Here is a 115343-nt window from a genome sequence, read left to right as displayed (position 1 = left end):
CCACCCGCGCGCTGCGGTGCTCCTGCAGCCGACGCAGCAAGTGCATGCCCGGCACCTGCACATCGACCGGTTCCGCACCGATGTCCACCCCCGTGACGGCCCGGTACGAATGGATATAGGTCTGGATCTCGGGGCGGAAGTACGCCGCCCAGTTCGCCGCGTTGGCCGGATCGGTGACCGAATTCCAGTCGCTCCAGCGGATCGATGACACGATCTGCTCGCCGGTGGTGGCCAGCTGCCAGAACTGGTAGGTATTGGTATCGCCCCACCCCTGCAGCTTGCGCATGCTTTCCACCGAGTGCATCCATGGCTCGGGATAAGCGATCATCGAGCGCCGCGGCAGGAACTCGCGGAACTCCGGCCGCGCCAGGATCCACTGCTGCATCATCATCTCGATGCGCGAGGTGGTCGGCAGGTCGCCAAACTGGTTGTGCGCCCCTTCCGAGAGGATCAGGTGCACCTCGCGCAGCGCGTTCAGCAGCGGGAAGCCGTCCGGCACCACCGTCGTATCGTCTGCCTGCCGGAAGAACGGCACGCACAGGTTCAGCAGCGTATGGAACGCGCCCAGGAACTTGCTGCGGCTGTCGGCCGGCTGGATGCGCGGCACCGCGCGCCCGAACAGCCGGAAGCCATACTCGTGCAGGTACTCGGCCGCGCGCCGCTCGATCGGCAGCCGATGCTGTTCATCCTGTACCCAGCCCCAGATGATGTTGCTCACCGGCCGCAGCGGGTCCAGCTCGAGCTGGTTGAGCGGATCGCCGGGTCCGCCGGAGAGATTCTGGAAGCGGCGCGAGATCGCGTTCATGGTCTGCACCAGCTGCAATTCCTCCATCCAGTAGCTCCAGATCAGTTCGATCAGCGGCGGCGCGCTCAGCTTGGCCGAGATGTCGTTGTTCCAGTGCTGCAGCCACAGGCAGCCGTCGCCGCACGGGCCGTCGTCGCGCGGCACCAGTTCGCGCGAGTTCGACAGCGGCTCGGCCGCATGCGTGGCGGGATGCGTGGCGGGTTCGGTGGCACCGGAACGCGCGAAGGACTCGCGCATGCCGTCGACGGTGCGCCCGGCCTCGGTGCCCTGCAGGCCCTGCACCACGCGCTCCAGGTAGGGCAGCGTGGGCGACCCGTTCTTGCCGAAATACTGGCTGGCGATGTCCTCTACCTGTGCCAGCTCCAGCCGCAAGCCGAGCCGTTCGTTGGCCAGCCGGATCGCCGCTTCATCGGTCCGCAGCAGCCTGGCGATGGCGCCGCTGTCGTGCGGGGACGGCACCACGGCGCCCCATGTCACCACGAAGGCCTCGGTGGCCACCTTCAGCGCGCGGTAGGCATCGGTGTCCGAGAACGGCAGGAAGCGGCGCCGGCTCAGCCGCGCGGCTTCGTCGTACAGCGCCGGGCCGCCGGGTGCGCCAGCGCGGGCGGGGAGCGGGCTGGTGCCAAAGAACAGCAGGTCCACCTGGCGCGCGTAGTTCGCCCAGCTCAGCATGTCGGCGTTGCGCTTGATCAGCAGCCACAGCGCCCAGTCCCCCGTCAGGTCGCGCGAGGTGCGCTTGAGGCTGATCGCCGGCTCGCGGTAGTCCTTCACCCCCACCGGACCGGAACGCGCCAAGATGGGGTCGACCTCGGCGCCGCTCGTATCGTCGCCCTGCGGCTCGGCGTCCTCGCCAGTGTCTGGGTGCGGGGGTGCCTTCAGCCGGCCTGCCACGGTGACCGCGCGCCGGGCGCCCAGCTCCGCCGCGGCGGCGAACAGCATATCCTCCGGAATGCCCAGCCCCGCGAGCTTGCGCATGGTGCGCGCCACCTCCGCGAGGGCCGCGGGCAGCCCCTCTTCCCTGGCGCTCCAGGCCTCCGAGGGCCCGACGCGGATCTCCAGCCGGGCCTCGCTGCCAGGCTTGAGGCGCAGCTGCTCCATCTCGCGCGGCTCGCCTTCGCGGGCGTACACCAGCAGCTTCAGGTATTTCTGCCCTTCGGTCAGCTTGGTGAAGTCATAGTGCCAGTCGCCGTCGGTGTTGCCCGTCGGCACCAGCGCGTACTCCACGCGACCCAACTCCGTGCTCGTGTTCATCACGTTCTCCTTCAGCAAATCACGCGTTGGCCGCGACCGGCATGCGCACCGGCTGCCGTCGCTGGTTCAGCGCCTCGCTCAGCTGCGTGCTGCCGGCGCTCCATGGCAGGTAGCCGGCCAGTGCCCAGCGCTGCAGCAAGGCCGAGATGGTCCGCAATTCGACGTCGGGCGCCAGCAGGCCGCTGTAGCGGGCCTGGCCCAGCACCGCGAACGCCAGCGTCGGGGTATCGGCCAGGTATTGGTGCGGGCGCGACCGCACCAGGCGCCAGAGCCGCAACAGGTTGGCGGGATCGCGGCCGGGCAGCCGCAGCGCCTGGCCCAGCGTGCGCCCGCCCAGTCGCGGCGCCCGCAACGCCAGCAGCCTGGCCACGAACGCCGGCATCGACTGGTCGAGCTGCGCGAACGCGCGCCGTTGCGCGGCGCTCATCTGCCAGCGCGGGTAGAGCCGCTCCCACACCTGCTCGAGCGCATCCCATTGCGGGTGCGGATACAACGCCCGCCCCATCGCCACGGACAGCTTCACGCGGATCCACGGCGCCGGATGCGGGTCGTCGAGGTTGATGCGCAGCACGAAGGCGCGCGGCAGGCTCACCACGCTCATCAGCCCGCATGTGGCGGTGATGCCGACCCGCGACACCGCCCACAGGTCGGCAACGATCTCGCTGATCCAGCGCTCCCAGGCGCGCCAGACCTGCGGCAGCACGGCCGATGCAGGCGTCGCGCCGACACCGCCTGACACCAGCCGTAGCCCTTGCTGGCCGTCGCCGTTGGCGGCGGCGCGGCGGTACGCGTTGGCCAGGTCCAGCAGCGCGGCCGCCTGGTGCCCCACCTCGTGGAACAGGGACGCCGCCAGGCCGGTGCCCACCATGCGCTCGCGCGGCATGCGGATCACTGCCACCGGATTGGCCCCGCCACCGGGCAAGCGCGTCCGCGCCCGCCGGATCGCGCCGCCATGGCCGCGTTCGACATAGCAGATCACCTGCGGCAAGTCGATCGCCACGCCAGGCTGCAGCAGCCCGTCGCGCGCGGCTACGTCCAGCCCCGACAGCCAAACGCCGGTGCCATGCTGGCTGCGCTGCGTCAGCACTTCGGCAAAGATCTCGAAGTGCGTGAGCGCGGCGTGGAAATACAGCTTGAGCATGGCATAGCGCCGCTGCGCGCGGGCCACCGCGGCAGGCTCGGGCGGCGCTGCGCGCAAGGCGCCGAGGAAGCGCGCAATGCGCCGCCGCAGCTGGTGCCGCGCCGCCTGCATGTGCCGCTCGATGGCGCCCATGGCCTCGTCGCTGATATTGGCGGCAGGGACCATCGGCATCTGCAGCGCATAGGGCAGCTGCGCGTCCAGGCGGGCGCGGATGCCGAGCACCTCCTGTTCCAGCAACCGCAGGGCGTGGGCGCAAGCGTTCATGACGGCGGCCTCGGAGTCGTAGCGCGAATGTCGGAAGCGGATGGGGGACGGATCAGAACGTCGGCCGCGGCGGCGCCAGGTACAGGATCAGCGCGCGCCCGTTGCGCGAGCGCCGCCACTGCCCGCCCATCGGCAGCGCCACTGCGCCCAGGCCGCCTTGCACGGCCCCGTTGCCGCACGACGGGCACGACACCGCGCCGCCGTTGGCATAGCCCGCATGGCCTGCATAGGGCGCGCGCACCGCGGCGGCCAGGCTGGCCACCGGCTGCGCAGCGGCGGCGCCGCTGCCCGCCGGCCCGAAGATTGGCGGCGTGCCCAGTTGCCGCGCCGCCGCCACGCCGTTCTGCGAAATCGTGCGCATCGCGGGCAGCAGGCCCGGCGCGACCTGGCGCGCGGCCTGCAGGAACGCCGCGCGCGCGGCCCGCGACGGCGGGACGTTGCGCGGCATGGCCAGCAGATTGCGGGTGGCCTGCTGGCCGATGCGCACCACGCGGCGCGCCACCTCGAACTCGCGGTCCTCGTTGCTCAGGCCCTCCAGCTCGAGGCCGAGCGCGCTGCCGGCCATGCTGGCCAGCTTGCCGCCGATGGCCCCGCCCGCCCCGGGCACCACCAGGTTGCCGAGCGCGCTGCCCACCACGGGCAGCGCCGCCTTGGCCGCGGAGCGCAGGATGCCGCCGAGCGCCTTGCCGGCCGACGACCTGGCAAAGCTGCTGGCGGCGCGTCCCACCGAACGCACCAGGCCACCCAGGAATTGCTCCATTTCCTGTTCGCTGTTGACCGCCAGCAGCTCCGCCGCCAGTTCCATCTCCTGCATCTCGCCGGAGACCTCTTGCTCGAACTCGTTCTCGAATTCCCCCTCGCCCTCGAATTCGCCTTCGAACTCCGTCGCCATGCCGCCGAGTTCCTGGCCCAGCTCGCCCGCCTCCATCAGTTCCGAGGCCAGCTCCTGTTCGAGCTCGTTGTAGCCGGTGCCCCAACCGCCCGGCCTGGAAGTCCCGATATCGTGCATTTGCAGCTCCTTTCAGGTTAGGTTGGCGAGCCGCAGCGGAACTCGCGTGCCCAGCTTGTGCACGCGGCGTGCCAGCCCGCACGGAACGTCTAAGTCCCTGAAAAGGCGAGATATTGGGAAAGTCCCCGACGGCCGGCGGCGAACCGCGCTTCGCGCGGGGCCGGCCTGGGGTGCGGGATCCGGCGAAGCACGCTTCGCTGCCCCGGGGCGCAGGCTGGAATGCAGGACCGGCGTGGTCTTCCGGGCGGCGTGGCGCGGCCTGCCCACGCCGTCACCGCCTTCACGCCGCCTGCTGTCTGCGCGGAAGATAGCGGCGGGAGTCCATGCCCCCGCCGCCGGTCCCGCCTACTTGATGCAGGCGAGGTTCACCGCAAGGCCACCCCAGTCGGTCGCCTGGTTGTTGTCGACCTGTACCTGCAGCTTGTCGCCATGCGTAACCGTCCCGGCCAGCGCCTCCTTGCTGCAGTTCTGCAGGCCATTGGTGATCTTGCAGCTCAGGGCGCTGACCTGTGCGAGCACGACCGAAGCCCCGGAACCGGTCACCTTGTGCACCGAGATGTCGAGCGTGCCCCGCACCTTGCCCAGCGTGCTGGCCGTGAGCGTGACGCGCGTGCAATCGTAGGGAATCACGACGCCGAAGTCCGACGGCAACGCTACCGCCCCGCCGGCGCCGGTCATGGCATAGCGGCCGCGGCTGAGCGTATCGGGCACGTTGAAGTTGCCGTTGTAGACGGTGCCGTTGGCCATGGTCACGCCCGTCGTCGGCCACTTGCCGTCCTGCTTGGGCCCGTACATCGTCCACGTGGTGGTGTCGAAATAGAAGTCGCCGTTCACGCCGATATCGTCGGTCGGTGCGCCGCTGCCGTACAGGACATGGCCGCCATTGCCGACCGTGGTGCCACCGGTGCCGCCCGTGCCGCCGCTGCCGCCTGGCTGGCTGACGAGCGAGACCCCTGCCGGCCATACGCCGTCAGCCTTCGGCCCGTACAGTGTCCAGGTGCTGGTGTCGAGGTAGTAGTCGCCGTTGTTGCCGAGGCTGTTCGCCGGCGCGCCGGTTCCCGACAGCACCGCGCCGCCGCTCGGTGGCGGCGTGCCGGTGGCGCCGCCAAGCGGGACACCCGCCGGCCACGTACCGTTCGCCTTGGGGCCGAACAGCGTCGAGGTCGAGGTGTTGATGTAGTAGTCGCCGTTGTTGCCGACGCTGTCGGTCGGATCGACCGAGCCGGACAGGATGGTGTTCCCGGCCGCGCCGGTATTGCCGCCCGGGCCCGCCAGCGAAACGCCCGCGGGCCACACGCCATTGGCCTTGGGCCCGAACATCATCCACGTCACGGTGTTCAGGTAGTAGTCACCGTCCTTGCCGATCTCGGGGCCGGGGTCGGTGGTGCCGGACAGCATGGCACTGGTGGTCGCTGCGGCCGGAGCGGGGGTAGTCGGCGCGGTGGTCGTGCCTGGCGACGTGCCTGGCGACGTGCCTGTCGAAGTGCCTGTCGAAGTGCCAGGGGACGTGCCGGGGCTCGCTGTTGCGCTGGTGGAGGTGGAGTCGCCCCCACCGCCACCGCCGCATCCGGCGAGCATGATGACAAGGCAGGCAAATGGCACGGCGGCCAGCTTGGTGTGGACGTGTTTCATGGGCTCCCCTTCCTCGGACTCTGCGGTCGTAATGGTCGACGGCTGCGAAGGCGCCATCGATGAACCCAATCTAGTTGGCGGAATCGGAATGGAAAATCGGCTCGATGGATGACCCGCCAGATTGATGCGATGCCTTTGCGCGCGGGTGGCCCTGCACGGCGTCAGCGCTTGCGCAAGGTGTTCGCCGCAGCCGCGCGATGCGAGGAATGCGCGGCGCGACGTTCGTGCGGAAGAACGGCAAAGGCTTGTCTGGCAAGGCGCGCCAGCCATTCACATGCCGCGGCCTAGCGCTGCGGGCGCTAGCCAGGAATGGAAGGCTGACGTTGGGGAAAAAGGTCCAGGCTCGCTGAAAATTCTGGCCCAACCAGCGGCAATCCGGGGCCGCGAGGAGGGCCGGAAAGAAGTATGTATCCGGGTTGAAACGCGAAGCCGGCTACCCGTGAAGGGGCCAGACTGGTGACTCCAGGCTCAGGTTCCGGAACGCCTGGACGGCTTCCGACCGGCTCCGGCGCGAATGCCCGCCGCAATGAAGGTCACCAGGTATTCCGACTTGCGCAACACATCGCCGGCCTTGGCCTTGCCGCCGGAAATGCGTTCGATACGACTGTCGAACACGCTCATCACAAGAGAACCCACGGCAAACAAATAGGCCCAGTAGGCATAGCCGGAAGTGTTGCCGGGCAGCGCCTTGCGGATCGCCTCGACGAATTCCATGGCAAAGGGGTCGAAGTAGTCGGCAACAATGCCGCGCTCCGCTGCCTTCGGATCGGAAGCCTCTCGCGCAACCAGCTTGGCGTAGGCGATACCGGCCTCCGTGTCCTGGATCCGCATGACGGGCTGCACGAACGCACGCACAATATGCTCGACCGGATCCTCGCCGCTTCGACAAGGCTCTCGCAGCGCCGCCAGCCGAGCCTCGAACAGGGTCTTGCGCCTTTCAAAGAGCTCGCGGTACAGGTTGCGCTTGGTCTCGAAGTGGTAAACGATCAACGGCAAGCCGACTTCCGCCGCCGCTGCGATATCCCGCATCGACACGCCGTCGAAGCCGCCTTCGGCGAAGAGGCGCTCAGCCGCATCGAGCACGCGTTCGCGCTTGCTGGCTTCCGGGATTGGCGGCGCCTGCACTGCCTTGCGCGCCCGGCCCTGCGTCGGTGCTGTCGACTTCCGCGCTGCCCTGCCTTCCATACTGCCTCCGCGATAAAGACGCGCCATTGTAGCCAACCTTGCTGTGGCCCTTGCCCGCCCGCGTTTACCCTAGTACAGCGCTGGACTGTACGAGCGTACAGTCCGCTCTGTCCATACACTGAACGTTCGTACAGTCAGTGTGTAGCAAGCGCCTCGCCGGCATCGGCCGGCAGACGCCGGGACCGGCCTTCGATAGCCGTCGAGCACCCGGCCCCCTTGTTTCCTGTTTCTCCGCAAAGGATCTGCCACCATGACACGCCGCTTCGTCGACCTCTCGATCTACCTCGAAAACGATGTCGTCTCCGACCCGCCCGGCTATGGCCCCCGGATCGAGTACCTGTCGCATCGTTCCACCGCCGAGCAGGTCACGGCCTTCTTCCCGGGGTTGAAGGCAGCCGATTTGCCGGATGGCGAGGGATGGGCGATCGAGCGCGTCCAGCTCAATACGCACAATGGCACGCACCTGGATGCCCCCTATCACTTCCACAGCACCATGAACGAGTCTTTGGGGCAGCGCGAGCGCGCCATCACCATCGACGAGGTGCCGCTGGAGTGGTGCTTCCAGCCTGGCGTGAAGCTGGACTTCACCGGGTTCGACGACGGCTATGTGGTCACCGCCGACGATGTCGAGGCCGAACTTGCCCGCATCGGGCACGCGCTCAGGCCGCTGGAAATCGTGGTCGTCAATACACGCGCGGGCAGCCGCTACGGCCATCCCGACTATGTCTCGAGCGGCTGTGGCATGGGCCTGGATGCGACCATGTACCTGCTGGAGCGCGGCGTGCGCCTGACCGGCACCGACGCATGGAGCTGGGACGCGCCGTTCGTGCACACGGCCGGCAGATATGCCGCAACGAAGGATGCGTCGCTGATCTGGGAAGGACACAAGGCGGGGCGCAACATTGGCTATTGCCACCTGGAAAAGCTGCACAACCTGGAGAGCCTGCCGCCCGATGGCTTCTACATCTCCTGCTTCCCCCACAAGATCCGGGGCGCTTCGGCCGGGTGGACCCGCGCTGTCGCCATTTTTGACGATGCGTTGCATGCGGGCTGATACCACGATGGAACTGAACCATACCCATGATGCTTCGCGCAGAAGCTGGCTGGAGTCCGCCAACGCCGCCGGCTGCGATTTTCCGCTGCAGAACCTGCCGCTCTGCATATTCCGGCGACAAGGCAGCGCCGAAGCCTGGCGCGGCGGCGTGGCGATCGGCGACCAGATCGTCGACCTGGCTGCCTTGCACGGATCCGGCTGCCTGCAGGACCTTGCCGCGCAGGCGGCGCACGCCGCCATGGCGCCGACGCTGAATGCACTGATGGGGCTCGGCCCGGGCGCGTGGCAGGCCTTGCGCCACGGACTTTTCGCGCTGCTGGCGACAACCAGTCCGGATGCGCCGCACGTACGCCGGACGCTGGTGCCGCAGGCCGCGGCCGAATTCGCGGTACCGGTACGGATCGGCGACTACACGGACTTCTATACTTCGCTCGACCATGCGGTGAACTGCAGCCGCCAGCTCGGCCTCGAGGTGACCCCCAACTTCGACTGGCTGCCGGTGGCCTATCACGGCAGGGTATCGTCCATCGGCATCAGCGGCCAGCAGGTCTTTCGCCCGAGCGGGCAATTCCGCCTGGATGCGGATGGCGTGCCCGCGTATGGTCCTTGCCAGCGGCTCGACTACGAACTGGAAGTGGGCGCCGTGATCGGCACTGGCAACGAACGTGGCAGGCCCATCCCGCTGGCCAACGCGCAGCAGCACATCTTTGGCCTGTGCCTGCTCAATGACTGGTCGGCGCGCGATATCCAGGCCTGGGAAATGCAACCGCTTGGGCCCTTCCTTGCCAAGAACTTCGCTACCACGTTGTCGCCCTGGCTGGTCACGCTGGAAGCCCTGCTGCCTTACCGTACGACCTGGACGCGCGCGCCCGGGCGGCCACAGCCGCTCGACTACCTGCGCGCCGAAGACAACGCCGCCACCGGCGCCTTCGATATCCGGCTGGAGGTGTCCCTGCTCAGCGCGCGGCAGCTGGCACAGGGGCTGCAGCCGCGCACGCTGAGCCAGACCAGCTTCCGGCACCAGTACTGGACGCTGGGCCAGATGATTGCCCACCACACCAGCGGCGGCTGCAACCTGCAGCCAGGCGACCTGCTGGGCAGCGGCACGATCTCCGGGCCCACGCGTGGCGAGGCAGGCGCGCTGATCGAGCTGACCGCATCCGGGACGCAACCCGCGGACATCGGCCACGGCGAACAACGCGGCTTCCTCGAGGATGGCGACACCGTCGTGTTCCGTGGCTGGTGCGAGCGGGAGGGCTTCGTGCGGATCGGCTTCGGCGTCAACCACGGCACCGTGCTGCCGGCCCCGGTGCCCGACTGACAGTATCCGCAGCGTTTGACCAGGTTAATGGAACGGGTCGCAGCACCAGCATCGGCGCTGGCAGCGCTGGACCGACGAGGAGACAGACATGCAGATCGATTGGGATGTCGAGATTACGATGGACGACGGCGTGGTGCTTCGCGCCGACGTCTATCGCCCGGACGAGGCCGGACGCTACCCTGCCTTGATGTCGTACGGACCCTATGGCAAGGGCCTGTCGTTCGCCGAGGGCTACCCCGCCCAGTGGCAGTCGCTGACGGCCGAGCATCCGGAAATCCTGCGGGGCAGCAGCGGCAAGTATGCGAACTGGGAAACCGCGGACCCGGAGCGATGGGTGCCATTTGGCTACGTCTGCATCCGCGTGGACTCGCGCGGCGCCGGCCGCTCGCCGGGCGTGATCGATTGCTTTTCCCCGCGCGAGGCGCAGGACTTCCACGATTGCATCGAATGGGCCGCGCAGCAACCGTGGAGCAACGGCAAGATCGGCCTGGCCGGCGTTTCCTACTACGGCGCCACCCAGTGGCTGGCGGCGGCCAGACGTCCGCCACACCTGGCCGCGATCTGCCCGTTCGAGGGCTTCTCCGACTACTATCGCGACGCCTGCCGGCATGGCGGCATCCTTAACACGTTCATGCTGAGCTGGTATCCGAAGCAGGTGGAAAACGTGCAGAACGGCCTGGGAAGCCGCGGGCGGGTGAACGCCAACACCGGCGTGCCGATCTCCGGGCCGGCAGAGCTCAGTGACGAGGCGTTGCGCGCCAATCGCGTGGATATCAGCACCGCGCAGCTCAACGCCGAACTCATCACCGATCGCTACTTCGACGGCCGCCGCGCAGACCTGACTGCCATCGAAGTACCGGTGCTGTCCTGCGGCAACTGGGGCGGCCATGGCCTGCACCTGCGGGGCAACGTCCAGGGCTTCCTGCAGGCCGGGTCGAAACAGAAGTGGCTGGAGTTGCACGGCCGCGAGCATTGGACGGAGTTCTATACGGACTATGGCGTGGCGCTGCAGAAGCGGTTCTTCGACCATTTTCTGAAGGGCGAGGACAACGGCTGGGATCGGCAGCCGCCGATCACGATGCAGGTGCGCCACGTGGACCGCTTCCAGGAGCGCCATGAGCATGAGTGGCCACTGGCGCGCACGGTATGGACGCCGATGTATCTCGATGCCGCCGACCACGGGCTGCGGCCGGAGCCGGCCGCGACGGCTTCGCATCTCGCTTTCGACGGCATGGCGGGCAAGGCCAGCTTCAGCACCGCGCCATTCGAGCAAGACACCGAGGTGACCGGCCCGCTGGCTGCCACGCTGTGGATTTCCAGCACAGCCGCGGACGCCGACTTGTTCCTGACGGTGCGGGCTTTCGCACCGGACAGCACCGAGCATCTGATCGTCGGGGCGGTCGAACCCAACGCGCCGCTGGCGCAAGGCTGGCTCAGGGCATCACACCGAAAGCTGGACCCGCAAGCGTCCACGCCGTATCAGCCCGTGCATTCGCACCAGGAGATCCAGCTGCTCGAGCCGAACGTAGTCTACGCACTGGAGGTCGAAATCTGGCCCATGTGCTTCGTCTTCCCGAAGGGCTACCGGCTGGTGCTGACCGTCGGCAGTTCGGACTTCGAGCACGACCTGCCCGGACCCTATCCCCAGATCTATGGCAAATCGATGCGCGGCTCATCGGTGCTGCTGCACGATCACCCCGAGGATCGCACGGCCGAACGATTCGCCGGCCAGACCACGGTTCATACCGGCGGCAAGTTCGCGTCATTCCTGCTGCTGCCCGTCATTCCGCCGGCATGCTGAGGGAGACCCGAGATGAGCACCACGCGTAGACATTTTCTCGCCCGCGCCGCCGGCGCGGTGGCCGCGGCCGGTCTGCTGCCATGGCGCGCCGCCGTCGCGCAACCGGCGTGGCCCGCCAAGCCCGTCAAACTGATCAACATGGGGCCTCCCGGCTCCCCGCCGGATACGTACGCGCGGATCTACTCTGCCAGGCTTGCGCAAGCCCTTGGGGTTCCGGTCGTCGTCGACAACCGGCCCGGGGCAGGCGCGAACCTCGCCTCGGATGCCGTCGCAAAGGCGGCTCCGGACGGCTACACGCTGCTGTACACCGTATCGAGCGCGTTCGCGATCAATCCGTTCCTCTATCGAAAACTGCCATTCGATCCGGACAAGGACCTCAGGCCCGTGTCGCCGTTGCTGGCCCAGGGCTCCTTCATGGTGGTCAATAACGACTTTCCGGTGACGTCGCTCCACGAACTCGTCGCCTACGCCAGGTCCCGTCCCGGCCAACTCGCCTACGCATCGTATGGCATCGGGGGATTCGCCCATCTGATCATGGAACTGCTGTCGCAGGCGGCGCAGGTCCAGATGCTGCACGTGCCCTACAAGGCGGGAGCCATGACCGACCTCATCGCCGGACAAGTCCAGTTGCTGGTCGAGCCGGCCGCTTCCGCAATTCCGATGATCAAGGCGCGCAAGGTGCGGGCTATCGCCTTCACCGGACCGAGGCGCCACGCCCAGTTCCCTGCGTTGCCGGCTGTCGCCGAAACCTACCCCGGAGTCGCCAGCTTTGGCTGGCATGGCGTGTGGGCGCCTGCGGGCGTGCCCGCAGAAATCGTTCAGCGGCTCAACGCGGAATTGACGCGTATCACGGGCTCCCCCGAGGTCGCGATGAAGATCCGCGAGCTGGGCAGCGAACCGCTCTCCGCCACCCCGGAAGCGATGCAGGCCATGCTACGGACCGAGGCAAGGAAATGGAGCGCCCTGATCCGCGCAAAGGGCATCTCGCTGGACTGAGGCGATAGCCATGCTCGAGCTCGAGGCCGTCGGCATCAGCGCAAGCGCGAGGCAGCCATCTCACGTCTTATCCGAATTGTTCGAAAGGAGCCATCGTGCTTGAGTACTTTCCCGGCAACTACGTCTGGAACCTGTCTGCCAACCTGGCCCTCTCCATGGGTGCGCACATCGGCGAGGTCGATGCCATTTGCCGCCAGCTCATAGAAGCCTCCGGGCGCGGCGATGACGAGGGCACGGAGGCCTTCTTCCGCGCCTGGTGCGAGCAGGCGGACCGGCTGGTCGACCTCGCAGGCGAGGACCTGGCCGCCAGGCGCCGCCTGAGCGCCGGCGCCAAGCACCGCCGCGCCGCCATCTACTACCTGACCGCCGAGCGCATGCAGCACCGCGACCATGCCCCACGCAAGCTTGCATACCGCAAGATGCTGGACAGCTTTGCCAAGTTCGTCGAGCTGCATGATGAGAACTGCGAGCGGGTCGAGATTGCCTGCCAGGGCAAGGCACTCGCCGGGCTGTTCGTCCGGGCAAGGCGCCCGCACGGCGGCCCGTCGCCTTGCCTGGCGCTGTTCAATGGCCTCGACAGCACCAAGGAGATGCTCTACGGCTGCGGCATCCAGCAGGCGCTGGCAAGGCGCGGCATATCGAGCATCGCCGTCGACCAGCCGGGCGTCGGCGAAGCGCTGCGCCTGCACGGGCTGACAGCCGTGGTCGAGGCCGAAACCTGGGCCGGTGCCGTGATGGACTATCTCGAAACGCGCGATGACGTCGACGCCGGCTTGACCGGCATCGCCGCCTGGTCGCTGGGCGGCTACTATGCGCCGCGTGCGGCGGCGCTGGAGAAGCGCTACAAGCTATGCGTCGCCTGGGGCGCCATCTTCGACTGGGGTGAACTGCAGCGCCGCCGGCTGGCCCGCGAAGGCGACCGGCCCGTTCCTCACTACTGGGATCACGTTCAGTGGGTCTGGGGCAAGAAGTCGATCGACGAATTCATGGCGCTGGCCTCGCGGATCACGCTGGAGCCGGTGATCGCGCAGATCACTGTGCCATTGCTGGTTGTGCACGGTGCCAACGACCGCCAGATTCCGATCGCGGACGCACGCCGCCAGTATGAAGGCGCCATCAACAGCCCGAAGCGGGAACTGAAGATCTTCACGTCGCGCGAGGGCGGCGTCGAACACTGCAGCGCGGACAACCAGGCCAATGCCACGGACTATATCGCCGACTGGGTCGCCGAAACCTTCGCGGAGCTCGGTGCGCCGGAAATGCGGACATGAGGCGGCGCTCCAGCCAATTGCCTCCTGGGAGTGAGTTAGGGAGAGGGCGGGAGCATCAACGAAGTCCCGCCAAGCAAAGACAGCGCCCAAAAAAATGCCGGCCATCCCCGATGGCCGGCACCAAGCTCACAGCAGATGGAGAATGCGGCCCCGCCGCACGCCGCCGCCGGACGGCGCGAGCGCTGGGCCGAGGTTGAATTTGCATGACGGCGATGGCGTCGCCTTCGTCCACCCGGACTCGTCCGTTCGGGGTATGCGGGGCGCCGGCGGGTGGCTCTAGTGTTTCCCTTCCCAATGACTTTGATGAAGGAGGAGACCATGGCCAAGGCAGAGAATCTGGTGACGTCGATCCGGGTGGAGATCGATGCGCCGGTTGCGCTGGTGTGGGAAGTGCTGACCGATTTTGCGCGCTACGGCGAATGGAACACGTTCTGTCCTGGCCTGGAGACCACCGGGCGGCTTGGCGACATGGTGCATATGCAGGTGCGCATTCCCGGCACCGACCAGGTGATCCCGGTCAACGAGTACCTGGTGGCGTGGGAGCCGGAGCGGCTGCTGTCGTGGGAGCAGCGCCCGACCGACGAGAACAAGGACGCCGCGCGGCGCGACCAGTATCTGGAAGCGCTCGGGCCGGGACGGACGCGCTACTTCACCACCGACCTGTTCCTGGGGCTGAATGCCGAGACCATCATGCGCGAGCACGGTGCCTGGGTGAAGCAGGGATTCGACCAGGTGGCACGCGACGTCAAGGCGCGCGCGGAGGCGCTGCAGGCGCAGCGGCAAGCCAGCCGCAACTGAGCAAGCGGCGCGTGACCGGCCCGGAGCCCGGGCCGTTCCATCATCACTGCGTTACTGCGGCGGGCGCTGGCTCAGCACCACCAGCGCCGCGGCGCCACGGCTGCGCACGCAGGCGTCGTCGCAGCGCTCCAGGACGGTTTCGACGGAGTGCAGCGTCACCGCGGGCCTGTCGTCCTGGCTGGCATCCACCGCCAGCCCCCAGGCCACGCCCATGGCGGCACCGGCGCCCACCAGGCCTGCCGCCCAACGCAATCCGAGCCGCTTCATCGTTGTCTCCTCTTGCCCCACTTTTGTCCGGGCTCTTCAGAGCATCGTAGTCAGCGGCAAGCCGGAACTCTTCGTCCGAGCAGACTAAGGGGTATCCCGCATCAGCGCGGGCAGGAAGTGGCTTCGGATCGACAGGAAGAGCGCACGGCGGACAGCGCCCCATGCCCCCCGTACAGCCGCGCCAGCGCCGCGGCGCTGCCGGACAAGCCTGCAGGCGCCAGGTGCATGGCATGCGCACCCAGCAGTCCCCACAAGTGCGCCACTAGCAGGCCGGCCAGATCCGGGCTCGGCAACAGCATCGCGAACGTGCTGCGCAGCGATTCGACGCCGCGCAGCACGCGCTCGCGTAGCGGACACAGTTCGCAGGCTTCGCCGCACTTGTGCTGCAGCAGCGCCGCGATCAGGCTGACATGGCGTGCCAGTTCGTCGCCTTGCAGGAAGGCTTGCAACGCCCGCCCCAATGCGTCCGGGCCGGCACCGCCCGGTGCCAGCGGCGCGAGCCTTGCGGCGAAGTCGGCTTCGGCGCAAGACAGCAGCGCGGCCAGCAGCTCGGCGCGCGAACGGAAGTGTCCGTAGACCGCACCGCGCGTCATGCCGATGGCGCGCGCCACGTCCTCCACGGTGACGCAGTGCAGGCCGCGGTGGCGGATCAGCTGCTGCGCGCTGGCGAGGATGCGCGCGCGCGTGACGGCGGCATCCTCGCGGGTGTGGCGGGCCATCGTCGCGGCGCGCTTACACGAAATGGACGTCGTCCGGGCCCCAGTGGGCGCGCATGCTGCGGATCTTGCCGTCGTCGCCGAAGGTCATGATGTCGGTCACGTCGATGCGCGCCGGCCGCCCTTCCAGCCGCGCATGCACGGCGAAGGTCAGCGCGGCGGCGTTGCCGTGCGAGCCGCGCGGCGGCGCCACCACCTCCAGCCGCGCGCCCAGCGCGGTGGCGTGCTGGTAGAAGGCCAGGATGGCCGGCTTGCCGACGATCGGCTGCGTGCCGACCGGGTCTTCCACGGTGGCGTCGTCGGCGTAGAGCGCGGCAACGCCCTGGGCGTCGCCGACATTGAAGCGCTCGACATAGGCGAGCAGCGTCGCTTTCATCGCGGCGCTATCGGGGCCTTGAGGCATGGGATGCTCCGGTCCGGTTGGTGGGGTTCAGCGTGCGGTGTAGCCGCCGTCGATCACCAGCTCGGCGCCGGTAACGTAGCGTCCCGCGTCGGACACCAGGTAGAGGATGCCCGCCGCGATGTCGCGCGGCTGGCCCACCTTGCCCGCGGGCGTCAGGCCGCCCAGGTAATCGAACAGCCCCTCGCCCTGCCCCGAGGCCTGCGCCACGTGTTCCAGCATGGGTGTGCGGATAAAGCCCGGATGGATCGAATTGGCGCGGATGTTCTTGCCGGCGTACAGCAGCGCATCGGTCTTGGCCATCATCCGCACCGCGGCCTTCGACGCGTGGTAAGGCGGCACGTCCGGGCCGCCGGCGATGCCGTACATCGACGACACGTTGACGATGGCGCCGCCGCCGGCGCGCTCCATGTGGGCGATGGCGTGCTTGGTGCACAGGAAGGTGCCGGTCACGTTCACCGCCATCACCTGCTGCCATTGCTCCAGCGCCAGTTCATGCGTGGGCGCATTGGGCCCTTCGATGCCGGCGTTGTTCACCAGGATGCCGAGGCCGCCGAAACGCTCAGCGATCTCGGTGAACACGCGCGCCACCTCGTCTTCGCGGGTGACGTCCAGCTTCCAGAACGCGGCCTCGCCGCCGGCCGCGCAGATCGCGTCCGCGGTCGCCTTGCCGTCGGCTTCCAGCACGTCGAGCACGGCCACCCTGGCGCCGGCCGCCGCGAGCATGCGCGCGGTCTCGGCGCCGATGCCGCGCGCGGCCCCGGTGATGGCCGCCACCTTGCCACGCAGGCCGAACAGGTCATACGGGTATTCCATGATGTCTCCTTGATATGGTCTTGTAGTGGGCGGAGGCAATTATGCCGCGCCGCGCGGGGCGGTATCGGCCAGGAAGCCCAGGCATTCGCGGTTGAAGTACGCCGCATGCTCGACCATCACCCAGTGGCCGCAGCGGTTGATCATGACAAAGCGCGCATCGGCGCAGCCGCTCAGGAACTTCGCCGCCCCCGAGGCGGGATTGAACTGATCCTCGGTACCCCAGAAGCCCAGCACCGGGCAGCGGATCTCGCCCAGCCGCGCGGTCAGGTTGGGCACCTTCATGGTGGCCAGCACTTCGCGCGGCTGCTCGCGGCACACCGCCATGCGCTCGTCGACCAGCGCGTCGGTGACCAGGCCGGCGTCGTGCACCAGCAATTGCAGCAGCTGGCGCATGGTGTCGGGATTCATGTGGCCGCCGGTGAACAGCGACACCATGCGCTGGATCCCCGGCATTTCGAAATAGGTCTCGCGCTCTTCCACGCCGCCGGGCGCCATCATCACCAGGCGGCTGACATGCTCGGGGTAATCCAGCGCGTATTGCAGCGCGATGGCACCGCCCAGCGAATTGCCCACCAGCACGCAGCGCGGCAGTTCCAGCGCCAGCAGCTGTTCGCGCAGCGCGGCGACGAAGAAGTCCAGCGTGTATTCGACATCGTCCGGCTTGGACGACAGCCCGTAGCCAGGCAGATCCACCACCACGGTGCGGAAGCCCGCGGCGGCGAATGCCGGCACGTTGTGGCGGAAGTTGCTGTGCCCGCTCGCGCCCGGCCCGCTGCCGTGGATAAAGACCACCGGCTCGCCGGCGCCGGTGTCCAGGCAGTGCAGGCGCAGCCCCCTGGCGGTGGTGACGAAGCGCCCCACCGGCAGGTTGGGGTGGAGCGAAGCCGGCTTGGCCGACGTGGACGGGGGTGTCGAGGGCGTGTGCTGCGAGGTAGCGGACATGAGGGCGTCTCCCTTGGTTTGCCCAGCATCTTGCGCAGCGCCACCGCCCCGGGCATCGTTCATTCGGACTACGAGCCGCCGCGCCACTTCTCCTACGATGGGCGCTCCATGCAAAACGGGGCAAGCCCATGACAGGATTCGATTACACCGGCCAGACCGTGCTGGTCACCGGCGGCATGCGCGGCATCGGCCGCGCCATCAGCGAGGCCTTCCTGCGCGCCGGCGCGCAGGTCTTCGTGTGCGGCCGCACCGCACCCGCCGACGACAGCGAGCTGCCGGCCGCGGATGGCCGCAGCGCCTGCTTCATTGCCGCGGACATCCGCGACCTGGAACAGGCCGACGCCATGCTGGCGCAGATTGCGCAGGCCAGCCCGACGCTGGACGTGGTGGTTCACAACGCCGGCGGCGCGCCGTTCGCGCTGGTGGCCGACGCCTCGCCGCGGCTGCTCGAATCGGTGATCCGGCTCAACCTGGTGGCGCCGCTGCAGCTGGCCCAGCGCTGCAATGCGCGCATGCAGCAGCAGGCCGGCGGCGGCACCCAGCTGTTCGTCGGCAGCGTCAGTGCGCTGCGCCCGTCGCCCGGCACCGCCGCCTACGGCGCCGCCAAGGCGGGCATCCTCAACGCGGTGCGCACGCTCGCGGTGGAATGGGCGCCGCGCGTGCGCGTGGCCGCGGTCAGCCCGGGCATGGTACTGACCGACACCTCACAGCAGCAGCACTACGGCGATCCGGCGGCCTTGCGCAGCATGGCGGCGACGGTGCCGCTGGGCCGGCTGGCGCTGCCGGACGACATCGCCGCCGCGTGCCTGTTCCTGGCGTCGCCGCAGGCCTCGTACGTGAGCGGCGCCAATCTCGTCATCGATGGCGGCGGCGAGCGGCCGGCCTTCCTCGACGCGGCGTCGGTCAATCGCGGCTGAACCGTGGGCCTCGTTGCCCTCATTGCCTCATCGCCCGTAGGGAAACCGCCTAGTCCGTTCTGCCGATTTGTGCGTGGCTCCCCCTCTCTACGCTTCTCGTCCAGGCGAGGGCCGATCGAAGTGCCAGGCAATGAACCAACACCGATTTCACGGGGAGACCACCATGCACCAACCACCACGCGGGCCACAGCAGCGCGGCAACCGGCTGCGGCCCATCGCCGCAGCAGCGGCCCTGATGGCGCTGGCCGCGCTGCTTGCGCAGCCAGCGCTAGCCGGCGACACCATCGACTTCGGCAACGACACCACGCTAGACTACAGCGTCACCGCGTCCTACGGCGCGGCGCTGCGCACCGGCCGCCAGAGCGACGCGCTGCTGAGCCCCGCCAATATCAACGGCGACGACGGCGACCGCAACTTCAAGCGCGGCGACATGACCGCGAACCGCGTCTCGCTGCTGGGCGAGGCGCACCTGAAGCGCGGCGAATTCGGTGCGCTGCTGCGCGGCAGCGTGTTCTACGACTGGGCCTACAGCGGCACCAACTCCAACAACGCGCCCTTCACGGTCAACCACAGCGGGCCGTTCAACCAGTTCACCGAGTCGGCGAAGGACTACCACGAGCACCGCGCACAGTTGCTCGATGCCTACGTCTACGGCGCCACCCCGATCGGCGGCACGCAGCTGAGCTTCAAGCTGGGCAACCAGGTGGTGGCCTGGGGCGAGAGCCTGTTCTTCGCCAATATCGCCGGCGCGCAGGGGCCCGCCGATGCGACCAAGGCCTTCGTGCCCGGCGCCGAGGTCAAGGACATCCTGCTGCCGGTGCCACAGGCCTCGCTGCAGCTACAGGTGACGCCGACGTTCAGCCTGATGGGCTACTACCAGTTCACCTACAAGCCGAACCAGATGTTCGCCCCGGGCAGCTATTTCAGCACCACCGACGTGGTCGGGCCCGGCGCCGAGTTCATCATCGGGCCGGGCTTCAACATCCCGCGCGGTCCGGATATCCGCCCGTCGGACTGGGGCCAATGGGGTGTCGGCGCCCGCTTCCGCGTGTTCGAGGACACCGAGATCGGCATCTACCAGCTGCGCTACCACGACAAGAACCCGAGCGTGGTCACCTCGCTGTTCCCCACGCTGCAGTACCAGCAGAAGTTCTACGGCGGCATCAACCTGACCGGCGCCAGCTTCTCGACGCAGCTGCTCGGCGCCAACGTCGCCGGCGAAGTCAGCTACAAGGACGGCGTGCCGATGCTGGTGGACGTGGCCGGCTCGCCCACCGCCTCGCGCGGCAAGGCGCTGCAGGGCAACCTGTCCGCGATCTATTCAGTGGGGCCGACCTTCCTCGCCGATTCGCAGTCGCTGCTGGGCGAAGTCTCGTACCTGCATGTGCTGGACGTGGACCCGGTAATGGGCTTCAGCAAGCTGTCGAACACGCGCAACTCGGCGGCGTTCCAGGTGGGCTGGTCGCTGACCTACAACAACGTGTTCGATGGCTGGGACCTCACCGTGCCGCTGACCTATGCGCAGCAATTCAGCGGCAGGTCGGCGGTGGCCGGCGCCTTCGGCACGCTGATGGGCTATAGCGACAAGCGCGCCAGCGTCGGGCTGACCTTCAAGTACCTGAACAACCTGGAGCTCAACCTGACCTACGCCGCGTTTATCGGCGGCGCCAACATCGTCAACCGCCCGCTGGCCGACCGCGACTACGTGGCCTTCAACGCCAAGTATTCGTTCTGACCCTCGTCCCGGTCCGCGCCGCCCGCATGGGCGCGCGGACCGCCCTCTTTTCCGCCATGAATGCCGACCTGATCACCACGCTCAGCAACGAACTCCACCAGGCGCTGGTCACGCGCACGCCGGTGCCGCCGCTCAGCAGTCGCGGCCTGGCGCTGGATGTCAGCGCCGCCTACCGCATCCAGCAGGGCTTCGTCGCCCACCGGCTGGCGGCCGGCGACCGCGTTACCGGCAAGAAGATCGGCGTGACCAGCGCCGCCGTGCAGCAGATGCTGGACGTGCACCAGCCCGACTTCGGCATCCTGCTGCAGAGCATGCACTGCGCCGCCGGGCAGCCCATTCCAGCGGCGTCGCTGATCCAGCCGCGCGCCGAGGGCGAGATCGCCTTCTATCTGCGGCGCGACCTGCGCGGTCCGGGCGTGACGCGCGACGACGTGCTCGATGCCACCGAGGCGGTGGGCGCCTGCTTCGAGATCGTCGATTCGCGCATCCGCGACTGGCGCATCCGCATCGAGGATACGGTGGCCGACAACGCCTCGTGCGGCGTCTATGTGCTGGGCGACGAGCGTGTGAGCCCGCATGCGGTGGACCTGGCCGCGTGCGCGATGACGCTCCACAAGAACGGCGAATGCGTCGCCACCGGGATGGGCAGCGCCGCGCTTGGCCATCCCGCCGACGCGGTGGCGTGGCTGGCCAACACCCTCGGCAACTACGGCATTCCGCTGCTCGCCGGCGAGACCATCCTGTCGGGCTCGCTGGCTGCGCTGGTTCCCGTGCAGGCGGGCGACCGCCTGTCCATGCATATCACCGGCATCGGCGGCTGTGCCGCCGTGTTCTCCTGACTGTCTGACCCTGCAACGCGAGACTCCATGAACAAGATCCGATGCGCCCTGATCGGTCCCGGCAATATCGGCACCGACCTGCTCTACAAGCTGCGCCGCAGCGACATCCTGGAACCGGTCTGGATGGTCGGCGTGGAGCCGACCTCCGAAGGCCTGGCGCGTGCGCGCGAACTGGGGCTGAAGACCACCAGCGACGGCATCGACGGCCTGCTGCCGCACCTGGAGGCGGACGATATCCGCATCGCCTTCGATGCCACCTCGGCCTACGTCCACGCCGAACACTCGGCCAAACTGACCGCGCGCGGCGTGCGCGTGATCGACCTGACGCCGGCGGCGATCGGGCCGTTCTGCGTGCCGCCGGTCAACCTCGCCGCCCATATCGGCAGCAACGAGATGAACGTCAACATGGTCACCTGCGGCGGGCAGGCCACCATTCCGATGGTCTATGCGGTGTCGCGCGTGCAGCCGGTGGCGTATGGCGAGATCGTGGCGACGGTGTCGTCGCGCTCGGTCGGGCCCGGCACGCGCCGCAATATCGACGAGTTCACGCGCACCACCGCTGGCGCGATCGAGGCGGTGGGCGGCGCGCGCCAGGGCAAGGCGATCATCGTGATCAACCCGGCCGAGCCGCCGCTGATCATGCGCGACACCATCCACTGCCTGACCGAAGACGCGCCCGATGTTGCCGCGATTACCGCGTCGGTGCACGACATGATTGCCGAGGTGCGCAAGTACGTGCCCGGCTACACGCTGAAAAACGGGCCGGTGTTCGACGGCAAGCGCGTCTCGATCTTCCTCGAGGTCGAGGGCCTGGGCGACTACCTGCCGAAGTACGCGGGCAACCTCGACATCATGACCGCCTCGGCCGCGCGCACCGCCGAATGCATCGCCGCCGCCATGCGCGCCGGCAGCCCTGAAACCGCCACTGCCTGAGGAGCCCGGCCATGGCCCAACGCATCACCCTGCACGACATGACCCTGCGCGACGGCATGCACCCGAAGCGCCACCAGATCTCGCTGGAGCAGATGAAAGGCATCGCCCGCGGGCTCGATGCCGCCGGCGTGCCGCTGATCGAAGTCACCCACGGCGATGGCCTGGGCGGCGCCTCGGTCAACTACGGCTTTCCCGCGCACAGCGACGAGGAATACCTGCGCGCGGTGCTGGGCGAGCTGAAACAGGCGCGCGTGTCGGCGCTGCTGCTGCCCGGCATCGGCACCGTCGACCACCTGCGCATGGCGCACGAGATCGGCGTGCAGACCATCCGCGTGGCCACGCACTGCACCGAGGCCGATGTCTCGGAACAGCATATCGGCATGGCGCGCAAGCTCGGCATGGATACCGTCGGCTTCCTGATGATGGCGCACATGGCGCCGGTGCAGACGCTGGTGCAGCAGGCGCTGCTGATGGAAAGCTACGGCGCCAACTGCCTGTACATCACCGATTCCGCCGGCCACATGCTGCCGCACGATGTCACCGAGAAGCTCACCGCTGTGCGGCAGGCCTTGCGCCCCGAGACCGAGCTGGGCTTCCACGGCCACCACAACCTGGCCATGGGCGTGGCCAATTCGCTCGCCGCGATCACCTGCGGCGCGACCCGCATCGATGCCGCGGCGGCAGGGCTTGGCGCGGGCGCCGGCAACACGCCGATGGAAGTGCTGGTGGCCGTGTGCGAGCGCATGGGCATCGAGACCGGCGTCGACGTATTCCGCATTGCCGACGTCGCCGAGGACCTGGTGGTGCCGATCATGGACCACCCCATTCGCATCGACCGCGACGCGCTCACGCTGGGCTATGCCGGGGTGTATTCGTCGTTCCTGCTGTTTGCCAAGCGCGCCGAGGCCAAGTACCGCATCCCCGCGCGCGAGATCCTGGTGGAGCTGGGCCGGCAGCGGCTGGTGGGCGGGCAGGAAGACATGATCGAGGACACCGCGATCACGCTGGCGCGCGCGCGGGGCCTGCCGGTCGCGTAAGGACCGCACCGCTTTCCCTCCCGCGCAGCCCACCGGTATTGCCGTTCCGTTAACCACAGTCGTTCCCGCGAAGGCGGGAACCCAGTGACTTTATCCCCGAAGGGAACGTGAAAGACGCTAGATTTCCGCCTTCGCGGGAATGGCAGTCCCACAAAGAAAGAGGAGACAGGTACCCATGCTCAGACTTCATGCCCGCCCGCGGCTTGCCGGCTTCGCCTTTGCTGTCATGGCACTGGCCGCCGCGTCCAGTCCGGCCCACGCCCTCAATATCCTGCTGACCAATGACGACGGCTGCGCCGCGCCCGGCATCGCCGCAGTTCGCAAGGCCCTGCAGGACGCCGGCCACCGCGTGGTCACGGTCGGCCCCGCCACCAACCAGAGCGGCTCGGGCGCGGCCTATGCCGTGCCCGATGGCCGTACCCGGCTGGTGGTGGATCCGCTCGCCGGCAGCGCCGAGACCTTCTGCGTGCACCGGGTCAAGCCCACCTTCGTCGCGGGCAGCGCGCTCAACAGCACCAATCCGGACTACATCAGCAGCGGCTCGCCGGTGGACGCCACCGCCATGGGCCTGAAGATCGTCGCGCCGGAAAGCGGCTTCACGCCAGACCTGGTGGTGTCGGGCGCGAACTTCGGCGAGAACCTGTCGGATTCGATCCCGCACTCGGGCACGGTGATGAACGTGCTGTACGCCGCGCGCCGCGGTGTGCCCGGCATCGCGCTGAGCGTGGGGGTGGACTTTGCCGAGGCCCGCTCGGGCTTTCCCGGCACCATTGCCGCGTTCCCCAAGGCCGGCGCCTTCCTGGCCCGCGTGATCGCCACCCTGGAGGCCAGCCGCGGCGCCGGCCAGCCGCTGCTGCCGGTGGCCCACCCGCTCAGCATCAACTATCCGGTCGGCGGGGCCCCGGCCGGCGTGCGCCTGACCGTGCCCGGCACCGTGGATTCCTTTACCACGGCCTATCGGCGCAACGCCGACAACACGGTATCGATCGACGTCGGCGCGGCCGAGACCGAACCCGCCGCGCTCGCACGCACGGCCGAGACGCCCGCCTTCCTGGCGAAATACATCACCATCTCGCCGCTCGATGTCGACTTCCGCCCGACGCCGCTGGCACGCGGCCTGTTCAACCGCTCGCGCCGCGAGCTCGCCAACCTCGCTCCCTGAGCACCGATACCATGGGCAAGCAACTTCGATACTGGCGCTACCTCGTGCTCGCATGCGGGGTCGCGGCCGTCGCGGCATGCGGGGATGATCCGGCGCAGGAAGTGAGCGGCACGGCGGCCGTCGGCGCGGCGTTGGCCGGCGCGACCGTGCAGGTGCGCGACGCGCAGGGGCAGGTGCGCCACGCCACGGCCGATGCCAGCGGTGCCTTCCGCCTGTCCGGCGTCCCGGACGGCGCGCTGATGGTCCGCTGCGAAGGCGGGCTCGCGCAGGGCGAAGCGAACCGCCAGCGTCTGCACGGCCTGGTGCTGGGCGGGCGCACCGTGAATTGCACGCCGCTGACCGAGCTGGCGCTGTGGAAGGTGATGGGCGGCCCGCCGGGGCAGGCCTTCGACAGTTTCGGCGCGGGAACCGCCAGCAACCTGTCCGCCGCAGCCATGGCCGAAGCGGAAAGCGCCGTGCTGGCTGCGCTGGCCGCCGGTGCCGGGGTCGACATCGACCCCGGAGCCATCCCGCGGCGCTGGCATGACACCCCGCTGCGGGCCGGCAATGCCGGCGACGCCCACGATGCCGCGCTGGACGCGCTGCGCGAAGCCATTGCCGACCAGGGATCCATGGATTTCATGGGCGAGATGGTGGTGCACGGGCTGTGCGTGGCGGACGCCAACTGCGGGTGAGGCAGGTGATGCGGGACGGGTGAACCTGACCGTCCCGCCGCGCCGCCGCGGCGGACTTTCAGGCTGCCGCCGCCGGCAACAGACCGGACACCGGCAACCGGAACAGGAACTCGCTGCCGCCGCTGCGCCGGTTGCGCACTTCCAGCGTGCCGCCATGCGCCTCGACGATGGAGCGGCAGATGGCCAGGCCCATGCCCATGCCGTCTTCCTTGGTGGTGAAGAACGGTTCGAACAACTGGTCCAGCACGTCGTCGGGGATGCCGGCGCCACCGTCCTGCACGCTGACGACGACGTTGTCCTGCTCGCGGTACGAGGTCACGATCAGCTCGCGTTGCGCGGGCGGGGTCTGCGCCATGGCGTCGAGCGCATTGGTGATCAGGTTCAGCACCACCTGCTGCAGCTGGACGCGGTCGGCTTCGACCACGGCCGGTCCTGCCGCCAGGCGCGCCACGACCCTGACGTCGTGCGCATCGATGTCCAGGCGCGCCATGTCCAGCACCTCGCGCAGGACATCGTCTGGATGCAGCGGCGCCAGCACCGCCGGCGCCTGCCTGGCCAGCGCGCGCAGGGCGCGGATGATATCGGCGGCGCGCAGGGCGTTCTGCCGGATGTGGGTAAAGCCGTCGAGCGCCTCGGCCACCTCCGGCCTGGGCCGATTGAGCCAGCGCAGGCTGGCGTCGACGGTGGCGACGATGGCGGTCAGCGGCTGGTTCACTTCATGGGCGATCGATGCGGCCAGGCTGCCCATCACGGTCAGGTGCGAGGTGCGGGCCAGTGCCGTGCTGGCGCTGCGCAGCCGCATTTCGGCCGCGACACGGCGGTTGCTTTCGTCGATCAGCTGCTCGTACAGGCGCGCGGTTTCCAGCGAAATGGCCAGCTGCGGCGCCAGCACTTCGAGTTCGGCAATCCGGGTGGCGTCGAACACCGCCGGTGCCAGGCTGTTCTCCAGGTACAGCACGCCGATCACGCCGCCGCCGCGCAGCAGCGGCAGGCACAGCACCGAGCGCAGGCCGCCGGCAATGGCGCCCTTGGTGCGGATCGACGGCGCGTCGACCATGGCATCGTCCAGCGCCAGCGTCTGCCGGGTACGCAGCACGCTGTTGAGCACCGCCAAAGGCAGCGCCTGCTCGCTCGGCACCGCGCTGCCGAGCGTCACCACCACCTTGCCGCCGGCCACGCGCGCCGAGGCCTCGATCACGGGCTGCTCCCCGCGCATCAGCAGCAGCAAGCCGTACTGGGCGCCGGCATGGACCACCACATGGGTCATCAGCGTTTCGATCAGCCGGTCCATCACGATCTCGCTGGACATCGCCCGGGCCGCCTTCATGCCGAGTTCCAAGCGGGCCGCGCTGCGCTTGCCGTCGGCACCGGCAGCGTCGTCGCCAACGTGGTCGGGTCCCGCCGTGTCGAGCTGCGGATGTCGCGCTTCCAGCAGCATCGCCTTGTAGTCGGCGCCCCAGCGGCGATAGCCGGCACGCGCCAGGCGCCAGTGCTGCGCCGCCGCGGTCGGCAGGCCGCGCGCGTCGCACAGCAGGCCGGCCAGCTCATGCGCGAGCGCCGACTCATGCACGAATCCCGCCGCCGTGGCGGCGGCTGCGGCCTGCTCGTAGCCGGCCAGCGCCTGCATCGAATCGCCGCGCAAGCGGGCCAGTTCGGCGTCGACCAGCGCCAGCTTGCCCTGGAAGGTCAGCGGGTTCAGCGCCGCCCAGCGGGCAAAGCAGTCGCGATGCGCGGATACCTGCGCCACGACGCTGTCCGGCGCCGCGTCAGTGTCTGCGTGCGCCAGCGCAATGGCCAGATACAGCCGGCAATCCGCGACGTTGATATGCGCCGGCGCCGACCAGATCAGCGTTTCGGCCTCGCGCAGGCTGCGCAGCGCGTGGTCCCATTCCTGCCGGAACACCGCCGCCATGCCGTCGTAGAGCCAGATCCAGAACTGGGTGGGCAGCGAGTTGGCGCGCGCCAGCCGCTGCCCCGCGCTCATCCGGTGGACGGCCTCGCCCTGTGGCGGCGCGTCGTCGCCGCTGCGCAGCCGGTGCAGGAAATGGTGCTGCGAGTACAGGATCAGCTCGATATCCCGGTACTGCACCAGCCGGGTCAGCGCCAGCCCGCGGCCGATCTCTTCCTCCACCAGGCGCAGGTGCTCGCCCATGGCCAGCAGGTCGGACGCGATATGGTTGCAGGCATAGCAGGCCATGCCGATATCGCCCGAAGCCCGGCCCAGCGTGACCGCGCGCTGCGCATGCGCCAGCGCGTAGGACAGCGGCCGGGTCCAGGCGCTGACCTGGTCGACCGCCACCAGCGTGGCGATGCGCTCGGCCTCGTAGCCATGGCGGTCGGCCAGGTCCATGGCCGCCAGCCCGTAGGCCAGCCCGTCCTCGTATTCCTCATACAGGCTGGCGATAAAGACGCCAAACCAGGACAGCCCGTATGGCGATTGCGCGGTGGCACCGTGCTCCAGCGTCAGCTCCACCATCTTGGCCACATGCAGGAAGCTGATGCCGTCGCGCACGAACAGCGACGAGATCAGCGTCGACAACAGCCCCATGATGGTCTGGATGCGGCTGTCTTCGGTCGCCGGCAGCAACGCCAGGCTGCCGATCGCGCGCCCGCCCAGCGCTTGCCTCACCGCGTCATAGGCCTCGCGCATGCGTGCCGGCGTCGGCCCGCGCTCCAGGTGGATATCGAGCAGGGCCAGGCCGGACAGCGCGGCGTTGATCGCGCCCTCGTAGTCGGAACGAACCGTCTGCAGGCTGGCCTTCAGCCGATGCACGGCAGCCTTGTCCACCGGCGGCAGCTCGCGCGCCAGCAGCGCGTCGATCTCCTGCGAGGCCGGCTCCAGCCGCGCCTGCGCCAGCAGGCATTCGCAGTGCAGCACGCTGGCGGCGTAGGCCAGCGCGCAGTGGGTCGACCACCATGACGGCTGCATCAGCGCGAACGCCGCGTCGGTGTAGCGCGTTGCCTGCGCCATCGCCGCGCTGCGCCTGGCGCGCCTGGCGGCGACCAGCAGCACCTCGACAAACGCCACGCGCTGCGGCTCCGGCAGCGGATGGCCGGCCGCGCGTTCGATCTGGTTGCCGATCTCGAAGGCATGCACGGCCAGCCCGGCCTGCCAGTGCTCGATCATGATGGCCGCGATGCGCGCATGCGCGGCGGGGCGCTCGCGTGGCGCGATCATGGCGTACGCCGCTTCCAGCACGCGGTCATGCTGGAACGCATAGCCGTCCTCGGTCCGTACCAGCAGCCCGGCGGCAACGAATGGCCGCACCCGCTCGCCGAGCTCCGGCGCACTGAGCTGCGCCACGCACGCGAGCAGGCTTTGCTCGCAGCGGATGCCCACGCAGGCCAGCTGCTGCAGCAGTTCCGTGCCGGCTTCCGGCAGCCTGGCGAAGCGACGGGTCATCAGGTCGGTCACGCTGTCGGTGTAGCGATGCTGTGCGGCGTCCGCCTCGTCCCAGTGCCAGCCGGAGCCGTCCTCGCGGTAGGCCAGCACGCCGTCGTCGACCAGCGCGCGCAACAGCTGGTACGAGAAAAAGGGATTGCCGCCGGTCTTCGCGTGCACCAGGCGCGCCAGCGCTTCCACGCGCGGCGCGGGCTCGTTGAGGGCAGCCCCGACCAGCTCGGCCAGCTCCGGCACGGCCAGCGGGCGGACCGCGATGCGCGTGACCGGCAGCGCGCCGGCACGGCTGGCATGCAGCAGCCACGAGAAGCGCTGCTCCACATCGTTGCCGTGGTCGCGATAAGCGGCGATCAGCAGCAGGTTGCCCGGCCGTTGCGCGGTAAAGGCTTCAAGCAGCGCAATGGTCGACGCGTCGGCCCATTGCAGGTCATCGAAGCACAGCACCAGCGGCGCGGCGCGGTCGGCAAACGTGGCAAAGGTGGCAAGAATGGCCTTCTGCGCGCGCGCCTGCGCCTGCTGGGCCGGTACGTCGGCCAGCGGCGCGGTGCGCCCAAGCACATGCCCGGCCTCCGGCGCCAGCACGGCAATGGCCCGGCCCTGCCCCGCCAGCGCGCCGAGCCAGCGCTCGCGCAGCGGCGCCAGCGCGGCTTCCGGTTCGCCCAGCAGCGGCAGCGTCAGCGCGCGGATCATCTGCGCGACCGGCGCATACGGAATATCGAGCTGCAACTGGTCGCTCTTGCCGCTGGCGAAGCGCAGGCCCTGCTGCCCTGCCTGGCACGACAGCCAGGCCGCCAGCGCCGACTTGCCGGAGCCGGCGGGGCCGGCGATCAGCACCAGCTCGGACTGGCCGCTGTGGCGCACGCGCGCCAGCGCATCGGCAAGTTGCGCGGTTTCGCGCGCGCGGCCAAAGAGTTCCCCGGAGACGTTCAGCGTGGACGTGGCGCCGGCGGCATCGAGGACAAACGGCGCGATCTCGCCGCGTTCGCGCCAGTCCGCCTGGCAGCGCAGCAGGTCGGCAAGCAGCGACATGGCGCTGGCATGGCGGTCGACGGGATCCTTGGCCAGCAGCCTGAGCACGATCGCGCCCAGCATCGGCTCGATGCCGGAAGCACGAGTCTGCGGCGGCACCGGTTCGATGGCGAGATGGGCATGCTGCCACGCCGCCGGCGAGTCGGCGGTGAACGGCAGCGTGCCGGTCAGCATCTGGTAGAAGGTGACGCCGAGCGAGTACAGGTCGGAGCGGGCACTGGTGCGCGCCTGGTCGGCGCGGGCGACCTCGGGCGACTGGTAGGGCCACGATGCCGGTCCGGGCCGCGGCACGACCGGCGGCATGGCGTCCAGCGCGGTGGCATGCTCGAAGCCGGTCAGGCGTACGCCCGCGCTGCCGTCGGCGAGCAGGTTGTGCGGCCGGATGTCGCCATGCAACAGGCCGTGCGCATGCGCGCCCGCCAGCGCGCGCACGCTGCCGATGGCCAGTTCCAGAAAGCGTGCGGCGGGCACGGGGGTATCGCCGAGCATGGCGGCGAGGGTCGACGCCGGCGCGCCGCCATACACCACCACCATGCGGTCCGCCGTGCGCAGCGTGGCCGCCGGCACCGCGGCCCAGTCCGCCCGCAGGCGCGCGGCCAGCCGGGCTTCCTCCTGCAGCGGCCCGCTGCCGGCCAGCGGCGCACTCCTGGCGAAGACGCGCAGCCCGGTGTCGGGATCGAACAGCTGCACAGCGCTAACGCCGTCCGATACATGCAGCACGGTTTGTGCGGCCCGCTTCAGCCAGGCGTTGTCAAAGGCAGGCGCGGTACTTTGCCGCGGGGGGATGCCAGGCGTCATGGGGCAGGAAGGGTCGCGGGCGCCGCGCCAGCACACGCGGATTGGCGGGGGCGCACTCAGCCGCCGACCTTGCAGATGCCAAGCTGCTGCGCCATCAGCACCAGCTCGGCGAAGGTGCGTGCCTTCATCTTGCGCATGGCCTGGCCACGGTGGATCTTCACCGTCACCTCGCTGATCCCGATCTCGGCGGCAATCTGCTTGTTGAGCAGGCCGGACACCGCCAGGCCCATGACTTCGCCTTCGCGCGGCGTCAGCGAGCGGTAGCAGGCGTGCAGCGCTTCAAGCTGGCGCAAGCCCTCGCGCCGGCCCCGGTCCTTCTCCAGCGCGGCGGCCACCGCATCGAGCAAGTCCTGGTCGCGGAACGGCTTGGGCATGAAGTCTTCGGCGCCTGCCTTCATGGCCGCGACGGTCATGGCGATGTCGCCGTAGCCGGTCATGAAGATGATCGGGATATGAACCCCCAGCTGGCCCAGACGCGCCTGCAGGTCGAGTCCGCTCGGCCCGCGCAGCCTGACATCGAGCAGCAGGCAGCATGGCGTATCGGGAAAGGGCGCGGCCAGCAGTTCGGCGGCCGAGGCGTACAACGCCACCTTCAGGCCGACCGAGCGGAACAGGCTGCCCAGCGCACGGCGCAGCGCGGCATCGTCGTCGACCACCAGCACCGTCGCGTCATCGCTCGCACTGGTGTCGGCTGGCTCCAGGCTCGTTGATGTCACGGTCAGATCTCCAGTGCGCTCGGAAAGGTGTTGCGGATTATAACCAGCAGGCATGTCATCACAAGGATCGGGATTGGATCACGGCAGTGATGCAACGGGCACCCATACCATGGTGTTAGTCGCAGGCGCGCACCGCGACGATGCGCGGCGGCCACGCCCTTCCACGTCGCAGCGGCGCCGCTGCGACGCCCGCCGGGCACCACAACCGGGCACCGGCGCGGCGGCCAGGTAATGGCCGGGTAATACGAACATCCGATTTGCGTGGGCGCCGGCACCGACTAGTCTTACATCCGGCGGCGCTGCGCTCATGCAATCGCGCCGCCCTTCTCCATCCCTCCGGCGTCGCGACCCTGCCTTCAAGCAAGGATCGCACCGGGGCCCAATCCTGCGCTCCCAAGGAACCACACCATGTCCAACCCGAAGCTCGAAGTCCTCACTCCGCACAACAGCCAGCTGATCATCATCGACCACCAGCCGCAGATGGCTTTCGGCGTGCAGTCGATGGACCGGCAAGCCATGAAGAACAACGTGGTCGGCCTGGCCAAGGCGGCCAGGATCTTCAATATCCCGACGACCATCACCACCGTCGAGAGCGAGTCGTTCTCGGGCTTCACCTATCCGGAACTGCTGGACGTGTTCCCGGAGCAGAAGACCCTGGAACGCACCTCGATGAACTCGTGGGACGACCAGAAGGTGCGCGACGCGCTCAAGGCCAACGGCCGCAACAAGGTCATCGTTGCCGGGCTGTGGACCGAGGTCTGCAACACCACCTTCGCGCTGTGCGCCATGCTGGAAGGCAACTACGAGATCTACATGGTGGCCGATGCTTCGGGCGGCACCAGCAAGGAAGCGCACGACTACGCCATGCAGCGCATGGTGCAGGCCGGCGCCGTGCCGGTGACGTGGCAGCAGGTGCTGCTGGAATGGCAGCGCGACTGGGCCCAGCGCGACACGTATGACGCCGTGATGAAGCTCGTCAAGGAGCATTCCGGTGCCTATGGCATGGGCGTCGACTATGCCTACACCATGGTCCACAAGGCCCCGCAGCGCACCGCCACCCCGCACGAGTCGATCGCGCCGGTGCCGGCCCGCTAAGCCTGCGGCCAGCCATCTCGTCTCCTCCTGTCGCCCTCCTCCATCGAAAAGGTGAACCATGAGCTTTATCACTACCCAAGACGGTACCCGGATCTTCTACAAGGACTGGGGCTCCGGCCGCCCGGTCGTGTTCTCGCACGGCTGGCCGCTCAATGCCGACGCCTGGGACGCGCAGATGCTGTTCCTGGTGCAGCAGGGCTTTCGCGTGATCGCCCATGACCGCCGCGGCCATGGCCGCTCGGACCAGCCCGCGCAGGGCAACGACATGGACACCTATGCCGACGACCTGGCGGCATTGCTGGACGCGCTGGACCTGCAGGATGCGACGCTGGTGGGCCATTCCACCGGCGGCGGCGAGGTGGCGCACTACATCGGCCGCCATGGCACCAGACGCGTGGCCAGGGCGGTGCTGATCGGCGCGGTGCCGCCGGTGATGCTGAAGACCACGGCCTACCCCGATGGCCTGCAGATGGCGGTGTTCGACGGCATCCGCAAGGGCGTCGCCGACAACCGTTCGCAGTTCTACCAGAACCTGGCGGTGCCGTTCTTCGGCTTCAACCGCGACGGCGCCAAGCCCTCGCAGGGCACCATCGATGCGTTCTGGGCGCAGGGCATGGCCGGCGGCATCGTCGGCCAGTACGCCTGCATCCGGGAGTTCTCGGAAGTGGACTACACCGAGGACCTGAAGAAGATCGACGTGCCGACGCTGATCCTGCATGGCGACGACGACCAGATCGTGCCGATCGGCAATTCGGCGCGCCTGTCGGCCGAGATCGTGAAGGATGCCACCCTGAAGGTCTACCCCGGTGCTTCGCACGGCATGTGCGTGATCAACGCCGACCAGGTCAATGCCGACCTGCTCGCCTTCCTGAACGCATAAGACCATGTCAGTTACCCGCCGGCAGTTCATCGCCTCCGCCGCCGCGCTCGGCGCGGCCGCCTCCTCGGAGATCTTCGCCATGTCACCAGGCACCCCCGACCTCGTCCTCGTCAACGGCAAGTTCGCCACGCTCGACAAGTCCAACCCGCAGGCCGATGCCGTGGCCGTGCGCGACGGACGCTTTGTCGGCGTCGGCACGCGCCAGGACATCATGAAGCTGGCCGGGGCGCAGACGAAGGTCATCGACCTGAATGGCCGGCGGGCCATTCCCGGGCTGATCGACAGCCACATGCATATCATCCGCGGCGGCCTGAACTACAACATGGAGCTGCGCTGGGACGGCGTGCGCTCGCTGGCCGATGCGATGCGGATGCTGAAGGACCAGGTGGCGCGCACCCCCGCGCCGCAATGGGTGCGGGTGGTGGGCGGCTTCACCGAGCACCAGTTCGCCGAGAAGCGCCTGCCCACCATCGAGGAACTGAACGCGGTGGCGCCCGATACGCCGGTGTTCATCCTGCACCTGTACGACCGCGCCATCCTGAACGGCGCCGCGCTGCGCGCCGTGGGCTACAGCAAGGACACACCGAACCCGCCGGGCGGCGAGATCGTGCGCGACGCGCGCGGCAACCCCACCGGCCTGCTGCTGGCCAAGCCCAATGCCACCATCCTGTACGCGACGCTGGCAAAGGGGCCGAAGCTGCCGCCGGAGTACCAGAAGAACTCGACCCGCCATTTCATGCGCGAGGTGAACCGGCTCGGCGTTACCGGCGTGATCGACGCGGGCGGCGGCTACCAGAACTACCCCGAGGACTACAGCATCATCGAGGAACTGCACAAGGAAGGCCTGTTGACGGTGCGGCTCGCCTACAACCTCTTTACGCAGAAGCCCAAGGAAGAACTCAGCGACTTCAAGACCTGGAGCTCCCAGGTCAGGCCCGGGCAGGGCGACGACCTCTACCGCCACAACGGCGCCGGCGAGATGCTGGTCTACACCGCCGCGGACTTCGAGGACTTCCGCGTCGAACGCCCCGAGATGGCGCCGTTGATGGAAGCCGACCTCGAGCCGGTGATCCGCCTGCTGGCGGAAAAGCGCTGGCCGTGGCGGATGCATGCCACCTATGACCAGACCATCTCGCGCGCGCTCGACGTCTACGAGAAGGTCGCCAGGGAGATCCCGTTCGATGGCCTGAACTGGTTCTTCGACCACGCCGAGACCATTTCCGACCGCAATATCGACCGCATTGCCGCGCTGGGCGGCGGCATCGCCGTGCAGCACCGCATGGCGTACCAGGGCGAGTATTTCGTCGAGCGCTACGGCGCGCGCGCGGCCGAAGCGACGCCGCCGGTGAAGAAGATGCTGGAGAAGGGCGTCAAGGTCGGCGCCGGCACCGATGCCACGCGCGTGGCCTCGTACAACCCGTGGGTGTCGCTGTACTGGCTGACCACCGGCAAGACCGTGGGCGGCATGCCGATGTATCCGCAGGCCAACCTGCTCGACCGCGAGACCGCGCTGCGGCTGTGGACCGAGGCCAATACCTGGTTCTCGTCCGAAGTGGGCAAGAAGGGCCAGATCAAGGTGGGCCAGCTCGCCGACCTGGCGGTGCTGTCGGCCGACTACTTCAGCGTGCCGGGCGACGAGATCCAGGACATCGCCTCGGTGCTGACCATCCTCGGCGGCAAGGTCGTTTATGGCGACGGCGACTTCAGCAAGCTGTCGCCGCAGATCCCGCCGGCCATGCCCGACTGGTCGCCGGTGCGGCATGTGGGCGGCTACCAGCCGCGACCGCAGGCGCGCCGGCTGGCCATGAACACCGCGTGCGGCTGCGCCAGCAGCTGCGGCGTGCACGGCCACGCGCATGCCAGGGCCTGGACCGCGAGCGTGCCGACCGGGGACGAAAGCACCTTCTGGGGCGCGCTCGGCTGTTCGTGCTGGGCGTTCTGATCCTGTTCTTCAGCCACTTCCCCAACGCCCCCGCCCGGAGACCGGCCATGCCTGAACCGACTACCACGCTGACGCCGGATTCCTCCCGCCAAGGCACACTGCGCATGCCGCGCTGGCTGCACTGGCTGGCGCTGCTGTTGCTGTGCGCGGCCTACCTGCAGGGCGGCCTGGTCAAGCTGGTCGACTTTGACGGCGCGATCGCCGAGATGCAGCACTTCGGCCTGTCGCCGGCGGTGCCGATGGCGATCGCCACCATCGTGCTGGAGCTGGGCGCGTGCGCCATGATCCTACTCGGCTGGCGCCGCTGGCTGGGGGCGCTGGCGCTGGCGCTCTTCACGCTGGCGGCGACCTTCGTCGCCAACCGCTTCTGGCAGGCGTCGCCCGAGGCCAGGTTCATGATGGCCAACGCCTTCTTCGAACACCTGGGCCTGGTGGGCGGCTTCCTGCTGGTGGCCTGGCATGACCTGCGCGAACGTGCGCGACGCACGCCTCCCGTGCAAACCAACCGGTGACCCGCATGGCAGCACAAGCCCTCCGCCCCACGCCCACGCCTGCCAATGGCGGCACCTTCGCGCCGCTGGCGCAGGCCACCTTTGCCGTGCTGTGGGCCGCGACCATCCTCGGCAATATCGGCAGCTTCATGCGCGACGTGGCCAGCGCCTGGCTGGCCACCGACCTCTCCACCTCGCCCGCCGCGGTCGCCACGATCCAGGCCGCGGCCACGCTGCCGGTGTTCCTGCTGGCGATTCCGGCCGGCGTGCTGTCCGATATCCTCGACCGCAGGCGCTTCCTGATCGCGGTGCAGGTGGGGCTGGCCATGGTCAGCGGCACGCTGATGGTGCTGGCCTGGCGCCAGGCGCTGACCATCGAGATCCTGATCGGCATGGCCTTCCTCGGCGGCATCGGCGCAGCGATGATGGGGCCCACCTGGCAATCGATCGTGCCGGAACTGGTGCCGCAGCATGAGCTCAAGCGCGCCGTCGCGCTCAATGCGCTGGGCGTCAACATCGCGCGCGCCATCGGCCCGGCTGCCGGCGGCCTGCTGCTGGCGGCGTTCGGCGCGGCCACGACGTATGGCGTGGACCTGGTCAGCTATATCTTCGTGATTGCCGCGCTGCTGTGGTGGAATCGGCCGCAGCGCCCCGCCGACCCGCTGCGCGAGCATTTCTTCGGCGCGTTCCGGGCGGGGCTGCGCTTTACCCGCGCGCACAGCAAGCTGCATATCGTGCTGGCGCGCGCGGCCGTCCATTTCGCTTTCGGCAGCAGCATCTGGGCGTTGTTGCCGCTGGTCGCAAAGCAGCTGCTGCAGGGCGGCGCCAGCCTCTATGGCGTATTGCTGGGCGCGGTGGGACTGGGCGCGATCCTGGGCGCGCTGGTGATGCCGCGGCTGCAGCGGCGGCTCGACGCCGACGGGATGGTGCTGCTGTCGGCGGTCGTCACCGCCGTGGTGATGGCGGCGCTGTGCATCGCGCCGCCGGTGTGGCTGGCGCTGCCGCTGTTGCTGTTCCTCGGCGCCGCCTGGATCACCGCACTGACGACACTGGGCGGCGTGGCACAAGCCATCCTGCCCAACTGGGTGCGCGGCCGCGCGCTGGCGGTCTACCAGATGGTCTTCAACGGCGCGATGGCGGCGGGCAGCCTGGTTTGGGGCTTTGTGGCCCAGGCGCTGGGCATCTCCGGCGGATTGCTGGTCGCCGCAGGCGGCCTGCTGGCCGCGGCGCTGCTGCTGCATCGGCTGCGCCTGCCGCGTGGCGAGGAAGATCTCGCACCGGCCCAGCACTGGCCGGAGCCCGAGGGCGCCGACGAGATCGCGCATGACCGCGGCCCGGTGATGATCCTGATCGAGTATTGCGTCCGCGCGGAAGACCGCGATGCCTTCCTGCGCGCGGTGCACAAGCTCTCGGAAGAACGCCTGCGCGACGGCGCCTTCAACTGGGGCGTGATGGAAGACCCTGCCGACCCGGAGCTGCTGACCGAGTGGTTCCTGGTCGAATCCTGGGCCGAGCACCTGCGCCAGCACCGCCGCGTACCCCACGCCGATGCCGACCTGCAGCGCGAGATCACGCGCTTCCATGCCCGCGAGACGCCGCCGCGCGTGCGGCACCTGCTGGGCGTGGGGCTGCCGGCTGCGCCGTCGGCGCCGCACTGATTCGCCAACTTCGTCAGGAATCCGATGCCATGAAGCTCTACCTTGTCTCCCTCGCCGCCGGCATCCTCGTCGGCATCATTTACGCGCTGATGCAGGTCCGTTCACCAGCACCGCCAGTGGTGGCGCTGGTCGGCCTGCTCGGCATGCTGATCGGCGAACAGGTGGTGCCGCCGATCAAGCGCATGCTGGCCGGCGAACCCGTGACGGCCGCGTGGTTCCACAGCGAATGCATGCCCAAGATCACCGGCACCCCCGGTCCGACGCTAAACGCCGCCAGCAAGACGCCCGCCGACGATGCCACGCACTAGCCCGGCCGTCCGCGCGCTGCTGGGTGCGTGCTGCGCAGTGCTGTGCGCGCCTGCGCTGGCGGCGGGCAGCGTCACCGTCTACGGCCGCCTGAACACGTCGCTCGAGTACAGCCACGCCAGCACCGCGACCGACGGCACCGCCCTCGGCAGTGTCGTGCGCCTGAACAACAACCGCTCGGTATTCGGCCTGCGCGGCGAAGAAGACCTGGGCGGCGCGCTCAAGGCCGTGTGGCAGATCGAAAGCGCGCTGTCGCTCGATTCCGGCCAGGGCCAGATCGCCAGCCGCAATTCGCGCATCGGCCTGCAGGGCCGCCATGGCCTGCTGTTCCTGGGTCACTGGCACACGCCCTATACCGAGGCCACCATGGGCTACGACCCGTACTACCCGACCACCGCCGGCTATATGGCGCTGATCGGCAACGGCTCGGCATCGAGCACCGACAATGTCGAGAACACCAGTTCGTTCGACCGGCGCCAGAAAAACATCGTGCAGTACCGCTCGCCCGCTTGGGCAGGCGTGAGCCTGTGGCTGGGCTGGGGCGTGCCCGAGGAGAAGACTACCGTCGCGCGCAACCCCGCGCTGTACTCGGTGGCGGCGGTCTACGAGCGCGGCCCGCTCAACGCGACGCTGGCCTGGGAGCGCCACCAGCACTACCAGGCCGCCGGCCGCAACGACGACGCCTTCAAGGCCGGCGTGGCGTGGCAGCTGCGGCCCGGCACCCGCCTCGCCGCGGTGGCCGAACACCTGCACTACCGCACCGATACCGGCGACCTGCAGCGCAACGCCTGCTACGCCTCGCTGGTGCAGCAGGTCGGGACCGGCAGCGTGCGCATCGGCGTGGCCTACGCCGCCAACGGCACCGGGTCGTCGACGGACACCATCGGCTTCTTCCGCAGCGGCGCGCAAACCCACGCCACGCAGTTCACGGTCGGCTACGATTACCCGCTGTCGCGGCGCACGGCGCTGTATGCCTACTACAGCCGCATCGACAATGCGGACAACGCGATCTACGACTTCGCCATCAATGACCTTGGCATCCGCGCCGGCGCCGACCCGCAGACCTTTGCGCTGGGACTGCGGCACACGTTCTAGCATCGCTGACCCAGCACGGGGGCGTGCGTGACCCCTGCCATCGCGCACGCCTACTCGAGGAACTCGTGTGAACGCCACGCCCGTGATTGCCATCGTCGACGACGACGCTGCCGTGCGACACGCCATGGGCCGGCTGCTGCGCGCCCTGGATCTGGCAGTGGAGCTCTACGCCGGCGGGCCGGAGCTGCTGGCGTCGCCGACGCTCGACCGCATCGCCTGCGTGATCGCGGACGTGCAGATGCCAGGCATGAGCGGCTTCGCGCTCAGCGACGCGCTGCGCGCCCGCGGCCTGCGCACCCCGGTCATCTTCATGACCGCCTTCGACAAGCAGGGATATGAAGCGCGCGCGCAGGCGGCGGGGGCCGCGTGCTTTATCGGCAAGCCGTTCGCGGATACGGAAATCATCCGGTGTATCGAACGGGCGCTGGGACTGCCCGGCGATGCGCTGTAGACAACGGATCTCGATGCGCCCTCGCGGGTCCGGCAGCCAGCCTGGCCGTGCCGGCGCCCCGCTACGCTATGTCGCCTGGCTGGACCCGGCGGCCGTGGCGGCGCGCGCGCCCCTGCCGTGCGTGGCGAGCCAGCAAAGGATGGACCCCGCGACCACCATCGCGGCTCCCTTCCAGAACGCGAAGGACAGCGGGGCATGCAGCAGCGCCGCGGCCAGGGCGGCCGACAGCACCGGAATGAAGTACGATGCGCCGGCGAGCACGGTCACGTTGCCATGCAGGATGCCGACATTCCACGCCGCATAACCGAAGCCCATCGCGCAGGCCGCCAGGGCCAGGTAGACCACGCCGGCAACGCTGAACGCCATCGCTTCGCCGCCTGTGAACAGGTACTTGGCCCACAAGGCGAGGGCGGTGAGCATGAAGAACAGCGTCACGGCGTTCTTGCCCGCCGCAATGCGGGCCGTGACGGTGCAGTAGCCCGCCCAGATCACTGCGCCGGCGAAGGCAAGCCCGTAGCTGAGCGGGTTGTCCCGCACATTGGCCGCCATGCCCGCCACATCCAGTCCCTGATCGCCACCCAGTACCTGGCAGATACCGAGGACGGCCACCAGCAAGCCCGGCACGACCAGCCAGCTGGCCCGCTGCCGGTTGAACAGGATAGCGGCCAGCATGGTGAAGCTGGGCCACAGGTAGTTGACCATGGCCACTTCGATCGCCTGCCTGCCGCTGTTGGCGTAGCCGATCGATAGCGACAGGCACAGCTCGTAGGACACGAACAGCACGCTGCCCCACACCAGGTAGGCGCGGGGCAATGCCCGGAGCCTGACGTGGCCCACCGAAACCCACAGCAGCACGGAGGCGACCGTGTACATCAGCGCGGCACCGCCTGTCGCGCCGAAGCTCTCGCTGACGCCACGGATCAGGCCGACAATCGAGCTCCACAGGAGCACCGCGACGAGCCCGACCAGCGTTGCCTGTTTTCTTTGCATGCCTGCCATTTGGGGTTTCAGCGATCGATGGGAGCGGAAGGGGCCATACTTTACCCGACCCGCGCCGGCGCATCGATCGTGGTCGGCCTGCCCGCCTGTGCAAAACGCCGGCCTCGATCGCGTACCCGGCTAGAATGCAGAAACCCGCGTTGCACGGGAATGACGGTAGTGCTTGATACCTCAACTGAACGGCATTGCCGCGGTGCGCGTTGGTCTGTCCTCCGGAGCCGGCATGGAACCCCTCACTTTTGAATTCGTCACCGTCGAGGAAGCCAGGAAGATCCTGGACGGCGAGCCGCCGGTGCAGGTCGCGCCGGATTGGAACGGGTTGCGGCGCGCGCCCTCGCCGGAAGACGCGGTGCTGTCGGACGCTGCCATGCGCTGGCTGTTGTCGCTGCCGGCCGAGGCGCGCCCGCTGGTGCTGTGCCGCCGCTATCCGCGCATCGGCAACCAGCTGGCGGCGCTGTGCGCCAACCCGGCCGCGCTGCATGCCTTCCTGGTCGAACTGCTGATCGACAAGCGCGGTGGACGGCAGGGGTTCCCGGACGGCATCGCGCTGGAACTGTCGCGCTTGCATGCCTACATGGTCAGGCAGCTGCCCGGCGTCGACGATGCGCCGGGCTGGCCGGACCTGACCGACTGAAACGCGGGCAATTTCCGGTTTGCCGGGATGCGCGGCGGCGTGCTTGCCCGCCGCGCCGTCCCTCAGATCACCAGTTCGATCACGAACGGCCCCTTGCGCGCATTGGCCATGCGGAACAGGTCGGCAAAGCGCTCCATGTCGGTGGCCTGCGCGCCTTCCACGCCCATGCCGCTGGCCAGCTTGACCCAGTCCAGGTCCGGGTTGCCGATGTCGAGCATGTCGAGCGCGGTCTTGCCGGGGCTGGCGCCGACGCCGGCGAGTTCGCCCAGCAGGATGGCGTACTTGCGGTTGGCCAGCAGCACCACGGTCACGTCGAGCTGTTCGCGCGCCATGGTCCACAGCGATTGCAGGGTGTACATGGCCGAGCCGTCGGCTTGCAGTGCCACCACGCGCCGTCCCGGTGCCGCGACGGCCGCGCCGAGCGCCAGCGGCAGGCCGGCCCCGATGGCGCCGCCGGTCAGCTGCAGCCAGTCGTGCGGCGCCGCGTGCACCGTGCCGGGATAGAAGGCCCGGCCAAAGCTGACGCTCTCCTCCACCACGATGGCCTGTTCCGGCAGCAGCGCCGTGAGCGTGCGCGCCACCGCTTCGGACGTGACCGCGCCACGCGCGGGCTCCACCGGCGCCGGGATGGCGGCAGCGGGCAGTTGCGCCTGGCGCGCGCCGACTGCATCGGCGAGCCTTGCCAGCGCTTCGGCCAGGTCTTGTTCCGGGCGGGCCAGCACATGCACCGCGGCATCTTCCGGATACGGGCGCGGCGACTTGCCCGGGTAGGCGAAGAACGTCACCGGTGCCGGCGCGCCGACCAGGATCACGTTGCGGATGCCGGCCAGCTTGTCGCGCGCGGCATCGCCTGAATACGGCACGCGGTCCACCGCCAGGCGCCCGCGCCCGCGCGCCACGCGTGCATTGGACATGGGCGAGATCAGCCGCGCGCCGGTGGCCGCTGCAATGCGGTGCGCGTCGGCCAGCGGCGCCTCACGCAGCGCGCTGCCGGCCAGCACGATCAGCGTCGGCTGGCCCGAGCGCAGCACGCGCGCGGCCTGCTGCACGGCGTCCGGCGAGACCCTGGGCACCGCCAGCGCGGACAATGGTGCCGCCACCACGCCGCCCGCATCCCAGCACACGTCGGACGGCAGGATCAGGCTGGCGACGCCGCCCGGCGCGGCGCAGGCGGCCTGCACCGCGGCCGACGCATCGGCCCCGACCGAAGCCGCCTGCGTGGCGGTGCGCGTCCACACCGAGACTGGCCGCGCCCAGCCTTCGGTGTCGGCGGTCAGCGGCGCATCCAGCGGCCGGTGGTAGGTGGCCTGGTCGCCGATCAGGTTGACCACCGGCGTCTGCGCGCGGCGCGCGTTGTGCAGGTTGGCCAGCCCGTTGGCCAGACCCGGCCCGCAATGCAGCAACGTGGCGGCGGGCTTGCCGGCCATGCGCGCGTAGCCGTCGGCGGCGCCGGTGACCACGCCCTCGAACAGCCCCAGCACGCAACGCATGCCGGGAATGCGGTCCAGCGCCGCGACGAAGTGCATTTCGCTGGTGCCGGGGTTGGCAAAGCAGGTGTCCACGCCATTGGCCAGCAGGGTCTTGACCAGGCTCTCGGCGCCGTTCATCGGTTGTGCGTTGTCCATCTGGGGGTCCGGTGGTGGGTGGGTTGGCTGGGATGCCGGTCAGTCATGCCGGATGCGGGCGCGCGGCCAGCAGGTCGAAATCCAGGCAGACGAACTCGGTCGGGAATTCAATACGGGCGAAATAGACGATGCGCTCCGCCTCCGCAGCGGTGCTCGACGGCACGCAGGCAAAGCGGCGCAGCTCGGCCACCGGCGCACCCACCGCCAGCGCCAGCGCGGCCGCCGCTTCCGCGCCCGCGGCGACGATCGACAGCCGCTGCCGCGCGGTGCTGACCGACAGGCCGGGAAAGCGGTCGAGCACCGGCACCGACGCGCCCTGACGGAAGGCGTCCGGGTCGCGCGCGAACACGCCGGCCTCGATATAGACCTCGCCCACGGCAAAGGGACGCCCGTCGAGGCGGTGCAGGCGGCGCAGGAAATGGTAGGCAGGCGCGCGCTCGCCCGCGCAGGGCATGCCTAGGTCGTCGGGCAGCGGCACATTGCCGGCCGACTCAACCATGGCTTCGGTGTCGAGCTGCGCGCCGACGGCGACGGCCTCGTCCCAGCTGGTCGACAGCGACACCTGCCGCCGCGCCCGGCACGGCGCCCTGACGAAGGTGCCGCGCCCGCGCGAGCGCTCCAGCAGCCCTTCTTCGTCGAGCATCGACAGCGCATGGTGCATGGTCATGCGCGCCACGCCGTACTGGCGGCACAGCTGCTCCAGCGATGGGATGCGCGCCCCCTGGCGCCAGGCGCCGCTTTCGATCTGGCGGCGAAAGATGGTGGCCAGCTGCAGGTAGACCGGCTGGCGGCTGCGGGACAGCAGTTCGCTGGAAAGAGGTTCCGGCATGGGCGGATTGCCCGGTGCCGGGCGCTCGAGGGGCCGGCGGATGCCGGCGGGTGGTGGGGGACAGTATAAAAAGTCTATATATGTAGACTACTAGGGTTTACCTTGGCCCCCATTGGTTTCTTGAGCCGCCTGCCCTGCTCTTCCATGAACGCCGTAATCGCCGCCATCTCTGTCTCCGTGGTGGCCATGACGCGTATCAACCCCTCGTTCTCGATATACGGAATAGGCCTGGCTGGCGGGCCGCAGCTGCAAAACTCGTCCGAAAAAAAAGCGCCCGGAGGCGCTTTGCAAGACCGTTGTGCGGCGTCTTACCACCGCACATCCCGCTCCCATGCCTTCATCTCTTCCTCGGCCTGCTCCTTGCTGTAGCCGTAGCGCTCCTGAATCCGCCCGGCGAGCTGGTCGCGCTTGCCGTTGATCTGCGTGATGTCGTCGTCGGTGAGCTTGCCCCACTTCTCCTTGACCTTGCCCTTGGCTTGTTCCCACTTGCCTTCGATCTGATCCCAGTTCATCGCGTGCTCCTTGATGTCATGGCAAGGGGGCGCGGTTGCGTCCCCTTGCGAGTGGTGCGGTGTTCGACCCGACCCCCGCGGGCCGGGCCGTGCTGAAGCGGCTTACTTGCCGTACTTGGCCTTCACGTCGGCTTGGCACTTGTCCTTGGCATCGCCGGACATGGCGTCGCAACGTTCCTTGTCGGCCTTGTAGGCGGCGTCCATGGTGTCCTTCTTCGCATCGGCGCGCGCTTCGGCAACGTCACTGCGCGAACCGGTTGCCGCGGCCTTGTCGACCTTGGCAGCGGTCAGGGCCTTTTCATGCGCGGCCTTGGCGTCCTTCTTGCAGACGTCCTTGTCGTTGCCCTTCTTGTCGTCGCACATTTCCTTGGCCACGTCATAGTCGCGGTCGGCCTTGGTCTTCTCGGCCTTGGCCATGGCCTTTTGCGTGCCATCGCGGCGGGCCTCGGCCTGGGCCTTGGCAACGTCGCGGTCGCGCTTGGCCTCGGCCTTGCAGACATCCTTGGCGTTGTCCTTCATGCCATCGCACTTGGCAGAGGCAGCCTTGTAGTCCGCGTCGGCCTGCTTCACCGCGGCGTCATAGTCTGCCCTTGCGCCGGTTGCAGCCGTTCCGGCCGTCGTTGACGGTGCCGGTGCCGTGGTCTGCGCCAGGGCCATGCCCGCCGGGGCGGCAACCATCATCGAACACACTGCTGCGGTCAGCCATTTCTTCATCATGTCGAGCTCCTTTCCGGGTGATTGCGTAAGGGTACGCATGAGAGGCCGGCGGCTATGCTGCTGGCCACGCCGTATGTACAGAGTAGGCCCGGGGGGATGGGGTCAGCAGGCGTTGGGCTCCGAAAGGAACGTCAGACTATTCCGACATAGCGGATCGCGCACCGCACATCCACGGCTGCACCGTCGCGCCCGTGCTTGTGGATTGCGCCTCGACATGAAAAAACGCCGCCCGGCAAGGGGCGGCGTCCATGCATCGCCATGTCTGCGATGCCAGACAGCGTGCGCGCGGGCATGCCCCGCGCGACGCTGTCATCAGCCGGAAATCGAAGGCGTGATCCGGTTCTCGTCAGGCGCGGCGGCATCCTCGTCCGGCCAGTTGCGGCCCACCATCCATTCATAGAGCGTCGGCAGCACGATCAGCGTCAGCACGGTCGCGGTGATCAGCCCGCCGATGATGACGATGGCCAGCGGCCGCTGCGTTTCGGAGCCGATGGCGCGCGAGATCGCCATCGGGAACAGGCCCAGCATGGCCAGCAGCGCGGTCATCAGCACGGTCCGCAGCCGGTCCATCGAGCCGGTCAGCACGGCCTGGCGCACCGGCATGCCCTCTTCGCGCAGCTGGTTGAAGTAGGTCACCATCACCACGCCGTTGAGCACCGCCTGGCCGAACAGCGCGATAAAGCCGATCGCCGCCGACACCGACAGCGGGATGCCGGTCAGCAGCAGCGCGAACACGCCGCCAATCAGCGCGAACGGGATGTTCGAGATGATCAGCGTGGCGCTCTTGAACGACTTGAACGCATTGAACAGCAGCAGGAAGATCACCAGCACCGACAGCGGCACCACGATCGACAGCCGCGCCATGGCGCGCTCCTGGTTTTCGAACTCGCCGGACCAGCTGATCTTGACGTCGTCGGCCCGGACGTTCTTGGCTACCAGTTTCTGCATATCCTTGACCACGCTGCCCATGTCGCGGTCGCGGATAAAGATGCCGATCGAGGTGGTGCGCTGGCCGTTCTCGCGGCTGATGTTCATCGCGCCGGAAGCAGCACGGAACGTCACCAGCTGCGACAGCGGCACCTGCGCGCCATCGGCGGTCTGCATGAAGATATTGGGCAGGTTCGGCAGCGCGCGCTCCGACGGTTTCAGCCGCACCGCCACGCTGAAGTGCTTCTCGCCCTCCCACAGCTCGGTCGCGGCCTTGCCGGCCAGCGCGGTTTCCATCAGGTCCTGCACGTCGGCCACGTTGATGCCGTAGCGCGCGGCCTGGGCGCGGTCGAACTCCAGCACGTACTGCGGCAGTTCGCCGTCGCGGTCGATAAAGGCGCGCATCACGCCCTTGACCGACTGCACGTTGGCCAGGATCTGGTCGGCCACCTTCTTGTTGTGCTCCAGGCTGTCGCTCTGCACCTTGATCACGATCTGGCCCTTGATCTGCGAGATGCTTTCGAGGATGTTGTCGCGCACCGGCTGCGAGAAATTGGGCTCGATGCCGGGCAACTGGCGCAGGTGCTTGTCGATCTCGCCGATGATGGCGCGCTTGTCGAGGCCGGCGCGCCATTGCTTCTCGGGCTTGAGGTCGACCAGGATCTCGACGGTGTTGATCAGCTTGGGGTCGGTGCCGTCGTCGGGACGGCCCACCTTGGAGATGGTGGTATTGACCTCCGGCGTCTGGCGGATCACGCTGCGCAGCAGCCGCGCCTGGTCGCGCGCCTCGTCGATCGAGACCGAGGCCGGCAGGTCGAAGCTGACCCACATCGACCCTTCGTCCAGCTCGGGCAGGAACTCGCTGCCAAGGAACTTGCCCGCGCCCACGGTCACCACCAGCAGACCCAGCGCCGCGCCCACCACCAGCTTCTTGTGGTCCAGCGCCCAGGCCAGCATCGGCGCGTAGAGGCGCTTGCAGTGGCGCACCAGGAAGTTGTCGTCGTGCGCGATGTTCTTCTTGAGCAACAGGTGGCACAGCAGCGGCACCAGCGTCAGCGACAGGATCAGCGAGCCGATCAGCGCCCCCGTCACCGTATAGGCCATCGGCGCGAAGATCTTGCCCTCGTGCCGCTGCAGCGTGAAGATCGGAATGTGCGCCGCGATGATGATGACCATCGAGAACACGGTCGGGCGGCCCACCTCGGTGGTCGCCTGCAGGATCGCATGCAGGCGCGCCCGGCTGTCCTGGATCTGCTGCGCCTTGAGTTCGCCCAGCCGCTTGAAGATGTTTTCGACCACGATCACCGCGCCGTCGACGATGATACCGAAGTCCATCGCGCCCAGCGACAGCAGGTTGGCCGGAATCCCGACCCAGGTCAGGCCAATGAAGGTGGACAGCAGCGCCAGCGGGATGATCAGCGCGACGATCGCCGCGGCGCGCACGTTGGCCAGGAACAGGTACAGCACCGCCATCACCAGCAGCGCGCCCTCCACCAGGTTGCCGAACACCGTGTGCAGGGTCTTGTCGATCAGCGTGGAGCGGTCGTAGTACGGCACGATCTTCACGCCCTTGGGCAGGATCTGGTCGTCGAGCAGCTCGATCTTCTTCTTCAGCGCGTCCAGCACCAGCGACGGGTTTTCGCCCTTGCGCATCACCACGATGCCCGAGACGATGTCGTCCTCGTCGTCCTGGCCCATCAGGCCTTGCGGCGGCGCGCTGCCGACGCGCACGTCGGCAATGTCCTTGACCAGGATCGGCGTGCCGTTGTTCTCGGCCACCACCACGTTGGCGATATCGGCCGAGGTGCGGAAGCTGCCCAGCGAGCGCAGCAGGAACTGCTGGCGCCCGTGCGCCACCGCGCCGCCACCGGCATTGGCATTGGCCCGCTGCAGCGCGGTGAACAACTGAGACAGCGAGATCCTGGCGTCGCGCATGCGCGCCAGGTTGGGGTTGACCTCATACTGCTTGATGGTGCCGCCGATGGTGACCAGGTCGGCCACGCCCGGCACCTGGCGCAGGTTCTTCTCGACCACCCAGTCCTGCAGCGTGCGCAGCTCCTGCGGCGTATAGCCCTTGCCGGTCAGCCGGAAGCGGTAGATTTCGCCGATCGCGGTGGACAGCGGCGCCAGGTCCGGATGCACGCCGTCGGGCAAATCCACGCTGCGCAGCCGCTCCAGGATCTGCTGGCGCGCGGCCACGTCGGTCGCCTTGTCGTTGAAGGTCACCATCATGAACGACAGGCCGAACTGCGTGTGCGAGAACACCCGCACCGCGTTGGGCGTGCCGGCCAGCGCGGTCTCGATCGGGATCGTGACCTGGCGCTCCACTTCTTCGGCGGCGCGCCCCGGGTACAGCGTGATGACGTTGACCTGGATGTCGGAGACATCCGGGAAGGCTTCGATCGGCAGGTTCTTGAACGCGGCGATGCCGCCTCCGACGAAGAGGATCAGCCCCAGCCAGACAAAGAGCTTCTGGTGCAGGGCAAAGCTGACGATGCGAGAAATCATGGGCAGCCGTCCTCAGCGCTTCTCTGCCGCGCGCGCCGCGTTCACCGCGGTGGCATCGCGCAGGATGTCCTGCAGGTAAAGGTTGCCTTCGCTGACCACGGTCTCGCCGTCCTTCACGCCTTCGAGCAGCTCGGTGGTGCCGGGCAGCGTCACACCCACGCGCACCTGGCGGCGCTCGAAGGTATTGGGGGCGGTGCGCACGAACACATAGTTGCGGTTGTCGGCCAGGAACACCGCCTTGGACGGCACCGCGACACCCTTGAACGATGCCGCCGGCAGCCTGGCGGTGACGAACATCTCCGCCTTCAGGCGACGCTCGGGATTGGGCACGTTCAGCCGCACCTTGATGCTGCGCGCGGTCGGATCGACATAATCGGCAATCTTGACCACGGTGCCGGCAAAGGTCTCGCCGGGCCAGGCCGAGGTGCTCAGCTGCACGTCGACGCCGGGCTTGAACAGCTTCAGGTCGGCCTCGCCGGCATCGACCTGGGCCCACAGCGTGGTCGGATCGGTTACCAGGAACAGCGGCGCGGCCGGAGGCTGGTCGGGGCGCAGCTCCATGCCGAGGTTGATGTTGCGCTCGACCACCAGGCCGTCGATGGGGCTGCGCAGCGCAAAGCGCTGGTTGACGCCGCCCGTCCCTGCCGCCGCGGCGCCGTACTGGCTTAGCGCCGCCTGGGTGCGCTGCAGGTCGGCCGCGGCGCGCGCGGCGTCGGCCTGGGCCTGCTCCAGTTCCTTCTGCGCGATGATGCCGGCACCATACAGCTCGCGCTGGCGCGCCAGCGCCTTGGCTGCGACCGCGCTGTCGGCGGCGGCCTTGCGCGCGTCGGCCTGGGCCACGCCGAATTCCGGCGAGGTCAGCATCGCCAGCGGCTGACCGGCCTTGACGGTGGCGCCTGGCTGCACCAGCACCTCGGTCACGCGCCCGGCAAACGGCGTCGCCACGCGCACGGTCTTGTCTTCGTTCCACACCAGCCGCCCCGGCAGGCTCAGCATGCGCTCGCCGCCCATGGTGGCGGCCTCGCCGGCGATGCCGGGCAGCGTCTTCACGCTGGCCGGAAACTGGATGGTATTGCCGCTGACCTTGGGATCGTCATCGGCCTTCGTGGTTTCGGGCTTGCCGCACGCGGCCAGCGCCAGCGCGCACAACGACATGGCGAACAGGATGGAAATGCGTGCCGGCAAGGCAGCGTGGAGAGATGACATGCGGCTGGACATGCGTGACAGGAAGGACATGAGGGAATCGCGGGAACTGCGGTTCAGGGGCGCGCGGTGGTCGCGTCCGTGGCGGCGGCATGAGCTGGCGCAGCGCTGGTCGAGGTCTGCAAGGCAGCGCGATACGCCGACAGCGCCTTGGCGTACTCGGCTTGTGCTGCGACGGCATCGAGCCGGGTCTGGCGCAGCGCGCGCCGCGCATCGAGCAGGTCGAGCACGCCGGTGGCGCCCTTGCGGTAGGCGAATTCGGCGCTGCCGGCAACGCTTTCCGCAGCGGGCAGCACGTCCTCGCGCATCTGCCGCAGCGACTGGCGCGCGGTCTCGAGCTGGCTGCGCAGCCGTTCGATCTCGTTGCCGGCCTCCAGCATCACGCGGTTGCGGTCGTCCAGCGCCGCGTAGTAATCGACCTCGGCGCGGCGCGCCTCGCCGCCGTTGCTGTGGCGCACCGGCAGGGGGACGGACAGGAACACGCCGAAGCTGTTGCCGGAGCCATAGCTGTTGCTTGGCGAAGTCGGATAGTGCTCGGCCTGCGCGCCAATGGTCACATCGGGCACGCGCCCCGCGCGTGCGAGGTCGCGCGTCGCCGCGGCGGCGGCCAGGCGCGCCTCGGCCGCGGTCACGTCGGGGCGGCGCTGCAGCGTGTCGGGGTCTGGCGGCGGCACGGCCGCATCGAGCACCGGCCAGTCGGCCACCAGCCGGTTGTCGGCGAGGGTGCCGGGCACGCCCATCGCCTGCGCCAGCATGGCCTTGTCGCGGTAATGATCGGTGATGGCCTGGCGCATATCGCTCTGCGCGCGCAGCGCGTCGAGCTGCAGCTTGGTCACGTCGGCGCGCGCCACGTCGCCGGCTTTGAGGCGAGTCTCGCTGGCCTGGCGGGTGCGCTCGTACAGCGCAAGGGTCTCGCGCAACACGGCCACGCGCTCCTGGCTGGCCAGCGCGTCGAAGAAGGCCTGCTCCACCGCGCCGGTCTGTTGCGCCACCACGGCCTGCACCGCTTCGCCGGCGGCGGCGCTGGCCTTGCGCGCGGCATCGACGCGCAGGTTGCCCTTGTTGGCCGTCTCGATCAACTGGTCCACCCGCAGCGTGGAATCCACGGTCTTGCTGCGCAGGTTGCCGGAGCCGACGCCGGCATGCGGGTTGATGTTCTCGACACCCAGGCTTAGCACGGGGTTGGGACGCTGCGACGCGATCTGCACGTCGGCCTGGCTGGCTTCCACCCCTCGGCGCGCGGCCAGGATGGTCCGGTTACAGCGCAACGCGTCCAGGCGCACCTGGGCCAGGGTCAGCGTGGCGCCTGCCGGCGGCGGCGCGCACGGGCCATCGGCCGGTGCGGCATGCATGGAATCAGCAGAAGCAGCGGAAGGAGGCGAATCGGCCAGGCGTTCGGCGGCGCGGCTCGCCACAGGCCCTGCCACGAGGCCCAGCCCCAGCAGGGCCGCCACGGCAACACGGGATAAGACAAAAGGCACGTTCAGTCGGGCTCGGTTTGACAACGATCTGCGGTAAACGACCGTACCCGCCGAATGGTTCACCGAGGCGCGAAATATTCCCGCGCCCGGCGCCCGACGAGGTTGCGCGGCGTGGCTGTCTTGTCGCGCCCTCGCCCGCTGTCCCGATGCCGTCTACGCCACCCGGACACGATCTCCCGCCCGCATTCAAACCGAATCGCTTTACAAACGGCTTTCATTCCCCTGACAAATGCCTTTAACTACGCGAAAACCCTGACCATTCGGAAAAAACGACAAACGGCACGGCTGTTGCCAGCCGTGCCGTCGGAAGCCTGCCTGGGCAGGCTATGCCTTCACGCGGTCATCCAGCCCCAGCCCGCGCCCGATGATCTCCTTCATGATCTCGCTGCTGCCGGCATAGATGCGCGAAATGCGCGCGTCGGCATACATGCGGCAGATGCGGTACTCCTCCATATAGCCGGCGCCGCCGTGCAGCTGCACGCCTTCGTCAACCATGCGTCCCTGCAGCTCGGAGGTCAGCAGCTTGGCCGACGCCGCGGTCTCCACCGTCAGCGTGCCGGCGTTGTGTTGCAGCACGCACTGGTCGACAAAGGTCTGCAGCGCGTCCAGCTGCGCGCGCAGCTCGGCCAGCTTGAAGCGCGAGTTCTGGAACGTGCCGATGGCGCGGCCAAAGGCCTTGCGCTCGCGCACGTAGTCCAGCGTGATATCGAACGCCACCTGTGCCGACGCCATGTAGCCGCAGGCCCCGATCAGGCGCTCCTCGGCCAGGTGGCGCGTCAGGTAGCGGAAGGCCTGGCCGGGCTCGCCCAGCACGTTGGCCTTGGGCACCCTGACGTTGTCGAAGAACAGCTCCGAGGTGTCCTGCGAGTGCAGGCCCAGCTTGCGCAGCTTGCGCCCGCGCTCGAAGCCCGGCATGCCGCGTTCGACGATGAAGAGCGTCAGGCCATGGCTGCGTTCCGGATCGGTGCGGGCCACCACGATCACCACGTCGGCCAGCTGGCCGTTCGAAATATAGGTCTTGGCGCCGTTCAGCACCCAGTGGTCGCCATGGTCCTCGGCGCGGGTGCGAATGCCGGCCAGGTCCGAGCCGGTCTGCGGCTCGGTCATGGCCACGGCGAAGATCGACTCGCCGCGCGCGGCAGCGGGCAGCAGGCGCTGGCGCTGTTCTTCATTGCCGATGCGGCCGATGTAAGGCGCCACCAGGCGCGAATGCAGCGTGCCGAAGAAACCGGAATCGCCGTGGCGCGCGTTTTCCTCGATCAGGATTTGCTCATAGCGAAAGTCCTGCACGCCGGCGCCGCCGTATTGCTCGTCGGCCCACATCAGCAGGTAGCCCTGCTCGCCGGCCTTGCGGAACACCTCGCGGTCCACGCAGCCCTGTTCGCGCCAGCGCTCGCCATGCGGGCCGACCTCGCGCTGGTAGAAGCGGCGGGCGGATTCGCGGAAGGCGTCGTGTTCGGCTTCGAAGATCAGGCGTTGCATCGGGGTCTCCAGGGTTTTGACATTGACCGGGCCAGTGTCGGCCGAGCCACGCCCGGGAGATTCGTCGGAACAGATGATTTTTCTTACCGTCGGCGGACCGGCCCGCCCGCAGCAAAAAGCCGCTTGAGTGCAATTTTATTGATATGAAGTGCAAATAACTTTCATTTACCGCCCGGCACGCTTTGTGCCAATACTGGAACCACAGATAACGATTCGATGGAGCGGGAACATGGAAGCCATCCTCTGGATTGGACTGGCGCTGGCATTGGTGGGGTTGGGGGGTACCGCCACCTGGCTGATCGGCACGCGGGTACCGGAACCGGTCCTGACGCGCGCGCAGCAGCATGGGCGCTTTGCCGGCCTCGAACCTCGCCCGCCGCGACGCGGCAGCGGCGGCGGCCGGGGGAGGCGCGTGCGGCAATGGCGCCTGGTGGCCGTGCCGGCCCCATCGGGACAGCTGGTGCCGGTGCGGATCTGAGCCCGGCGCGGGTCCGGGCGCTACTGCGGGACGTCCCAGCGCTGCGACCAGTCGGATTCTTCCCGCACGATCTCGCGCAGGATCTCCACGGCTTCCTGCGCCGGTCCCGTGGGCGCCTTGGCGCAGACCAGGAACACGGGATACGAAAATTCCGGCGCGCCGGCGACGCGCACCAGTACACCGCTGTCGAGGTAGCTCTGCACCACCCGCGTGCGGAAGTAGCCGCTGCCGCCGAACTGCAGGATGTACTGCAACGCCAGCGGCCCGAGGTTGAAGTACAGGGATGCGCGCGCATGCTCCGGCAACGCGCTGTCATGCTGGCGGCGGAACTCCGGGCCCCAGTCGACATAGACATAGCCGCCGTCGCGCTGCGTCGAGCGGATCAGTACCAGCTTTTCCTCCATCAGCGCTTCCACCTGCATGCCGGGCGCGTACTCAGGCTGGTACACCAGCGCGGCGTCCAGAGCGCCCGATTGCAGCCTTCGTTGCAGCTCCGCCCCCTCGCCCACTTCCGCCCGCACGGCCTGCGCCGGCATCCGCTGGCGCAGGCGTGTCGCCCACAGCAGCACCAGCGGATTGCCCAGGCTGATCTCCGTGCCATAGCGGAACAGGCTGGCCAGCCCCGTCGGCAACGGCAGCTCGCGGCACGCCGCCTCCCAGGTCTGCACCAGCTGGCTGGCATAGCCAAGAAACCGCTGCCCGTCCGGCGTCAGCCGCGCGCCCGCCTTGTTGCGCTCGAACAGGCGGCAGTTCAGCTGCGCCTCCAGGCTCTTAATGCGCGCGGTCACGGCGGTCTGGGTGACATGCAGCTTGTCGGCGGCGGCCAGCAGGCTGCCGTCGCGCACAACCTGCAGGAAGGTGCGGGCTAGTTCGATGTCCATGGTGGCGGAGAATCCGGGGCGACGTGGCGCATTGTAGACAAGAGTAGCCGATTGAGAATCCGGGCATACACACAAGGATGTACTTCTGCTTTCATGGTGCTATGCTTTGTACCTACAAGGATGTACATGGAACTCGCAATGCCTTTCACCCGGATCTTCCGCAACGGCAATTCCCAGGCGGTGCGCATTCCCGCGGAACTGGCCTATCCCGACACGGACATGCAGTTTGAAATCGAGCGAATTGGCGATGAGCTGCGCATCCGGCCCGCGCGACGACGCCTGACCGGGCTGCTCGATGTGTTCGCCGCCTTCCCTGACGATTTCATGGCCCCAGGGCGCGAAGACCAGACCCAGTCCGAACGGGAGGGGTTCTGATGGCCAGGTATATGTTCGACACCAATATGTGCATCTACCTGATGAAGAACCAGCCGCCCCGGGTTGCCGAGCGCCTTGCCCAGTGCTTTGAGGGCGATGTGGTGTTGTCCGCGATCAGCCTGGCCGAACTGGAATACGGCGTTACCGTGTCGCGCGATCCGCAGCTCGCCCGGCGCGCCTTGCAGGCGCTGATCGGGCGCGTGCCGGTGCTGCCGCTGAACGCGGCAGCGGCGCGCGCCTATGGTCCGGTCCGTGCCGCCACCCGTGAACGCAAGGCCGATGCGCTGGACAAGCTGATTGCGGCCCATGCCATTGCCGAAGGCCTGACCATGGTCACGCGCAACGTCCGCGACTTTACCGCCTATCCGGGTCTGCGCGTGGAAGACTGGACCGAAGGTCAGGGCGCAGTGCCGGACCGATAAAGCCCCGCTTGCCCGGGAAACCGGCAAGGCGTGACACGGAGCCAGGCACCGATATCCGACGCCAGCCCTGATCCTGCCGGCCCCTCTGCGCGCAGGGTCAGCGCACTGGCTGCGGCCGCACCGCCGCCGGCATGGCGACCGGCACCGGCGCCACGGGCACACCACGCGCCTCGCGTGGCGGCCGCAACGGGGCGATGCCTTCCGGCTCCTGCCACGCCAGGCCATTGTCATAGCCGGTGGCGACGGCCTCCAGGTAGCCGGGCGCAAACTTGCGCTCCGGCGTCACCGCCTGCACGGCGGGCGCCGTGGCGGCCTGCGGCGCCTCGGACTGCGCGCAGGCGACGCTGTTCAGGCATAAGCCCAGCACGCGCAGCAGCGCCATGGCCTGGCGCGAACGGTGTCGGATGGCGGACGGGCGCGACGCGGCCTGCCCGTTCTGGCATGGGGATCGGGTTTTCATTCGGACTCTCCGGGAAGCCATTGCTGGCAGGTGGCACAACGAGTCGCGGCGCCGCGCTCGCTGTCCATTGCGCAACGACCGTGCCACCGGTCCAGGCCCGGCTACGGCGTGGATTGCGGCACTTTCCGGAGGTGAGTGGTGGGTCCGGGCCGGCGCTGGCGGCGTCGGTGTCGGGGGATGCCCGACATCCCGGCGCCGCCTCAGGGCTTGACCGCCGCCGCCAGCACCGCCGGCATCGGCACCTCGAAGCCGCTGCCGCGCATGTACCCGGCAACGGTGCCGCGCAGCACGGCGCGGATTTCATCGCGCGCCTTGGGGGTCTGCGCGCGCAGCGTGGCGGCGGCGCGCACGGTGCCCTGGGCCAGCGCGTCGAACAGCTGGTCGGGCGTGGAGAAGCGCCAGACCTGCGGCACGCTGCGGCAGGTCGGCATGACAAAGCCGGCCTGCTGCAACGCGCTGCGGCAGTGGCCGGGATCGCTGAACAGGAAGAAATTGGGACCGACCGGGATATCCACGTCCATCGAGCCATAGGCCCGGATCGCGGCATAGACCGCGCCGAAGCCGACGGCGCGCTCCGGCGTGTCCCATACCGTGAAGGCGATGCGCCCGCCGGGGCGCAAGACGCGGAAGGCCTCGGCCAGCGCCGTGTCCGGGTCGGACATGTGGCACAGGCCGAAGCCGTTGACCACGGCGTCGAAACTGCCATCGTCGAACGGCAATGCCTGAGCGTCAGCCTGCTGGTACTGGACCTCGGGATGCAGCTTGCGCGCCAGCTGCACCTGCGCCTGCGCGAAATCGATGCCGATCGACTCGGCCCCGCGCTGGACCGCGCCGGCTGCGACGTAGCCGGAGCCGGACGCGACATCGAGCACGCGCTGCCCGCCGGCCACGTGCGCCGCGTCCAGCAGCGCCTCGACCGATTGCCGGGTCACGTGCGACAGGTGCTCCTGGTAACGGCTGACGACTTCCGGGTCTTCCCAGCCAGCCAGTTCAAAGGCGCGAAACGAATCTGCGGTGTGGTCCATGCCTACTCCTCGGCGACGAAGTCCAGACGGGCGGGCGTGTCTTGGTGATGTTGGTGTGCGGACGCAGCACTGATGCGTCCTGAGAACCCGGTCAAGCCAAGTATAGACAGCGCCGCGCACAGGCAGCAGCCGGGGGCTCAGGCAAGCACCCGGCACCGGGCTTCACCCGTTCAGGCGAAGCGCAGCGTGGCCACGCCGGCGGCGATCAGGCATGCCGCGCCGAGTCGCGCGGCGCCGACGCGCTCCTTGAGCAGCAGCGCGGAGATCAGCGCGCCGAACAGGATCGAGGACTCGCGCAACGCGGCCACCGGCGCCACCGGCGCGCGCGTCATCGCCCACAGCGACAGCCCGTAGGACGCCAGCGTGCCGCCACCGCCGACCAGCGCGAACACCAGGTTGCGCCGCACGTAGCCGGCCAGTTCCGGCCGGCGCGTCGCCAGCGCCCACGCCGCCAACGGCACCGCGGTCAGCACGAAGATCCAGAAGGCATACGCGACCGGCGCGCCCGAGCGCCGCACGCCGGTGCCGTCGATCAGGGTATAGGCGGCAATCACCAGCGCATTCAGCAGGGCCAGCCACACCCCCTCGCGGCCGCCGGGCCCGCCTCGGGCGCCCCGCGCCCCGCCCGCCATGGCCAGGATGCCCAGGCTGATCACGGCGATGCCGGCCCATGCCAGCGCCGACAGGTGCTCGCCCAGCCAGCCCACGCTGGCCAGCGCCACCAGCAACGGCGCGCAGCCGCGCATCAGCGGGTAGGTCAGGCTCATGTCCGCGCTGCGGTAGATGCGCGCCACCAGCGCGAAGTACACCACGTGCACGACCACCGACGCGGCGATGAAGGGCCAGCTTGCGGCCGCCGGCTGCGGCAGCGCCGGCAGCGCCAGCGCTGCCATCAGGCCAGCCGTCACCGCCACCATCACGGTGGACAGCAGCTTGTCGCCGCCGCCCTTGACCACGGCATTCCACGCGGCATGCAGGAAGGCGGCAAGCAGGACGACGGCGAAGACGGTAAGCGACATGGGCGGCAGCGAAGTCGGCAGGCAGCACAGGATCGCGCCATTCTAGCCGCGCCGGCGTGCCGCGCCGCGGCCCGGTTATCTTGCGCCGCTGACCCGCCAGACCGTATTGCCGACATCGTCGGCCACCAGCAGGCCGCCGCTCTTGTCGATCGCCACGCCCACCGGCCGCCCGCGCGCCTTGCCGTCGTCGTCGACAAACCCGGTCAGCACGTCGAACGGCGCGCCCTGCGGCCGGCCCTGGCTGAACGGCACGAAGATCACCTTGTAGCCGGCCAAAGGGCGCCGGTTCCACGAACCATGCAGGCCGACGAACATGCCGTCGCTGAAGCGCGCCGGCAGGCTGTTGCCGCCGGCAGCGGCCAGGCCGAGCGCGGCGGTATGCGCGCCCACGGCATAGTCCGGCACGATGGCCCTGGCCACCAGGTCTGGTGCCGGCGGCTTCACGCGCTGGTCCACATGCTGGCCGTAGTAGCTGTAGGGCCAGCCATAGAAGCCGCCGTCGCGCACCGAGGTGATGTAGTCCGGCACCAGGTCGCTGCCGATCTCGTCGCGCTCGTTGACGGCGGTCCACAGCATGCCCGTGACCGGCTCCCACGCCATGCCATTGGGGTTGCGCAGCCCGCTGGCAAAGATGCGGTGCTTGCCGGTGCTGCGCTCGACCTCCCAGATCGCGGCGCGGCCGGCTTCCTTGTCCATGCCGTTCTCGCCCACGTTGCTGTTCGAGCCCACGGTCACGTACAGCTTGCTGCCATCGCGGCTGGCGATCAGGCTCTTGGTCCAGTGATGGTTGAGCGGCCCGCCGGGCAGGTCGAGCACCTTCTGCGGCGCGGCGCTGATTTCGGTCTGGCCGTGCTGGTACGGGAAGCGCAGCAGCGCGTCGGTGGCGGCCACATAGAAGTCATTGCCGACCAGCGCCATGCCGAACGGCGAATTCACGTCTTTCAGGAACACCGAGCGCTGGTCGGCAACGCCGTCGCCGTTGCTGTCGCGCAGCAGCGTGATGCGGTTGGCGCTGGGCGTGCCGGCGCCGGCGCGCTTCATCACCATTTTCATGATCCAGCCCTTGATGCCCTTGCCGTCATCGGGCTTGGGCGGCGCATTGCTCTCGGCCACCAGCACGTCGCCGTTGGGCAGCACATAGACCCAGCGCGGATGGTCCAGCTGGTCGGCAAACGCCGTCACCGCCATGCCTTCGGCCGCCACCGGGCGCTGGCCCGCGGCCCAGCCGATGGCCGGCGCGATCTTGACGGTGGGAATCGCGGTCTGGTTGGGGGGCGGCAGCTGTGGGGTGGGCCCGAAACCGGCCTCGGAAGGCAGCTTGGCGGATTCGCCGCAGGCGACGAGCGCGGCCATCACGGGCACGGCGCTCGCCAGCATGGCAGTGCGCAGCAGGCGCAAGGGCGGGCGCAAGGGGGTGGGCATCGGCATGGTCCGGGCTCCTCAGGCCACGCAGGGCCGCGCGCCTGTGCCTGGACTATAGGCCGTAGAGCGACCGGCGCTCTGTAGGCGCCGCGGAAGGCATTGTGTAGGACGATGCCCGACCCCGGCGCGCTCAGCCCCGGCGCGGCGTATCCAGCCCCTTCACCACCGCCGGACGCTGCACGAACGCATCCAGCACGCGCCGCACATTGACGAAGTCCTTGATGCCGACCAGGTCGCCAGCCTCGTAGAAACCGACCAGGTTGCGCACCCACGGCAAGGTAGCGACGTCGGCGATGGTGTACTCGTCGCCCATGATCCAGGCGCGGCCTTCCAGGCGTTGCTCCAGCACCTTGAGCAGGCGCCGGCTCTCCGCCACGTAGCGGTCGCGCGGGCGCTTGTCCTCGTAGTCCTTGCCGGCAAACTTGTGGAAGAACCCCAGCTGGCCGAACATCGGGCCAATGCCGCCCATCTGGAACATCACCCACTGGATGGTCTCGTAGCGGCGCGCCGGATCGGCGGGAATCAGCTTGCCCGACTTGTCGGCCAGGTACAGCAGGATCGCGCCCGATTCGAACAGCGCCAGCGGCTTGCCGCCCGGGCCGTTGGGGTCGAGGATTGCCGGGATCTTGTTGTTCGGGTTCAGCGACAGGAATTCCGGCGACAGCTGGTCATCGGTATCGAAGCGCACCAGGTGCGGCTCGTACGGCAGGCCGGTCTCTTCCAGCATGATCGACACCTTGACGCCGTTGGGCGTGGGCAGCGAATAGAGCTGGATGCGGTCGGGATGCCGCGCCGGCCATTTGCGGGTGATGGGAAAAGCGGACAGATCGGGCACACGGGCTCCTGGTTCGGGCGCTTCCACGCCATGGGAAGCTGCCGGACGACGAAAGAGACCGATCATAAACTGGTGTCGCCACGCTTGCAGGGCGACGGACCGATCCGCCGGCTGACCCAAGCGATGCGGGGCCCTGCAAAAACAGAAGGGGCCCCGCGGGGCCCCTTATCATGCCAGCTGGCGCTGACGACTTACACCGTCACGCCGTCAGCCACTTCCTTGAAGTCCTCGATCTGGTCGAAGTTCATGTACTTGTAGATCTTGTCGCCATTCTGGTTGATGACGCCAATATCGGCCATGTACTCGTCCTTGGTCGGGATGCGGCCCAGGCGCGAGCAGATTGCCGCCAGTTCGGCGGAACCCAGGTACACGTTGGTGTTCTTGCCCAGGCGGTTCGGGAAGTTGCGAGTCGAGGTCGACATCACCGTCGCGCCTTCGCGCACCTGCGCCTGGTTACCCATGCACAGCGAGCAGCCCGGCATTTCGGTGCGGGCACCGGCGGTGCCGAACACGCCGTAGTGGCCTTCCTCGGTCAGCTGCTTCTGGTCCATCTTGGTCGGCGGGGCCACCCACAGCTTGACCGGGATGTCGCGCTTGCCTTCCAGCAGCTTGGAGGCTGCGCGGAAGTGGCCGATGTTGGTCATGCACGAGCCGATGAAGACTTCGTCGATCTTGGCGCCGGCCACGTCCGACAGGGTCTTGACGTCGTCCGGGTCGTTCGGGCAGGCCACGATCGGCTCGTGCACGTCGGCCAGGTCGATCTCGATCACGGCGGCGTATTCGGCGTCGGCGTCCGGCTCCAGCAGCTTCGGATCGGCCAGCCACGCTTCCATGGCCTTGATGCGGCGCTGCAGGCTGCGCGGGTCCTGGTAGCCCTGGGCGATCATCCACTTCAGCAGCGTGATGTTGCTGTTGATGTATTCGATGATCGGGTCCTTGTTCAGGCGCACGGTGCAACCGGCGGCCGAACGCTCGGCGGAGGCGTCGGACAGCTCGAACGCTTGCTCGACCTTCAGGTCGGGCAGGCCTTCGATTTCCAGGATGCGGCCCGAGAAGATGTTCTTCTTGCCTTGCTTGGCCACGGTCAGCAGGCCTTGCTTGATGGCGTACAGCGGGATCGCGTTGACCAGGTCGCGCAGCGTCACGCCCGGCTGCATCTGGCCCTTGAAGCGGACCAGCACCGATTCCGGCATGTCCAGCGGCATCACGCCGGTGGCGGCGGCAAAGGCGACCAGGCCCGAGCCTGCCGGGAAGCTGATGCCGATCGGGAAGCGGGTGTGCGAGTCGCCGCCGGTGCCGACGGTGTCAGGCAGCAGCATGCGGTTCAGCCACGAGTGGATCACGCCGTCGCCCGGGCGCAGCGAGATGCCGCCGCGCGTGCTGATGAACTCGGGCAGGGTGTGGTGGGTCTTGACGTCGACCGGCTTCGGATAAGCGGCGGTGTGGCAGAACGACTGCATCACCAGGTCGGCCGAGAAGCCCAGGCAGGCCAGATCCTTCAGCTCGTCGCGGGTCATCGGGCCGGTGGTGTCCTGCGAGCCCACCGAGGTCATCTTCGGTTCGCAGTAGGTGCCCGGGCGGATGCCCTTGCCTTCAGGCAGGCCGCAGGCGCGGCCGACCATCTTCTGGGCCAGCGTGAAGCCCTTGCCGGTGTCGGCCGGGTTCTGCGGCAGGCGGAACAGCGTCGACGGGGCCAGGCCCAGCGCCTCGCGCGCCTTGGCGGTCAGGCCACGGCCGACGATCAGCGGAATGCGGCCGCCGGCGCGGACTTCGTCGAACAGCACGTCGGACTTGACCTTGAACTCGGCGATCACTTCGCCGTTCTTCAGGGCCTTGCCTTCGTACGGGCGCAGTTCGACCACGTCGCCCATTTCCATCTTCGACACGTCCAGCTCGATCGGCAGCGCGCCGGCGTCTTCCATGGTGTTGTAGAAGATCGGGGCGATCTTGTTGCCCAGGCACACGCCGCCGAAGCGCTTGTTCGGGATGAAGGGGATGTCTTCACCGGTGAACCACAGCACCGAGTTGGTAGCGGACTTGCGCGAGGAGCCGGTACCGACCACGTCGCCGACGTAGGCGACCAGGTGGCCCTTTTCCTTCAGCGATTCAATGAACTTGACCGGGCCGCGCTTGCCGTCTTCTTCCGGCTGGAACGCCGCGCCTTCGCGCTTGTTCTTCAGCATGGCCAGCGCGTGCATCGGGATGTCCGGGCGGGTGGTGGCGTCCGGTGCCGGCGACAGGTCGTCGGTGTTGGTTTCGCCCGGCACCTTGAACACGGTGATGGTCAGGCTTTGCGGCACTTCAGGGCGGCTGGTGAACCACTCGGCGTCGGCCCAGCTCTGCAGCACGGCCTTGGCGTTGGCATTGCCCTTGTCGGCCTTCTCCTTCACGTCGTGGAAGGCGTCGAACATCAGCAGGGTTTTCTTCAGCGCGTCGGCGGCGACGGTGCCGACTTCGGCGTCGTCCAGCAGCTCGATCAGCGGCGAGATGTTGTAGCCGCCCAGCATGGTGCCCAGCAGCTCGGTGGCCTTGGCACGCGAGATCAGCGCGCACTTCTCTTTGCCCAGCGCCACGGCGGCCAGGTACGAGGCCTTGACCTTGGCGGCGTCGTCCACGCCGGCGGGCACGCGGTTGGAGATCAGGTCCACCAGGGTCTGTTCTTCGCCGGCGGGCGGATTCTTCAGCAGTTCGATCAGCTCGGCCGTCTGCTTGGCGGTCAGGGGCAGAGGGGGGATGCCAAGCGCGGCGCGCTCGGCCACATGTGCGCGATAGTTTTCAAGCATGGGAACCTGCTGAGTAATTAGGTTTAGAAAGACTCGGTACGTCGCGATTGTAGTCCGAAGCGGCTCCTGGGTCAAATGTCTTATATCTTATATAAGAGTTCATCCAAGAAAATGCATGCTAAACAACGACTTGGCGAATGGATGAGTTGCGGTTCTGCATGGACTGCTACCCGAGTAGCATAGTAGGGAATGCCGAAACCGGCGCCCCCGACCAGCTGCGACAGGATCGGCCACAACCCCCTGCCGGAACCATGACGACGCACGTCATCCAGCCATCCCGCGCTCGCCGCCCTCAAGTTCCCCGATCAAGCTGCGTTAACCAGCCTGCAGGCGCGCAACACAACGGCGCCCGCTCGCGTAGCCGTGCCTGCTCCCTTTCCGCTCAAATGGCCAAGCTGAAAGGGTTTCCCCCTTTTTTTCGGCCCTTTGCTGGCCTGCGATTCCGGAAGAATGGCAGGCATTCCGATACAGGCTTCTCATGGCGAACACGGCTTCCCCTTCCCGGACTGGCAACACAGGCAAGCGCGGCCGGCTGCTGCTGATCGGCGCCGGCGTGCTGGTGGTGGCACTGGGTGCCGGAGGCTTCGTGCTGGGCAGCGTGCTGAGCAACCGCCAGCCGGCGGCGCCCGCAACGCCCGCCGCTCCGGTTGTCCCGCCGCCGATCTTCGTGCCGCTGGACGCGTTCACCGTCAACCTGCGCAGCGAGGACGGCGACCGCTTCCTGCACACCGGCCTGTCGCTGAAGGTGGCTGACGCCGCCACCCAGGCGCGCCTGGCCCAGTACCTGCCCGAAGCGCGCAGCCGCATCCTGCTGCTGCTGTCGGCCAGGCAGCCGGCCGAGCTGGCCACCGTCGACGGCAAGCGCAAGCTCGCCGACGATATCCGCGACACCATCAGCAAGCCGTTTGCCAGCGGCCTGCCGGCGCAACAAGTGCTGGACGTGCTGTTCACCTCGTTCGTGGTGCAGTAAGCGCAAGCCGGGGCAGCACGTATCATCCACAACGCCGCACAAGGGGCAGGACACTAGATGGCCTACGACAAGTTCCTCTCGCAAGACGAGGTAGACGAGCTGCTCAAGGGCGTATCCGGCGAGGCCGATACGCCCAAGGCCAGCGAGACTGCGCCCGACGAGGGCGGGGTACGCCCCTACAACCTCGCGACGCAGGAACGCATCATCCGCGGCCGCCTGCATACGCTGGAAATCATCAACGAGCGCTTTGCGCGCTCGCTGCGCACGGCGCTGTTCAACTTCATCCGCCGCGGCGCGGACATCTCCGTGGGCAGCGTCAGGATCGAGAAATTCGGCGACTTCGCGCGCAACCTGCCGATGCCGACCAACCTCAACCTGGTCCACCTGAAGCCGCTGCGCGGCACCGCGCTGTTCGTCTACGACCCCAACCTGGTCTTCCTGGTGGTCGACAACCTGTTCGGCGGCGACGGCCGCTTCCACACCCGCGTGGAAGGCCGCGACTTTACCCAGACCGAGCAACGCATCATCCAGCGCATGCTGGAGCTGACGCTGACCAGCTACGGCAATGCCTGGCGCACCGTGCATCCGATCGAGACCGAGTACATCCGCTCGGAGATGCACCCCAAGTTTGCCAATGTCGCCACGCACAACGAGGCCGTGGTCACCACCGCCTTCCACATCGAGCTGGGCGCCGTCGGCGGCCAGCTGCACGTATGCCTGCCGTACGCGATGATCGAGCCCCTCAAGGACCTGCTGATGAATCCGCTGCAGGACGAGAAAGAGGTCGACAAGGGCTGGGTCACGCAACTGTCCACGCAACTGCGTGCGGCCGAGGTCGAGCTGGTTGCCGAATTCGCGCACCTGCAGAGCACGGTGGCCGAAGTGCTGGCGATGCGCGCCGGCGACGTGCTGCCGATCGAGCTGCCCGAGAAGGTGTTCGGCAAGGTGGACGGCGTGCCCGTGATGCAATGCGGCTTCGGCACCATGAACGGCCAGTACGCGCTGCGGGTAGAACGAATGATCAATCACCAGGACGGCGATTCCCACCTGGATACCGAGGACACCGATTATGACTGACGGCATCGAGGACAAGCCGGTCGACCCGATGGACGACTGGGCCAGCGCGCTGGCCGAGCAGACCAGCGCCACTTCCGCCGAGATCCCCGCCGCTGCCGCGCCTGCGGCGGCCACCGCCACGCCGGCCGCGGCCACGGTCTTTCCGCCGCTGGCCAAGGAAGCGCCGAGCGGCTTCCGCAACGATATCGAGATGATCCTCGATATCCCGGTGCAACTGACGGTGGAGCTGGGCCGCACCAAGGTGCCGATCAAGAACCTGCTGCAGCTGGCGCAGGGCTCGGTGGTGGAACTCGACGGCCTGGCCGGCGAGCCGATGGACGTGCTGGTCAACGGCTACCTGATCGCCCAGGGCGAAGTGGTGGTGGTCAACGACAAGTTCGGCATCCGCCTGACCGACATCATCACGCCGTCCGAACGCATCCGGAAGCTGAACAAATGACAGCCGCAACCCGCGCCCGGCTGGCTGCGCTTGCCGCGCTTCCCGGCGCCGCAATGGCGGCCGACGGCTCGCAAGCGCCCGCCATCGGCGGCGCGGCCAGCCTGGCGCAGGCCGGGCTGGGGCTGTTCGCCATCATCGCGCTGATCCTGGGCCTGGCCTGGATGGCACGGCGTGCCGGCCTGGTGCGCCACGCCACCGGCGGCGCGATGAAGGTGGTCGGCAGCACCATGCTGGGCGCGCGCCAGCGGCTGGTGCTGGTCGAGGTCGGCGATACCTGGCTGGTGCTGGGCGTCAGCCCCGGCGAGATCCGGCCGCTGCACACCATGGCGGCTGGTACGCCGTCCGCCAGCCAGACCGGCGCGCACCTTGCCGCCGGACCGTCGCAACCGCCCACCGGCGGCACCTTTGCTGAAAAGCTGCTGCGCTCGATGCAGTCCCACTTCAAATCATGACTTTCCCGCGTGCCACGCTGTGGCGACCGCTGCCGCGCCCTGCCGGCGCCGCGCGCCCGGCTCCGTTGTTGTCCTCGCCGCTGCTGTCCCTGCTGGCGCTGACGCTGGCCATTGCCGCGCTGGCGCCCGCGCCGGCCTGGGCCCAGGCGCTGCCCGGCGTCATCAGCAAGCCCGCCCCCGGCGGCGGCCAGATCTGGTCGTTGCCGGTGCAGACGCTGGTGTTGCTGACCTCGCTGTCGTTCCTGCCCGCGGCGATGCTGATGATGACCGGCTTCACCCGCGTCATCATCGTGCTGGGGCTGCTGCGCAACGCGCTAGGCACGGCCACCTCGCCGCCCAACCAGGTGCTGGTGGGCCTGTCGCTGTTCCTGACCTTCTTCGTGATGGCGCCGGTGTTCGACCGCGTCTACAACGACGCCTACAAGCCGCTGTCCGAAAACAAGCTCAGCCTCGAAGCCGCCGCGGCCAAGGCCGCCGAGCCGCTCAAGGCCTTCATGCTGCGCCAGACCCGCGAGAAGGACCTGGCCATGTTCGCGCAGATGGCCAAGGCCCCGGAGATGCAGGGACCGGAGGAAGTGCCGCTCAGCATCCTGGTGCCCGCCTTCGTCACCAGCGAGCTGAAGACCGCGTTCCAGATCGGCTTCACCATCTTCATCCCGTTCCTGATCATCGACCTGGTCGTGGCCAGCGTGCTGATGGCGATGGGCATGATGATGGTGCCGCCGGCCACCATCTCGCTGCCGTTCAAGCTGATGCTGTTCGTGCTGGTCGACGGCTGGCAGCTGCTGCTGGGTTCGCTGGCGCAGAGCTTCATGAACTGAGGCGCGCCACCGGCGCCCGCACCCTCGCAGATTCCGAGCCATGACCCCAGAGACCGTGATGACCATCGCCACCCAGGCGATGAAGATGACCCTGCTGCTGGCCGCCCCGCTGCTGCTGGTGGCGCTGGCCGCCGGCCTGGTGGTCAGCCTGTTCCAGGCCGCGACCCAGATCAACGAGATGACGCTGAGCTTCATCCCCAAGCTGATCGCGCTGTTCGCCACCATGGTGCTGGCCGGCCCGTGGATGATCAATGCGATGGTCGACTACATGCGCGAGGTGTTCCAGAGCATCCCCGCGCTGGCGCACTGACGGCGGCCGCCGCCCACACCGCCAGCCGCCGCTGTCCGCCGCCGTTGCCGTCCCTCCCCCCTGCCTGCCCGCTGACCCGCAGCCGTGATCGAGTTCACCTCAGCCCAGCTCTACGGCTGGCTCGCGGCTTTCCTGTGGCCGTTCTTCCGCATCCTCGCACTGATCGGCACCGCACCGCTGTTCGGTGAATCGACCATCCCGCGCCGCGCCAAGATCGCGCTGTCGGCGCTGATCGCCATGGTGGTCTCGCCCACCATCGCCCAGGTGCCGGTTGTGCCGGTGTACTCCTTCGGCGGGCTGATGATCATCCTCAATGAAGTCGGCATCGGCCTCGCCACCGGCTTCGTCATGCGCCTGGTGTTTGCCACCGTGCAGCAGGCCGGCGAGATCATCGGGCTGCAGATGGGCCTGTCGTTCGCGTCCTTCTTCGACCGCGCCGCCGGCGGCCAGACCATGGTGCTGTCGCGCTTCCTGAACCTGATCGCGGTGCTGCTGTTCCTGGCGCTGGACGGCCACCTGCTGATGCTGGGCGCACTGGTCGACAGCTTCAACAGCCTGCCAATCGGTGGCAACCCCGGCGGCACCCCGCTGTCCGCGGGCGGCGCCATGGCCGTGGCGCGGGCCGGCGGCATGGTGTTCGCCTCGGGACTGCTGCTGGCGCTGCCGATGATCGCCGCATTGCTGATCCTGAACCTGGCGATGGGCATCCTCAACCGCGCCTCGCCGCAACTGTCGATCTTTGCGGTGGGCTTTCCGGTGACGCTGTCGGGGGGCTTGCTGGTGCTGATGCTGGTGATGCCGCAGATGGGCAGCTACATGCAGCACATGATCGAGGCGGGGCTGGAGGCGGTGGGGACGGTGCTGGGGCAGTTCGGGCGCTAGCGCGTGCGTGCCGCTTTAGGCGCGCATAAACTTAGACGTCGAATATTCCTTGACAGGGCTTGGCCAGGCGTTAGTATTACGCCATGTACTTCGATCTCTAAGTTTATTGAGGTACGACACCCACCGTTCAGGAGCCCTCACATGTACGACCTCTATGCCACCGACAAGCTGATCGACCTCTGGCTGACCGAAGACATCGGACTCTGCGACCTGACCGTCCAGACCATGATCGAACCGGGCGAGACCGGCACCTTCTGCATGAACGCCCGCGAGCCGATGATCGTCGCCGGTATCGACGTGGCGGCACGCATCTTCGCTCGCTACGATCCCACGCTGTCCATCGACGTGCGCGTGGCCGACGGCGACAAGGTCGGCAAAGGCGCGGTGCTGCTCAACGTGAGCGGCAATGCGCGCAGCGTGCTGACTGCCGAGCGTACCGCACTGAACATCATGCAGCGCCTGTGCGGCATCGCCAACCAGACCGCCACCTATGCGCAGGCCATTGCGCATACCAGGGCACGCCTGATCGACAGCCGCAAGACTACCCCCGGCCTGCGCGCGCTGGAGAAGCACGCGGTCACCTGCGGCGGCGGCCTGAACCACCGGCTGAGCCTGGACAACGGCGTGATGATCAAGGACAACCACATCGCCGTTTGCGGCAGCATCGCCGCCGCGGTGGAACGCGTGCGCCGAAAGCTGCCGGTGCTGACCAAGCTCGAAGTGGAGTGCGACCGGCTGGAGCAGGTGCGCGAGGCACTGGACGCCGGCGTCGACGTGATCATGCTGGACAACATGTCGGTGCCCGACATGAAGGAGGCAGTGCAGATCGTCAATGGCCGCACCAAGGTCGAAGCCTCGGGCGGTATCCGGCTGGAGACCATCCGGGCGGTGGCGGAAACCGGCGTCGACTACATCTCGACCAGCCGGATCACGCAGTCCGCACCGGCCGTGGATATCGGGCTGGACGAAGCCTGACCCCCTGAATTCGGCCCTCCCCCCGCCCGCGGCGGGGGCCCGCACACCAGTTTCACGCCTTCTACCCGAGGCATTCACCCTCGCCGGCCGCGCCGTCGGGGGGCTTTTCATTGGCGGTGGCCGCCTCGGGGCTACAGGTCCGACAGCAGCCGCCCGACTTCCTGTGTCGACGGCACGCGCCGCCCGTTTTCCGCCGAGGCGATCTCGTCGGCGACCAGGCGCTTGGCGATGGTGATCAGGACCCGGCGCGTGGTCGCCACGTCCTGTTCGCTCACTCCCTCGACACTCAGCGCATTGACCTCGGTTGCCAGCGGCTCGAGCTTGCGGCGCAGCGCGCGCCCGGTCTTGCTGAGAAACACATGCACCTTCTTCTTGTTGCCGGGCAGGTGCGTGCGTTCGACGTAGCCAAGTGCCTCCAGCGCCTTGACCGCCGCAAAGGTGGTGGGTTCGGTCACGCCGGCACGCTCGCTCAGTTCGCGCTGCGACAGGCCGTCATGGCGCCACAGGATGCGCAGGATGGTCCAGTGGCCATACGACACTGAATGTTCCGCCAAACGCAGTTGCAGCGCACGGATATAGGCGCGCGCTGCGTCCTTCACCAGGTGGGCAAGCCGCTCTTCATCGGCTTCTTCCGGTGGCGTGATCGTGACCGGGGCATCCGGCTTTCTTGTGGCCATAGTGGTAAGCGGAAAGTGAAACGCATCCATGCGGCACCGGATCCACGGTGCCCGCAACAGCGCACATGATAGCGCCTTCACCGTGGGCACCGCGGCGTCGGACCGCGTTACCCGCTCTCCAATGTAGCGTTCACTCCATTAGTGCGCGATGCGCAGGACCGAAGCAAGCAGGCACCGCGAACGCGCATGCCGCGACCCCGTGTTTTCCCCTATGAACGCTTACATCCCCCGTAGCCGCTGGAGTTGCGGGCGCTGGTCCGTTGCTTGCATAAGATTAGACATCGAACTTCTCTTGACAGTCGCGGGACCGGTGCTAGCATAGCCAAACAACTTCGACATCTAAGGTATTATTCATGAACGCGAGCGGCACGTTCTTCTTTGTGGTGGGCCCCAGCGGCGCGGGCAAGGATGCGCTGATGGACGGGGCGCGGGCGGCGCTCGATGACAACTATGTATTCGCCCGGCGCGTCATCACGCGGCCCGAGGGTGCGGTCGGAGAGGCGCATGAAGCCGTGTCGGAAGCCGAGTTCGCACGGCGCCAGCGCAGCGGCGAATTTCTGGTGACCTGGGATGCGCACGACCTGCGCTATGGCTTGCCCTGCTCGCTGATGTCGGAGCTCGAGCGCGGGCGCCACGTCGTCGCCAACGGCTCGCGTGCCGTCATCGCGGAACTAGCGCAACGCCTGCCGCGCTTCGTGGTGGTGTTGGTGACGGCGCCGCAGGACGTGCTAGCCCGCCGCATTGCCGCGCGCGGGCGCGAATCTGGCGAGCAGATTGCCCGCCGCGTGGCGCGGACCGGCGCGGCGCTGCCTCCGGAAGTCCGGTGCCTGACGGTGTTGAACGACAGCACGCTGGAGGTAGGCAGGGCCCGCTTCGTCGAGGCGCTGCGGCACGGCACGCGCGTAGCCAGTGACGGAGCGCCGGCCAGCCGCACCAACCTGATGGCCAAGCTGCGCGGCGAGCCGCTCGACCAAGCCGCCTACGTCGCGGTGCTGCAGGACGCCATGGCAGGCCGCTACACCGAGGCCGAGCTGACCGAATTCCTGGTCGCCGCAACCCGCTCGCTGGACGACCAGGAGGTGGTGGCACTGGCACGTGCACGTACGGTGTTCACGCCCCGCATCAAATGGGACGAGCCGATCGTGGTCGACAAGCACTCCATCGGCGGCGTGCCCGGCAGCCGCATCACGCTGATCGTGGTGCCGATCGTCGCGGCGTATGGCCTGGCCATGCCCAAGACTTCATCGCGCGCGATTACTTCCGCTGCCGGCACGGCCGACGCCATGGAAACCGTCGCGCGCGTCGACCTGGCGCACGACGACGTGCGCCGCTGCGTGGCCCAGGCGCGCGCATGCATCGCATGGAACGGCCGCCTCAACCATTCCGTGGTCGACGACGTGATGAACGCCATCACGCGTCCGCTGCGGCTGGATTCGCGGCGCTGGGCCGTGGCGTCGATCCTTTCCAAGAAATACACCGCCGGGGCTACCCACGTCATCGTCGACCTTCCCTATGGGCCGCAGACCAAGCTGGCCACGCGCGCCGACGCCGAGGCGCTGGGCGCGATGTTCGAGCACGTCGGCAAGGGACTCGGCCTGCATGTACGTGCGCTGGTGACCGACGGCAGCCGGCCAATCGGCCGCGGCATCGGGCCCGCCCTGGAAGTGCGCGATGTCCGCCAGGTCCTCGCCAACGATCCCTGTGCCCCCGCGGACCTGCGAGAGAAGGCCTTGCGCTTCGCCGGCGAAATCATCGCCTTCGATGCGCGCGTGGGCTCGCCTGCTGAGGGCCTGCGCATTGCCACCGCTCTGCTCAGCGAAGGCAAGGCCAAGGCCGCATTCGACCGTATTGCCGCCACGCAAGGCGCGCGACCCGAGCCCGTGGCGCCCGGTGCGCATACCTGCGTGGTGAGCGCGACCATGCAAGGCCGCGTGGCCGCCATCGATGGACTGCGCATCTCCGGGGTCGCGCGCGCCGCCGGGGCGCCGCGCGAGCTCGGTGCGGGCGTCGATCTGCTGTGCACGATCGGGGCAAAGGTGGAGTCAGGGCAACCCCTCTACCGAATCCATGCTGGGAGCGATGCGGCACTTGCCGCGGCCGCGGCACTGGCACGCGCGGGCGGCGAGTGCAGCGAGGCGGTGCGTATAGACCCCGATTGACCGGCTTCCCCCCACCCTTCACCCTAACCGACGAGGCATATCAATGAGACCCCTAACCGTCGTCCGCAGTCTGGCATCCTTGCTCCTTGTCGCAAGCAGCCTGGCAACCGTGCCGGGGCGCGCCGAGGCGAACCTGGCGAGTACCTTCCCGCAGAAGCCCATCCGCATGGTGGTGACGTTCCCGGCCGGAGGAGGGACCGATTCGCTGGCGCGCCTGATCGGAACCGACCTCAGCAAATCGCTCGGGCAGCCGGTGGTGGTCGATAACCGCCCTGGCGCCAGCGGCAATGTCGGTGCGGAGTTCGTCGCCAAAAGCCCGGGTGACGGCTACACCCTGCTGATCGTCAACAGCAGCTTCGCCATCAACCCGAGCGTCTTCAAGAAGCTGCAGTTCAATCCGAAGTCGGATTTCAGCGCGGTCATCACCTTTGCTTCGGTGCCCTCGGTGATCGCCGTGCCCGCGCCCTCGAAGCTGCGCACGTTCAACGACCTGCTCACGGCCGGCAAGAGCGGCACGCCGCCCAGCTACGCGTCATGCGGCAACGGTACACCGCAGCACCTGGCCGGCGAGTTGCTGAAACTTTCGGCGAAGATCGACATGCTCCACGTGCCGTACAAGGGCTGCGCCCCCGCCATCGCTGACGTACTGGGCAACCAGGCCGACGTCAGCGTCAATACGCTGACCAACACCATTCCCTACCTGAAGAGCAACAAGCTGCGCGCGCTCGCCGTCACGTCGAAGACCCGCTCGCCGTTTCTGCCCGACGTCCCCACGGTCAGCGAGCTGGGCGTGGCCGGCTATGATGTCGACCAGTGGTTCGGCATCCTCGCCCCGGCCAATACGCCTCCCGAGATCGTACAGAAGCTGAACGCCGAGATCGCCAGGGCCATCGCCAAGCCCGAGATCAAGGCATCGCTGACGCAACTCGGCTTTGCCACGACGACCAGCACACCCGCTGAATTCCAGAAGCTGGTGAACTCCGACATCGATCGATGGCAGAAATTCACCGCAAAAATGAGCCTGGTCGTCGATTGATCATCCGGGCCACCGATCATCTCGGCCCTATCCCTTCACGCACACCACCTGCCGCAGCGTATGCACGACCTCCACCAGGTCAGCCTGCGCTGCCATCACCGCGTCGATGTCCTTGTACGCCATCGGGATCTCGTCGATCACGGCGGCGTCCTTGCGGCACTCCACCCCTTCGGTGGCCTGCTTCTGGTCGGCCACGGTGAAGCGGCGCTTGGCCTCGCTGCGGCTCATGGTGCGGCCCGCGCCGTGGCTGCAGGAGCAGAACGACTCCGGGTTGCCCTTGCCGCGCACGATGAATGAGCGCGCTCCCATCGAGCCCGGGATGATGCCCAGTTCGCCGGCGCGCGCGCTGACCGCGCCCTTGCGCGTGACCAGCACGTCGGCGCCGAAGTGGTGTTCCTTCTGCACGTAGTTGTGGTGGCAGTTCACCGCTTCCAGTTGCGCCTGGAACGGCTTGCGCAGCACCCGCTGCGCCGCGGCCAGCACCGCCTCCATCATCAGCTCGCGGTTGCGGCGCGCGTAGGCCTGCGCCCATGACACGGCGAAGATGTAGTCCTCGTAGTGCGTGGAGCCTTCCACCAGGTAAGCCAGGTCGCGGTCAGGCAGGTTGGCCAGGTGCTGGCGCATGTCCTGCTGCGCCAGCGTGATGAAGGTCGTGCCGATGGCATTGCCGACGCCCCGCGAGCCGCTGTGAAGCATGAACCAGACCGACTGAGCCTCGTCCAGGCACACCTCGATAAAGTGATTGCCGGTGCCGAGCGTGCCCAGGTGATTGCGATGGTTGGTGCGCGCCAGGTGCGGGTATTTGTCGGTGATGCGGCGAAAACCCGGCGCCATTTCGGCCCACGCGGCATCGACGTGCGCTGGCGCATTGCCCCAGGCACCTTGGTCGCGCCGCCCGCCCTGCGCACTGCGGCCATGCGGCACGGCATGCTCGATCGCGCTGCGCAGCTGGCCCAGGTGGTCGGGCAGGTCCGAGGCGGTTAGCGAGGTCTTCACCGCCATCATGCCGCAGCCGATATCGACGCCTACCGCCGCGGGAATGACGGCGCCGACGGTCGGGATCACCGAGCCGATGGTCGACCCCTTGCCCAGATGTACGTCCGGCATCACCGCGAGATGGCGGAAGATAAACGGCATCCGCGCCGTATTCAGCAGTTGCTCGCGCGCGGCACCCTCCACCGGCACGCCGCGCGTCCACAGCTTGACCGGCTTGCCGGCGCCGGTGTCCAGTACGTCGTATTGGGTCTTGCCTGCCATGTTCGTCCAGGCTCCAGTCATGATGTCTGGAGCTTAGAGGGCCGGGTCGGGCAAGGATTCCCCCGAGCACGGTCAAGTTGCCACGACCCCATCGGCCCAAGGCGCAGTGCCCTTCCTTGCACATCTTCACTCCGGCTTGATATTCGCCTCCTTCATCCGGGCCGCCCAGCTTTGCAGCTGCGCGCGCACAAATTGCTGCTGGGCTTCGACCCCGTTGGGCGCGACCTCCATGCCCATGCCCATGAAGCGCTCGCGCACCTCAGGCCGGGCCAGTGCCTTGTTGACCGACGCATTCAGGCGCTGCACGACTTCCTGTGACATCCCTGCCGGCCCGGCAAGACCGACCCAGAAGACGAGGTCGTAGGACTTGAAGCCCGATTCCGCAAATGTGGGGACGTTCTTCCACTCGGGCAGGCGATGTTCCGTGCTGACAGCAAGCGCGCGGATCTTTCCTCCCCTCATCAGCGCCGTTGCGACCGACAGGTCGCCGACGACATAGTCGATCTGTCCGCCAGCCAGGTCAGTCAGCGCCGGAGGCTGGCTCTTGTAGGAGACACCAACGGCCTGGATACCGGCAATCCGGTTGAACGCTTCCGCCGCCACCTGGCCACCCGGCGAGCCATAGCCAAAGTTCAGCTTGCCGCTCTTGCCGCGTTCCACAAGCTGCGCCACGGTCTTGATATCGCTGTCGTTACGAACCAGCAGCAACGCCGGCATCGTGGTGAGGCGCGCAATGTGGGTGAAGTCTCGCGTCGCGTCGTACGGAAGGTCCTTGATCAGCCCGGGATTGATCGAATTGATGGAGCTGCTGGAGATGGTCAGCGTGTAGCCGTCCTTTGGTGACTTGACCGCGTATTCGGTCCCGATGACGCCCTGGGCACCGGGGCGGTTCTCAACAACTACAGTTGTCCCCAGGTCCTTGCGGAGCTCTTCCGCAAGAATGCGCGCGCTGGTGTCGGTGGCGCTGCCGGCCGAGAACGCCGCAACAATCTTGATGGGCTTGTTGCCCGGATATGTGTCCGCCGCGAAGGCCGCTGCATTGGCCAACACCGCGGTACTGAAAAAGACGGCCTGAACGATGGGCTTCATTTCTGTCTCCTGTCATTGTTCTCTGCTTATCGACGACTCACTTCTTCCAGACGGCGGTCGCCGCACCGGCTACTTCCTTCAAGCTACCCAGTGCGGGCGGACCGCTCCGGATCGACGCCGGCGTCACACTCAGCTTGACCGGAACGCCGGGACCGATGTAGTCGCCTTGCCGGACCACCATCTGCCGGTGCAAGGTGTGGGGGGCCGCGGCAACATCGGCGATGCTCAGGATGGGAGCCGCGGGGACGTTCTGCGCCAGCAGCGCCTTGCCGAACGATTCACCGTCCACTGCGGCAAAGGCTCTGGACAACTCGGCGGTCAGCGCGTCGCGATGGGCCACTCGCTGGCGATTAGTGGCAAAGCGCTCGTCATCCGGCAGGTGGCCGGCACCCAATGCCTGGCACAGCTTTCCGAACAGGCGGTCATTGGCCACCGCGACGAACAGCGGGCAAGTCGCGGTCTGGAAGATGTCGTACGGAACGATATTGGGGTGACTGTTTCCCGTCGGCTTCGGCGTCACCCCGGAGGCGAGGAAATTCGTCAGAAACGGATGGGCGACCGACACCGCGGAGTCATACAGGCTCACATCGGCCAGTTGGCCGCGACCGGTCTGGTGGCGCGCATTCAATGCCAGCAGCACAGCCATTGCGGCATTCATGCCCGTGGTCAGATCCACCACCGGCACGCCGAGGCGAACGGGATTGCCTTCCGGCTCGCCGTTGATGCTGATCAGGCCGGCCATGGCTTGCACTGCCGCATCGTAGCCAGGCAGCTGACCCAGTGGACCGTCATCGCCAAATCCAGTGATCCGGCAGTGTATGAGCCGTGGGAAACGCTCAGTCATGCGGGACGGACTGTCGATGCCCCATGTCCTCAGCGTGCTCGCCTTGAAGTTCTCGATCAGGACGTCTGCAGTCTCCAGCAGCTGCCAGAAGGTCTCCCTATCGGCTTCGCCATTCATGTCGAGGATCATGCTGCGCTTGTTGCGGTTGACAGCGCGGAAGTACGCGGATGCGCCGTCCACGAAAGGCGGACCGAAGCCGCGGCACTCATCGCCCTCTGGCGCCTCGATCTTGATCACGTCAGCGCCGTGGTCGCCAAGAATCTGCCCGCAGAACGGGCCCGCCAGCACGCGCGATGCATCGACCACGCGTAACCCCGAGAGCGCCCCGTGGGCAAGTTCAGCTTTGCCTGTATCGGCCATCTCAGTCTCCTTCGATCGCCCACTCAAAGGCATAGCCTTGCTTGCCCTTGTGCCAGCTGGTTCTCAGGGTCAGTCGATGGTTGTGCGCTGCCAGCGCTCCTTCGAACAGGCCGCACCATGCGTCGGCCACGCAGGGATGCGCGTCGGACACCGAATCCATCAGCGTCCAGCCGCGTTGGTAGACCTGGCTGCCGAAACCGCCGATTTCGCACGCATCATCCTGGGCTCGAGCCAGTGTCTCCATGAACCTGGCGAAGCTGTCGGCAGATTTGTCGACAGGTGTGCCGAGCTGAGCAGCGGTCTCGTGATAGAACTGCATCCCGATCAACCTTGCGGTGAGGCGCAGCAGCCGCTCCGCTTCATGCGGACCCCAGAGGTTTGCGGCAACAGGAAGCGCGGTGCGCACGTATTCCATCGCGTAGTTGCGCTTAGCCTTGTCGAGCCGTGCTTGCGGCCAGGTATCGGTGGGTAGTGTCGGAGCCGCGGCAGCATCGAAGTCCGGCGCCTCTTCATTGCGAGCAAAGCGCAGCCGCTCATGCGGCTCGAGGTCATGGTCGTACTCGTAGTAGTAGCCTTCCAGGCCGGATTGGCCGTCTGCTGCCTGCTTGGTGCAGACAAAGCCCAGACGCGGATTGCCGAGGGTCACGCCATTCTGGGCATGCCAGCCCGCCAGCATCGCGCGCGAGACTTCGGAAGGAATGCCGCAAAGCGCCGTGCCGGACCAGATCCAGCGCGGGGCGTTGTAGCGGATCCACGCCTTCCGGTCGCTCTCATGCATGTACTGCACGGCGACGCCGCCGATATGGTTGGAGAGATAGTGATACTGGGCCGCCGCCACGGCTGGCGGCAGTCCGTCGATGCCCAGCTTGCGCAGTCCGGCGAGAAAACGCTCGCGGCGCTGGCGGCAGAAGATCTCGTAGACCAGCTCCGCCGCCGCCGGCGTTCCCTTGCGGGTCACGGTCGACAGCACGATACCGGTGAAGAAGGCGTGATAGAGCCCGGCGACGGCGCGCCAGCCCGCCTGCGGCTGGTAGGGTTCCGGGTTCGGCATGCCGGCATCCGATGGCTTCGTATGCGTCATTGCGCGGCCTCGATATCGGCGAGCGCGCCCTTCCTGACTGCGCGTGCAAGAACGATGCGCTGGATTTCAGACGTACCTTCGTAGATCTCGACAATGCGCTGGTCGCGATAGCATCGCTCCACGACATTCGGTTTCACATAGCCTCGCCCGCCAAGGATCTGCACCGCGTCGTCCACGACATCGTGGGACGCTTCGCTGGCGTAGAGCTTGGCCATGGCGCCGAGCGTTCCGATGTCCTTGCCCTCGTCATAGCCGCGAGCCGCTTCATACGTGAACATGCGCGCCGCCGACAGGTGCATGGCCGCATCGGCCAGCTTGAAGCCGACGCCTTGGTGGTCGATCAGGGTGTGGCCAAAGGTCTTGCGGGTTACCGCGTAGCGCCGCGCCGCGTCGTACGCACACAAGGCGATGCCGTTGGCCTGGGCCGCCACCACCACCCGCCCGACGGTAAGGGTCGCCAGGGCCAGTTTCAGGCCATCGCCTTCGGGGCCAACGATGCTGTCTGCCGGCACCCAGACGTCGAGCCTGAGGTTGGTCGTTGTCGTGCCACGGATGCCCATCTTGTCTTCATAGAAGTCGACGACAAGACCCTCGGTATCCCGCGGCACCACGAATGCCGAAATCGCCTTGCGCGCTGCCACGTCGCCGGTGCGGGCAAAGACAATGAAGTGCTTCGAGTGGCCACCGTTGCCCAGCCAGCACTTCTCGCCACGAATACGCCAGCCATCGCCCTCGCGCACCGCCGTCGCCTGGATGGCCGACGGGTCGGAACCCGCTTCGCGTTCGCTCAGGGCAAAGTTCACCGCCTCACCGCGCCCGGCCAGCCCGCCGAGCAGGGCCTGCTTCTGCGCTTCACTGCCGGCCAGCAGAATCGGAAACGCGCCCAGTGCCAGCGCCGCCAGGATTGCCGACGTCGATGCGCAACCCTGTGCCACGGCTTCGACCACGGCGACCACCGCCGTCAGTGACGCACCCTCGCCGCCGTACTCCTTTGGCACGAACATGCCGGAGATCTTCGCCTCGAGCAGCCTGGGCAGATGCTCGACCGGATAGCGTTGGTCCCGGTCGATTTCCTCGGCCAGCGGCGCAAACGCTTGCGCGGCCAGGGCTTGCGCCTGTTGTTGCCACCTCGATTCGGACTCGCCCAGTTGCGGGTGCCAAAGCTCATTCATTTGCGGTCTCCAGTCATGCCTCTTTGCTAGTCGATGGCGTCATTTCATCTGGAATCTTTGATACGATCCAGCTAGCATTGAGTAATCTTTATTCTGTTTTTTTGATTAAACGATGCTCGATGTCCGTCAGTTGCAGTGCTTCCTTGCGGTGGCAGAGGAACTTCACTTTGCGAAGGCGGCGGATCGCCTGGGGATTGCGCAGTCAGGTCTGAGCACCCAGATCCAACGGCTGGAGAAAGACCTGGGCGTCACGCTGCTGAACCGCAACAAGCGCAAGCCGGTCACGTTGACCGATGCCGGGCGGCTGTTCTACGCGGAAGCGGAAGCGGCATTGCGCCACATAGCGCGCGCCGACCAGGTCGGCCGGCTGGCTGCCAGAGGGCTTGCCGGGGTTATCCGCATTGGCTACGTCGCTTCTGGCGTCAGCACCGGACTGTTGTCAAGGATGTTGGGTGACTTCCGCAAGCACCATGAGCTGGTCCGCGTCGAAGTCGTACCCATGGAGACGCCACGCCAGCTCGACGCGCTCAACGATGGCCGGATCGATGTGGGTATCGTCAGGCCACGGCGACTATGTCCGGCAGGAATCGTGACGAAGATTGTGCAAACCGAACGCTTGCTGACTGCGATGGCAAGCCACCACGCGCTCGCCAGGCGCGGACCGGTTGCGGCCCGCGAGCTTGCCGACCAGCCGTTCATCATCCCGCAGTTTGCCGACGAGGAAGGGTTCGGCTTCGCATTGACCGCGCTGGGAAAGGCGGGAGGCTTTACGCCACGTCTCGAGTATCGCGTTCAGGATTTCATTTCGGCCGCCAGCCTCGCCTCCGCGGGATACGGGGTCGCGATCGTGCCGGAGTCGATGCAAAATTTCGCGCAGCCTGGGGTCTTCTACAAACCGGTTGCGGATTTCGGCCTGGCGGTCCATCTCGCGCTGGCCTACCGCCGGCGCGAGATGTCGCCCGCGGTAAGGGCCTTCGTGAAGCAAGCCGTTGACCCGAGCATAACGGCAAAAAGCTGAGCGCCGGCCGCCTTAGCCGACAAACCCCGCAAACGCCCCCAGATCCACATTCCCGCCCGACACGATAATGCCCACGCGCTTGCCCTTCACATCGAGCTTGCCATGCAGCACCGCGGCCGCGGCCAGGCAGCCAGTGGGCTCGGCCACGATCTTCATGCGCCCGGCGAAGAACTTCATGGTGTCGACCAGTTCGGCATCCGACACCGTGACGATATCCGTCACCAGCTCGCGGATCACGGCGAAGGTGTGGTTGCCCAGGTACGGCGTCTGCGCGCCGTCGGCAATGGTGCGCGGGGTCTCGATGCGCACGATCTCGCCGCTGCGCAGGCTGCGCTGGCCGTCGTTGCCGGCCTCCGGCTCGACGCCGTACACGGCGCAGCCTGGCGACATCGCCTGTGCCGCAACGGCGCAGCCCGACAGCAGGCCGCCGCCGCCCAGGCATACCACCAGCATGTCGAGCGGACAGGTTTCCTCGAACAGTTCCTTGGCCGCAGTGCCTTGCCCGGCCATCACGTGCGGGTGGTCGTAGGGCGGGATCAGCGTCATGCCGCGCTCGCCGGCGATGCGCCGGCCCAGCGCCTCGCGATCGTCCTGGTAGCGGTCGTACAGCACCACTTCGGCGCCGTAGCCGCGCGTGGCCTCGATCTTGATCGCGGGGGCGTCCTGCGGCATCACGATCACCGCCTGCACGCCCAGCAGGCGCGCCGACAGCGCGATCGCCTGCGCGTGGTTGCCGGAAGAGAACGCCAGCACGCCGCCCGCCTTCTGCTGCGGGGTGAACTGGGCAATGGCGTTGTACGCGCCGCGGAACTTGAAGGCGCCGATGCGCTGGAAGTTCTCGCACTTGAAGAACAGCTGCGCCCCGGTGGCCGCGTCGGCGGTGGCGGAGGTCAGCACCGGGGTGCGGTGGGCGGCCGCGCGGATGCGTTCGTGCGCGGCGGCAACGTCGTCGAAAGAGATCGGCAGGGCGGTCATGGCGGTGGCAAGGGAGGTGGGAGCGGCCAGTTTACCCGCCCCGGCACTCCCTTGCACCCACGCGGCCCGCGGGCTTGCCGCTAGGCCGTGGCGAGCTTGTGCGCCGCGCGCCTCGGCGCGGCCAGCGTACCGGCGCCCGCGGCCCCGGCTTCGCCAGGCAGGCGGAAGAAGGCCACCACCTCGCTCAGTTCGCGGCCCTGCTCTTCCAGCGCGCGCGAGGCATTGGCCGCCTCGCTCACCAGCGACGCGTTCTGCTGCGTGACCTGGTCGATCTGCACGATGGCCTGGTTGACCTGCTCGATGCCGCGGGTCTGCTCGGCCGACGCCGTGGCGATTTCCTCCACGATGCCGGTCACGCGCGCCACCGCCTGGGTCACCTCGGCCATGGTTTGGCCCGCCTCGCTGGCCAGCGACGAACCATCCTGCACCTGCCGCCCCGATGCCTCGATCAGCTCCTTGATCTCCTTGGCCGCGCTGGACGAGCGCTGGGCCAGCCCGCGCACTTCGCTGGCCACTACGGCAAAGCCGCGCCCCTGCTCGCCGGCGCGCGCCGCCTCCACCGCGGCGTTCAGCGCCAGGATATTGGTCTGGAAGGCAATGCCCTCGATGATGCCGGTGATCTCCGCGATCTTGCTCGAGCTGGCGCTGATGTCCTGCATCGTGCCGACCACGCGCTGCACCGTGGTGCTGCCGCGTTGCGCCACGTCGGCGGCGCTGCGCGCGAGTTCGCTGGCCTGGCGCGCGTTCTCGGTGTTCTGGCGCACGGTCTCGGTCAGTTCCTCCATGCTGGCCGCGGTCTGCTCCAGCGAGGCCGCCTGCTCCTCGGTGCGGCTGCTCAGGTCGGCATTGCCGCGCGCGATCTCGCTGGTGCTGATGGCGATATTGCCGCTGCTGGCGCGCACGCGGGTGACGGTGGCGGTCAGGCGCTCGTTCATGTCGCGCAATGCCGCCAGCAGCCGGCCGGTTTCGTCATGGCGGTCCACTTCGATGCGCGCGCCCAGGTCGCCGCCGGCGACGGTGCCGGCCACCTCCACGGCTCGCTGGATCGGACGCGTGATGGCACGCGTGACCAGCACGCCGCCGGCCAGCGCGATGAACGCGGACACCAGCGAGATCAGGATCAGCAGGTTGCGCTGGCGCTCGTAGTCCGCCTCGAGCCGGCGCTCCATTTCCTTCTGGCGGGTCTTGGTGAACTCGGCGTACGCATCGGTCGACTTGATCAGCGCCGCCAGCAACGGACGGCATTGCTTGTCGATCCGGCCGATGGCTTCCTCGATCTTGCGCTCGACCGCCAGCCCGACAATGCCGGTGGCGACCGGACCATACTGCGCCTCGACCCTGGCGACATCCTCGACCAGCTTGCGCGCCTCGTCGCTGACGCCAGGCTGGCGCACCATCTCGCTGAGCCGCGCCAGCCGGCTCTGCACGTCTTCGTGCGCGCGCAGGGCGTCGGCCTTCTCGCGCTCCAGCTCCGCCGCATCCGTCACCAGCACCAGGTTGCGCGCCGCAATGGCACGCCGGTCGACCGCGCTGCGCACCTGCGCCGCCATTTCCGCCCGGGCGTTCAACCCGTTCAGGTAGTCATTGAAACTCGCCGTCGCATCGCCAAGCGCATGCAGCGAATACACCGACACCACCAGCACCACGCCCGCCAGCGTGCCGAACCCGGCCAGCAGCCGCGTGCGGATAGACAGACTCCTGAAAACACTCATGATCACTCCCCTTACCGTCCAAGAAGACGTATGCGCTTCCGTTGTTATGGTTCTAACCCTGTTGCATGCCCGACTGCGGCATGCCACTGCGCGCCCGTTCCTGCCGGTCGGCACGGTATGCGGCATCGCCGGGGCGCATGGCCCCGGCGGCGGACTGGCATCCGTGCTCTTTGTTGCGGGGGCTAACGGTAGGGATGCGGGGAACTGTTCCCTACTAGAGTGGGGGACATCGAAAGCAGGCCGCCCGGAGCCGCATGGCTTGCCTACGCCAGCATCCGCACCTGCGGCTCGCGTCCCCACTGCCGCGTTTTTGCCGCCGCGATAAAACGCGCGGTGTCGCCGGCTGGCACGATGCCGGCGTCCGGCTGCAATCTGGCGTGGGCGAGCAGCATCTCCCCGCCCGCATCGGCGGCGATCGCCTTCAGATGCGCGTAGGCAAAGCAGACAAAGTCCAGCGCCGCGCTTTCCTGCGCCAGCATCGCGGCACCGTCGGCCGACAGCACCACAGCCACGGCATCGAACATCACCGAAGGCGTCCCGGCCAGCTGCCCATCTGCCGGCAGCTTGCTCCCATCGGCCAGCACCGCGCCGCCCACCTTGGGCGCGACGATCTTCACCGTGGCACCGGCGGCGCTGGCCGCCTGGCGGATCGCCTCGACGGTGGCGCCGTCGGAGCCGTCGGCGACCAGGATGCCGATTTCGCGCCCCTGCAGCGTGTCCTTCATCTTGCCGATGATCTGCAGCGCCGGCGACGGCGGCAGATCCTGCACCGGCGCGGCAGTGGAAAGCGGCTCGGGCAGCTGGTCCAGCGCCAGGCCGTCGGCCACGCGCCGTCCCAGGTCGGGGTCGATATTGAGCAGGTGGGCCACCATGCGCTCGCGCACATGCACGTGCTCGACCTTCGACAGCTCGAACACCAGCGCCGAGGCGATATGCGCCTGTTCGGCGCGGGTCTGGCTGCGGTAGAACTGGCGCGCCTGGCTGTAGTGGTCGGCAAAGGTCTCGGGGCGGATGCGGCCCTTGTCGCCCTGCTCGGACACCCGCGCGTGGCGGAAGCCAAGGTCCGGCGCCTCGCGCGGCGAGTCGTCCGACAGCGAGTTGGGCTCATAGGCGACGCGTCCCTTGGGCCGCTGCATCTGCATATGGCCGTCGCGCTGGTGATTGGCGAACGGGCACTTGGGCGCGTTCACCGGAATCTGGTTGAAGTTGGGGCCGCCCAGGCGCAGCAGTTGCGTGTCGAGGTAGGAGAACAGCCGGCCCAGCAGCAGGGGATCGTTGGAGAAATCGATGCCGCGCACGATGTTGGCGGGGCAGAACGCCACCTGCTCGGTCTCGGCAAAAAAGTTGTCGGGCCAGCGGTCCAGCACCATGCGGCCGATCATCTTCAGCGGCACGGTCTCTTCGGGGATGATCTTGGTCGCATCGAGATGATCGAACGGAAATTTGGCGGCATCGTCTTCGGTGAACAGCTGCACGCCCAGTTCCCATTCCGGATAGTTGCCGGACTGGATCGCATTGAACATGTCGCGGCGATGGAAGTCCGGATCGGCGCCGGCGATCTTGACGGCTTCGTCCCACACGGTGGACTGCAGTCCCAGCTTCGGCCGCCAGTGGAACTTGACGAAGGTGGAGCGGCCCTGCTCGTCGAGCAGGCGGAAGCTGTGCACGCCGAAGCCTTCGATCATGCGCAGCGAGCGCGGGATGGTGCGGTCCGACATGATCCACATGACCATGTGCATCGACTCCGGCGTCAGCGAAATGAAGTCCCAGAAGGTATCGTGCGCGGTGGCCGCCTGCGGGAAGGCGCGGTCGGGCTCCATCTTGACCGCGTGGACCACGTCGGGGAACTTGATCGCGTCCTGGATGAAGAACACCGGGATGTTGTTGCCGACCAGGTCCCAGTTGCCTTCCTTGGTATAGAACTTGACCGCGAAGCCCCGCACGTCGCGCGGCGTGTCGATCGAACCGGCGCCGCCGGCCACGGTGGAGAAGCGCGCAAACACGGGAGTCCTGACGCCGACCTCGGTCAGGATGCTGGCGGTGGTGAATTGCGACAGCGACTCGGTCAGCTCGAAATAGCCGTGCGCCGCGGTGCCGCGCGCATGGACGATCCGCTCGGGAATGCGCTCATGGTCGAAGTGTGTAATTTTTTCACGGAGAATGAAATCTTCGAGCAGGGTCGGGCCGCGCGGATTGGCCTTGAGCGAGTTCTGGTTGTCCGCGATGGGCGCGCCCTGGTTGGTGGTCAGCGGGACATGCGTGCCGCCGGCAACCTGGTGCAACTCTCCGCCGGTGCCGCGCTGGGCATCGCCATAACCGGCCGGAGTGCCCTGGGCGGTGGTGGCGGACGCAGTGTTTGACGTGGGCTTGGCCTTGGCGTCGGACGTGTCGGGCATAACGGTCTCCTGTATCGGGTCGAACGGATGAACGGCTGCAACCCGACAGTGCCTGCAATTGCCACGCCCGCTTCCTGACACTTTTGGTTACAAAGGCAAATTACCGAAAGTGCGACCTGTCAAACATCTGACATTTGATCCGTCAACAATCGCCCGCTGTCGCGACAAGCCACGGCCCTCACCGCAGCAACCGGCCGGATCGGCGCTTGTCCTCCGCCCCGCGGAAGCCCGATGCGTGCAGCCGTCTGTCGGCGCAATGGGCGCGGCCATCGTTCTCTCCCTCAACCACAAGAAAAGGCCCTGCACCAATGAGACCCAACTTGCTGTCGCATTCCGCCCGGCCATGGCTGGCGGCCGGCACCCTCACCCTGGCACTGATGCTTGCCGCCTGCGGTGGCGACTCGCCTGGCGCGACAGGCGGCACGCTGCAGCCCGGCGCCGCCAACGGCAACGCGCCGGACGCTGCCGGCAAGCCCGGCCACACCGACAAGCCTGGCAACTGCAGCACGCGTTGCGCGCCCTGATACGCCCCTTGATGCGCCCCTGATTCGGGCCGCTTTCCGACCCAGCGACAGAAGCCAACCCAACCCATGACCTTCAATCCGTCCAAGCGACAGTTCCTCAAGACCAGCCTCGGCACCGGCGCCGCCGCCGCGATGCTGGCCAGCTTTCCGCCCAGCATCCGCCGCGCGCTGGCGATCGAGGCCAACAACGCCACCGGCACCATCCAGGACGTCAAGCACGTCGTGATGGTGATGCTGGAAAACCGCTCGTTCGACAACTACTTCGGCACGTTCAGGGGCGTGCGCGGCTACGGCGACCGCTTTGCCATCCCGCTGCCGAATGGCAAGACCGCGTTCTACCAGACCGATGCCAACGGCAATACGCTGACGCCCTACCACCTCGACGAAACCCAGGGCAATGCGCAGCGCGCGGGCGGCACGCCGCACACGTGGCCGGACGCGCAGGCCGCCTGGGACCACGGCCGCATGGACCGCTGGCCGGTGGCCAAGAAGGCGCTGTCGATGGGCTACTACGACAACGCCGAAATCCCGTTCCAGCGCGCGCTGGCCGACGCCTTCACGCTGTGTGACGCGTACCACTGCGCGATGCACACCGGCACCATCCCCAACCGCCTGTTCTACTGGACCGGCAGCAACGGTCCCACCGGCGACAACGTCGCGGTGATGGTCAATGAATTCAACGCCGGCGCCGACGTGGGCCCGTCCACCGAGGGCTGGACCTGGAAGACCTACGCCGACCGCCTGCAGGCCGCCGGGGTCAGCTGGAAGGTCTACCAGAACGTGCCGGACAACTACGGCTGCAACCAGATGATGAGCTTCCGGCACTGGCGCGCCGAGATGGAGAAGATGCCGGTGGGGCGCAAGCTGTCCAACACCGCCGGCACTGGCGTCAACCCGCCCTACAACCCGGATATCGACGACCAGTACAGCGCGCTGGCCAAGGGCTTCTGCAACACCATGCCCGACGGCGGCTTCCTGCAGTCGCTGCGCGACGACGTAGTCAACGGCCGGCTGCCGGAAGTGTCGTGGATCATCCCGCCGGCCGAGTTCAGCGAGCACCCCGGCCCGTCCAGCCCGGCCAAGGGCGGCTGGTACGTGCAGTCCATCCTCGATGCGCTGACGGCATCGCCCGAGGTCTGGAGCAAGACCGTGCTGCTGATCAACTTCGACGAGAACGACGGCTTCTTCGACCACAGCCCGCCGCCCACCGCGCCGTCGCGCAACCCGGACGGCACGCTGGCCGGCAAGTCGACGCTGAGCGATGCGCAAATGGCCTACGAGTACTTCAACTTCCCGCCCGCCACGGCCAAGCAGCCGCCCCAGGACGGCAAGCCATTCGGTCCCGGCCCGCGCGTGCCGATGTGGGTGGTGTCGCCGTGGAGCCGCGGCGGTTGGGTCAACTCCGAGGTGTTCGACCACACCTCGGTGCTGCGCTTCCTGGAAGCGCGCTTCGGCGTGATGGAGCCGCAGATCAGCGCCTACCGCCGCGCCGTTTGCGGCGACCTGACCAGCGCCTTCAACTTCGCCACGCCCAACACCGAGACGCTGCCGGTGCTGGCGGGGCGCACCACGCGCGCCGACGCCACCAGCCTGACCGCCTGGCAGCAGACGCGGCCCGCGATCCTGGTGCCCGCCACGCCGGCGCTGCCGGCGCAGGCCACCGGCTCGCGTCCGTCGCGCAAGCTGCCGTATGCACTGCATACCAGCGCGCGCGTCGATGCCGCGGCGCGCACCGTGCGCCTGCTGTTCGCCAACGGCAGCGCGCAGCAGGCCGGCGCGGTGTTCCATGTCTACGACAAGCTGCACCTGGACCGCATTCCGCGCCGCTACGTGGTCGAGGCCGGCAAGGCGCTGGACGATGCGTGGGACGTCAATGCCGACGGCGGCAAGTACGACCTGTGGGTGCTCGGCCCCAACGGCTATCACCGCGCCTTCGCCGGCGACATCAACGAGGCGGCCACCACGTCGGCCGAAATCCAGGTCTGCTACAACCCCTGCAAGAAGCCGACCATCCAGGTCAAGCTGCATAACGACAGCGACGCCGACGTGACCTTCACCGTCAAGGCGCTGGCCTATCGCGACGACGGCCCGTGGACGCAGCGGGTCAAGCGGGGCAAGGTGGAACTGCTGGAATGGCCGGTCGCCGACAGCGGCAACTGGTACGACTTCGTCGTGACCTGCGCAGCCAGCCCGGCGTTCGCGCGCCGCTTTGCCGGGCGCATGGAGACCGGCGAGGATACGGTCAGCGATCCGGCAATGGGCGTGATCTGACGGCCCGAGGGGACGCGGCGCAGGGCGGCGCTTACGCCTTGCGCCAGACCGGCGAGGCCGACACCGCCACCTTGCGCGGCAGGATGCCCTGCGCGGCAAAGGCATCGGCAATGCGCTGCTGCTCGGCCAGCGCCGCTGCGTCGACAGTGCGCACGGCATAACTGCGGCGCGCGTTGGCGGCTTCGACCGTGGCGACATCCAGGCCGATCAGCGGTGCGTGCCAGCGCGCGGCCTCGGCGGGGTTGCGCTTGACCCAGTCGCCGGCGTCGCGCAGCGCGTCGAACACCACCTCGAGCACCTCGGCATGCGTGCGCGCGAACGGCGTGGCGGCCAGGTAGAAGCGGCGATAGCTCGACAGCCCTTCGCCATCGCGCAGCACGCGCGCATTGGACTGGCGCTGCACCGCCGCCAGGAACGGGTCCCAGATGACCCACGCCGCCACGCTGCCGCGCTCGAACGCGGCGCGCGCATCGGCGGGACTCAGGTAAGCCGGCTCGATATCGCGGATCGACAGTCCCGCGCGCGCCAGCGCTTCCAACACCAGGTAGTGCGCGCCCGCGCCCTTGGCGAACGCCACGCGCTGGCCCTTGAGCTGGGCCACCTCGCGGATCGGCGAATCGGCGCGCACCACGATCGCCTGCGCCTGCGGCGACGGCGTCTCGGTCGCGTAATACGTCAGCGAAGCGCCCGCGGCCAGCGCGAACGGCGGCACCGCGTCGGCCACGTCGGCGCTGAGGTCGATGTTGCCGAGGTTCAGCGCCTCCAGCAGCGGCAGACCCGAGGTGAACTCATACCACTGCACCGCCACGCCCCTGGGCGCGAGGGCCTTTTCCAGCGTCTGCCGCGATTTCAGCAGGATCATCAGCGTGGAAGACTTCTGGTAGCCGATGCGCAGCGCCGTCAGCCCCTGCCCCGCGCTGACGCCAGGCAACGCAGCGGCAGCGGCCGCGCCCGCTGCGGCCAGAAGCCAGCGGCGGCGGGAAGTGTGAAGCGGGGTCATGGCAAGGCTCCAGATGCAGATCGGAGCGCCAGCATAGTCGCGGCATCGTGCCAGGCCAACGAAGATTGCCGCGAATGCTTATGGGGCGGCGCTATCATCCAGGATTCCAGCGCCCACTTCCGCCCCGAACACCATGAACCTGTCCGCCGGCATCCCCATCCTCCGCATCTTCTCGGTCGACAAGGCCATGGAGTTCTACCTGGATTTCCTCGGCTTCACGCTCGACTGGGAGCATCGCTTCGAAGACGGATTGCCCCTGTACGCGCAGGTCAGGCGCAGCGGCCTGACGCTGCATCTGAGCGAGCACCATGGCGATGCCACGCCGGGGTCGACCGTGTTCGTGCCGGTAGTGGATATCGATGCGCTGCACCGGGAGCTGTCCGCCAAGGACTATCCGTACGCCCGGCCCGGTGTGGAGGACGTGGGCTGGGGCCGGATGCTGCAGGTGGCCGACCCGTTCGGTAACCGGCTGCGGTTCTGCGAGGTGACCGGGGATTAGGCCGCGGCTTCCCGTTGTGTCGGGAAGCCGGTGCCGGATGCCGCTCAGTTGACCGGCTGCGGCTGGGGGAAATTCCACGCACCGCTCAGCACCTCGGCGCGGGGACGATAGAGCCGCACGGTGTAGTTCCATCCCTCGACCACCGGCAGGCAGTTGGGCACCTGGCCGTCGCAGCCGCCGAACTGGATGGCGATGGCACCATCGCTACTCTTCTTCGCGGTCAGGTTGTTGACCGTGTAGGCATTGGCGGGATTCTTCTGGAAGTAGCCGGCGGCGTTGTAGACGCTGACCGACCAGAACGCATCGACGGGCACGTCCTTCACATTGAGGCGATAGACCGTCTTGCCGTCGTTCTTCGCGGGCGTGATGTTGAGGTACACCGCGTCCTTGTCAGGATTGCCGCCCCATGCCGCCGCCGTGCCGATCAGGCGCCGCACCGGGTCGACCGTCTCCCTGGTGCCGAACGCCTGCCTGAAGTCCGGCATGGTCGAGGACAACACCAGCAGCGCATCGCGGATCTTCTTCTGGCTCGCAGCATCCCACGCGGGCGTCTCGAATTTCCCCGTGGCCTGCTGGCTGACCTTGATCGCATCTTGCAGCACATGGACCTGGCGGATGTCATCCGCGCTGTTCGGATCCACCAGCGTGCGGATCGCCGCGGCCACGTAGCGGGTGCCGACGTTCTCGCGGGTCAGCGTGTAGGTGCCCTTGCCGTAGAACACGTTGGGCACATAGTGGTCTTCGTTGATGACCTGCAGGGCCATGAAGCGCTTGCCCGGATCCGGCATGGTGATGGTCACCGGGCCGGCATCGAGGTCGAACACGCCGGACGAATAGAGCGTATCGCGGTTGAGGCGGATCACGGTCTGCTGGTCGATCGACGCAGGTTCCCGGCGATGCAGCAGCTTGCCGATGCCGCCCTGCTTGACCAGCCCGCCCAGGTACATATCGGTCTCGGCGCGGATGAAGTTGTCGACGGTAACGGGAACGGCGGCGCCGGCCGGCGGCGTTGTGGCCGGCTGGGCGTGGACGGTGCCAAGCATGGCGAAGGCAATGCCAGTTGCGCAGGCGGCGGTCAGTTTGATTTTCATGCTGTGTTTCATGTGTTGGGAAGGATTGGCGGCGCCCTGCCTGAAACGCACGGGCGCCGGGGGCTCAGTTGCGCCTGACCAGCGGCGCGGGGAACCACTGTCCCGACAGGATCTGCTGGTCCGGCCCATACAGGCGGAAGGTCAGGTTGTAGTGCTGGCCCTTGCGCGTCGGCCGCACAGCCCCGCCAGCATGGCAACGGTAAGCACGGCCACACCAATGGTTGGCTTGGGGAAATCCATAAGCGCCTCGCTCCAGTAAGGTGGCTGCAAAGGCCAGACTGTCGCAGAGGGGTGGCGAAAAGTGAATTAAGTTTATTGCTCGGCCGATCTGAACAAAATCATCCGGCCACGCAATCCGTCCCGCTGCGCGCCCGCCGCCAGAAACACCGCGCTGGTACTGGCCACCGGCTTCCCGCCGGCGCTGATGGATCGGGTCGGGACGGGTGGGGACCGGTCGAAAGCGGAGTCCCGCCATCATCCACCAGCCCCGCCGGCCGCGCCACTGCCCGGGGCGTGTAAACTGCTGCATTTTTCGAATCCAGCGGAATGTTACAAGTGCCCCGGCGCACAGGCCTGAGCGGACCCACGCTGGTCCGCCTGCTGGCCCGCCTGGCTGATGCCGACGCCCCCGCCCCTGCAAGCTCGCTTTCCAGCCAGCTGAGCCAATGGCTTGGCTGGGCGGATGCGATCGCGCTGTCGTCGGCGCTGAAGGCCCACGCGCAGGCCGAGCCAGGTACCGCAAGTGCCGGCGGCGGCACCGAAGCGCAGGACTGCGCACGCGTGCGCGCGCGGCTGGCCGACGCCATCGCCGAAGACACCGCGCCGGCCAGCCGGCGGCGGGGCCCGGCGCGACCGTCGGCGCTGACGGACCCGGTCGATGCGCAGGTGGACTACGCGGTCCATCGCCAGCGTTACCAGACGCTGCAGCAGGCCATGGAAACCGCCATCGGCGGCGCGCGCGCGCGCCTGCGCGCCGCGCTGTCGGCCGGTACGCCGGCCATGGCCAAGCTGGCGATGGTCGACGCGGTGATGGAGCGCGTGCTCGGCGCGCGCGAGCAGAGCCTGCTGGGCGCGGTACCAAACCTGCTGGAGGCGCATTTCCAGCGACTGCGCCAGGCCGAGGCCCAGGCCCTGGAAGCGCAGGCCCAGGCACCCGAACAACCCGCGGCGATCCGCGCCGGCGCATGGCTGGGCGTGTTCCGCAAGGATATGCAGAGCGTGCTGCTCGCCGAACTCGAGATCCGCTGGCAGCCCGTCGAAGGCTTGCTGGCGGCGCTGCAAGACAGCTAACCCGGACATCATGACCCGATACCTATCCCATATTGTTGCGTTCCTGGCGGGCCTGGCGGTCGTCTGCTGGATTGGCGCGGGCTATGCCGGCACCAATTTCCTGGCGCTGGTCGTCACCCTGCTGATCGGCGGCTTCTACGTGGCCGGCGCGCTGGAACTGCTGCGCTATCGCCAGGCCACCGCCACGCTGGCGCAGGCGCTGGGCGGCCTGGCCGAAGCGCCGGCCAGCCTGGGCGGCTGGCTGGAACGCCTCCACCCCAGCCTGCGCGACAGCGTGCGGCTGCGCGTCGAAGGCGAGCGCGTCGGCCTGCCGGGCCCGGCGCTGACGCCCTACCTGGTCGGTCTGCTGGTGCTGCTAGGCATGCTGGGCACGTTCCTCGGCATGGTGGCCACCTTGCGCGGCACCGGCATCGCGCTCGAAGGCGCGACCGACCTGCAGGCGATCCGCGCATCGCTGGCGGCGCCGGTCAAGGGGCTGGGCTTTGCCTTCGGCACCTCGGTCGCGGGCGTGGCCACTTCGGCCATGCTGGGGCTGCTGTCCGCGCTGTGCCGGCGCGAGCGCATCCAGGCCGCGCAGGCGCTCGATGCCCGCATCGCCACTACGCTGCGCAGCTTCTCGCGCGGCCACCAGCGCGACGAAGCCTTGCGGTTGCTGCAGCGCCAGGCCGACGTGATGCCGGCGCTGGCCGAGCAGATGCAGGCCATGATGCGCGCCATGGCGCAACAGAACGAGGCCCTGGCCGAGCGGCTGGCGGCCAGCCAGGACGCCTTCCACGGCAAGACCGAAGCCGTCTACACGCGCCTGGCGGCGTCGGTGGAGCAATCGCTCAAGGACAGCATTGCCGACAGCGCCCGCGCCGCGGGCGCCGCGATCCAGCCCGCGGTGGACGCGACCATGGCCGGCCTGGCGCGTGAGACCACGGCCCTGCGCGACGCCGTCACGCAGGCGGTGCAACAGCACCTGGACGGCGTTTCGAGCCGGTTCGAGAGCGCTACCGCCGGTGTCGCCGCCACCTGGAACCAGGCGCTTGCCGGCCATCAGCGCACCAGCGAGGCGCTAGCGGCGGACCTGCGCACTTCGCTCGATGGCTTCAGCCAGACCTTCGAGCAACGCTCGGCCAGCCTGCTGGACAATGTCGCCAGCCGCTTCGACGCCGTCGCGGCCAGCACCGCCGAGGCCTGGCGCGAGGCGCTGTCGCGGCAGCAGCAGGCCACCGAAAAACTGGCCGGCGACAACCAGCAAGCGCTGTCGGCCGCCGCTGCTACATTTGGCGAGCACGCCGCGGCGCTGGTGCGCACCGTGGACGCCTCGCATGCCGGCCTGCAGGCGCAACTCGCCGCACAGGACGCGCAGCGCCTGTCGGCCTGGGCCGACACGCTCGGCGGCATGACCGCGACCCTGCGCCAGCAACTGGAACAGCTGAACGCACACACCGTCAGCCGCCACGACGAAATCAGCGCCACGCTGGCGCGGAACGTGCGCGAGGTCTCGGCGCAGACGCAGGCGCATGCCAGCAGCACGCTGGCCGAGATCGACCGCCTGGTGCAGGCCGCCGCCGAAGCGCCGAAGGCCGCCGTCGCGCTGCAGGCAGAACTGGCGTCGCGCGATGAAGCGCGCTTTGCTGCGTGGACCGATACGCTTGGCAGCATCACGGCCACGCTGCGCCAGGAATGGCAGCAGCTGAACGCGCACACGGTCGCGCGCCAGGATGAAATCAGCGCGACGCTGGCGCAGCACGTGCAAGAGATCTCCGCGCAGACGCAGGCGCATGCCAGCCGCACCCTCGCCGAAATCGACCGGCTGGTGCAGGCCGCCTCGGAAGCGCCGAAGGCCGCGGTCGCGCTGCAGGCAGAACTGGCCGAGCGCGATGCTGCGCGCTTCGCCGGCTGGACCGACACCCTCGGCGGCATCGCCGCGACGCTGCGCCAGCAATGGGAGCAGTCCAGCACGCACGCCGCCGCGCGCCAGCGGGAAGTGTGCGAGGCGCTGGCACAGACCGCGCGCGCCATCTCGACCGAAACCCAGGCGCATACCAGCACCACCCTGGCCGAGATCGACCGCCTGGTGCAGGCCGCCGCCGAGGCGCCGAAGGCCGCCACCGCGCTGCAGGCGGAAATGGTGGCGCAGGACGCGCAACGCCTGGCCGCGTGGACCGAAACGCTGGGCACCATGGCGGCTGCGCTGCGCGGCGAATGGGAACAGGCCAGCGCGCACGCCACCGCGCGCCAGCAAGAGATCTGCGAAATGCTGTCCGTCACCGCGCGCGACATGGCGGCGCAGGCCCAGGCCCAGGCCACCGGCACCGTCGCTGAAGTCTCGCGCCTGCTGCAGGCCGCGAGCGAAGCGCCCCGCGCCGCCGCCGAAGTCATCGCGGAGCTGCGCGAGAAGCTGACCGAGGGCATGGCGCGCGACCATGCCATGCTGGAAGAACGCAGCCGCATGATGGAAACCCTGGGCACGCTGCTTGACGCCGTGAACCACGCCTCGACCGAACAACGCACCGCGGTCGATACGCTGGTTGCCACCACTGCCGACCTGCTCGAGCGCATCGGCACCCGCTTCACCGACAAGGTTGAGTCCGAGAGCGGCAAGCTTGCCGGCATCGCCGCGCAGGTCACCGGCAGCGCGGTCGAGGTGGCCAGTCTGGGCGAAGCCTTCGGCGTGGCGGTGCAGCTGTTCAGCGAATCGAACGGCAAGCTGATCGATCACCTGCAGCGCATCGAGGCCGCGCTCGACAAGTCGATGACGCGCAGCGACGAGCAACTGGCCTACTACGTGGCGCAGGCGCGCGAGGTGGTGGACCTGAGCATGCTGTCGCAGAAGCAGATCCTGGAAGACCTGCAGCTGCGCGCATCCGCGCAGGCGTCCGGCGCAGAGGCGGCATGAGAGAGGAATTCGACGCCGGCGTTGAGCCCACCGTGCCGGCCTGGGCGGTCTTCGGCGACCTGATGTCGGTGCTGCTGGGCGCGTTCGTGCTGGTGCTGCTGGGCGTCATCGGCGTGCAGATGGAGCTGTCGGCCCGGCTGGAAGCCGAGGTGAAGCAGCGGCAGGAAGAAGCCCAGCGCCGCGAGACGCTGGAAAAGGCGCTGGCCGGCCCGCTCGCCGCCGGCCGCGTGACGCTGGTGAACGGGCGCATCGGCATCAGCGGCAGCGTGCTGTTCGCGCTGAACTCCGCCGAGTTGCAGCCCGAAGGCCGCGATCTGCTCAGGAGCCTGGCCCAGCCGCTGTCGGCCTACCTGCGCAGCCGCGACGAGATCCTGATGGTCAGCGGCTTTACCGACGACCAGCAGGTGCGCGAGGGCAACCGGCGCTTTGCCGACAACTGGGAACTGTCGGCGCAGCGCGCCCTGACCGTAACCCGCACGCTGATCGATGCGGGCATCCCGCCCTCATCGGTATTCTCGGCCGCGTTCGGCTCGCAGCAGCCGGTGACGCCGAATGCCGATGCCGCCAGCCGAGCGAAAAACCGGCGCGTGGAAATCTCGCCGGTGCCGCGCGTGACCACCGGCACGGTGAAGGCGCATGGCTGAGCTCGACGCGGCGGCCGGGGCCCGCGCGCAACTCGACGCCTGGCGGGCCAGCGGCGCCGACCGCGCCGACCCGGTGCGCTTCCGGCTGATGCAGGCACTGGCCGCCCGCGCCGCCGGACACGGCGGCGCGGCGCGGCAGTTGCTGGAGGCGCGCCTGCGGGAGCTGATCGGCGCCTATGCCGCCCTTGTGCCGCGCAACGCCGATAACGCTGGCGAGACCACTTGCCAGCCAGTGCCAACGCCAGCCGTGAGCGCGCTGGGCGCACTGGTCCACGATCTCGCCGCGCGTGCCAGACCCGCCATCGCGGCGGCTTCGAACGATGCCCGCCCGGTCTCGCCGTCACCGGCGCAAGCCGTGAGCATGCCGCTGGTCGACACCCTCGCCGACTACTTCCGCGAGACCTGGGCCCGGGTCAGCGTCGAGCAGCAGTTCCGCCAGTCGCTGGAACGCGTGCCGGAGAACGCCGGACCGCTCAATACCGACCATCTCGTGCACCGTGCGCTGTCGCTGATGCGCGAGACATCGCCCGAATACCTGCGGCATTTCCTGTCGTATGTCGAGGGCATGGCGTGGCTGGAGCAATTGAGCACGGCTGCCGCGGCGCAAAAGGAAGCGGCGCGCGCGGCCGCCCGGAAAAGCACGCGCGCCAAAGCCCGCAAGCCATAATCCGGCTGACCTCAGTCCAGCCGCACCACCACTTTGCCGAAGGCGCCGCGCTCGACGTGGTCGAGCGCCGCCGGCAGCTCGCCGAACCCGTATTCGCGCGCCACCACCGGTCGAAGCTGCAGCCAGTCTGCGGCGCGCACCAGGTCCTGCAAGGCGCGCCGGTGCGACACCCCGATACCCTGCACGGTCACGCGGCCATGCAGCACCGGATAGACGTTGGCGCGCAGCTCGTCGCCCTGCAGGTTGCCGATCACCGAGACGCGACCGCCCTGCGCCAGCGCAGCCAGCGAGCGGCCGAAGTTGTCGCCGCCGGCCAGTTCCAGCACATGGTCGGCGCCGTGGCCGCCGGTCAGCTCGCGCACCGCGGCGGGCCAGTCGGGCGTACGGCCGCGATGGATGCCGTGCGCCGCGCCCACGGCCTGCGCGCGCGCCAGCTTGTCGTCACTGCCCGATACCACGATCACGCGCGCGCCCTGGGCACGGGCGATCTGCACCGCGAACAAGGCCACGCCGCCGGTGCCGATCACCACCACGGTATCGCCCGGCCGCGTCACCGTGGCCTCGGCCAGCGCCTGCCACGCCGTCAGGCCGGCGCAGGTCAGCGTGCTGGCCTGCGCGGCGTCGAGCGTGCGCGGCGCCGCCACCAGCGCATCCTCGGCCAGCACCACGTACTCGGACAGCATGCCGGGCCCCGGCACGCCCAGCGGCTTGCTGTGGCGCGGCTGCACGCCATCGAGCCAGCCGGTGAAGAAGGTGCTGATGACCGCGTCGCCCACGGCAAAGTCGGCAACGCCATCGCCAATGGCCACGACTTCGCCGCGCATGTCCGACCCCGGCACCAGCGGCGGCTGCACCGGCATGCCCATGCCGTCGTGGATGATCATCAGGTCGCGGTAGTTCAGGGCGACCGCATGCACCCGCACCAGTACTTCGCCATGCCCCGGCGTGGGTATCGGCGCATCGACGCGATGCAGGTGGTTGCGGCCGAATGCCGAAAGTTGCCAGCGTTGCATGGAGGAAGTCATGGGTGCAGTCCTGTGGGTGGAAAACGATGAACCCACTATACTGATTCCCCGTCCGATCCATTGGACAATCGAATTCCTTCCTGTGTAGCCACCATGGAACCAATCACCCATGACCGGCTGGCCGGCATCACGGCCTTCGTGGCCGCGGCGGAAGCGGGCAGTTTTGCCCAGGCAGCGGTGCGCCTGGGCCTGACACGCTCGGCCATCGGCAAGGCCATTGCGCGGCTGGAGGCGCGCGTCGGCGCGCGCCTGTTCGTGCGCACGACGCGCAGCCTGGTGCTGACCGACGACGGCCAGGCGTTCTACGAGCGCTGCGCCCAGGCGCTGGAGGAACTGGATGCCGCGCAGCACATGCTGGAGGCCGGGCGCGGCGCCGTCGCGGGCCGCGTGCGCGTGAGCGCGCCGGTGGTGTTCGGCCGCCATCATGTGGCGCCGCTGCTGCTGCAACTGGCGGACCGTCATCCGCAACTGCGGCTGGAAGGGAATTTCACCGACCGGCTGGTGGACTTTGCCGACGACGGCATCGACCTGGCGATCCGCAGCGGCCGCCTGCCGGACAGCGACACGCTGGTGGCACGGCCGCTGGGCGCGCAGGCCATGGTGCTGTGCGCGGCGCCCGGTTACCTGCGCCGTCACGGCACGCCGGCCAGCGCTGCCGCACTCCTGTCGCACCAGTGCCTGGTCTACCTGCGCGGCAGCCAGCCCGTTCCCTGGTTACTGGCCGACACCGACGGCAATCCGGTGCGGCCGGAGCTGTCACACCGGCTCGCCTTCGACGACATCGATACCCTGGCCATGGCCGCGATCCGCGGCGCCGGCGTGGCGAACCTGCCGCTGTGGCTGGTGCGGGCGCCGCTGCAGCAGGGCACGCTGGTGCGCTTGCTGCCACAGGCCTCGGCCAGCCGCACGCCGTTGCACCTGGTATGGCCGCGCACGCGTTTCCTGCCGCACAAGCTGCGGGTGACGATCGATTTGCTGGTGGCCGCGCTGCCGGCGGTGCTGACAGTGGATTGAGTACTCGCCGTACAACGCTGCGATACCGCTACGCCGGCAGAGCAAACCCGTAAAGCGCCGCGGCGTTGCGCCAGCGCAGCGCGGCGGACAACGCCGCGCCGTCACCGTCCTGCCCTCGCCACGCGGCAAGCTCGCGGCACTCGTCCAGCCGCTGCGGCCCCTCGTGATTGGTCCACGGCCAGTCGCTGCCCCACAGCAGGCGGTCATCGCCGACGATGTCGCGCCAGCGCTGCGCAAGCAGTGGCCAATCGTGTGGCGATGCCAGCCGGTAGGGCGCGCTGATTTTCACCCACAGCTGGCGACGCGCGCGCACCACCATGGCGACGTCGAAGATGGGATCCGCGATCCCTGCCGTGCCGGGCCGGCCAAAGTGGTCAAGCACGACCGGCACGCCGGCAGCACCAAGCGCCGCATCCAGCTGCGCCAGCACCATGGCGCCCTGCCCGTTGCCGGTATGGAGCTCGACGTGCCAGCCCAGCGCGGCAATCCTGTGGAACAGCGCGCGCCATGGCGCGGTGGCAATGCGTTGCCATTCCGGATCACCGTACAGGTTCAGGCGGATGCCGCGCACGCCGGCGGCCTGGAGCGCCGTCAGCTGCGCGTCCGTGATGGCGGGGTCGACCACCGCCACGCCGCGCAAGCGCCCGGGCAGTGTTTTCAGCGCGGCCAGCAGCGCCGTGTTGTCGGTGCCGAGAAAACTCGTCTGGACCACCACCCCATACAGGTCGCCCTGGTCGCCGCGTCCGTCCAGGCTGCCAACGGCCGCCTGCCAGTCGTCCAGCCCGGCGGCATAGGCCGGCCGGTAGCGCGCCGAAGCCGTGGCCGCGCCGGTATCGAAGACGTGGAAATGGGTATCCACCAGCGGCAATGCGCGCCTGCTCATCATCAAGCCTCCGTGGGGCGTAATACTGTTCAGTTAAGGCATCAAACCCTACTGTCATTCCCGCGCAGGCGGGAATCCAGCGTCTTTCACGTCCCCTTCGGGGAAAAAGTCACTGGGTTCCCGCCTGCGCGGGAACGACGGTGGTTAACTGAACGGCATTACTCCGTGGGGCGGGTATATCCGGATATGGCATACAGACCCGCGTCAGTATTCTAGTCCTCTAGAGGACATAAACACGCAGTCAATTTAGCACGGCTTCGGCATGCCAGACAACGCACCGCTCCAGACCACCACCGCCGCCGCGGGGCTGAGCCGCTACGGCCAGATCGCGGCGGCACTGCAGGCCAGGATCGTTTCGGGCGACTGGGCGCCTGGCAGTGCCATTCCGGCCGAAGGGGCGCTGGCACGGGAGTTCGGCATCGCGCTGGGCACCATCCGCCAGGCCATTGCCGTGCTGGTCCAGCAAGGCCTGCTGGAGCGCGTGCAGGGCAAGGGCACCTTTGTGCGCAGGGGGCTGAGCGGCGCCAGCCTGATGCGGTTTTTCCGCTTCGGCGGCGCCGATGGCGCACCCGTGGTGCCCCGCTCTGAAATCCTGTCGTGCCGCGCCGTCCGGCTGGACAAGGCCATGGCGGCCCGCTTCGGGCTGGCCAGCGGCGCGCGCGGGCTGGCGATCTCGCGCCGGCGCTGGCTGGAACAGACGCCACGGCTGCTGGAATCGATCTGGCTGCCGCTGCCGCGCTGCGAAGCCCTGCAGCAGCTGCCGCCGGCGCAGTGGGGCGACCTGCTCTACCCGCTGCTGGGCAGCGCCTGCGGCGTCACGGTCCATCGTGCCGTGGACGAGGTGACCTTCCGCACGCTGGCGGCGGACGAGGCCGCGTTGCTGATGCTGCCCGATGCGCATCCCTGCGCGGTCGTCACGCGCCACGCCTTCGACCTGGCCGGCCACTGCATCGAATACCGGCTGACGCGCGGCGACGCCTTTGCCTTCCGCTATACCGCCGACGTCCGCTGAGCACCGTTATGGACCGCCGCCAAGGAGACAGACCCATGCAAGTACGCCACGCGATCGCCGCCGCGGCCACCACCGCCCTGATCGCTATCGCCACGCCGGCGCAGGCCGCCGACAACGCCGCGGCCTGGCCGGCACGCCCCATCACCATCGTGGTGACCTACCCGCCGGGCGGCGGCGCGGACCTGATGGCACGGCTGATCGCACCCGGCCTCGGGCGCGAGCTGGGGCAGACCGTGGTGGTCGAGAACCGGCCGGGTGCCGGCGGGCAGATCGGCGCGGCCTACGTCGCCAAGGCCGCGCCCGACGGCTACACGGTGATGGTCGATGCCTCGTCCTACGCCGTGAATCCCAGCCTCTATCCGCGCCTGCCCTACGATCCGGACAAGGCGTTCCGGCCGGTCGGCGTGCTGGCGCGCTATCCCAATGTGCTGGTCGCCACTGCAAGCTTTCCGGCGGGCAAGGTCAGCGATGTCGTCGCCATGGCCAGGCAGAAGCCGGGCTCGGTTGCCTTTGCGTCGTCGGGCAACGGCTCGGCGCAGCATCTGGCCGGCGTGCTGTTCGAGCAGCGCGCCGAGGTCGACCTGCTGCACGTGCCCTACAAGGGCGGCGGCCCGGCCATGACCGACGTCATTGCCGGACAGGTGCCGCTGTTCTTTGCCAACGTGGCCTCGAGCCTGCAGCACATCCAGGCCGGCAAGCTCAAGCCGCTGGCGGTGACCAGCCGGGCCCGCACCCCGGCGCTGCCCGCGGTGCCGACCATGCAGGAAGCCGGCGTGGCCAGCTACGAGGTGTATGAATGGAACGCGGCCTTCCTCCCCGCCGCGACCCCGGATCCGATCGCCGCCAGGCTTGCCGACGCGCTGCAGAAGGTGATGACCAGCGCCGAGATTCGGCAGCGCGTGGCCGAGCTTGGTGGCGAAGTCGTGGCGGCACCGCCGGCGCAAGCGCGACAGTTCATCGACGGGCAGGCGCGGCTATGGGCCAAGGTCATCCGCGACGGCAACATCCGGCCCGAATAACCACGCAGCCACCCTGCCGCTTCGCGGCCCGGCTACCGCAACCCCAGGAGACAAGCATGACCGCAGCCAATCCCATTCGCCGCCAACTGCTCAAGGCCAGCGCCGCGCTGGGCGCGTGCGCGCTGGCGCCCTCGCTCGCCCGCGCCCAGGCGTGGCCGGCCAAGCCCATCCGGCTGGTGGTGCCGTTCGCGCCAGGCGGCAGTTCCGAGATCGTCGCGCGTTCGACCGCGGCGGAGCTGACCAAGCTGCTCGGCGTGTCCGTGTTCGTCGAAAACAAGCCGGGCGCCGCCGGCAATATCGCGATGGGCGAGGTCGCGCGCGCCGATGACAACCACACGCTGATCCTCGGCCATATCGGCACGCTGGCGGTCAATCCCTTCATCTTCCCGAAGCTGCCGTACGACCCGGTCAAGGACTTCCGCGCGATCTCGCTGCTGTCCAAGGTGCCGAGCCTGTACGTGGTCCATCCCGACGTGCCCGCGAAGAACCTGAAGGAATTCGTGGCGCTGGCCAAGAGCAAGCCCGGCAAGCTGAACTATGGTTCGGCCGGCAACGGCAGCGCCGGCCACCTGGCCTTCGAATACCTGAAGGCCGCCACCGGCACCTTCATCACCCACGTGCCGTACCGCGGCAGCGGCCCGCAGATCACCGACCTGCTGTCCGGCCGGCTCGACGCCGCCGCGGTCGGGGCACCGGCGATCCTGCAGTTCATCAAGGCCGGCAAGGTGCGCTGCATCGCCACCGGCACGACCCAGCGCATCGCGCAGTTGCCCGACGTGCCCACGGTGGCCGAGCAAGGCTATCCCGGCTTCGAGATGACACAGTGGTATGGCCTGCTGGCGCCGGCCTCGCTGCCGCAGGCCGCCGCCGACAAGCTGGCCGACGCCACCATGAAAGCCGTGAAGAGCCAGAGCTCGGTCGAACGCCTGAGCGCGGACGCGGCCATCGTGGTGGGCGGCACGCCGGCGGAGTTCTCGCGCTTCATCGCGCAGGAGCAGCAGCGCTGGCGGCCGATCATTGCGCGGGCCGGTATCAAGCCGGATTGATATCGGCCGCCACCGCGCGGTGCCTCACGGCCTTCTTGCAACGGTGCAAAGGACACGGCACTTGGCCGATGCCAGCGGTCGTCGGGTGGAAGCCGAACCCGCTACATGCACCATTTACAAACGATGCGGCGGACGGGCTGGGTTACAGGCGCCGCGGCAACGCGCCGCGACGGTGGCCCGGAACCTGCAAGGGCTTGCTGCCCCGTTCACCCTTCAGGAGCCCGCCATGAGCATCTTCAAGGACATCCTCAACAAGCTGCTGGGCAAGGACAAGCCCGCAGCAACCACCACGGCGACCACTGCCGGCACGCCACCCGCCGCCGGAACGCCAACTTCAGCGGGCGCGCCAGCCGGCACTGCGCCAACTGCCGGCACCGGCGCGGCGCCCGCGGGCAACGTCCAGGGCACCGCCGGGTCGCCGGCCGGGGCGCAATCCGCGCCGCTGTCGGGCGTCGATGTCGAGGCCATCATGGACCGGATGGCGCAGCAAAGCGGGCAGACGCTGAACTGGCGCACGTCCATCGTCGATACGATGAAGGCGCTCGGCATCGACAGCAGCCTGGAACACCGGAAGGAACTGGCACGCGAGCTGCACTACACCGGCGACATGAACGATTCCGCGGCGATGAACGTGTGGCTGCACAAGCGCCTGATGCAGGAACTGGCCGCCAACGGCGGCAAGCTGCCGAAGGAACTGTCCTGATTGATGACGTAGAAGGCGGCGCCGGGCTGGCGCCGCGGCAGTCTCAGCCCGCGATGCCGGCCCAGCGCAGGTGCCGTGCCCAGTCGGCGTCGCCGATCACGCCGGACACGCCCTGCCGCTGCCCGTCGGCGCGATAGAAGTAGGTGCGCGGCATTTCGCCCATCCAGTCCGGGTCGACCGCATAGCGCAGGCGTTCCTGGGGCTCGTGCCCGAACACCCATGCATTGCGCGCCAGCCTGACGCGATCGAGCACCTGCCGCACCTGTGGCAAGGACTCGACGCTGTCCGTGGACAGCGTGACCACGCGCAGCTCGGGATGCTTCGCACGCAGCTTGCCGAGCGCGTCGAAATTGCGCTTGCAATAGACGCAATCCAGCGACCACACCACCAGCACGAAGGGCTTGCCCTGCTGGCTGGCGGCGATGCGCGCGGCGTTGGCGGAATCGAACACGGCGACACGATTGGCGGGATCGGCGGCGTTGGCGGTGCCGAGTAGCAGCGCGCACGCGGTAGCCGCGGCGGCAAGCAGTTGGCGGCGCGATCGCATCATGCGCCCTCCTGCCCGAGCGCGAAGACCTGGAAGCCCTCGGTCTCGGTGCGCCATAGCACGTAGGCGCGGCCGGCGTGCTGCAGCAGGTGCGGCTGGTCGGAATCGCGCTCGGTGCCGGCCAGCTTGCGCGTCTGCCAGGACTTGCCGCCATCGTGCGACAGCATGGCGGAAAGCCGCGTCTGCTGGCCGTCGAACGATTTCCACACCACCGCGATGTCGTTGTCGTTCAGCGCGACGATATCGGCATGCTGTGCCCGCGGATCATCGAGCGCGTGTTGCGCCTGCAGCTTGCCGTCGCGCCAGCGCCCCACCGAAACCGTCGGCTTGCCCGCGCGCATGCTGAACCACACCATGTGCACCGTGCCGTCGGGCGCGACGGAAGCGCCAGGGCCGTGGTGCGGGCACGCGTCGATGCGCCAGTCGTCGAAGGTGGCGCGCTGCGTCGGCGTGGCCTTGCCATCGGAACCCAGCAGCGCCAGCGCGTGGTCGCGCGCGTTGGGCGGGAACACATGGCGCCACAGCGCCAGCATCCCGCCGTCGGGCGTGGGCGACAGCGCGATGCGGCAGCATTCGCAAGATTGATCGGCAATCTTGTAGTCGCCCTGGAAGGTCTTGCCGTGGTCGTCCGACACGGCGTAGTAGATCGCGGCGCCGGCATACGGCTGCTTGCGCGCCTCGGCGGCGGCCACGTCGCGCTTGTCGATCCAGCTGACGAAGACGCGCCCGGCCGGGTCCACCGCGAGGGCGTCGAAGCGGTGTGCGATCTGGTCGCGGTTGGCATGCACCGTCAGCGGCTCGGCAAAGCTCTTGCCGCCGTCGGTGGAGCGCGCAAAGCGGATAAAGCCGGTCCATGGCGTGGGCAGCGGCTGGGTCCAGGAGATGTAGACCTGCCCGTCGGGCCCGGTGGCCACCTTGGGGCGGCTTTCGTGATCGGCGGCGACCGGCTCCGGCGCGGCATTGACATGCCGCGCCGCGCTGAAGCTGCGACCGTAGTCCGCCGACGCACGCACCGCGACATGCTGGCCGTCCTTGTAGGCAATCCACAGCTTGCCGTCGCGGTCGAAGGCGGCACCGGTGCCCAGCTCGCTCGCTTTCGGCTTGGCCTGGCCGCCGTGGCCGGCGTGGCTGCCATGCGCCTGCGCGGCCGCGGTGGCCGACGCCAGCGTAGCGCAAGCCATCAGTCCCGCAGCGATCAGGCGGACAGCGCGGCGGGCGCCTGGCATGGTGTTGGTCAGCGTGTTCACGTGCTCAGAAGGAAAGTTTCGCCTCGGCGTAGAACGTCCGGCCCGGGTACGGGTGGTAGACGTAATAGCGCTGGTCGGTGAGGTTGTCGATGCCAAGCCCGAGCCGCACATTGCGCGCGGGCTTGTAGGTCACCTTGACGTCGAAGGTCAGGAAGCTGCTGGTGCCGCCGAAGGTGTCGGGGTTGGTATCCGAATTGTCGAGCGTATTGTACTGCCGGCCCGAATAGGTCATCGCCAGCGTGCCGGCCCATGCCGGCGTGAAGCGATAGGTGCCAACCAGGTTGGCGCGCCACTTCGGGATGCGATAGAAATACTTGTCCACCGAGGCCGGGTTGTTGGCGTTCTCCAGCGTTTTCGAATGGTTGTAGGCGCCGCTGGCCGACAGGTCGAATCCGCTCACCAGCACATCGCGCCCGTCGTAGGCCAGTTCGATGCCGCGCGTGCGCACCCGGTCGACATTCTGGAAGCTGGTGACGGTAGGAAACACCGTGGTGTTGGTCTGGCTGACCAGCGCATCGCGGATATCGTCCTCATACAGCGAAACGCGGAAGTTCGACGCCTCCACCGTGCGCTCGAAGGTCAGGTCCTTCGAAAACGAGCGTTCCGGCCGCAGGTTGGGATCGTTGTTGATCAGCGAAGTGCCGGTAATGCGGCCCTGGAACAGCTCGCTCACGGTCGGGTAGCGATAGGCCTGGCCCAGCGACAGCCGGCCCAGCCAGTCCTGCCCGAACGCCTTCTCCAGCGCCAGCTTGGGCGACCAGTTGGATTCGCTGCGCACCGGATAGCCGATGTCCACGCCAGGCTCGCTGCGGCTGCCGTCATAGGCGCGCCAGTGTTCGTAGCGCACACCCGGGATCAGCTTCCAGTCCTCGGCAAAGTACCAGGCGTCCTGCGCGTAGAGCGCCTGGGTCTCGGTCTTGCCGGTGAAGGCGTTGTTGAACGCGGTGATGGTGGCCGCGCGCCAGTCCGAGGTGTTGTAGGTGGTATTGGTCAGCCGGTAGTTGTCGTAGTGGTAGCCGAACGTGACCCAGTGCCCGCCCTGCAACTGCTGCGGGCGGTAGTCGGCCTTCAGGTCGAGCGTGCGCCAGCCGGTGCCGTCGCCATACGTCACCGTGCCCGGTCCGTTGGCGACGGTGTTGGCGCTGCGGCTCACGTCCTTGCTGACGTCGAACAGCGACGCCACGCCGGAAAAATTCCAGCCGGTCTGGTTGCGCGTGCGCAGCGACAGGCCGTACAGCCAGCGCGCGTCCTCGCCGTTGCCCGGCGCAAAGGCATTGGCCGGAATCACGTACTGGTAGCCGCCGATGTTCACCGGGCCGCCGGACACCACATTGCCATTGGCATCGCGCAGGTAGCTGCCGGTGGTGTTGGAGCGGTCCTGCTGCCAGTAGGCGGCGGTGAACTGCGCCTGCAGCGTGCTGGTGATGTCGTAGCCGAGCTTGAGCTTGAGCTGGTCCTGCACCGTGTGCGTGACGCCCTCGCTGTTCACGCCCATCACCACGCGGTCGCGCCCGCTCTGGTCCTGGTCGAAATAGGCGCCGGAAACCGGCGTGTCCGCCGCACCAGCGGGCCGCGTCGAGCGCGACGCGGTATAGAAGCTGAGCGGCTGGCTCTTGCTGTCCTGCCGGTCCACGCTGACCAGCCACGAGAACGGGCCGACACGATCGCCCACATAGGCATTGGCATGCACCCCGTTGAAGTTGTCGTGGGTGCCGTACAGGCCGAAGCGCTGCGTGAACAGCTGCACGCTGGCATCGCCCTCGAACTTCTCCGGCGTGCGCGTGGTAATCAGCACCGTCGCGCCCAGCGAATTGCCGGGATACAGCGCCGAATACGGCCCGTACAGCACGTCCATGCGCTCGATCTCGGCGGCATTGACCAGCGACCAGCGCGGCGGGAAGCTGAAGTCCGAGCCGAGCAGGTTGGACAGCAGCAGCCCGTCCGCATAGACCAGCCCGCGCGCCGACTGGCGCGAACTGGTGCTGCGCACCGAGATGATCGAATTCATATCGCCGATAAAGCGCTTGCGCACGGCGAGGTTGGGCGCGTACTTGAGCGCGTCCTCGGTATTGACCACGTTGAAGTCGGCCATGCGCGTGCTGCTGATGCCATACGCCGGCGCCGGCGTGTTGGGCGGGATCGCCGGCGTCTCGGCACGGTCGGGGCGGGCCGATACCACCACCTCCTGCAGCGGCGCGGGCGCCCCCACGGCTGCCTCCACCCCTTGGGCAGCGGCCACGGCGGGGCCCATCAGCACTGCCGAAGCGGCCAGTGCAATGCGATGTTTCTTCACGGAATACCTTGTTGTCGTCGTTATGGGCTCGCTACGCCTGCGCAGCATCAGGCGCTCCTCCCCGGACCTCCCTGCTAGCGGGCGCTGACATTTTATGGGGCCGCAAGCCGCGGGCCGATGCGACATAGCGACGCGCCTTGCACGGTCATATCCATATGCATCGGTGTTAACCCGCATATCCAATACGGAGCCTTGTCACTACATTGCCCCGACTGGCCTCCAGCCAGCGTGATGCAGGGAGAGACTGTCGCGGCGCCCGCCGCGCACGGCGCCGAAGGAGCAACCGCCCCGGAAACTCTCAGGCAAAAGGACCGGCATCACCCGTCAGTGCACTCTGAAGAATGCCGGACGCCATCGTCCGCCCGGCATACCGAAGGAGCAAGCGCGCCCCGCCCCCGCGGCAAGGCGCCGCGAATCTCTCAGGTCCAGAACAGAGGGGGCGTCCGCCACGCATGTCGCGTGCGGACTCCTACCCTTCGACGTTCCTGGATCCTGCAGATCATGAAGACAATCGCTGTCATCGGCGGTGGCATCACTGGTGTCACCACCGCCTACGCGCTCGCCCGGCGCGGATTCTCCGTCACGCTGTTCGAGCGGCACCGCTACGCCGCCATGGAGACCTCGTTCGCCAACGGCGGGCAGCTCTCCGCTTCCAACGCCGAGGTCTGGACCCACTGGTCCACGCTCGTCAAGGGGATGAAGTGGATGCTGCGCAACGATGCGCCGCTGCTGATCAATCCCCGGCCCAGCTGGCACAAGCTGTCGTGGTTCGCCGAGTTCATCGCGTCGATTCCCCACTATCGCCGCAACACCATCGAGACCGCTCGCCTGGCCATCGCCGCGCGCGAGCACCTGTTTGCGTGGGCGGCGCAGGAAGGCATCGACTTCGACCTGAAGCGGGCCGGCATCCTCCATATCTACCGCGACCGCGCCGGCTTCGAGCATGCCGGCCGGGTCTCCGCGCTGCTGGCGCAAGGCGGACTGGAGCGGCGCGCCGTGACCCCGCAGGAAATGCGCGCGATCGAGCCGACGCTGGCGGGGTCGTACTACGGCGGCTACTTCACCGAAAGCGATTCCACCGGCGACATCCACAAGTTCACCAGCGGCCTGGCCGCGGCCATTGCGCGCCTGGGCGTGCGCTGCCTCTACGGCCAGGACGTGCGTGCAGTAAAAACAGACGGCAAGCGCGCCACCGTCACCGTGCAGGATGGCGCCGACACGGCCACCTCCACCTTCGACGGCGCCGTGATCTGCGCAGGCACGGCAAGCCGCGCGCTGGCGGCCGGGCTGGGCGACCGCGTCAACATCTATCCGGTCAAGGGCTATTCGATCACCGTCAACCTGGCCGACGACGCGAGCCGCGCGGCGGCGCCGACGGTGAGCCTGCTCGACGACGAAACCAAGCTCGTCACCAGCCGCCTCGGCGACGACCGCTTCCGCGTCGCCGGCACCGCCGAGTTCAACGGCACCAACCGCGATATCCGCGCCGACCGCATCCGCCCGCTGGTGGACTGGGTGCAGCAGTGCTTCCCCGGCGTCAGCACGCGCAGCGTGGTGCCGTGGGCCGGGCTGCGGCCGATGATGCCCGACATGCTGCCGCGCGTGGGTCGCGGCCGCGCGGCCTGCATCTTCTACAACACCGGCCACGGGCATTTGGGGTGGACCTTGTCGGCGGTGACGGCGGACATGGTGGCGGGGGTTGTGGACCAGGCGCTGGGAAGCGCGCCGGCGATGGCGGTTCCGGCCGCTATTTCTGCACCTGCCTGATCGCGCGCTCGCGCGACGCCTGCATGTCCTGCATCAGCCGGTACGCCGCGTAGTACTTGTAGATATTGCGCACATAGGTGGTGGTCTCGATGCCGATCTTCTCGGCCACCACGATCTCGACATTGTTGAACCACTTGTCGGGATCCAGCCCGCGCGCCGCCGCTTCCTTGCGCATCTTGGCGATATTGCCCGGCCCGGCGTTATAGCTGGCAAAGGCGAACAGCGGCCGGTTCGCCTCCGAGAAATGCGCGTCGGGGAAGTACTTCGTCATCAGCCGGTCCATGTACTTGGCGCCGGCGTGGACATTGGCTTCGGCGATCCGGATGTTGCCGACATTCAGTTCCTTGCCGGTGGCCGGCATGATCTGCATGATGCCGACCGCGCCGACATGGCTGCGTGCGTCCTGGTTCAGCTGGGATTCCTGGAAACCCTGCGCGGCCAGCATCAGCGGATCGAAGCCATAGTCCTTGCCGTACTTCTCGAAGAAGGCGATGGTCTGCTGGAAGCGCTTGTACTCAGCATCGTCGGTATTGTTCTTGATCTGCTTGATGCGCAGCATGGTCTGCTTGAGCCGGTACTCCGCACCGCCCTGCTTCTTGACGAAGTTGACGTAGAAGTCTTCGATCGCCTGCCGCAGCTGCGGGCTGTTCTTGCGGTAGGCCCAGCCGGTATAGCTGCCTTCGCGCACGGCCAGGTCTTCGCGCACCTTGATGTTGGGCAGGATCTGCGCCCACGTCGCGGCCTTCCAGTCATCGACCACCAGGATCTGCAGCACGCCCGCGTTGAGCATCTCGAGCGCGTCCTCGTCCTCGAGCGCGTCGGGCAGCATGACCAGCTTGATCGGCGCCTTGCCGGCGCGGCGCAGGCCGTCGTTCAGCACGGTCAGGCTTTCGAAATAGCTGCTGGCGCGCCGTACGTGCACGGTTTTTCCGGCGAGATCGTCGAGGCGCTGCAACGGCGGCGCCTTGGGCCCCGTGATCACCAGTTCGCGCACCGGCTTGCGGTCGCGCGGCGCGGTGAAGTCCACCTGCTTCAGCCTGCTTTCGGTCTCGGTCAGGTTGCCGGCGGCGATATCGCCAAGCCCTGCCATCAGGTCGGGCAGCAGCCGGTCGCGCGTGGTCGGGATGATGATGATGGTCAGCGGGCGCTTGCCGAGCTGGTCGGCGTATTTCTTGTTCAGGTAGCGCTCGAAGTCACGCACCAGCTCCGCGGTCAGTCCGCGCTCGCGGCCCTTGTCGCTGAAGTAAAGCGTGCGGCTGTACGGCACGAGTACGCGGATGACGCGGCTCTTGAGCATCACGTCGAAGTCGCCGGTACGGGGCTTGTTGGCAAGGTTCAGGCCGCGCGGCTTCGCGGGAGTGTCCTGGCCTGTCGCAGCGGTAGCGGCAGGGGCCGATGCCGCGGCTGGCGGATTTTGCGATGGCGCTTTTTGCTGGGCCAGGGCAGCCGGCCCGCAAAGGCTGAGCGCGCCCATCAGGCCAGACACAAGGAGGCCTGCCAGCCAACGGGAAGGGCGGACAGCGGACATGGCGGGGGTTGCAAGCCGCGCAAGCAAGCGCGCGGTTTGCCCATATGGAGTCTAGGCGCCAAATGGGGAGTTGCAAGCCGGGGAGTTGCAAGCCGGGGAGTTGCAAGCGGGGGAGTTGCAAGCCCGGAGCAAGTACGCGGCCGCCACTTCGCGCAACATCGCCTGGCCTGCGCCACGGGCATTCAGCGAGGATGACTTCTCGCCGCAGTACGGCTATGTCAAACCACCCCCTCTTCCCGCAACCGCGCCAACGCTTCCTTCCCAATACCCAACTCCCCATACACCTCCGCATTGTGTTCCCCCACATCCGGCCCGGTACGCGGTGACGGCGGCGCGTAGCCCGAAAACCGCGGCACCACGCAAGGCGCCGGCACCGTGCCCAGGTCTGCATCGGGCAGCCGCACGATGGCCTGGCGCGCCACCATCTGCGGGTCTTCGACGATATCGGCGATGCTGAACACCTTGCTGAACGGCACCTGGCATTGTTCCAGCCGCGCCGCGGCGGCGGCGTAGGGCTGCGCGGCGAACCACTCGGCGATGCAGCCGTCGAGGGCTTCGATATGGCGCACGCGGCCGGCGTTGGTGGCGTACTCCGGTGCCTGGGCCAGTTGCGGTGCGCCCATGGCTTCGGCCAGCCGGCGGAAGGTGGCATCGGAAGAGGCCACCACGGTGACCCAGGTGTCGTCCGCCGTGCGGTACATGTTGGACGGCGCGGCGTAGGTGGTGCGGTTGCCGGCGCGCTGGCGCACATGGCCGAGCTGTTCGTATTCGATGGCGAGCGGATCCAGCAGGCGGAACAGTGCCTCGGTGGCGGCCAGGTCGATCTCGCGGCCGGGCTGGGCTGGCCTGGCGCGCTGCTCCGCCACCGCGGTGGCGATGGCGAAGGCGCCAAACAGGCCGGCGATCATGTCGCCTACCGGGTAGTTCATATGCATTGGCCCGCTCTGTGCCGTGCCTGCGAGATTGGTGAAGCCGCTCCTGGCTTCGAAGATGCGGGCAAACCCCGGGCGCGTCGCATCCGGCCCGGTCTGGCCGAAGCCGGTCAGCCGCAGCACGATCAGCCTGGGGTTGGCCGCGTGCAGCGTTTCAAGATCGAGTCCCCAGCGCGCCAGCGTGCCGGTGCGGAAATTCTCCACCAGCACGTCGAAGCGCGGCAGCAGGCGCAGGAAGATCTCGCGGCCGCGCGGCGTGCGCACGTCCAGCGAGATGCCGCGCTTGCCGCGGTTGGTCACTTTCCAGTACAGCGCGTGGTCCCTGGTGACGGGCTCGAGTCCGCGCAGCGGATCGCTGCCGTCGGGCAGTTCCAGCTTGACCACCTCGGCGCCCATGTCGGCGCACAGCGTGGCGGAAAACGGCGCCGCCACCACGGTGGCCATGTCGAGGATGCGCAACCCGGCAAGCGGGCCGTTGCCCGGTGCTTCGGGCGATACAGGCTGTGCGTTGGTGTCTGGCATGCGGGTCTCCGGCGGCAAGGTTGTCCGCTGCAAGGTGGCAGGCGGCCGGCCGGGGCGCAAGTACGGTTTCGCTGTGCGGAACTGTCGTGCTACAACAGTGACGCCCCCATTTCCGGATCCCAGCATGGAACCCAAGCAACCACCGCACAGCATGGACCGCAACCCGGAACCCCTGCCCGGCCTGGCCAGCGAGGACGCCCTCGCCACCGATCGCCAGTTCGCCACCAACCTGTCGCGCGGGCTCGAGGTGCTGCGCGCCTTTACGCCGTCCAGCCCGGTGCTGGGCAACCAGGACATCGTGGCGCGCACCGGGCTGCCCAAGGCGACGGTATCGCGGCTCACGTACACGCTGGGGCTGCTGGGTTTTCTCAGCCGCGTGCCCGGCAACCAGAAGTACCGGCTCGGCGCGGGCGTGCTGGCGCTGGCTTACCCGATGCTGGCCGGTCTGGCGATCCGCCAGGTGGCCCGGCCCTATATGGAGGCCATCGCGCGCGAGACTGGCTGCACCGTGAACCTGGGCATGCGCGAGCGCCTGTCGGTGGTCTACGTGGACAGTTGCCGATTGGATCCGGGCAACTTCTACCAGCCGGACATCGGCAGCACGCGCCCGCTGCTGGCCAGTGCCATCGGCCGCGCGGTGCTGCTGGCGTGCAGCGCGGACGAGCGCACGGCGCTGCTGAACCGGCTGCGGGTCGAAGACCCGCAGCGCTTCAGCCAGGAGCGCCAGATGTGGACGGAGGACCAGAAGCATTTCCGCGCGCACGGCTATTGCCTGAGCCGCGGCGAATGGCGGCCCGAGATCCATGCGATCGCGGCGCCGTTGCGCCAGTCGCTGCACGAGGACCCGTTCGCGCTGAACTGCACCATCGCGGCATCGCGCAATCGCGACAACCTGCTGGAGCGCGAGGTGGCGCCGCGGCTGCGCGAAGCGGTGCGGCAGATCGAACTGAGCTGCGCGCGCTGACCCCTCACGGGACAGCGGCGCGCCAGCGCAGCCTGCCGGCAATGCCGCCGGCAGGGCCAAGGACCAGCGGCCCGCCAGAGGCCTGCATGAGACCGACCTCGCGCCCGGCAACGTCCCGGGCGCAGGCAACCAAGGAGACAAGATGGATGCCTTTTACCCGTTGCGCCGGCTCGCTGCCGGCATGCTGGCCTGCGCCGCGCTGACGCCCGCGGCGACGCTGGCCGCCGCCGACGACGCGGCGCGCTTCCCGGACCGCCCGGTGCGGATCATCGTGCCGTTCTCGGCGGGCGGCGTGGTCGACTCGGTCACCCGCATCACGGCCGAGAACATGGCCAAGGTGCTGCAGCAACCGGTGATCGTCGAGAACAAGACCGGCGCCGGCGGCGCCATCGGCGCCGACCTTGTCGCCAGGTCTCCTGCCGACGGCTACACGCTGCTGGCGGTCAGCCCCAGCTACGTGGTTGGCCCGCTGCTCAACCCGTCGATCCAGGGCAAGGGCGGCAAGGACTTCCGCGCCGTGGCCGGCATCGGCGCGGTGCCCAACGTGATCGTGGTGCCGGCCTCGTCGCCGCTGCGCACGCTGCCGCAACTGCTCGACGCCGCGCGCAAGCAGCCGGGCACGCTGACCTATGCCAGCGCGGGCATCGGCACCTCGAACCACCTGTCGGCGGAGTTGCTGGCGCAGATGACGCACGTCAAGCTGACCCACGTGCCCTACAAGGGCCAGCCCGAGGCCCTGAGCGACCTGCTGGGCGCGCGCGTCTCGATGATGGCGCTGACCTCCGCCATTGCGCGCCAGCAGGTGCAGAGCGGCAAGCTGCGCGCGCTGGCCGTGACCTCGTCCAAACGCACGCCGGTGCTGCCGGACGTGCCCACTGTGGCCGAGGCGGCGCCGCTGCCTGGCTATGCAGTGGGCGGGTGGTTCGGGCTGGTGGCGCCGCAGGGCACGCCGGACGCGGTGGTGCGCAAGCTGGCCGACGCCGCCGCGCGCGCCACCGCCGACGCTGCGACCGCGCGCCGCCTGGGCGAACTCGGCATGGACCTCGGCCCGCAATCCGCGGCCGAGTTCGACCGCTTCCTCGATGCCGAAACGAAGAAATGGACCGGCGTGCTGAAGACCGCCGGCATCACGGCACAGTAGCCGCGCCCCCACCACCCTCCATCCACCACCGGAACCCCTCCATGATCCGCGACTCCGCCCGCCAGCAAGCACTGCTTGCCGAACTTCGCCGCTTCGTGCTGGAAACCTGCATCCCGCTCGAGGCGCAGATCGACCAGACCGATGTCATCCCCGAGCCCGTGGTCGAGCAGATGCGCCGCCTCGGCCTGTTCGGCCACAGCATTCCGGAGGCCTACGGCGGCGCCGGCCTGACCACCGAAGAGCTGGCGCAGGTGAACATCGAGGTGTCGCAGGCGGCCACGGTGTTCCGCGCCCGCTTCGGCGGCAACACCGGCATCGCCGCGGAATCGCTGGTGGCCGACGGCACCGAGGCGCAGCGCCAGCGCTACCTGCCGCAGCTGGCCTCCGGCAAGGTCACCGGCTGCTTCGCGCTGACCGAACCGGAAGCCGGTTCCGATGCCACCGCGCTGCAGACCACGGCCAGGCAGGACGGCGACCATTACGTGCTGAACGGCAGCAAGTGCTTTATCACCAATGCGCCGATCGCCGACCTGTTCACCGTATTCGCCCGCACCGACCCCGGCACGCCGGGCGCGCACGGCATCAGTGCCTTCCTGGTCGAGCGCGGCACGCCGGGCCTGAGCACCAGCGAGCCCGAACGCAAGATGGGCCAGCACGGCTCGCCCGTGGGCGACGTCTACCTGAAGGACTGCCGCGTGCCGGCCAGCGCGATCGTCGGCGGCAAACCCAATGTGGGCTTCAAGACCGCAATGAAGGCGCTGAACAAGCAGCGCATCAACCTGGCCGGGCTGTGCGTGGGGCCGGCGATCCGGCTGGTCGACGAGATGGTTCGCTATGCGGCGCAGCGCCGCCAGTTCGGCCAGCCGATTGCCGATTACCAGCTGGTGCAGCAGATGATTGCCGACAGCAACACGGAGCTGCATGCCGCCCGCGCGCTGGTGCTCGAGACCGCGCGCAAGCGCGACGCTGGCGAGGACGTGACCATGGAGGCGTCGATGTGCAAGCTGTTCGCCTCGGAAATGGCCGGCCGCGTGGCGGACAGGGCGGTGCAGGTGTTCGGCGGCAGCGGCTATATGGCGCGCACCGTGGCCGAGCGCTTTTATCGCGATGTGCGGCTGTTCCGGCTGTATGAAGGCACCACGCAGATCCACCAGCTCAATATTGCCCGCCGTACCCTGGAAGCGCGCGGCGCCGCGCTGGAGGCTGCCGGCGCAGGCTGAGTGCCGGATCCTTGCACTACGGCGGGGCGGCCAGCGCGCGCACAACGGCCGCCCCCCTTCACGACGCGCGGCCGCCAGCGCCGCGCGGCAGCCAGCCACGACCTCGCATGACAGCGCCCCGGGCCGCCCAGCGCCCGGCATCGCGCCCCGCACAAGTGCTTTATCAAGCACGTTCAGTGCGAAAACCCCTGCTGAACCCTCCCTCCCTTGCGCTGCCGCGTGACCGACTCCTCCCGTCCATCTAGTCTGCATGCAGACGCTGGATTGGTGGAAGTCCCGTCACAATCCTTGGCTAAGACTGGCACAGTGGTCGCTACATAAACCGCGTTCCACGACATGCCGGCACCCGGCGCGCTGCCAGGGGAACGTTGCGCCCGGCACCCCCCACGCATGGGCGGCTGGCTTTGGCGCAGTCGCCATGCAAGCCTTGCCGATTCCCTCCCATTCTCATCTGACTGTTGAAGGACGACCGATGCTCTCCGAAGCCGAGCCTGTGCAATTCCGCCACCCCGCCTCCCGCAACAAGGCCCCGACCCTGCCGCCCTGGATCACCACGCGGATGGCACAGCATTTCGAAGAGCGGATGGGCAAGCTCTGGGGCGGGGACCACCTGCTGCACGGGCTGACGCCCGGCCCCGACGCGCTGCACCTGAGCAGCAACGACTACCTGTGCCTGCTGGGCGAAGCCTCGCTGGCGCAGGCGCAGATGCGGGCCTTCGGCAATGACGCGCCGGAGCTGCTGATGTCGTCCGTGTTCATGCACGGCGATACGCCGCAGCGTCGGGTCGAGCGCAAGATCGCCGACCTGATGCAGGCCGAGGACGGGCTGATCGCCCAGTCCGGCTGGGCCGCCAACGTTGGCCTGGTGCAGTGCATCGCCGGCCCCGGCATTCCGGTCTATATCGATATGAACGGCCATGCCTCGCTGTGGGAAGGCATCATCGCCGCGGGCGCGCAGGCGGTGCCGGTGCGCCATAACGATTGCGAGCACGTGCGCCGCCAGCTGGAGCGATTCGGCCCCGGCGTGATCATGGTGGATTCGGTCTACAGCACCACCGGCAGCGTGGCGCCGCTGGTGGACTATGTCGAACTGGCCGAAGCGTCCGGCTGCGTGCTGGTGGTGGACGAATCGCACTCGCTGGGCACCCATGGCCCGCGTGGCGGAGGGCTGGTGCCGGCGCTGGGGCTGTCGGAGCGTGTGCATTTCCGCACCGCGTCGCTGGCCAAGGCCTTTGCCGGGCGCGCGGGCTACGTGGCCTGCTCCACAGCCTTCAAGGATTTCTTCGCGGTGGAATCGCGCCCGGCCATCTTCAGCTCCGGGCTGCTGCGCCACGAGATTGCGTGGTTCGATGCGGTCACGGACTTCATTGCCACCGCGGACGAGCGCCGCGCGCGCCTGCATGCGATCACCCGCGAGACCCGGGCCGCGATTTCCGCACTGGGCTACAACATCAGCGAGGGCTCCGAGCAGATTATCGGGCTGGAAGCCGGCAGCGAACCGCAGGTGAAGGTGCTGCGCGACGCGCTGCAGCGGCGCGGCATCTTCGGCGCGGTATTCTGTGCGCCGGCCACGCCGAAAAACCGGGCATTGATGCGACTTACGCTGCATGCGAAACTTGGCGCCAACGAAATCGACCGCCTGGTCGGCGTGCTCGCCAGCATCCGCGATGAAGTCCGGCTGGAAGAGTGGTCCTCGACGCGCCGGGCCCGGCGCAAGTCCTGAAAATCCCACAAGCGGGCCGATCGCAGGCATCCGCGAGGAGTAGTCCTGAAAGATGGATGCAAAGGTAGCGCAAGCGGAAGACAGCCGCACCACCCTTGCCGGGCTGGCCCGCAAGGCGTGGCAGGCCGTGTTCGAGACCGCCGCGCGGGCCACGCTGCTGGACGAGGAAAGCGTCATCCGCCTGCGGCGGATCCAGATGGTGGGCGCGCTGGGCGTGGTGGGGCACCCGCTGTACTACGTGATCTGGTCCTATGTGTTCCCGCAGCCCTATGAAAACCTGTGGCTGCGGCTGGCCTGCACCGCGCTGTTCGTGCCGCTGCTGTTCGCCTCGGCATTCTCGGGCCGGCGCTGGCTGCCGCCCTATGCGCTCTTTGCAATCACGGTAGGCCTGCCGTTCGCCTTCATCTTTTTCTACCTGGAGAACGGCGGCTCGATGGTGTGGGCCGAATCGGTGATCATCGCCGTGGTGATCCTGTATCACTTCAACACCGCGTTCGCCACCATTGCCCTGTTCGCGGGCGCGGCGGCGGCAATTGCGCTGTTTGTGCTGGCGGGCAATTCCATGGGCGGCATCCCGTGGGAGCCTATCCTGCTGCAGTTGCCGGTGATCGGCTTCGTGATCGCGGTACTGGTGGTGATCAAGATGGACCGCCAGCTGCTGGCCGAGCAGAAGCGGCGCGGCATGGCCGCGGCGCTGGCGACCGTCGCGCACGAGCTGCGCACGCCGCTGACCAGCCT

The 115343-nt window shown here is 68.2% G+C and carries 100 protein-coding genes and 2 riboswitches (2 of these 102 only partly in view); of the genes, 54 read left to right on the top strand and 46 right to left on the bottom strand.

Annotated features, from left to right (window positions below; translation table 11 throughout):
* The 5 genes from RALTA_RS17790 to RALTA_RS17770 form a co-directional block, all read right to left on the bottom strand.
* Positions 1–2056: the 5' portion of a hypothetical protein gene (locus RALTA_RS17790; protein ID WP_041232449.1), read on the bottom strand. Its footprint begins 5 nt before the window's first position; 2056 of the gene's 2061 nt are visible here — the first part of the coding sequence; the start codon lies at positions 2054–2056; its stop codon lies beyond the left edge, outside the window.
* 19 nt (positions 2057–2075) lie between these two features.
* Complete coding sequence (locus RALTA_RS17785; protein ID WP_012355268.1) at positions 2076–3461, bottom strand: hypothetical protein; 1386 nt, start codon at positions 3459–3461, stop codon at positions 2076–2078.
* Between the two features lie 52 nt (positions 3462–3513).
* Positions 3514–4470 carry a hypothetical protein gene (locus RALTA_RS17780; protein ID WP_012355267.1) on the bottom strand — a complete coding sequence of 319 codons (957 nt, stop codon included), beginning with the start codon at positions 4468–4470 and terminating at the stop codon, positions 3514–3516.
* Positions 4471–4815: 345 nt separating this feature from the next.
* Complete coding sequence (locus tag RALTA_RS17775) at positions 4816–6102, bottom strand: hypothetical protein (RefSeq protein ID WP_012355266.1); 1287 nt, start codon at positions 6100–6102, stop codon at positions 4816–4818.
* 468 nt (positions 6103–6570) lie between these two features.
* A complete protein-coding gene (locus tag RALTA_RS17770; protein ID WP_025583254.1) occupies positions 6571–7287 on the bottom strand; it encodes a TetR/AcrR family transcriptional regulator in 717 nt (238 codons plus the stop codon).
* A 250-nt stretch (positions 7288–7537) separates the two neighbouring features.
* Between RALTA_RS17770 and RALTA_RS17765 the strand changes: the two genes are divergently transcribed.
* From RALTA_RS17765 to RALTA_RS17740, 6 genes are all read left to right on the top strand, one after another.
* Positions 7538–8341: a cyclase family protein gene (locus tag RALTA_RS17765; RefSeq protein ID WP_012355263.1), complete on the top strand. Its 804-nt coding sequence runs from the start codon at positions 7538–7540 to the stop codon at positions 8339–8341.
* Positions 8342–8348: 7 nt separating this feature from the next.
* A complete protein-coding gene (gene fahA, locus RALTA_RS17760; RefSeq protein WP_012355262.1) occupies positions 8349–9662 on the top strand; it encodes a fumarylacetoacetase in 1314 nt (437 codons plus the stop codon).
* Positions 9663–9750: 88 nt separating this feature from the next.
* The gene (locus RALTA_RS17755; RefSeq protein ID WP_012355261.1) at positions 9751–11463 is read left to right on the top strand and encodes a CocE/NonD family hydrolase; all 1713 of its coding nucleotides are present in this window, start codon (positions 9751–9753) and stop codon (positions 11461–11463) included.
* A 12-nt stretch (positions 11464–11475) separates the two neighbouring features.
* The gene (locus RALTA_RS17750) at positions 11476–12459 is read left to right on the top strand and encodes a Bug family tripartite tricarboxylate transporter substrate binding protein (protein WP_041232448.1); all 984 of its coding nucleotides are present in this window, start codon (positions 11476–11478) and stop codon (positions 12457–12459) included.
* Between the two features lie 95 nt (positions 12460–12554).
* On the top strand, positions 12555–13730 hold the full coding sequence (locus RALTA_RS17745) for an alpha/beta hydrolase family protein (protein WP_012355259.1): 1176 nt from the start codon (positions 12555–12557) through the stop codon (positions 13728–13730).
* Positions 13731–14048: 318 nt separating this feature from the next.
* Complete coding sequence (locus RALTA_RS17740; RefSeq protein ID WP_012355258.1) at positions 14049–14528, top strand: SRPBCC domain-containing protein; 480 nt, start codon at positions 14049–14051, stop codon at positions 14526–14528.
* A 51-nt stretch (positions 14529–14579) separates the two neighbouring features.
* Here RALTA_RS17740 and RALTA_RS17735 read toward each other — a convergent pair whose 3' ends face one another.
* The 5 genes from RALTA_RS17735 to RALTA_RS17715 form a co-directional block, all read right to left on the bottom strand.
* Positions 14580–14795 carry a hypothetical protein gene (locus RALTA_RS17735; RefSeq protein ID WP_041232447.1) on the bottom strand — a complete coding sequence of 72 codons (216 nt, stop codon included), beginning with the start codon at positions 14793–14795 and terminating at the stop codon, positions 14580–14582.
* A gap of 101 nt (positions 14796–14896) precedes the next feature.
* Positions 14897–15514 carry a TetR/AcrR family transcriptional regulator gene (locus RALTA_RS17730; protein WP_012355256.1) on the bottom strand — a complete coding sequence of 206 codons (618 nt, stop codon included), beginning with the start codon at positions 15512–15514 and terminating at the stop codon, positions 14897–14899.
* A gap of 13 nt (positions 15515–15527) precedes the next feature.
* Complete coding sequence (locus RALTA_RS17725) at positions 15528–15914, bottom strand: steroid Delta-isomerase (RefSeq protein WP_041232446.1); 387 nt, start codon at positions 15912–15914, stop codon at positions 15528–15530.
* 27 nt (positions 15915–15941) lie between these two features.
* A complete protein-coding gene (locus RALTA_RS17720; protein ID WP_012355254.1) occupies positions 15942–16727 on the bottom strand; it encodes an SDR family NAD(P)-dependent oxidoreductase in 786 nt (261 codons plus the stop codon).
* Between the two features lie 39 nt (positions 16728–16766).
* Complete coding sequence (locus tag RALTA_RS17715; RefSeq protein ID WP_012355253.1) at positions 16767–17669, bottom strand: alpha/beta fold hydrolase; 903 nt, start codon at positions 17667–17669, stop codon at positions 16767–16769.
* 128 nt (positions 17670–17797) lie between these two features.
* Here RALTA_RS17715 and RALTA_RS17710 point away from each other — a divergent pair, with 128 nt between their 5' ends.
* The 7 genes from RALTA_RS17710 to RALTA_RS17680 all read left to right on the top strand — a co-directional run bounded on the left by RALTA_RS17710 (position 17798) and on the right by RALTA_RS17680 (position 24966).
* On the top strand, positions 17798–18586 hold the full coding sequence (locus RALTA_RS17710) for an SDR family oxidoreductase (protein ID WP_012355252.1): 789 nt from the start codon (positions 17798–17800) through the stop codon (positions 18584–18586).
* A 163-nt stretch (positions 18587–18749) separates the two neighbouring features.
* The gene (locus RALTA_RS17705; protein WP_012355251.1) at positions 18750–20321 is read left to right on the top strand and encodes a DUF1302 domain-containing protein; all 1572 of its coding nucleotides are present in this window, start codon (positions 18750–18752) and stop codon (positions 20319–20321) included.
* A gap of 56 nt (positions 20322–20377) precedes the next feature.
* On the top strand, positions 20378–21160 hold the full coding sequence (gene dmpE / locus RALTA_RS17700; protein ID WP_041232695.1) for a 2-oxopent-4-enoate hydratase: 783 nt from the start codon (positions 20378–20380) through the stop codon (positions 21158–21160).
* 27 nt (positions 21161–21187) lie between these two features.
* Positions 21188–22093, top strand: coding sequence for an acetaldehyde dehydrogenase (acetylating) (locus RALTA_RS17695; protein WP_012355249.1), 906 nt, complete (start codon positions 21188–21190; stop codon positions 22091–22093).
* 11 nt (positions 22094–22104) lie between these two features.
* Entirely contained in the window at positions 22105–23130 is a 1026-nt protein-coding gene (gene dmpG / locus RALTA_RS17690; protein WP_012355248.1) for a 4-hydroxy-2-oxovalerate aldolase, read from the top strand.
* 175 nt (positions 23131–23305) lie between these two features.
* Positions 23306–24292, top strand: a complete 987-nt coding sequence (surE, locus tag RALTA_RS17685) for a 5'/3'-nucleotidase SurE (RefSeq protein WP_012355247.1) — start codon at positions 23306–23308, stop codon at positions 24290–24292.
* 11 nt (positions 24293–24303) lie between these two features.
* Positions 24304–24966: a hypothetical protein gene (locus RALTA_RS17680; protein ID WP_012355246.1), complete on the top strand. Its 663-nt coding sequence runs from the start codon at positions 24304–24306 to the stop codon at positions 24964–24966.
* Between the two features lie 58 nt (positions 24967–25024).
* Here the strand turns inward: RALTA_RS17680 and RALTA_RS17675 are convergent, their stop codons facing one another.
* Positions 25025–30115: a trifunctional serine/threonine-protein kinase/ATP-binding protein/sensor histidine kinase gene (locus RALTA_RS17675; RefSeq protein ID WP_242405292.1), complete on the bottom strand. Its 5091-nt coding sequence runs from the start codon at positions 30113–30115 to the stop codon at positions 25025–25027.
* 134 nt (positions 30116–30249) lie between these two features.
* Complete coding sequence (locus RALTA_RS17670) at positions 30250–30909, bottom strand: response regulator transcription factor (RefSeq protein ID WP_012355244.1); 660 nt, start codon at positions 30907–30909, stop codon at positions 30250–30252.
* A 408-nt stretch (positions 30910–31317) separates the two neighbouring features.
* On the opposite strand from RALTA_RS17670, the gene RALTA_RS17665 reads away from it, so the two are divergent.
* From RALTA_RS17665 to RALTA_RS17630, 8 genes are all read left to right on the top strand, one after another.
* Positions 31318–32004 (top strand): hydrolase, encoded by a 687-nt coding sequence (locus tag RALTA_RS17665; protein ID WP_012355243.1) that lies wholly within the window; start codon positions 31318–31320, stop codon positions 32002–32004.
* A gap of 58 nt (positions 32005–32062) precedes the next feature.
* Positions 32063–32884: an alpha/beta fold hydrolase gene (locus tag RALTA_RS17660; protein ID WP_012355242.1), complete on the top strand. Its 822-nt coding sequence runs from the start codon at positions 32063–32065 to the stop codon at positions 32882–32884.
* A 4-nt stretch (positions 32885–32888) separates the two neighbouring features.
* Positions 32889–34826 carry an amidohydrolase gene (locus RALTA_RS17655; protein WP_012355241.1) on the top strand — a complete coding sequence of 646 codons (1938 nt, stop codon included), beginning with the start codon at positions 32889–32891 and terminating at the stop codon, positions 34824–34826.
* A gap of 47 nt (positions 34827–34873) precedes the next feature.
* Entirely contained in the window at positions 34874–35338 is a 465-nt protein-coding gene (locus RALTA_RS17650; protein ID WP_012355240.1) for a DoxX family protein, read from the top strand.
* 5 nt (positions 35339–35343) lie between these two features.
* On the top strand, positions 35344–36975 hold the full coding sequence (locus RALTA_RS17645) for an MFS transporter (RefSeq protein WP_041232445.1): 1632 nt from the start codon (positions 35344–35346) through the stop codon (positions 36973–36975).
* 29 nt (positions 36976–37004) lie between these two features.
* Positions 37005–37283 (top strand): XapX domain-containing protein, encoded by a 279-nt coding sequence (locus tag RALTA_RS17640; RefSeq protein WP_012355238.1) that lies wholly within the window; start codon positions 37005–37007, stop codon positions 37281–37283.
* Positions 37270–38376 carry a porin gene (locus tag RALTA_RS17635; RefSeq protein ID WP_012355237.1) on the top strand — a complete coding sequence of 369 codons (1107 nt, stop codon included), beginning with the start codon at positions 37270–37272 and terminating at the stop codon, positions 38374–38376. The genes RALTA_RS17640 and RALTA_RS17635 overlap by 14 nt, the downstream gene beginning before the upstream one ends.
* A 67-nt stretch (positions 38377–38443) precedes the next feature.
* Complete coding sequence (locus tag RALTA_RS17630) at positions 38444–38827, top strand: response regulator transcription factor (RefSeq protein WP_025583231.1); 384 nt, start codon at positions 38444–38446, stop codon at positions 38825–38827.
* Positions 38828–38893: 66 nt separating this feature from the next.
* On the opposite strand, the gene yddG is transcribed toward RALTA_RS17630, so the two are convergent.
* Entirely contained in the window at positions 38894–39826 is a 933-nt protein-coding gene (gene yddG, locus RALTA_RS17625; protein ID WP_012355235.1) for an aromatic amino acid DMT transporter YddG, read from the bottom strand.
* Between the two features lie 223 nt (positions 39827–40049).
* On the opposite strand from yddG, the gene RALTA_RS17620 reads away from it, so the two are divergent.
* Positions 40050–40460 (top strand): hypothetical protein, encoded by a 411-nt coding sequence (locus RALTA_RS17620; RefSeq protein WP_012355234.1) that lies wholly within the window; start codon positions 40050–40052, stop codon positions 40458–40460.
* A 62-nt stretch (positions 40461–40522) separates the two neighbouring features.
* Here the strand turns inward: RALTA_RS17620 and RALTA_RS17615 are convergent, their stop codons facing one another.
* The 8 genes from RALTA_RS17615 to RALTA_RS17580 all read right to left on the bottom strand — a co-directional run bounded on the left by RALTA_RS17615 (position 40523) and on the right by RALTA_RS17580 (position 51744).
* Positions 40523–42067 (bottom strand): acetolactate synthase large subunit, encoded by a 1545-nt coding sequence (locus tag RALTA_RS17615; RefSeq protein WP_041232692.1) that lies wholly within the window; start codon positions 42065–42067, stop codon positions 40523–40525.
* Between the two features lie 61 nt (positions 42068–42128).
* Entirely contained in the window at positions 42129–42914 is a 786-nt protein-coding gene (locus RALTA_RS17610) for a GntR family transcriptional regulator (RefSeq protein ID WP_012355232.1), read from the bottom strand.
* Positions 42915–43222: 308 nt separating this feature from the next.
* Positions 43223–43426: a CsbD family protein gene (locus RALTA_RS17605; RefSeq protein WP_012355231.1), complete on the bottom strand. Its 204-nt coding sequence runs from the start codon at positions 43424–43426 to the stop codon at positions 43223–43225.
* A 102-nt stretch (positions 43427–43528) separates the two neighbouring features.
* Complete coding sequence (locus RALTA_RS17600) at positions 43529–44143, bottom strand: hypothetical protein (RefSeq protein ID WP_012355230.1); 615 nt, start codon at positions 44141–44143, stop codon at positions 43529–43531.
* 312 nt (positions 44144–44455) lie between these two features.
* Positions 44456–47578 (bottom strand): efflux RND transporter permease subunit, encoded by a 3123-nt coding sequence (locus RALTA_RS17595; RefSeq protein WP_012355229.1) that lies wholly within the window; start codon positions 47576–47578, stop codon positions 44456–44458.
* 12 nt (positions 47579–47590) lie between these two features.
* A complete protein-coding gene (locus RALTA_RS17590) occupies positions 47591–48784 on the bottom strand; it encodes an efflux RND transporter periplasmic adaptor subunit (RefSeq protein ID WP_012355228.1) in 1194 nt (397 codons plus the stop codon).
* Positions 48785–48837: 53 nt separating this feature from the next.
* Positions 48838–50133 (bottom strand): TolC family protein, encoded by a 1296-nt coding sequence (locus tag RALTA_RS17585; RefSeq protein WP_012355227.1) that lies wholly within the window; start codon positions 50131–50133, stop codon positions 48838–48840.
* Between the two features lie 453 nt (positions 50134–50586).
* Entirely contained in the window at positions 50587–51744 is a 1158-nt protein-coding gene (locus RALTA_RS17580) for an acyl-CoA dehydrogenase family protein (protein ID WP_012355226.1), read from the bottom strand.
* 229 nt (positions 51745–51973) lie between these two features.
* Here RALTA_RS17580 and RALTA_RS17575 point away from each other — a divergent pair, with 229 nt between their 5' ends.
* On the top strand, positions 51974–52222 hold the full coding sequence (locus tag RALTA_RS17575) for a hypothetical protein (RefSeq protein ID WP_012355225.1): 249 nt from the start codon (positions 51974–51976) through the stop codon (positions 52220–52222).
* Between the two features lie 20 nt (positions 52223–52242).
* On the opposite strand, the gene RALTA_RS17570 is transcribed toward RALTA_RS17575, so the two are convergent.
* Positions 52243–53103: a LysR family transcriptional regulator gene (locus RALTA_RS17570; protein ID WP_012355224.1), complete on the bottom strand. Its 861-nt coding sequence runs from the start codon at positions 53101–53103 to the stop codon at positions 52243–52245.
* A 126-nt stretch (positions 53104–53229) separates the two neighbouring features.
* Between RALTA_RS17570 and vapB the strand changes: the two genes are divergently transcribed.
* Both vapB and RALTA_RS17560 read left to right on the top strand, forming a co-directional pair.
* Positions 53230–53478: a type II toxin-antitoxin system VapB family antitoxin gene (gene vapB / locus RALTA_RS17565; RefSeq protein WP_012355223.1), complete on the top strand. Its 249-nt coding sequence runs from the start codon at positions 53230–53232 to the stop codon at positions 53476–53478.
* Positions 53478–53900 (top strand): type II toxin-antitoxin system VapC family toxin, encoded by a 423-nt coding sequence (locus tag RALTA_RS17560; protein WP_012355222.1) that lies wholly within the window; start codon positions 53478–53480, stop codon positions 53898–53900. Before vapB ends, RALTA_RS17560 begins: the two co-directional genes overlap by 1 nt.
* A 97-nt stretch (positions 53901–53997) precedes the next feature.
* On the opposite strand, the gene RALTA_RS17555 is transcribed toward RALTA_RS17560, so the two are convergent.
* From RALTA_RS17555 to acnB, 6 genes are all read right to left on the bottom strand, one after another.
* A complete protein-coding gene (locus RALTA_RS17555) occupies positions 53998–54360 on the bottom strand; it encodes a hypothetical protein (RefSeq protein WP_012355221.1) in 363 nt (120 codons plus the stop codon).
* Between the two features lie 200 nt (positions 54361–54560).
* The gene (locus RALTA_RS17550) at positions 54561–55385 is read right to left on the bottom strand and encodes a class I SAM-dependent methyltransferase (RefSeq protein ID WP_012355220.1); all 825 of its coding nucleotides are present in this window, start codon (positions 55383–55385) and stop codon (positions 54561–54563) included.
* Positions 55386–55555: 170 nt separating this feature from the next.
* Positions 55556–56404 carry an EamA family transporter gene (locus RALTA_RS17545; protein ID WP_012355219.1) on the bottom strand — a complete coding sequence of 283 codons (849 nt, stop codon included), beginning with the start codon at positions 56402–56404 and terminating at the stop codon, positions 55556–55558.
* Between the two features lie 75 nt (positions 56405–56479).
* Positions 56480–57832: a PQQ-dependent sugar dehydrogenase gene (locus RALTA_RS17540; RefSeq protein ID WP_012355218.1), complete on the bottom strand. Its 1353-nt coding sequence runs from the start codon at positions 57830–57832 to the stop codon at positions 56480–56482.
* Positions 57833–57956: 124 nt separating this feature from the next.
* A complete protein-coding gene (locus RALTA_RS17535) occupies positions 57957–58661 on the bottom strand; it encodes a glutathione S-transferase N-terminal domain-containing protein (RefSeq protein WP_012355217.1) in 705 nt (234 codons plus the stop codon).
* Between the two features lie 191 nt (positions 58662–58852).
* Positions 58853–61444 (bottom strand): bifunctional aconitate hydratase 2/2-methylisocitrate dehydratase, encoded by a 2592-nt coding sequence (gene acnB, locus RALTA_RS17530; RefSeq protein WP_041232444.1) that lies wholly within the window; start codon positions 61442–61444, stop codon positions 58853–58855.
* 478 nt (positions 61445–61922) lie between these two features.
* On the opposite strand from acnB, the gene fliL reads away from it, so the two are divergent.
* The 8 genes from fliL (at position 61923) to nadC (ending at position 67370) form a co-directional block, all read left to right on the top strand.
* Positions 61923–62414 carry a flagellar basal body-associated protein FliL gene (fliL, locus tag RALTA_RS17525; protein WP_012355215.1) on the top strand — a complete coding sequence of 164 codons (492 nt, stop codon included), beginning with the start codon at positions 61923–61925 and terminating at the stop codon, positions 62412–62414.
* A 57-nt stretch (positions 62415–62471) separates the two neighbouring features.
* A complete protein-coding gene (fliM, locus tag RALTA_RS17520; protein ID WP_012355214.1) occupies positions 62472–63491 on the top strand; it encodes a flagellar motor switch protein FliM in 1020 nt (339 codons plus the stop codon).
* Positions 63484–63930, top strand: coding sequence for a flagellar motor switch protein FliN (gene fliN / locus RALTA_RS17515; RefSeq protein WP_012355213.1), 447 nt, complete (start codon positions 63484–63486; stop codon positions 63928–63930). Before fliM ends, fliN begins: the two co-directional genes overlap by 8 nt.
* Positions 63927–64382, top strand: coding sequence for a flagellar biosynthetic protein FliO (gene fliO / locus RALTA_RS17510; protein ID WP_012355212.1), 456 nt, complete (start codon positions 63927–63929; stop codon positions 64380–64382). The genes fliN and fliO overlap by 4 nt, the downstream gene beginning before the upstream one ends.
* Entirely contained in the window at positions 64379–65203 is an 825-nt protein-coding gene (gene fliP, locus RALTA_RS17505) for a flagellar type III secretion system pore protein FliP (RefSeq protein ID WP_012355211.1), read from the top strand. The genes fliO and fliP overlap by 4 nt, the downstream gene beginning before the upstream one ends.
* A 40-nt stretch (positions 65204–65243) precedes the next feature.
* Positions 65244–65513, top strand: a complete 270-nt coding sequence (gene fliQ, locus RALTA_RS17500) for a flagellar biosynthesis protein FliQ (RefSeq protein ID WP_012355210.1) — start codon at positions 65244–65246, stop codon at positions 65511–65513.
* Positions 65514–65597: 84 nt separating this feature from the next.
* Complete coding sequence (fliR, locus tag RALTA_RS17495; protein WP_012355209.1) at positions 65598–66395, top strand: flagellar biosynthetic protein FliR; 798 nt, start codon at positions 65598–65600, stop codon at positions 66393–66395.
* 141 nt (positions 66396–66536) lie between these two features.
* Positions 66537–67370, top strand: a complete 834-nt coding sequence (nadC, locus tag RALTA_RS17490; RefSeq protein WP_012355208.1) for a carboxylating nicotinate-nucleotide diphosphorylase — start codon at positions 66537–66539, stop codon at positions 67368–67370.
* Positions 67371–67501: 131 nt separating this feature from the next.
* Here the strand turns inward: nadC and RALTA_RS17485 are convergent, their stop codons facing one another.
* Positions 67502–68047, bottom strand: a complete 546-nt coding sequence (locus RALTA_RS17485; protein WP_012355207.1) for a MarR family winged helix-turn-helix transcriptional regulator — start codon at positions 68045–68047, stop codon at positions 67502–67504.
* A 353-nt stretch (positions 68048–68400) separates the two neighbouring features.
* On the opposite strand from RALTA_RS17485, the gene phnN reads away from it, so the two are divergent.
* Together phnN and RALTA_RS17475 are read left to right on the top strand one after the other, a co-directional pair.
* Positions 68401–70206 carry a phosphonate metabolism protein/1,5-bisphosphokinase (PRPP-forming) PhnN gene (gene phnN / locus RALTA_RS17480; protein WP_012355206.1) on the top strand — a complete coding sequence of 602 codons (1806 nt, stop codon included), beginning with the start codon at positions 68401–68403 and terminating at the stop codon, positions 70204–70206.
* A gap of 43 nt (positions 70207–70249) precedes the next feature.
* Entirely contained in the window at positions 70250–71242 is a 993-nt protein-coding gene (locus RALTA_RS17475) for a tripartite tricarboxylate transporter substrate binding protein (RefSeq protein WP_041232443.1), read from the top strand.
* A 27-nt stretch (positions 71243–71269) separates the two neighbouring features.
* On the opposite strand, the gene RALTA_RS17470 is transcribed toward RALTA_RS17475, so the two are convergent.
* The 5 genes from RALTA_RS17470 to RALTA_RS17450 form a co-directional block, all read right to left on the bottom strand.
* Complete coding sequence (locus tag RALTA_RS17470) at positions 71270–72499, bottom strand: RtcB family protein (RefSeq protein WP_041232442.1); 1230 nt, start codon at positions 72497–72499, stop codon at positions 71270–71272.
* 126 nt (positions 72500–72625) lie between these two features.
* Entirely contained in the window at positions 72626–73588 is a 963-nt protein-coding gene (locus tag RALTA_RS17465) for a Bug family tripartite tricarboxylate transporter substrate binding protein (protein ID WP_012355203.1), read from the bottom strand.
* Positions 73589–73625: 37 nt separating this feature from the next.
* On the bottom strand, positions 73626–74792 hold the full coding sequence (locus RALTA_RS17460; protein ID WP_050976496.1) for a CaiB/BaiF CoA transferase family protein: 1167 nt from the start codon (positions 74790–74792) through the stop codon (positions 73626–73628).
* 1 nt (position 74793) lies between these two features.
* Positions 74794–75873 carry a hypothetical protein gene (locus RALTA_RS17455; protein ID WP_012355201.1) on the bottom strand — a complete coding sequence of 360 codons (1080 nt, stop codon included), beginning with the start codon at positions 75871–75873 and terminating at the stop codon, positions 74794–74796.
* Positions 75870–77045 carry an acyl-CoA dehydrogenase family protein gene (locus tag RALTA_RS17450; protein WP_012355200.1) on the bottom strand — a complete coding sequence of 392 codons (1176 nt, stop codon included), beginning with the start codon at positions 77043–77045 and terminating at the stop codon, positions 75870–75872. Before RALTA_RS17450 ends, RALTA_RS17455 begins: the two co-directional genes overlap by 4 nt.
* 112 nt (positions 77046–77157) lie before the next feature.
* Between RALTA_RS17450 and RALTA_RS17445 the strand changes: the two genes are divergently transcribed.
* Entirely contained in the window at positions 77158–78063 is a 906-nt protein-coding gene (locus RALTA_RS17445) for a LysR family transcriptional regulator (protein ID WP_012355199.1), read from the top strand.
* 12 nt (positions 78064–78075) lie between these two features.
* Here the strand turns inward: RALTA_RS17445 and RALTA_RS17440 are convergent, their stop codons facing one another.
* From RALTA_RS17440 to RALTA_RS17430, 3 genes are all read right to left on the bottom strand, one after another.
* Positions 78076–79038, bottom strand: coding sequence for a threo-3-hydroxy-L-aspartate ammonia-lyase (locus RALTA_RS17440; protein WP_012355198.1), 963 nt, complete (start codon positions 79036–79038; stop codon positions 78076–78078).
* Positions 79039–79118: 80 nt separating this feature from the next.
* Entirely contained in the window at positions 79119–80750 is a 1632-nt protein-coding gene (locus tag RALTA_RS17435) for a methyl-accepting chemotaxis protein (RefSeq protein WP_012355197.1), read from the bottom strand.
* 263 nt (positions 80751–81013) lie between these two features.
* The gene (locus tag RALTA_RS17430; RefSeq protein ID WP_012355196.1) at positions 81014–83146 is read right to left on the bottom strand and encodes a catalase; all 2133 of its coding nucleotides are present in this window, start codon (positions 83144–83146) and stop codon (positions 81014–81016) included.
* Positions 83147–83466: 320 nt separating this feature from the next.
* Between RALTA_RS17430 and RALTA_RS17425 the strand changes: the two genes are divergently transcribed.
* The gene (locus tag RALTA_RS17425) at positions 83467–83670 is read left to right on the top strand and encodes a hypothetical protein (RefSeq protein WP_012355195.1); all 204 of its coding nucleotides are present in this window, start codon (positions 83467–83469) and stop codon (positions 83668–83670) included.
* A gap of 66 nt (positions 83671–83736) precedes the next feature.
* Positions 83737–85941 carry a phosphocholine-specific phospholipase C gene (locus RALTA_RS17420; RefSeq protein ID WP_012355194.1) on the top strand — a complete coding sequence of 735 codons (2205 nt, stop codon included), beginning with the start codon at positions 83737–83739 and terminating at the stop codon, positions 85939–85941.
* Positions 85942–85972: 31 nt separating this feature from the next.
* Here RALTA_RS17420 and RALTA_RS17415 read toward each other — a convergent pair whose 3' ends face one another.
* Entirely contained in the window at positions 85973–86941 is a 969-nt protein-coding gene (locus tag RALTA_RS17415) for an aliphatic sulfonate ABC transporter substrate-binding protein (protein ID WP_041232441.1), read from the bottom strand.
* Between the two features lie 133 nt (positions 86942–87074).
* Here RALTA_RS17415 and RALTA_RS17410 point away from each other — a divergent pair, with 133 nt between their 5' ends.
* Positions 87075–87440 carry a glyoxalase superfamily protein gene (locus tag RALTA_RS17410; protein WP_012355192.1) on the top strand — a complete coding sequence of 122 codons (366 nt, stop codon included), beginning with the start codon at positions 87075–87077 and terminating at the stop codon, positions 87438–87440.
* Positions 87441–87484: 44 nt separating this feature from the next.
* Here the strand turns inward: RALTA_RS17410 and RALTA_RS17405 are convergent, their stop codons facing one another.
* Positions 87485–88531, bottom strand: coding sequence for a DUF1254 domain-containing protein (locus RALTA_RS17405; protein ID WP_012355191.1), 1047 nt, complete (start codon positions 88529–88531; stop codon positions 87485–87487).
* Between the two features lie 546 nt (positions 88532–89077).
* Here RALTA_RS17405 and RALTA_RS17400 point away from each other — a divergent pair.
* The 4 genes from RALTA_RS17400 to RALTA_RS17385 are packed head-to-tail and all read left to right on the top strand — an operon-like array spanning position 89078 to position 94019.
* Entirely contained in the window at positions 89078–89821 is a 744-nt protein-coding gene (locus tag RALTA_RS17400; RefSeq protein ID WP_012355189.1) for a DUF3348 domain-containing protein, read from the top strand.
* A gap of 10 nt (positions 89822–89831) precedes the next feature.
* Positions 89832–92708, top strand: a complete 2877-nt coding sequence (locus RALTA_RS17395; protein WP_012355188.1) for a DUF802 domain-containing protein — start codon at positions 89832–89834, stop codon at positions 92706–92708.
* Complete coding sequence (locus tag RALTA_RS17390) at positions 92705–93352, top strand: OmpA family protein (RefSeq protein WP_012355187.1); 648 nt, start codon at positions 92705–92707, stop codon at positions 93350–93352. Before RALTA_RS17395 ends, RALTA_RS17390 begins: the two co-directional genes overlap by 4 nt.
* The gene (locus tag RALTA_RS17385) at positions 93345–94019 is read left to right on the top strand and encodes a DUF2894 domain-containing protein (RefSeq protein ID WP_012355186.1); all 675 of its coding nucleotides are present in this window, start codon (positions 93345–93347) and stop codon (positions 94017–94019) included. The genes RALTA_RS17390 and RALTA_RS17385 overlap by 8 nt, the downstream gene beginning before the upstream one ends.
* An 11-nt stretch (positions 94020–94030) precedes the next feature.
* Here RALTA_RS17385 and RALTA_RS17380 read toward each other — a convergent pair whose 3' ends face one another.
* Positions 94031–95044, bottom strand: coding sequence for a zinc-dependent alcohol dehydrogenase family protein (locus tag RALTA_RS17380; protein ID WP_012355185.1), 1014 nt, complete (start codon positions 95042–95044; stop codon positions 94031–94033).
* Between the two features lie 93 nt (positions 95045–95137).
* Between RALTA_RS17380 and RALTA_RS17375 the strand changes: the two genes are divergently transcribed.
* Positions 95138–96058, top strand: coding sequence for a LysR family transcriptional regulator (locus RALTA_RS17375; RefSeq protein ID WP_012355184.1), 921 nt, complete (start codon positions 95138–95140; stop codon positions 96056–96058).
* A gap of 28 nt (positions 96059–96086) precedes the next feature.
* Here the strand turns inward: RALTA_RS17375 and RALTA_RS17370 are convergent, their stop codons facing one another.
* Entirely contained in the window at positions 96087–96944 is an 858-nt protein-coding gene (locus RALTA_RS17370; RefSeq protein ID WP_242405291.1) for an amidohydrolase family protein, read from the bottom strand.
* A 259-nt stretch (positions 96945–97203) separates the two neighbouring features.
* On the opposite strand from RALTA_RS17370, the gene RALTA_RS17365 reads away from it, so the two are divergent.
* From RALTA_RS17365 to RALTA_RS17350, 4 genes are all read left to right on the top strand, one after another.
* The gene (locus RALTA_RS17365; protein WP_012355182.1) at positions 97204–97953 is read left to right on the top strand and encodes a GntR family transcriptional regulator; all 750 of its coding nucleotides are present in this window, start codon (positions 97204–97206) and stop codon (positions 97951–97953) included.
* Positions 97954–97988: 35 nt separating this feature from the next.
* Positions 97989–98972 carry a tripartite tricarboxylate transporter substrate binding protein gene (locus RALTA_RS17360; protein WP_012355181.1) on the top strand — a complete coding sequence of 328 codons (984 nt, stop codon included), beginning with the start codon at positions 97989–97991 and terminating at the stop codon, positions 98970–98972.
* 56 nt (positions 98973–99028) lie between these two features.
* Positions 99029–100018 (top strand): Bug family tripartite tricarboxylate transporter substrate binding protein, encoded by a 990-nt coding sequence (locus RALTA_RS17355; RefSeq protein WP_012355180.1) that lies wholly within the window; start codon positions 99029–99031, stop codon positions 100016–100018.
* Positions 100019–100244: 226 nt separating this feature from the next.
* On the top strand, positions 100245–100721 hold the full coding sequence (locus RALTA_RS17350; protein WP_012355179.1) for a DUF3597 domain-containing protein: 477 nt from the start codon (positions 100245–100247) through the stop codon (positions 100719–100721).
* A 43-nt stretch (positions 100722–100764) separates the two neighbouring features.
* Here RALTA_RS17350 and RALTA_RS17345 read toward each other — a convergent pair whose 3' ends face one another.
* Genes RALTA_RS17345 through RALTA_RS17335 form a run of 3 tightly spaced genes read right to left on the bottom strand, consistent with a single transcriptional unit; the run spans position 100765 to position 104808 of the window.
* Complete coding sequence (locus RALTA_RS17345) at positions 100765–101271, bottom strand: TlpA family protein disulfide reductase (protein ID WP_041232439.1); 507 nt, start codon at positions 101269–101271, stop codon at positions 100765–100767.
* Complete coding sequence (locus RALTA_RS17340) at positions 101268–102515, bottom strand: sialidase family protein (RefSeq protein WP_242405290.1); 1248 nt, start codon at positions 102513–102515, stop codon at positions 101268–101270. The genes RALTA_RS17345 and RALTA_RS17340 overlap by 4 nt, the downstream gene beginning before the upstream one ends.
* A 4-nt stretch (positions 102516–102519) precedes the next feature.
* Positions 102520–104808: a TonB-dependent receptor gene (locus RALTA_RS17335; protein ID WP_041232438.1), complete on the bottom strand. Its 2289-nt coding sequence runs from the start codon at positions 104806–104808 to the stop codon at positions 102520–102522.
* Positions 104809–105033: 225 nt separating this feature from the next.
* Positions 105034–105132: riboswitch (glycine riboswitch) on the top strand.
* Positions 105133–105252: riboswitch (glycine riboswitch) on the top strand.
* Positions 105253–105306: 54 nt separating this feature from the next.
* Between RALTA_RS17335 and RALTA_RS17330 the strand changes: the two genes are divergently transcribed.
* Positions 105307–106575, top strand: a complete 1269-nt coding sequence (locus tag RALTA_RS17330; RefSeq protein WP_407637539.1) for a D-amino acid dehydrogenase — start codon at positions 105307–105309, stop codon at positions 106573–106575.
* Here the strand turns inward: RALTA_RS17330 and RALTA_RS17325 are convergent.
* Both RALTA_RS17325 and RALTA_RS17320 read right to left on the bottom strand, forming a co-directional pair.
* Positions 106556–108103 carry an MltF family protein gene (locus RALTA_RS17325; protein WP_012355174.1) on the bottom strand — a complete coding sequence of 516 codons (1548 nt, stop codon included), beginning with the start codon at positions 108101–108103 and terminating at the stop codon, positions 106556–106558. The genes RALTA_RS17330 and RALTA_RS17325 overlap by 20 nt on opposite strands.
* Positions 108104–108321: 218 nt before the next feature.
* Positions 108322–109557: a CaiB/BaiF CoA transferase family protein gene (locus tag RALTA_RS17320; protein WP_012355173.1), complete on the bottom strand. Its 1236-nt coding sequence runs from the start codon at positions 109555–109557 to the stop codon at positions 108322–108324.
* Positions 109558–109681: 124 nt separating this feature from the next.
* Between RALTA_RS17320 and RALTA_RS17315 the strand changes: the two genes are divergently transcribed.
* From RALTA_RS17315 to RALTA_RS17295, 5 genes are all read left to right on the top strand, one after another.
* Entirely contained in the window at positions 109682–110521 is an 840-nt protein-coding gene (locus RALTA_RS17315; RefSeq protein ID WP_240990029.1) for an IclR family transcriptional regulator, read from the top strand.
* Between the two features lie 142 nt (positions 110522–110663).
* Positions 110664–111662 carry a tripartite tricarboxylate transporter substrate binding protein gene (locus RALTA_RS17310; RefSeq protein ID WP_012355171.1) on the top strand — a complete coding sequence of 333 codons (999 nt, stop codon included), beginning with the start codon at positions 110664–110666 and terminating at the stop codon, positions 111660–111662.
* 41 nt (positions 111663–111703) lie between these two features.
* Entirely contained in the window at positions 111704–112882 is a 1179-nt protein-coding gene (locus RALTA_RS17305; RefSeq protein ID WP_012355170.1) for an acyl-CoA dehydrogenase family protein, read from the top strand.
* A gap of 472 nt (positions 112883–113354) precedes the next feature.
* On the top strand, positions 113355–114605 hold the full coding sequence (cqsA, locus tag RALTA_RS17300; protein ID WP_012355169.1) for an alpha-hydroxyketone-type quorum-sensing autoinducer synthase: 1251 nt from the start codon (positions 113355–113357) through the stop codon (positions 114603–114605).
* 52 nt (positions 114606–114657) lie between these two features.
* Positions 114658–115343: the 5' portion of a sensor histidine kinase gene (locus tag RALTA_RS17295; protein ID WP_012355168.1), read on the top strand. Its footprint extends 652 nt past the window's final position; the window shows 686 of its 1338 coding nt (coding positions 1–686); the start codon lies at positions 114658–114660; the stop codon falls past the right edge of the window.

Source organism: Cupriavidus taiwanensis LMG 19424, assembly GCF_000069785.1.
Classification (GTDB): domain Bacteria; phylum Pseudomonadota; class Gammaproteobacteria; order Burkholderiales; family Burkholderiaceae; genus Cupriavidus; species Cupriavidus taiwanensis.
The sequence above is the reverse complement of the archived record's forward strand: the minus strand, read 5'-3'. Positions and strand labels throughout refer to the sequence as shown.

Coding starts and splice junctions, on each gene's coding strand:
- RALTA_RS17595 (WP_012355229.1), bottom strand. CDS start 47,578: ATGATTTCTCGCATCGTCAGCTTTGCCCTGCACCAGAAGCTCTTTGTC.
- RALTA_RS17375 (WP_012355184.1), top strand. CDS start 95,138: ATGGAACCAATCACCCATGACCGGCTGGCCGGCATCACGGCCTTCGTG.
- RALTA_RS17365 (WP_012355182.1), top strand. CDS start 97,204: ATGCCAGACAACGCACCGCTCCAGACCACCACCGCCGCCGCGGGGCTG.
- RALTA_RS17720 (WP_012355254.1), bottom strand. CDS start 16,727: ATGGAATACCCGTATGACCTGTTCGGCCTGCGTGGCAAGGTGGCGGCC.
- vapB (WP_012355223.1), top strand. CDS start 53,230: ATGGAACTCGCAATGCCTTTCACCCGGATCTTCCGCAACGGCAATTCC.
- RALTA_RS17750 (WP_041232448.1), top strand. CDS start 11,476: ATGAGCACCACGCGTAGACATTTTCTCGCCCGCGCCGCCGGCGCGGTG.
- fliO (WP_012355212.1), top strand. CDS start 63,927: ATGACAGCCGCAACCCGCGCCCGGCTGGCTGCGCTTGCCGCGCTTCCC.
- RALTA_RS17405 (WP_012355191.1), bottom strand. CDS start 88,531: ATGAAAATCAAACTGACCGCCGCCTGCGCAACTGGCATTGCCTTCGCC.
- yddG (WP_012355235.1), bottom strand. CDS start 39,826: ATGGCAGGCATGCAAAGAAAACAGGCAACGCTGGTCGGGCTCGTCGCG.
- RALTA_RS17420 (WP_012355194.1), top strand. CDS start 83,737: ATGACCTTCAATCCGTCCAAGCGACAGTTCCTCAAGACCAGCCTCGGC.
- RALTA_RS17385 (WP_012355186.1), top strand. CDS start 93,345: ATGGCTGAGCTCGACGCGGCGGCCGGGGCCCGCGCGCAACTCGACGCC.
- RALTA_RS17715 (WP_012355253.1), bottom strand. CDS start 17,669: ATGTCCGCTACCTCGCAGCACACGCCCTCGACACCCCCGTCCACGTCG.
- phnN (WP_012355206.1), top strand. CDS start 68,401: ATGAACGCGAGCGGCACGTTCTTCTTTGTGGTGGGCCCCAGCGGCGCG.
- RALTA_RS17665 (WP_012355243.1), top strand. CDS start 31,318: ATGTCCAACCCGAAGCTCGAAGTCCTCACTCCGCACAACAGCCAGCTG.
- RALTA_RS17445 (WP_012355199.1), top strand. CDS start 77,158: ATGCTCGATGTCCGTCAGTTGCAGTGCTTCCTTGCGGTGGCAGAGGAA.
- RALTA_RS17310 (WP_012355171.1), top strand. CDS start 110,664: ATGGATGCCTTTTACCCGTTGCGCCGGCTCGCTGCCGGCATGCTGGCC.
- RALTA_RS17465 (WP_012355203.1), bottom strand. CDS start 73,588: ATGAAGCCCATCGTTCAGGCCGTCTTTTTCAGTACCGCGGTGTTGGCC.
- RALTA_RS17575 (WP_012355225.1), top strand. CDS start 51,974: ATGGAAGCCATCCTCTGGATTGGACTGGCGCTGGCATTGGTGGGGTTG.
- RALTA_RS17570 (WP_012355224.1), bottom strand. CDS start 53,103: ATGGACATCGAACTAGCCCGCACCTTCCTGCAGGTTGTGCGCGACGGC.
- fahA (WP_012355262.1), top strand. CDS start 8,349: ATGGAACTGAACCATACCCATGATGCTTCGCGCAGAAGCTGGCTGGAG.
- RALTA_RS17780 (WP_012355267.1), bottom strand. CDS start 4,470: ATGCACGATATCGGGACTTCCAGGCCGGGCGGTTGGGGCACCGGCTAC.
- fliL (WP_012355215.1), top strand. CDS start 61,923: ATGGCGAACACGGCTTCCCCTTCCCGGACTGGCAACACAGGCAAGCGC.
- RALTA_RS17430 (WP_012355196.1), bottom strand. CDS start 83,146: ATGCCCGACACGTCCGACGCCAAGGCCAAGCCCACGTCAAACACTGCG.
- fliM (WP_012355214.1), top strand. CDS start 62,472: ATGGCCTACGACAAGTTCCTCTCGCAAGACGAGGTAGACGAGCTGCTC.
- RALTA_RS17560 (WP_012355222.1), top strand. CDS start 53,478: ATGGCCAGGTATATGTTCGACACCAATATGTGCATCTACCTGATGAAG.
- RALTA_RS17740 (WP_012355258.1), top strand. CDS start 14,049: ATGGCCAAGGCAGAGAATCTGGTGACGTCGATCCGGGTGGAGATCGAT.
- RALTA_RS17710 (WP_012355252.1), top strand. CDS start 17,798: ATGACAGGATTCGATTACACCGGCCAGACCGTGCTGGTCACCGGCGGC.
- RALTA_RS17410 (WP_012355192.1), top strand. CDS start 87,075: ATGAACCTGTCCGCCGGCATCCCCATCCTCCGCATCTTCTCGGTCGAC.
- fliQ (WP_012355210.1), top strand. CDS start 65,244: ATGACCCCAGAGACCGTGATGACCATCGCCACCCAGGCGATGAAGATG.
- RALTA_RS17460 (WP_050976496.1), bottom strand. CDS start 74,792: ATGGCCGATACAGGCAAAGCTGAACTTGCCCACGGGGCGCTCTCGGGG.
- dmpG (WP_012355248.1), top strand. CDS start 22,105: ATGGCCCAACGCATCACCCTGCACGACATGACCCTGCGCGACGGCATG.
- RALTA_RS17655 (WP_012355241.1), top strand. CDS start 32,889: ATGTCAGTTACCCGCCGGCAGTTCATCGCCTCCGCCGCCGCGCTCGGC.
- RALTA_RS17770 (WP_025583254.1), bottom strand. CDS start 7,287: ATGGAAGGCAGGGCAGCGCGGAAGTCGACAGCACCGACGCAGGGCCGG.
- dmpE (WP_041232695.1), top strand. CDS start 20,378: ATGAATGCCGACCTGATCACCACGCTCAGCAACGAACTCCACCAGGCG.
- RALTA_RS17305 (WP_012355170.1), top strand. CDS start 111,704: ATGATCCGCGACTCCGCCCGCCAGCAAGCACTGCTTGCCGAACTTCGC.
- RALTA_RS17435 (WP_012355197.1), bottom strand. CDS start 80,750: ATGAGTGTTTTCAGGAGTCTGTCTATCCGCACGCGGCTGCTGGCCGGG.
- RALTA_RS17725 (WP_041232446.1), bottom strand. CDS start 15,914: ATGCCTCAAGGCCCCGATAGCGCCGCGATGAAAGCGACGCTGCTCGCC.
- RALTA_RS17415 (WP_041232441.1), bottom strand. CDS start 86,941: ATGACCCCGCTTCACACTTCCCGCCGCCGCTGGCTTCTGGCCGCAGCG.
- nadC (WP_012355208.1), top strand. CDS start 66,537: ATGTACGACCTCTATGCCACCGACAAGCTGATCGACCTCTGGCTGACC.
- RALTA_RS17660 (WP_012355242.1), top strand. CDS start 32,063: ATGAGCTTTATCACTACCCAAGACGGTACCCGGATCTTCTACAAGGAC.
- RALTA_RS17440 (WP_012355198.1), bottom strand. CDS start 79,038: ATGACCGCCCTGCCGATCTCTTTCGACGACGTTGCCGCCGCGCACGAA.
- RALTA_RS17635 (WP_012355237.1), top strand. CDS start 37,270: ATGCCACGCACTAGCCCGGCCGTCCGCGCGCTGCTGGGTGCGTGCTGC.
- RALTA_RS17730 (WP_012355256.1), bottom strand. CDS start 15,514: ATGGCCCGCCACACCCGCGAGGATGCCGCCGTCACGCGCGCGCGCATC.
- RALTA_RS17600 (WP_012355230.1), bottom strand. CDS start 44,143: ATGATGAAGAAATGGCTGACCGCAGCAGTGTGTTCGATGATGGTTGCC.
- fliP (WP_012355211.1), top strand. CDS start 64,379: ATGACTTTCCCGCGTGCCACGCTGTGGCGACCGCTGCCGCGCCCTGCC.
- RALTA_RS17580 (WP_012355226.1), bottom strand. CDS start 51,744: ATGCAACGCCTGATCTTCGAAGCCGAACACGACGCCTTCCGCGAATCC.
- RALTA_RS17350 (WP_012355179.1), top strand. CDS start 100,245: ATGAGCATCTTCAAGGACATCCTCAACAAGCTGCTGGGCAAGGACAAG.
- RALTA_RS17470 (WP_041232442.1), bottom strand. CDS start 72,499: ATGGCAGGCAAGACCCAATACGACGTACTGGACACCGGCGCCGGCAAG.
- RALTA_RS17775 (WP_012355266.1), bottom strand. CDS start 6,102: ATGAAACACGTCCACACCAAGCTGGCCGCCGTGCCATTTGCCTGCCTT.
- RALTA_RS17680 (WP_012355246.1), top strand. CDS start 24,304: ATGGGCAAGCAACTTCGATACTGGCGCTACCTCGTGCTCGCATGCGGG.
- RALTA_RS17755 (WP_012355261.1), top strand. CDS start 9,751: ATGCAGATCGATTGGGATGTCGAGATTACGATGGACGACGGCGTGGTG.
- RALTA_RS17610 (WP_012355232.1), bottom strand. CDS start 42,914: ATGCCGGAACCTCTTTCCAGCGAACTGCTGTCCCGCAGCCGCCAGCCG.
- RALTA_RS17370 (WP_242405291.1), bottom strand. CDS start 96,944: ATGATGAGCAGGCGCGCATTGCCGCTGGTGGATACCCATTTCCACGTC.
- RALTA_RS17620 (WP_012355234.1), top strand. CDS start 40,050: ATGGAACCCCTCACTTTTGAATTCGTCACCGTCGAGGAAGCCAGGAAG.
- RALTA_RS17705 (WP_012355251.1), top strand. CDS start 18,750: ATGCACCAACCACCACGCGGGCCACAGCAGCGCGGCAACCGGCTGCGG.
- RALTA_RS17605 (WP_012355231.1), bottom strand. CDS start 43,426: ATGAACTGGGATCAGATCGAAGGCAAGTGGGAACAAGCCAAGGGCAAG.
- RALTA_RS17400 (WP_012355189.1), top strand. CDS start 89,078: ATGTTACAAGTGCCCCGGCGCACAGGCCTGAGCGGACCCACGCTGGTC.
- RALTA_RS17765 (WP_012355263.1), top strand. CDS start 7,538: ATGACACGCCGCTTCGTCGACCTCTCGATCTACCTCGAAAACGATGTC.
- RALTA_RS17455 (WP_012355201.1), bottom strand. CDS start 75,873: ATGACGCATACGAAGCCATCGGATGCCGGCATGCCGAACCCGGAACCC.
- acnB (WP_041232444.1), bottom strand. CDS start 61,444: ATGCTTGAAAACTATCGCGCACATGTGGCCGAGCGCGCCGCGCTTGGC.
- RALTA_RS17785 (WP_012355268.1), bottom strand. CDS start 3,461: ATGAACGCTTGCGCCCACGCCCTGCGGTTGCTGGAACAGGAGGTGCTC.
- RALTA_RS17640 (WP_012355238.1), top strand. CDS start 37,005: ATGAAGCTCTACCTTGTCTCCCTCGCCGCCGGCATCCTCGTCGGCATC.
- RALTA_RS17345 (WP_041232439.1), bottom strand. CDS start 101,271: ATGATGCGATCGCGCCGCCAACTGCTTGCCGCCGCGGCTACCGCGTGC.
- RALTA_RS17355 (WP_012355180.1), top strand. CDS start 99,029: ATGACCGCAGCCAATCCCATTCGCCGCCAACTGCTCAAGGCCAGCGCC.
- RALTA_RS17315 (WP_240990029.1), top strand. CDS start 109,682: ATGGAACCCAAGCAACCACCGCACAGCATGGACCGCAACCCGGAACCC.
- RALTA_RS17390 (WP_012355187.1), top strand. CDS start 92,705: ATGAGAGAGGAATTCGACGCCGGCGTTGAGCCCACCGTGCCGGCCTGG.
- fliN (WP_012355213.1), top strand. CDS start 63,484: ATGACTGACGGCATCGAGGACAAGCCGGTCGACCCGATGGACGACTGG.
- RALTA_RS17320 (WP_012355173.1), bottom strand. CDS start 109,557: ATGCCAGACACCAACGCACAGCCTGTATCGCCCGAAGCACCGGGCAAC.
- RALTA_RS17550 (WP_012355220.1), bottom strand. CDS start 55,385: ATGGACCACACCGCAGATTCGTTTCGCGCCTTTGAACTGGCTGGCTGG.
- RALTA_RS17645 (WP_041232445.1), top strand. CDS start 35,344: ATGGCAGCACAAGCCCTCCGCCCCACGCCCACGCCTGCCAATGGCGGC.
- RALTA_RS17540 (WP_012355218.1), bottom strand. CDS start 57,832: ATGCCGATGCCCACCCCCTTGCGCCCGCCCTTGCGCCTGCTGCGCACT.
- RALTA_RS17450 (WP_012355200.1), bottom strand. CDS start 77,045: ATGAATGAGCTTTGGCACCCGCAACTGGGCGAGTCCGAATCGAGGTGG.
- RALTA_RS17325 (WP_012355174.1), bottom strand. CDS start 108,103: ATGTCCGCTGTCCGCCCTTCCCGTTGGCTGGCAGGCCTCCTTGTGTCT.
- RALTA_RS17695 (WP_012355249.1), top strand. CDS start 21,188: ATGAACAAGATCCGATGCGCCCTGATCGGTCCCGGCAATATCGGCACC.
- RALTA_RS17615 (WP_041232692.1), bottom strand. CDS start 42,067: ATGAACGGCGCCGAGAGCCTGGTCAAGACCCTGCTGGCCAATGGCGTG.
- surE (WP_012355247.1), top strand. CDS start 23,306: ATGCTCAGACTTCATGCCCGCCCGCGGCTTGCCGGCTTCGCCTTTGCT.
- cqsA (WP_012355169.1), top strand. CDS start 113,355: ATGCTCTCCGAAGCCGAGCCTGTGCAATTCCGCCACCCCGCCTCCCGC.
- RALTA_RS17360 (WP_012355181.1), top strand. CDS start 97,989: ATGCAAGTACGCCACGCGATCGCCGCCGCGGCCACCACCGCCCTGATC.
- RALTA_RS17585 (WP_012355227.1), bottom strand. CDS start 50,133: ATGCATGCCGCACCGGCCGATGGCCCGTGCGCGCCGCCGCCGGCAGGC.
- RALTA_RS17395 (WP_012355188.1), top strand. CDS start 89,832: ATGACCCGATACCTATCCCATATTGTTGCGTTCCTGGCGGGCCTGGCG.
- RALTA_RS17735 (WP_041232447.1), bottom strand. CDS start 14,795: ATGAAGCGGCTCGGATTGCGTTGGGCGGCAGGCCTGGTGGGCGCCGGT.
- RALTA_RS17380 (WP_012355185.1), bottom strand. CDS start 95,044: ATGACTTCCTCCATGCAACGCTGGCAACTTTCGGCATTCGGCCGCAAC.
- RALTA_RS17650 (WP_012355240.1), top strand. CDS start 34,874: ATGCCTGAACCGACTACCACGCTGACGCCGGATTCCTCCCGCCAAGGC.
- RALTA_RS17555 (WP_012355221.1), bottom strand. CDS start 54,360: ATGAAAACCCGATCCCCATGCCAGAACGGGCAGGCCGCGTCGCGCCCG.
- RALTA_RS17590 (WP_012355228.1), bottom strand. CDS start 48,784: ATGTCATCTCTCCACGCTGCCTTGCCGGCACGCATTTCCATCCTGTTC.
- RALTA_RS17485 (WP_012355207.1), bottom strand. CDS start 68,047: ATGGCCACAAGAAAGCCGGATGCCCCGGTCACGATCACGCCACCGGAA.
- RALTA_RS17475 (WP_041232443.1), top strand. CDS start 70,250: ATGAGACCCCTAACCGTCGTCCGCAGTCTGGCATCCTTGCTCCTTGTC.
- RALTA_RS17545 (WP_012355219.1), bottom strand. CDS start 56,404: ATGTCGCTTACCGTCTTCGCCGTCGTCCTGCTTGCCGCCTTCCTGCAT.